Annotated in this window: 104 protein-coding genes, 1 tRNA gene and 1 pseudogene (1 of these 106 running past the window's edge); 52 read left to right on the top strand and 54 right to left on the bottom strand. The window is 61.0% G+C overall.

Annotation, left to right across the window (positions count from 1 at the left end):
- Nucleotides 1-215: 215 nt before the first annotated feature.
- The 4 genes from DXY30_RS11015 to DXY30_RS11000 all read left to right on the top strand — a co-directional run bounded on the left by DXY30_RS11015 (nt 216) and on the right by DXY30_RS11000 (nt 2,316).
- Nucleotides 216-479 carry a hypothetical protein gene (locus tag DXY30_RS11015; protein ID WP_115095001.1) on the top strand — a complete coding sequence of 88 codons (264 nt, stop codon included), beginning with the start codon at nt 216-218 and terminating at the stop codon, nt 477-479.
- Nucleotides 469-1,158: an ABC transporter ATP-binding protein gene (locus DXY30_RS11010; RefSeq protein WP_371638805.1), complete on the top strand. Its 690-nt coding sequence runs from the start codon at nt 469-471 to the stop codon at nt 1,156-1,158. The genes DXY30_RS11015 and DXY30_RS11010 overlap by 11 nt, the downstream gene beginning before the upstream one ends.
- Nucleotides 1,159-1,174: 16 nt before the next feature.
- Nucleotides 1,175-1,246: transfer RNA gene (locus DXY30_RS11005), tRNA-Asn, on the top strand.
- Nucleotides 1,247-1,527: 281 nt separating this feature from the next.
- Nucleotides 1,528-2,316 carry a response regulator transcription factor gene (locus DXY30_RS11000; RefSeq protein ID WP_115024390.1) on the top strand — a complete coding sequence of 263 codons (789 nt, stop codon included), beginning with the start codon at nt 1,528-1,530 and terminating at the stop codon, nt 2,314-2,316.
- A gap of 17 nt (nt 2,317-2,333) precedes the next feature.
- On the opposite strand, the gene DXY30_RS10995 is transcribed toward DXY30_RS11000, so the two are convergent.
- From DXY30_RS10995 to DXY30_RS10985, 3 genes are read right to left on the bottom strand one after another with little or no spacing between them, the layout of a single operon-like run.
- Nucleotides 2,334-3,275 carry a DNA polymerase III subunit delta' gene (locus DXY30_RS10995; protein ID WP_115094941.1) on the bottom strand — a complete coding sequence of 314 codons (942 nt, stop codon included), beginning with the start codon at nt 3,273-3,275 and terminating at the stop codon, nt 2,334-2,336.
- Entirely contained in the window at nt 3,272-3,901 is a 630-nt protein-coding gene (gene tmk, locus DXY30_RS10990; protein ID WP_115094940.1) for a dTMP kinase, read from the bottom strand. The genes DXY30_RS10995 and tmk overlap by 4 nt, the downstream gene beginning before the upstream one ends.
- Nucleotides 3,898-6,207, bottom strand: a complete 2,310-nt coding sequence (locus DXY30_RS10985; RefSeq protein ID WP_115094939.1) for a cation-translocating P-type ATPase — start codon at nt 6,205-6,207, stop codon at nt 3,898-3,900. Before DXY30_RS10985 ends, tmk begins: the two co-directional genes overlap by 4 nt.
- An 85-nt stretch (nt 6,208-6,292) precedes the next feature.
- Here DXY30_RS10985 and DXY30_RS10980 point away from each other — a divergent pair, with 85 nt between their 5' ends.
- On the top strand, nt 6,293-6,814 hold the full coding sequence (locus tag DXY30_RS10980; RefSeq protein WP_115024398.1) for a photosystem I assembly protein Ycf3: 522 nt from the start codon (nt 6,293-6,295) through the stop codon (nt 6,812-6,814).
- 1 nt (nt 6,815) lies between these two features.
- On the opposite strand, the gene radA is transcribed toward DXY30_RS10980, so the two are convergent.
- Nucleotides 6,816-8,213, bottom strand: a complete 1,398-nt coding sequence (gene radA / locus DXY30_RS10975; RefSeq protein ID WP_115094938.1) for a DNA repair protein RadA — start codon at nt 8,211-8,213, stop codon at nt 6,816-6,818.
- A 90-nt stretch (nt 8,214-8,303) separates the two neighbouring features.
- Between radA and rpaB the strand changes: the two genes are divergently transcribed.
- From rpaB to DXY30_RS10950, 5 genes are read left to right on the top strand one after another with little or no spacing between them, the layout of a single operon-like run.
- Nucleotides 8,304-9,050 (top strand): response regulator transcription factor RpaB, encoded by a 747-nt coding sequence (gene rpaB, locus DXY30_RS10970; protein ID WP_115094937.1) that lies wholly within the window; start codon nt 8,304-8,306, stop codon nt 9,048-9,050.
- On the top strand, nt 9,031-10,350 hold the full coding sequence (plsX, locus tag DXY30_RS10965; protein ID WP_115094936.1) for a phosphate acyltransferase PlsX: 1,320 nt from the start codon (nt 9,031-9,033) through the stop codon (nt 10,348-10,350). Before rpaB ends, plsX begins: the two co-directional genes overlap by 20 nt.
- Before the next feature lie 57 nt (nt 10,351-10,407).
- Complete coding sequence (locus DXY30_RS10960; protein WP_244281373.1) at nt 10,408-11,397, top strand: beta-ketoacyl-ACP synthase III; 990 nt, start codon at nt 10,408-10,410, stop codon at nt 11,395-11,397.
- Nucleotides 11,398-11,425: 28 nt separating this feature from the next.
- Nucleotides 11,426-12,322 (top strand): ACP S-malonyltransferase, encoded by an 897-nt coding sequence (gene fabD, locus DXY30_RS10955; RefSeq protein WP_115094934.1) that lies wholly within the window; start codon nt 11,426-11,428, stop codon nt 12,320-12,322.
- Entirely contained in the window at nt 12,319-12,972 is a 654-nt protein-coding gene (locus DXY30_RS10950; RefSeq protein ID WP_115094933.1) for a 1-acyl-sn-glycerol-3-phosphate acyltransferase, read from the top strand. Before fabD ends, DXY30_RS10950 begins: the two co-directional genes overlap by 4 nt.
- On the opposite strand, the gene DXY30_RS10945 is transcribed toward DXY30_RS10950, so the two are convergent.
- The 3 genes from DXY30_RS10945 to DXY30_RS10935 are packed head-to-tail and all read right to left on the bottom strand — an operon-like array spanning nt 12,935 to nt 14,381.
- Nucleotides 12,935-13,510, bottom strand: coding sequence for a YdcF family protein (locus tag DXY30_RS10945; protein ID WP_115094932.1), 576 nt, complete (start codon nt 13,508-13,510; stop codon nt 12,935-12,937). The genes DXY30_RS10950 and DXY30_RS10945 overlap by 38 nt on opposite strands.
- The gene (tsaB, locus tag DXY30_RS10940) at nt 13,510-14,133 is read right to left on the bottom strand and encodes a tRNA (adenosine(37)-N6)-threonylcarbamoyltransferase complex dimerization subunit type 1 TsaB (RefSeq protein WP_115094931.1); all 624 of its coding nucleotides are present in this window, start codon (nt 14,131-14,133) and stop codon (nt 13,510-13,512) included. The genes DXY30_RS10945 and tsaB overlap by 1 nt, the downstream gene beginning before the upstream one ends.
- Nucleotides 14,130-14,381, bottom strand: a complete 252-nt coding sequence (locus DXY30_RS10935) for a Ycf34 family protein (protein ID WP_115024415.1) — start codon at nt 14,379-14,381, stop codon at nt 14,130-14,132. The genes tsaB and DXY30_RS10935 overlap by 4 nt, the downstream gene beginning before the upstream one ends.
- A gap of 31 nt (nt 14,382-14,412) precedes the next feature.
- Here DXY30_RS10935 and DXY30_RS10930 point away from each other — a divergent pair, with 31 nt between their 5' ends.
- Nucleotides 14,413-15,606 (top strand): CCA tRNA nucleotidyltransferase, encoded by a 1,194-nt coding sequence (locus DXY30_RS10930; protein ID WP_115095000.1) that lies wholly within the window; start codon nt 14,413-14,415, stop codon nt 15,604-15,606.
- A gap of 61 nt (nt 15,607-15,667) precedes the next feature.
- A complete protein-coding gene (locus DXY30_RS10925) occupies nt 15,668-16,099 on the top strand; it encodes an RNA-binding protein (RefSeq protein WP_115094930.1) in 432 nt (143 codons plus the stop codon).
- Between the two features lie 84 nt (nt 16,100-16,183).
- Here DXY30_RS10925 and DXY30_RS10920 read toward each other — a convergent pair whose 3' ends face one another.
- Nucleotides 16,184-17,092, bottom strand: a complete 909-nt coding sequence (locus tag DXY30_RS10920; protein ID WP_115094929.1) for a phytoene synthase — start codon at nt 17,090-17,092, stop codon at nt 16,184-16,186.
- Nucleotides 17,093-17,095: 3 nt separating this feature from the next.
- Entirely contained in the window at nt 17,096-18,514 is a 1,419-nt protein-coding gene (gene pds, locus DXY30_RS10915) for a 15-cis-phytoene desaturase (protein ID WP_115094928.1), read from the bottom strand.
- 88 nt (nt 18,515-18,602) lie between these two features.
- On the opposite strand from pds, the gene DXY30_RS10910 reads away from it, so the two are divergent.
- Nucleotides 18,603-18,950 carry an NAD(P)H-quinone oxidoreductase subunit M gene (locus DXY30_RS10910; protein ID WP_115094927.1) on the top strand — a complete coding sequence of 116 codons (348 nt, stop codon included), beginning with the start codon at nt 18,603-18,605 and terminating at the stop codon, nt 18,948-18,950.
- Nucleotides 18,947-19,579 (top strand): DUF3172 domain-containing protein, encoded by a 633-nt coding sequence (locus DXY30_RS10905; RefSeq protein WP_115094926.1) that lies wholly within the window; start codon nt 18,947-18,949, stop codon nt 19,577-19,579. The genes DXY30_RS10910 and DXY30_RS10905 overlap by 4 nt, the downstream gene beginning before the upstream one ends.
- Here the strand turns inward: DXY30_RS10905 and DXY30_RS10900 are convergent.
- Nucleotides 19,570-20,559, bottom strand: coding sequence for a LysR family transcriptional regulator (locus DXY30_RS10900; RefSeq protein WP_115094925.1), 990 nt, complete (start codon nt 20,557-20,559; stop codon nt 19,570-19,572). The two genes, DXY30_RS10905 and DXY30_RS10900, sit on opposite strands and share 10 nt — an antisense overlap.
- A gap of 81 nt (nt 20,560-20,640) precedes the next feature.
- On the opposite strand from DXY30_RS10900, the pseudogene DXY30_RS10895 reads away from it, so the two are divergent.
- The 6 genes and pseudogenes from DXY30_RS10895 to DXY30_RS10870 all read left to right on the top strand — a co-directional run bounded on the left by DXY30_RS10895 (nt 20,641) and on the right by DXY30_RS10870 (nt 27,814).
- Nucleotides 20,641-21,372, top strand: a pseudogene (locus DXY30_RS10895) (NnrU family protein).
- 34 nt (nt 21,373-21,406) lie between these two features.
- Complete coding sequence (locus DXY30_RS10890) at nt 21,407-23,416, top strand: NAD(P)H-quinone oxidoreductase subunit 5 (RefSeq protein WP_115094924.1); 2,010 nt, start codon at nt 21,407-21,409, stop codon at nt 23,414-23,416.
- 93 nt (nt 23,417-23,509) lie between these two features.
- The gene (locus DXY30_RS10885; protein ID WP_115024432.1) at nt 23,510-25,147 is read left to right on the top strand and encodes an NAD(P)H-quinone oxidoreductase subunit 4; all 1,638 of its coding nucleotides are present in this window, start codon (nt 23,510-23,512) and stop codon (nt 25,145-25,147) included.
- Nucleotides 25,148-25,214: 67 nt separating this feature from the next.
- Complete coding sequence (locus tag DXY30_RS10880; RefSeq protein ID WP_115094923.1) at nt 25,215-25,598, top strand: lipopolysaccharide assembly protein LapA domain-containing protein; 384 nt, start codon at nt 25,215-25,217, stop codon at nt 25,596-25,598.
- An 87-nt stretch (nt 25,599-25,685) separates the two neighbouring features.
- Nucleotides 25,686-26,588 carry a segregation/condensation protein A gene (locus DXY30_RS10875; RefSeq protein ID WP_115094922.1) on the top strand — a complete coding sequence of 301 codons (903 nt, stop codon included), beginning with the start codon at nt 25,686-25,688 and terminating at the stop codon, nt 26,586-26,588.
- Nucleotides 26,589-26,635: 47 nt separating this feature from the next.
- Nucleotides 26,636-27,814 (top strand): NDP-sugar synthase, encoded by a 1,179-nt coding sequence (locus DXY30_RS10870; protein WP_115094921.1) that lies wholly within the window; start codon nt 26,636-26,638, stop codon nt 27,812-27,814.
- Here the strand turns inward: DXY30_RS10870 and DXY30_RS10865 are convergent.
- Entirely contained in the window at nt 27,795-28,700 is a 906-nt protein-coding gene (locus tag DXY30_RS10865) for a methylenetetrahydrofolate reductase (protein WP_115094920.1), read from the bottom strand. The two genes, DXY30_RS10870 and DXY30_RS10865, sit on opposite strands and share 20 nt — an antisense overlap.
- 67 nt (nt 28,701-28,767) lie before the next feature.
- Here DXY30_RS10865 and DXY30_RS10860 point away from each other — a divergent pair, with 67 nt between their 5' ends.
- Nucleotides 28,768-29,046 (top strand): response regulator transcription factor, encoded by a 279-nt coding sequence (locus DXY30_RS10860; RefSeq protein WP_115024441.1) that lies wholly within the window; start codon nt 28,768-28,770, stop codon nt 29,044-29,046.
- A gap of 208 nt (nt 29,047-29,254) precedes the next feature.
- Here DXY30_RS10860 and DXY30_RS10850 read toward each other — a convergent pair whose 3' ends face one another.
- From DXY30_RS10850 to DXY30_RS10810, 9 genes are read right to left on the bottom strand one after another with little or no spacing between them, the layout of a single operon-like run.
- Nucleotides 29,255-29,761, bottom strand: coding sequence for a CYTH domain-containing protein (locus DXY30_RS10850; protein ID WP_115094919.1), 507 nt, complete (start codon nt 29,759-29,761; stop codon nt 29,255-29,257).
- 3 nt (nt 29,762-29,764) lie between these two features.
- Nucleotides 29,765-30,715, bottom strand: coding sequence for an NAD(+) kinase (locus DXY30_RS10845; RefSeq protein ID WP_115024446.1), 951 nt, complete (start codon nt 30,713-30,715; stop codon nt 29,765-29,767).
- Nucleotides 30,716-30,733: 18 nt separating this feature from the next.
- Nucleotides 30,734-31,063 carry an NADH-quinone oxidoreductase subunit NuoK gene (nuoK, locus tag DXY30_RS10840; RefSeq protein WP_115024448.1) on the bottom strand — a complete coding sequence of 110 codons (330 nt, stop codon included), beginning with the start codon at nt 31,061-31,063 and terminating at the stop codon, nt 30,734-30,736.
- Nucleotides 31,063-31,662 (bottom strand): NADH-quinone oxidoreductase subunit J, encoded by a 600-nt coding sequence (locus DXY30_RS10835; RefSeq protein ID WP_115024450.1) that lies wholly within the window; start codon nt 31,660-31,662, stop codon nt 31,063-31,065. The genes nuoK and DXY30_RS10835 overlap by 1 nt, the downstream gene beginning before the upstream one ends.
- Nucleotides 31,659-32,306, bottom strand: a complete 648-nt coding sequence (gene ndhI, locus DXY30_RS10830; RefSeq protein ID WP_115094918.1) for an NAD(P)H-quinone oxidoreductase subunit I — start codon at nt 32,304-32,306, stop codon at nt 31,659-31,661. The genes DXY30_RS10835 and ndhI overlap by 4 nt, the downstream gene beginning before the upstream one ends.
- 59 nt (nt 32,307-32,365) lie before the next feature.
- Nucleotides 32,366-33,484: an NADH-quinone oxidoreductase subunit NuoH gene (nuoH, locus tag DXY30_RS10825; RefSeq protein WP_170951238.1), complete on the bottom strand. Its 1,119-nt coding sequence runs from the start codon at nt 33,482-33,484 to the stop codon at nt 32,366-32,368.
- Nucleotides 33,485-33,511: 27 nt separating this feature from the next.
- Nucleotides 33,512-34,702, bottom strand: coding sequence for a citrate synthase (locus DXY30_RS10820; protein ID WP_115094999.1), 1,191 nt, complete (start codon nt 34,700-34,702; stop codon nt 33,512-33,514).
- 16 nt (nt 34,703-34,718) lie between these two features.
- The gene (locus DXY30_RS10815) at nt 34,719-35,204 is read right to left on the bottom strand and encodes a histidine phosphatase family protein (protein ID WP_115094916.1); all 486 of its coding nucleotides are present in this window, start codon (nt 35,202-35,204) and stop codon (nt 34,719-34,721) included.
- Nucleotides 35,182-36,762, bottom strand: a complete 1,581-nt coding sequence (locus DXY30_RS10810; protein WP_244281366.1) for a DUF3352 domain-containing protein — start codon at nt 36,760-36,762, stop codon at nt 35,182-35,184. The genes DXY30_RS10815 and DXY30_RS10810 overlap by 23 nt, the downstream gene beginning before the upstream one ends.
- A gap of 53 nt (nt 36,763-36,815) precedes the next feature.
- Between DXY30_RS10810 and DXY30_RS10805 the strand changes: the two genes are divergently transcribed.
- Both DXY30_RS10805 and DXY30_RS10800 read left to right on the top strand, forming a co-directional pair.
- Nucleotides 36,816-37,169, top strand: a complete 354-nt coding sequence (locus DXY30_RS10805) for a rhodanese-like domain-containing protein (RefSeq protein ID WP_115094914.1) — start codon at nt 36,816-36,818, stop codon at nt 37,167-37,169.
- Complete coding sequence (locus DXY30_RS10800; protein ID WP_115094913.1) at nt 37,169-38,146, top strand: heat-inducible transcriptional repressor HrcA; 978 nt, start codon at nt 37,169-37,171, stop codon at nt 38,144-38,146. The genes DXY30_RS10805 and DXY30_RS10800 overlap by 1 nt, the downstream gene beginning before the upstream one ends.
- Nucleotides 38,147-38,156: 10 nt before the next feature.
- Here the strand turns inward: DXY30_RS10800 and trpB are convergent, their stop codons facing one another.
- Together trpB and DXY30_RS10790 are read right to left on the bottom strand one after the other, a co-directional pair.
- Nucleotides 38,157-39,413 (bottom strand): tryptophan synthase subunit beta, encoded by a 1,257-nt coding sequence (gene trpB / locus DXY30_RS10795; protein ID WP_115094912.1) that lies wholly within the window; start codon nt 39,411-39,413, stop codon nt 38,157-38,159.
- 22 nt (nt 39,414-39,435) lie between these two features.
- Nucleotides 39,436-40,404, bottom strand: coding sequence for a class I SAM-dependent methyltransferase (locus DXY30_RS10790; protein WP_115094911.1), 969 nt, complete (start codon nt 40,402-40,404; stop codon nt 39,436-39,438).
- Between the two features lie 29 nt (nt 40,405-40,433).
- Between DXY30_RS10790 and DXY30_RS10785 the strand changes: the two genes are divergently transcribed.
- Nucleotides 40,434-40,760: a translation initiation factor gene (locus tag DXY30_RS10785; RefSeq protein WP_115094998.1), complete on the top strand. Its 327-nt coding sequence runs from the start codon at nt 40,434-40,436 to the stop codon at nt 40,758-40,760.
- 31 nt (nt 40,761-40,791) lie between these two features.
- Nucleotides 40,792-41,436 carry an adenylyl-sulfate kinase gene (gene cysC / locus DXY30_RS10780; RefSeq protein ID WP_115094910.1) on the top strand — a complete coding sequence of 215 codons (645 nt, stop codon included), beginning with the start codon at nt 40,792-40,794 and terminating at the stop codon, nt 41,434-41,436.
- Here the strand turns inward: cysC and DXY30_RS10775 are convergent.
- The 3 genes from DXY30_RS10775 to purE are packed head-to-tail and all read right to left on the bottom strand — an operon-like array spanning nt 41,396 to nt 43,677.
- Nucleotides 41,396-42,475: an AI-2E family transporter gene (locus DXY30_RS10775; RefSeq protein WP_115094909.1), complete on the bottom strand. Its 1,080-nt coding sequence runs from the start codon at nt 42,473-42,475 to the stop codon at nt 41,396-41,398. The two genes, cysC and DXY30_RS10775, sit on opposite strands and share 41 nt — an antisense overlap.
- Nucleotides 42,476-42,496: 21 nt before the next feature.
- Complete coding sequence (locus DXY30_RS10770) at nt 42,497-43,126, bottom strand: oxidoreductase (protein WP_115094908.1); 630 nt, start codon at nt 43,124-43,126, stop codon at nt 42,497-42,499.
- Nucleotides 43,123-43,677, bottom strand: coding sequence for a 5-(carboxyamino)imidazole ribonucleotide mutase (gene purE, locus DXY30_RS10765; protein WP_115094907.1), 555 nt, complete (start codon nt 43,675-43,677; stop codon nt 43,123-43,125). Before purE ends, DXY30_RS10770 begins: the two co-directional genes overlap by 4 nt.
- Before the next feature lie 11 nt (nt 43,678-43,688).
- On the opposite strand from purE, the gene DXY30_RS10760 reads away from it, so the two are divergent.
- Nucleotides 43,689-44,879 (top strand): N-acetylglucosamine-6-phosphate deacetylase, encoded by a 1,191-nt coding sequence (locus DXY30_RS10760; RefSeq protein ID WP_115094906.1) that lies wholly within the window; start codon nt 43,689-43,691, stop codon nt 44,877-44,879.
- A gap of 27 nt (nt 44,880-44,906) precedes the next feature.
- A complete protein-coding gene (gene bchM / locus DXY30_RS10755) occupies nt 44,907-45,620 on the top strand; it encodes a magnesium protoporphyrin IX methyltransferase (protein ID WP_115094905.1) in 714 nt (237 codons plus the stop codon).
- On the opposite strand, the gene DXY30_RS10750 is transcribed toward bchM, so the two are convergent.
- The 3 genes from DXY30_RS10750 to DXY30_RS10740 are packed head-to-tail and all read right to left on the bottom strand — an operon-like array spanning nt 45,584 to nt 47,829.
- A complete protein-coding gene (locus DXY30_RS10750) occupies nt 45,584-46,543 on the bottom strand; it encodes an RNA pseudouridine synthase (protein ID WP_115094904.1) in 960 nt (319 codons plus the stop codon). The two genes, bchM and DXY30_RS10750, sit on opposite strands and share 37 nt — an antisense overlap.
- Nucleotides 46,540-47,277, bottom strand: a complete 738-nt coding sequence (locus DXY30_RS10745) for a response regulator transcription factor (protein WP_115094903.1) — start codon at nt 47,275-47,277, stop codon at nt 46,540-46,542. The genes DXY30_RS10750 and DXY30_RS10745 overlap by 4 nt, the downstream gene beginning before the upstream one ends.
- Before the next feature lie 39 nt (nt 47,278-47,316).
- Entirely contained in the window at nt 47,317-47,829 is a 513-nt protein-coding gene (locus DXY30_RS10740) for a hypothetical protein (RefSeq protein WP_170951226.1), read from the bottom strand.
- 53 nt (nt 47,830-47,882) lie between these two features.
- Between DXY30_RS10740 and DXY30_RS10735 the strand changes: the two genes are divergently transcribed.
- Entirely contained in the window at nt 47,883-49,016 is a 1,134-nt protein-coding gene (locus DXY30_RS10735) for a cysteine desulfurase family protein (RefSeq protein WP_115094901.1), read from the top strand.
- A 33-nt stretch (nt 49,017-49,049) separates the two neighbouring features.
- Complete coding sequence (locus tag DXY30_RS10730) at nt 49,050-49,847, top strand: hypothetical protein (protein WP_115094900.1); 798 nt, start codon at nt 49,050-49,052, stop codon at nt 49,845-49,847.
- On the opposite strand, the gene rsmH is transcribed toward DXY30_RS10730, so the two are convergent.
- Entirely contained in the window at nt 49,834-50,718 is an 885-nt protein-coding gene (rsmH, locus tag DXY30_RS10725; RefSeq protein WP_115094899.1) for a 16S rRNA (cytosine(1402)-N(4))-methyltransferase RsmH, read from the bottom strand. The two genes, DXY30_RS10730 and rsmH, sit on opposite strands and share 14 nt — an antisense overlap.
- Nucleotides 50,719-50,772: 54 nt before the next feature.
- On the opposite strand from rsmH, the gene DXY30_RS10720 reads away from it, so the two are divergent.
- Nucleotides 50,773-51,957: an NAD(P)H-quinone oxidoreductase subunit H gene (locus tag DXY30_RS10720; protein ID WP_115094898.1), complete on the top strand. Its 1,185-nt coding sequence runs from the start codon at nt 50,773-50,775 to the stop codon at nt 51,955-51,957.
- Here DXY30_RS10720 and DXY30_RS14270 read toward each other — a convergent pair whose 3' ends face one another.
- A complete protein-coding gene (locus DXY30_RS14270) occupies nt 51,958-52,464 on the bottom strand; it encodes a DUF6790 family protein (RefSeq protein ID WP_187694978.1) in 507 nt (168 codons plus the stop codon). It abuts the gene before it with no gap.
- A gap of 139 nt (nt 52,465-52,603) precedes the next feature.
- On the opposite strand from DXY30_RS14270, the gene DXY30_RS10710 reads away from it, so the two are divergent.
- On the top strand, nt 52,604-52,906 hold the full coding sequence (locus DXY30_RS10710) for a DUF2752 domain-containing protein (protein ID WP_244281364.1): 303 nt from the start codon (nt 52,604-52,606) through the stop codon (nt 52,904-52,906).
- A 4-nt stretch (nt 52,907-52,910) separates the two neighbouring features.
- On the opposite strand, the gene DXY30_RS10705 is transcribed toward DXY30_RS10710, so the two are convergent.
- Entirely contained in the window at nt 52,911-53,588 is a 678-nt protein-coding gene (locus DXY30_RS10705; RefSeq protein ID WP_115094897.1) for a hypothetical protein, read from the bottom strand.
- A 59-nt stretch (nt 53,589-53,647) separates the two neighbouring features.
- Between DXY30_RS10705 and DXY30_RS10700 the strand changes: the two genes are divergently transcribed.
- Nucleotides 53,648-54,097: a thioesterase family protein gene (locus DXY30_RS10700; RefSeq protein ID WP_115094896.1), complete on the top strand. Its 450-nt coding sequence runs from the start codon at nt 53,648-53,650 to the stop codon at nt 54,095-54,097.
- Here DXY30_RS10700 and DXY30_RS10695 read toward each other — a convergent pair.
- From DXY30_RS10695 to menA, 3 genes are read right to left on the bottom strand one after another with little or no spacing between them, the layout of a single operon-like run.
- Nucleotides 54,068-55,234, bottom strand: coding sequence for an AMP-binding protein (locus tag DXY30_RS10695; RefSeq protein ID WP_115094895.1), 1,167 nt, complete (start codon nt 55,232-55,234; stop codon nt 54,068-54,070). The genes DXY30_RS10700 and DXY30_RS10695 overlap by 30 nt on opposite strands.
- Nucleotides 55,231-56,199, bottom strand: a complete 969-nt coding sequence (menC, locus tag DXY30_RS10690) for an o-succinylbenzoate synthase (protein WP_115094894.1) — start codon at nt 56,197-56,199, stop codon at nt 55,231-55,233. The genes DXY30_RS10695 and menC overlap by 4 nt, the downstream gene beginning before the upstream one ends.
- Complete coding sequence (menA, locus tag DXY30_RS10685; RefSeq protein ID WP_115094893.1) at nt 56,196-57,140, bottom strand: 2-carboxy-1,4-naphthoquinone phytyltransferase; 945 nt, start codon at nt 57,138-57,140, stop codon at nt 56,196-56,198. Before menA ends, menC begins: the two co-directional genes overlap by 4 nt.
- 70 nt (nt 57,141-57,210) lie before the next feature.
- Here menA and DXY30_RS10680 point away from each other — a divergent pair, with 70 nt between their 5' ends.
- Nucleotides 57,211-58,617: an isochorismate synthase MenF gene (locus DXY30_RS10680; protein ID WP_115094892.1), complete on the top strand. Its 1,407-nt coding sequence runs from the start codon at nt 57,211-57,213 to the stop codon at nt 58,615-58,617.
- Here the strand turns inward: DXY30_RS10680 and gshB are convergent.
- Nucleotides 58,584-59,507: a glutathione synthase gene (gshB, locus tag DXY30_RS10675; protein WP_115094891.1), complete on the bottom strand. Its 924-nt coding sequence runs from the start codon at nt 59,505-59,507 to the stop codon at nt 58,584-58,586. The two genes, DXY30_RS10680 and gshB, sit on opposite strands and share 34 nt — an antisense overlap.
- A gap of 3 nt (nt 59,508-59,510) precedes the next feature.
- Nucleotides 59,511-59,768 carry a glutaredoxin 3 gene (gene grxC, locus DXY30_RS10670; RefSeq protein WP_115094890.1) on the bottom strand — a complete coding sequence of 86 codons (258 nt, stop codon included), beginning with the start codon at nt 59,766-59,768 and terminating at the stop codon, nt 59,511-59,513.
- Between the two features lie 77 nt (nt 59,769-59,845).
- Between grxC and prfB the strand changes: the two genes are divergently transcribed.
- From prfB to DXY30_RS10640, 6 genes are all read left to right on the top strand, one after another.
- Nucleotides 59,846-60,974 (top strand): peptide chain release factor 2 gene (prfB, locus tag DXY30_RS10665; RefSeq protein ID WP_115094889.1). Its coding sequence is split into 2 segments (ribosomal slippage): nt 59,846-59,920 and nt 59,922-60,974, totalling 1,128 coding nucleotides; the frame shifts between segments, so codons are not numbered across the junction.
- Nucleotides 60,975-60,978: 4 nt separating this feature from the next.
- Nucleotides 60,979-61,143 (top strand): DUF3285 domain-containing protein, encoded by a 165-nt coding sequence (locus DXY30_RS10660; protein ID WP_115094888.1) that lies wholly within the window; start codon nt 60,979-60,981, stop codon nt 61,141-61,143.
- Nucleotides 61,144-61,145: 2 nt separating this feature from the next.
- Complete coding sequence (gene ybeY / locus DXY30_RS10655) at nt 61,146-61,646, top strand: rRNA maturation RNase YbeY (RefSeq protein WP_115094887.1); 501 nt, start codon at nt 61,146-61,148, stop codon at nt 61,644-61,646.
- A gap of 122 nt (nt 61,647-61,768) precedes the next feature.
- A complete protein-coding gene (locus DXY30_RS10650; protein WP_226409623.1) occupies nt 61,769-62,176 on the top strand; it encodes a diacylglycerol kinase family protein in 408 nt (135 codons plus the stop codon).
- An 18-nt stretch (nt 62,177-62,194) separates the two neighbouring features.
- Nucleotides 62,195-62,788, top strand: a complete 594-nt coding sequence (locus DXY30_RS10645) for an aminodeoxychorismate/anthranilate synthase component II (RefSeq protein WP_115024508.1) — start codon at nt 62,195-62,197, stop codon at nt 62,786-62,788.
- A gap of 35 nt (nt 62,789-62,823) precedes the next feature.
- Entirely contained in the window at nt 62,824-63,546 is a 723-nt protein-coding gene (locus DXY30_RS10640; protein WP_115094886.1) for an MBL fold metallo-hydrolase, read from the top strand.
- Here DXY30_RS10640 and DXY30_RS10635 read toward each other — a convergent pair.
- From DXY30_RS10635 to mnmE, 5 genes are read right to left on the bottom strand one after another with little or no spacing between them, the layout of a single operon-like run.
- Nucleotides 63,530-64,513: an asparaginase gene (locus DXY30_RS10635; protein ID WP_115094885.1), complete on the bottom strand. Its 984-nt coding sequence runs from the start codon at nt 64,511-64,513 to the stop codon at nt 63,530-63,532. The two genes, DXY30_RS10640 and DXY30_RS10635, sit on opposite strands and share 17 nt — an antisense overlap.
- A complete protein-coding gene (locus DXY30_RS10630; protein ID WP_115094884.1) occupies nt 64,510-65,628 on the bottom strand; it encodes a histidinol-phosphate transaminase in 1,119 nt (372 codons plus the stop codon). The genes DXY30_RS10635 and DXY30_RS10630 overlap by 4 nt, the downstream gene beginning before the upstream one ends.
- Nucleotides 65,625-67,397, bottom strand: a complete 1,773-nt coding sequence (gene argS / locus DXY30_RS10625; protein ID WP_115094883.1) for an arginine--tRNA ligase — start codon at nt 67,395-67,397, stop codon at nt 65,625-65,627. Before argS ends, DXY30_RS10630 begins: the two co-directional genes overlap by 4 nt.
- 43 nt (nt 67,398-67,440) lie before the next feature.
- Nucleotides 67,441-68,280 carry a carboxylating nicotinate-nucleotide diphosphorylase gene (gene nadC, locus DXY30_RS10620; RefSeq protein WP_115094882.1) on the bottom strand — a complete coding sequence of 280 codons (840 nt, stop codon included), beginning with the start codon at nt 68,278-68,280 and terminating at the stop codon, nt 67,441-67,443.
- 23 nt (nt 68,281-68,303) lie between these two features.
- Nucleotides 68,304-69,656 carry a tRNA uridine-5-carboxymethylaminomethyl(34) synthesis GTPase MnmE gene (gene mnmE, locus DXY30_RS10615; protein ID WP_115094881.1) on the bottom strand — a complete coding sequence of 451 codons (1,353 nt, stop codon included), beginning with the start codon at nt 69,654-69,656 and terminating at the stop codon, nt 68,304-68,306.
- A gap of 54 nt (nt 69,657-69,710) precedes the next feature.
- Between mnmE and DXY30_RS10610 the strand changes: the two genes are divergently transcribed.
- Complete coding sequence (locus DXY30_RS10610) at nt 69,711-70,184, top strand: DUF2062 domain-containing protein (protein ID WP_115094880.1); 474 nt, start codon at nt 69,711-69,713, stop codon at nt 70,182-70,184.
- Here DXY30_RS10610 and DXY30_RS10605 read toward each other — a convergent pair.
- Complete coding sequence (locus DXY30_RS10605) at nt 70,181-72,514, bottom strand: bifunctional (p)ppGpp synthetase/guanosine-3',5'-bis(diphosphate) 3'-pyrophosphohydrolase (protein ID WP_115094879.1); 2,334 nt, start codon at nt 72,512-72,514, stop codon at nt 70,181-70,183. The two genes, DXY30_RS10610 and DXY30_RS10605, sit on opposite strands and share 4 nt — an antisense overlap.
- Before the next feature lie 20 nt (nt 72,515-72,534).
- On the opposite strand from DXY30_RS10605, the gene DXY30_RS10600 reads away from it, so the two are divergent.
- Nucleotides 72,535-74,175, top strand: coding sequence for an ABC transporter ATP-binding protein (locus tag DXY30_RS10600; RefSeq protein WP_115094878.1), 1,641 nt, complete (start codon nt 72,535-72,537; stop codon nt 74,173-74,175).
- 209 nt (nt 74,176-74,384) lie between these two features.
- Here the strand turns inward: DXY30_RS10600 and DXY30_RS10595 are convergent, their stop codons facing one another.
- Both DXY30_RS10595 and ylqF read right to left on the bottom strand, forming a co-directional pair.
- Nucleotides 74,385-75,386 (bottom strand): RluA family pseudouridine synthase, encoded by a 1,002-nt coding sequence (locus DXY30_RS10595; protein ID WP_115094877.1) that lies wholly within the window; start codon nt 75,384-75,386, stop codon nt 74,385-74,387.
- On the bottom strand, nt 75,383-76,249 hold the full coding sequence (ylqF, locus tag DXY30_RS10590; protein WP_115094876.1) for a ribosome biogenesis GTPase YlqF: 867 nt from the start codon (nt 76,247-76,249) through the stop codon (nt 75,383-75,385). Before ylqF ends, DXY30_RS10595 begins: the two co-directional genes overlap by 4 nt.
- A 118-nt stretch (nt 76,250-76,367) precedes the next feature.
- On the opposite strand from ylqF, the gene pgk reads away from it, so the two are divergent.
- Nucleotides 76,368-77,573 (top strand): phosphoglycerate kinase, encoded by a 1,206-nt coding sequence (pgk, locus tag DXY30_RS10585; protein ID WP_115024528.1) that lies wholly within the window; start codon nt 76,368-76,370, stop codon nt 77,571-77,573.
- 8 nt (nt 77,574-77,581) lie between these two features.
- Here the strand turns inward: pgk and DXY30_RS10580 are convergent, their stop codons facing one another.
- Nucleotides 77,582-77,950, bottom strand: coding sequence for a hypothetical protein (locus DXY30_RS10580; protein ID WP_115094875.1), 369 nt, complete (start codon nt 77,948-77,950; stop codon nt 77,582-77,584).
- Nucleotides 77,951-78,022: 72 nt separating this feature from the next.
- On the opposite strand from DXY30_RS10580, the gene DXY30_RS10575 reads away from it, so the two are divergent.
- Nucleotides 78,023-78,910 carry an NAD(P)-dependent oxidoreductase gene (locus tag DXY30_RS10575; RefSeq protein WP_115094874.1) on the top strand — a complete coding sequence of 296 codons (888 nt, stop codon included), beginning with the start codon at nt 78,023-78,025 and terminating at the stop codon, nt 78,908-78,910.
- On the opposite strand, the gene DXY30_RS10570 is transcribed toward DXY30_RS10575, so the two are convergent.
- Nucleotides 78,907-79,659, bottom strand: a complete 753-nt coding sequence (locus DXY30_RS10570) for a hypothetical protein (protein WP_244281362.1) — start codon at nt 79,657-79,659, stop codon at nt 78,907-78,909. The genes DXY30_RS10575 and DXY30_RS10570 overlap by 4 nt on opposite strands.
- Nucleotides 79,660-79,717: 58 nt before the next feature.
- On the opposite strand from DXY30_RS10570, the gene murG reads away from it, so the two are divergent.
- Nucleotides 79,718-80,794 carry an undecaprenyldiphospho-muramoylpentapeptide beta-N-acetylglucosaminyltransferase gene (murG, locus tag DXY30_RS10565; RefSeq protein ID WP_115094873.1) on the top strand — a complete coding sequence of 359 codons (1,077 nt, stop codon included), beginning with the start codon at nt 79,718-79,720 and terminating at the stop codon, nt 80,792-80,794.
- Nucleotide 80,795: 1 nt separating this feature from the next.
- On the opposite strand, the gene DXY30_RS10560 is transcribed toward murG, so the two are convergent.
- Nucleotides 80,796-81,875, bottom strand: a complete 1,080-nt coding sequence (locus DXY30_RS10560) for an aminotransferase class I/II-fold pyridoxal phosphate-dependent enzyme (RefSeq protein WP_371638804.1) — start codon at nt 81,873-81,875, stop codon at nt 80,796-80,798.
- Nucleotides 81,876-81,907: 32 nt separating this feature from the next.
- Here DXY30_RS10560 and DXY30_RS10555 point away from each other — a divergent pair, with 32 nt between their 5' ends.
- The 5 genes from DXY30_RS10555 to DXY30_RS10535 all read left to right on the top strand — a co-directional run bounded on the left by DXY30_RS10555 (nt 81,908) and on the right by DXY30_RS10535 (nt 87,854).
- Complete coding sequence (locus DXY30_RS10555) at nt 81,908-82,543, top strand: prepilin-type N-terminal cleavage/methylation domain-containing protein (RefSeq protein ID WP_137006847.1); 636 nt, start codon at nt 81,908-81,910, stop codon at nt 82,541-82,543.
- Nucleotides 82,544-82,552: 9 nt separating this feature from the next.
- A complete protein-coding gene (locus DXY30_RS10550) occupies nt 82,553-83,851 on the top strand; it encodes a type IV pilin protein (protein ID WP_115094870.1) in 1,299 nt (432 codons plus the stop codon).
- A gap of 93 nt (nt 83,852-83,944) precedes the next feature.
- Nucleotides 83,945-85,600, top strand: a complete 1,656-nt coding sequence (locus DXY30_RS10545; protein WP_115094869.1) for a GspE/PulE family protein — start codon at nt 83,945-83,947, stop codon at nt 85,598-85,600.
- Nucleotides 85,601-85,620: 20 nt separating this feature from the next.
- Nucleotides 85,621-86,673, top strand: a complete 1,053-nt coding sequence (locus tag DXY30_RS10540) for a type IV pilus twitching motility protein PilT (RefSeq protein ID WP_115094868.1) — start codon at nt 85,621-85,623, stop codon at nt 86,671-86,673.
- 2 nt (nt 86,674-86,675) lie between these two features.
- A complete protein-coding gene (locus DXY30_RS10535; RefSeq protein WP_115094867.1) occupies nt 86,676-87,854 on the top strand; it encodes a type II secretion system F family protein in 1,179 nt (392 codons plus the stop codon).
- 25 nt (nt 87,855-87,879) lie between these two features.
- On the opposite strand, the gene DXY30_RS10530 is transcribed toward DXY30_RS10535, so the two are convergent.
- From DXY30_RS10530 to DXY30_RS10505, 6 genes are read right to left on the bottom strand one after another with little or no spacing between them, the layout of a single operon-like run.
- Nucleotides 87,880-89,514, bottom strand: coding sequence for a hypothetical protein (locus DXY30_RS10530; RefSeq protein WP_115094866.1), 1,635 nt, complete (start codon nt 89,512-89,514; stop codon nt 87,880-87,882).
- Between the two features lie 4 nt (nt 89,515-89,518).
- The gene (locus tag DXY30_RS10525; RefSeq protein WP_137006845.1) at nt 89,519-90,067 is read right to left on the bottom strand and encodes a hypothetical protein; all 549 of its coding nucleotides are present in this window, start codon (nt 90,065-90,067) and stop codon (nt 89,519-89,521) included.
- A 28-nt stretch (nt 90,068-90,095) separates the two neighbouring features.
- Nucleotides 90,096-90,359, bottom strand: a complete 264-nt coding sequence (locus DXY30_RS10520) for a hypothetical protein (protein WP_115094864.1) — start codon at nt 90,357-90,359, stop codon at nt 90,096-90,098.
- Between the two features lie 9 nt (nt 90,360-90,368).
- Complete coding sequence (locus DXY30_RS10515; RefSeq protein ID WP_137006843.1) at nt 90,369-90,887, bottom strand: hypothetical protein; 519 nt, start codon at nt 90,885-90,887, stop codon at nt 90,369-90,371.
- A 42-nt stretch (nt 90,888-90,929) separates the two neighbouring features.
- Nucleotides 90,930-91,619 carry a hypothetical protein gene (locus DXY30_RS10510; RefSeq protein WP_115094862.1) on the bottom strand — a complete coding sequence of 230 codons (690 nt, stop codon included), beginning with the start codon at nt 91,617-91,619 and terminating at the stop codon, nt 90,930-90,932.
- Nucleotides 91,616-92,326: a PilN domain-containing protein gene (locus DXY30_RS10505; RefSeq protein ID WP_115094861.1), complete on the bottom strand. Its 711-nt coding sequence runs from the start codon at nt 92,324-92,326 to the stop codon at nt 91,616-91,618. Before DXY30_RS10505 ends, DXY30_RS10510 begins: the two co-directional genes overlap by 4 nt.
- Before the next feature lie 64 nt (nt 92,327-92,390).
- Here DXY30_RS10505 and DXY30_RS10500 point away from each other — a divergent pair, with 64 nt between their 5' ends.
- Genes DXY30_RS10500 through DXY30_RS10490 form a run of 3 tightly spaced genes read left to right on the top strand, consistent with a single transcriptional unit; the run spans nt 92,391 to nt 94,371 of the window.
- Nucleotides 92,391-93,095, top strand: a complete 705-nt coding sequence (locus DXY30_RS10500; protein ID WP_115094860.1) for a thioredoxin domain-containing protein — start codon at nt 92,391-92,393, stop codon at nt 93,093-93,095.
- Between the two features lie 46 nt (nt 93,096-93,141).
- Nucleotides 93,142-93,507 carry a hypothetical protein gene (locus tag DXY30_RS10495; RefSeq protein ID WP_115094859.1) on the top strand — a complete coding sequence of 122 codons (366 nt, stop codon included), beginning with the start codon at nt 93,142-93,144 and terminating at the stop codon, nt 93,505-93,507.
- A 57-nt stretch (nt 93,508-93,564) separates the two neighbouring features.
- A complete protein-coding gene (locus tag DXY30_RS10490) occupies nt 93,565-94,371 on the top strand; it encodes a pentapeptide repeat-containing protein (RefSeq protein WP_115094858.1) in 807 nt (268 codons plus the stop codon).
- Between the two features lies 1 nt (nt 94,372).
- Here DXY30_RS10490 and DXY30_RS10485 read toward each other — a convergent pair whose 3' ends face one another.
- Nucleotides 94,373-95,106 carry the final stretch of a type II secretion system protein GspD gene (locus DXY30_RS10485; RefSeq protein WP_244281361.1) on the bottom strand. Its footprint extends 1,417 nt past the window's final position, so the window shows 734 of its 2,151 coding nt (coding positions 1,418-2,151); its start codon lies off the right edge, out of view; it ends in the stop codon at nt 94,373-94,375.

The following is a 95,106-nucleotide window of genomic DNA, read 5'->3' as shown; positions in this document are numbered from 1 at the left end:
GAGGACGTCGAACCATCCCCGCTGTGGCGCGCGTCCTACAGCGATCGTCATGAGAAGTGCTTCATGATCCGTTACACGAGCGAGCCTAGGGGGGGATCACCGAAATGGGGCGGCTCCCCGCACCCATTTGCAAGGGATGAGTAGAAATGCGCATTTCTGAACCGACGGGATGCCGCCCCCTCCGCGAAGATGACGCATCGATCTTTTCCAACGCTGTGTACGTCATCGAACTGGCCCTGCGCATGAGTCCTCTCCCTGTGTCTGTCCAGCGGAAAGAACTGGCTGATGCCGATGCGCTGTATCAGCAGATCCGCCAAGCCATCGACCACAGCCAACCCCGTCTCCTGGAGCTCACCTGCGAGAAAGTGGAGGGAAAAAAAGTGACGCTGCTGGTTAGTGAGGTTCTCGCTGTTCAGCTTTATGAAAAGGCTTCGGCGACGGGTGGCAGCAAGCGACCCGGCTTTTCCTTTGATTCCTGAAACCGCCACCGCTGAACTGAGCGTTGAGGCCGTCAGCCATCGTTGGCCGAACGGCCATCAGGCCCTCGATCGCTGCAACCTCGTGATCCCAGGCCCTGGCCTATGGATGCTGGTGGGAAGCAACGGAAGCGGCAAAAGCACCCTGTTCCGCCTGATTTCAAGGCTTTTGGAACCGCAGAGCGGACAAATTCACTGCCGAACCAAAACTGCTCTGGTCTTTCAAAACCCCGACCATCAACTGTTGCTTCCCAGTTGCGGCAGTGACCTGATGCTCGGGATGGACTCCCAAGGCCTGGGGACGCAACGCCAAAGCGCAGTGCGTGACCTGCTGAAACAGTTCGGCCTCGCTGAGATGGAGAACCGACCCATTCACAGCCTCAGCGGCGGCCAGAAACAACGCCTGGCCATCGCTGGAGCCCTGGCGAGTGACGCCGGCCTACTGCTGCTAGACGAGCCGACCGCCCTGCTGGATCCCGAGAGTCAGACCACGGTGCTGAATACCGTGCGACGCCTTTGCAGAGACGCCATCCAACCGATCACAGCCCTTTGGATCACCCACAGGCTGGGGGAATTGAGCTTCGCTGACGGTGCAGCCCGCATGCGCGATGGTCGGATTGGCCCCTGGACGAGTGGAAGGGAACTGCAACGACGCTTGCAGGGCGGCGCATTCGAGAGGTAAGGTCTCCGGGAGCCATTCCTCGGTAGCTCAGCGGTAGAGCGGTCGACTGTTAATCGATTGGTCGCAGGTTCGAATCCCGCCCGGGGAGCTTTAAAGCCACAGCATCTGCTGTGGCTTTTTTATTGACAAAAAAAGGAATTTCGTGACGGGTGATTGCCCGAAGCGGAAGACTTCCTAAACAGCTGATCGAGAAACAAAACTAAAAAAGCCTTCACATCGCTGTCACTGCAGACGATCTCCTGCAAACAAGTCCATCACTGACTCGCCACCCAAAATCTGCAGACACTTGAAAAGCTTGAGAGAATCTGCTCAGCGTTAATCCCGACAGACAAGCGCTCCTTTTTCTCCAGCCGCATTGCCGCCGAACCAATGAAGCCTTGCATCCTGCTAATCGAAGATGACCAGGACATGCGCGACCTGGTGAGCGGTCATCTGGAGCACAGTGGCTTCGACGTGCAGCGCGCCGACGACGGCATCAAAGGTCAAGCCCTTGCTCTCCAGTACACCCCCGATCTGATCCTGCTGGATCTGATGCTGCCGAAGGTGGATGGTCTCACCCTCTGTCAGCGTCTGCGGCGAGATGAGCGCACAGCGGGAATACCGATCCTGATGCTTACGGCTCTGGGTGGTACTAAGGACAAAGTCAGCGGTTTCAACTCAGGGGCCGATGACTACCTGACCAAACCCTTCGATCTGGAGGAGCTTCAGGTCAGGGTTAAGGCCTTGCTGCGTCGCAGTGATCGTGCACCCGTTGGATCGAGCAATCACAACGAAATCCTCAGCTACGGACCCCTAACCCTGGTGCCCGAGCGCTTTGAAGCCATTTGGTTCGATCAACCCGTGCGTCTCACGCACCTGGAGTTCGAACTTCTCCACTGCCTGCTCCAGCGTCACGGACAGACCGTGGCTCCCTCGTTGATCCTCAAGGAAGTCTGGGGCTACGAGCCTGATGACGACATCGAGACCATCCGTGTGCATGTCAGGCACTTGCGGACCAAGTTGGAACCCGATCCCCGCAAGCCTAGGTTCATCAAGACGGTGTATGGAGCGGGCTACTGCCTGGAGCTCCCCACTAGCGCCCAGATGGATGGCCTTGAGGACGTCGTGGCTATGGCCCGCGAAGAACGCAAGCAGCAAGGGGATCGGGCCTCGGCCTGACCAGCCCAGACGGCCTATTAAACAGATGGCGTGAGATCCAGAAGCGCCACTTCCCAGGCCAGACGAGGCTGTACGAAAGAGAGCAACTGACCGCGCAGCATGTCCAGTCGCTTGAGCATCGCAGCGGAGCTACCGCAGTGCCAAAGCCGATGTTGCCACCAGCCGATCAGCCACAGCTGCTGCTCGCCATCCAGGGCTTCGCACAGATCGCGCGCCAATGACAGCGCCTCCATCGGATTGGCAGGCAGCGCGTTGAAGCGCTGAACCAACTCCTCCGGGACACCCGCCAGGCTGCTGCGATGGTCGATCAAAGCGCCCGGAGAACCGGCAGCCAGCGCCAACAGTTCTGGCGCGTCTTGAGCCATGGCACCGGTGCGTTCGAGCACTTGTGCCATGGCCTCGGGATTGAGCCTGAGAAAACGGATCAACTGACAACGGGAGCGAATGGTGCTGAGCAGACGCTCAGGGGCTGATGTCAACAGGATCAGCACCCCATGGCCTGGTTCCTCCAACGTTTTCAGCAGGGCGTTTGCCGCTGCCTCCGCCATCGCTTCGGCGGCTTCAATCACCACCATGCCTCGTTGGGCCTCCACTGGCTGCCGTGCCAAACAGCGGCCAATGTCTCGAATCTGCTCCAACCGCAACTGTGGCGGGGTGCGGCGACTGAGTCCCGCCTCCTCGGCTTCCGCACGGGTGAGCAAACGCCCCTGATGCTGATACGTGGGCGCCACCCAGAGCAGGTCAGGGTGATTGCGCTCCAGCAAGCGTCGCCGCTCCCTGGCAGAGGGCTGACCATCGGCAAGCAGACCCTCCAGAAAACGCACTGCCGTCAGTTGACGCCCGACCCCCTCAGGGCCGGCGAAGAGGTAGGCCGGTGCCACGCGACCCTGGGCGAGGGCTGCCGACAGCAGATCAACGGCGAGGGGCTGGCCGATCAGATCCTCAAACAGCGCGCTCAAGCCAGATGCTCCTGAAGCTGATGTTCCAGAGCAGCACTGACGGCACTCGCTGACTGATCAGCAGCGACGGAGCACCAGGAGCGCTGCTGCGCCAACTGCGCAAAACCCTGCGAGACCCGATCCAGGAATGAAGCTCCCTCCGCTTCGATGCGGTCTTGCTTGTCCCCAAGGCGCCGCTCAAGACTGGCTTGAACAGGAAGGTGCAGCCAGAGGGTGAGATCGGGCTGCAAGCCAGTGGTGGCGATCTGTTCAAGCCGTTGAATCAAGTCTCGATCCAAACCACGGCCATAGCCCTGATACGCAAGGGTTGATCCCGCGAAGCGATCACTGAGAACCCAGTCGCCACGTTCCAGGGCCGGACGGATCAACGTTTCAACGTGCTGAGCCCGATCAGCGGCATAGAGCAGCAACTCGGCGGTGGGGGCTGGTGCCTCCTGGTCGACTGTATGCAGCAGGAGTTCACGAATCGAGCTTCCGAGGGGGGTCCCTCCGGGCTCACGGGTACAAACCAAAGAAGCGCCTTTCGGCATCAGACCGCTTGTGGGCAACCAATCGACCAGATGACGGATCTGCGTGGTCTTGCCGCAGCCATCAATGCCCTCCAAGACAATGAGACGTCCAGTCATGGCAAGCGAAGAGCCAAGGCATTCATCACCACGGTGATGGAACTCAAGGCCATCAGCAGCGCTGCCAGCGGAGGCGACAACAGCACACCATGGCTAGGGAGCAGGGCTCCCGCAGCAACGGGGAGAACGATGAGGTTGTAACCAAAGGCCCAGAACAGGTTCTGCCGCACCTTCACCAAAGTTCGGCGGGCCAGGCTGAGGGCTTCGGGAAGGTTGTCGAGCCGATCGCCAAGCAGCACAAGACCAGCGGAGTCCTGCGCGATCTGAGTTCCAGTACCGATGGCGATCCCAAGATCAGCCGCGGCCAAAGCCGGCGCATCGTTAATGCCGTCGCCCACCATCGCCACCCGCTCGAGCTGCCGCAGCTGCTCGAGGCGTTGCAGCTTCTGCTCCGGGAGCATCTGCCAGCCCAGATCATGAGCCGCGAAACCCAACTGCTGACCGAGGCGGCGTACGGCCGCCTCCCGGTCACCGCTGAAGACCGAAAGGGTCAGACCATGAACCCGCAGGCGTTGCAGCGCAGGAGCGACATCCGGACGAATCTGATCCTCGATCTGAATCAGTCCCAACAGGCGATCACCCACAGCAACCGCCACCACCGAGCCTTCAGCCGCAGAGAGCCAGCCCTGAGCTGCTGGGGAGATGTCCACACCCTGCGCCACCAACCAGTCGGGCTTTCCGACACGAAGCCTGGCCGACGCACCATCCACATCACCTTCCAGCCCCTGACCGGACACAGTGCGCACGTCATCGCACTCCAGCAGTTGGAGCTCCCGGCCCTGGGCCTCCTGCAGCAGGGCATAGGCCAAAGGGTGACGGCTGGTTTGCTCCAGGCTGGCGGCGAGTTGCAATAAACGATCCGGGTCATCCCCGTGCACATCGGTCACCAGAGGGCGACCCAAGGTGAGGGTGCCGGTTTTGTCGAAGACCACATGATCAAGACCCGCGGCGGTTTCGATCACATCGCCACCGCGGAACAGCCAACCGCGCCGCGCTGCCAGGCCGGTGGCCACCGTTATCACGGTTGGAGTTGCCAGACCGAGGGCGCAGGGGCAGGCGACAACAAGCACAGCGATCGACAGCTGCAAGGCCAGACCAATCGGGGTACTTGCTCCACTTCCCAACCCTCCGTGATGCATCTCATGGGGCATCGCATGGTCATGAGGCATCCCGGGCGCTGAAGCATGCAAGACCTGGGGCCAATGCTCGGCACCGAACAACCACCAGAACAGAAACGTTGCGAGAGCCAGGCCAATAACGCCATAGCAAAAGCGGCCCGCCACACGATCGGCAAGGCCCTGGATGGGGGCCCGACGGGCCTGGGCCTGCTCTACCAAGCGAATGATCCGGGCAAGAGCGGTTTCGGCGCCAACTCGGGTGACCTTGAACGCCAGGGTTGCCTCCAAATTGAGGCTGCCGGACGACAACTCGATGCCGGGCTCTGCCTGCAACGGCAAGGGCTCACCGGTGAGGCTCGACACATCAACGGCCGAAGCCCCCTCAAGCACCACTCCATCCACCGGCACGCGGTCACCCGCCAGCAACTGAACGGTTTCACCGGGTCGCAGAGCCCCGACGCGCACCTCACGAATCGCGCCGTCAGGCAACAACAGGCGAGCCGTGTCCGGCTGGAGCCGGGCCAGTTGCTGCAACGCCTGCCCGGTCCGAAAACGGGCCCGCTCCTCCAAGAAACGTCCAAGCAGGACGAAGCCCAGCAACATCACCGGTTCATTGAAGAAGCAGGGCCAACCCACCTGGGGCCAGACCAACGCCACCAGGCTCGCCACATAGGCACTGCTCACCCCCAGGCCCACGAGGGAGTCCATGCTGGGAGCCCCTGCACGGGCAGCGGCAACCCCACCCACCAAGATCGGACGGCCTGGCCCGAGCAGAGCCACCGTTGCAAGCGTGGCGTGGAAGGGAAGGGTGCCGATCAGAGGCAACGACAGCTGCCCTGCCTCACTGAGATGCCCAAGCACAGACAGCAGAAGTAGCAGCAGAGCAACCATCAGCTGTCGCCATTGCTGCCACCAGCCCGGCAATGCTTGGCCGGCAGCCGCCGCACCGATCGGGTCGTCCAAAGCGCGCTCTTTGGCCGGGAAGCCCCTGTCTGCAAGGGCTTTCAACACCCCAGCCACATCACTCTCACCCGCGGTGAGATCGAGCCAGGCCGAGCGGCTGACCAGATTCACATCGGCACGCTGGACACCAGGCTGGTCCAAGAGGGTGGTTTCAACAGCGCGAACGCAACCGCCGCATTTCATCCCTTCCACATCCAGGACGACGGTCTGAACCGCAGGGCTCACAGGTGTTTACGCAACAGGGATCATTACGAGCAGGTTAGGTCGGGCTCTGATCCCGTCAGGATGGGGGCCAGTCCGCCGGAGCGCCGTGCCCCGCAGCAACCGCAACGACAACTTCATTGACAAGAGCTTCACGGTGATGGCGGACCTGATCGTCAAGCTGTTGCCGATCAATGCCCGCTCGAAGGAGGCCTACGTCTATTACCGCGATGGCCTCTCCGCCCAGAACGATGGTGATTACGCCGAGGCGCTGGAGAACTATGAGGAGGCCCTGAAGCTTGAGGAGAACTCCACAGACCGGAGTGAAACCCTCAAGAACATGGCCATCATCTACATGTCCAACGGCGAGGAGGAGCGGGCCATCGAGACCTATCGCCAGGCTCTCGAAGAAAACCCAAAGCAACCCTCCTGCCTCAAGAACATGGGGCTGATCTACGAAAAACGGGGGCGAATCGCCGAGGAAGGCGGTCGGCAGGACGAAGCCGATCGCTGGTTTGACCAGGCGGCCGATGTCTGGACCCAGGCCGTGCGCCTCAATCCCGGCGGTTATCTCGATATCGAGAACTGGTTGAAGTCAACAGGCCGCAGCAACGTCGACGTCTACTTCTGAATTAAGTCGGATCGGGCTGCACAGCATCACCGAGCGCCAACACCAAGGCCTCGGTGACGTTATCGGCCTCCAGAAGAGCTAGATCCAAACCCGACGCCAGATCTCCGAGGCCGCTGCCCCGGGGCACGACAGCCCGCCGAAACCCCAGCCGTGCCGCTTCCTGGAGCCGCAACTCCAGCTGACCGACCGGGCGCAGCTGTCCCCCCAAGCCGAGCTCTCCGATCAACACCGTGCCCGCAGGAAGAGTGAGATCTCTAAAGCTGGCAACCACCGCAGCAGCAACCCCCAGATCCGCCGCTGGCTCCTCCACCTCCAGACCACCAGCAACGGCGAGGTAGCAATCGAAGCGCGAGAGCGGCAGTCCCATGTGCTTCTCGAGCACCGCAAGGATCTGGTGCAAACGATTCGTGCCGATCCCTGTGGCCGTGCGTCGCGGGCTGGCATAGCTGGTGACATTCACCAGAGCCTGCAGATCCACCACCAGCGAACGCGTGCCCTCACAGGCCACGATCGTCGCGACACCGGACGCACGGGCATCGCTGAGGAACAGCTCACTGGGGTTGCCCACCTCGGCTAAGCCACCGCTCTGCATCTCGAACAAACCCAACTCATGGGTGGCGCCGAAGCGGTTCTTGACGGCGCGCAGCAGGCGGTGACTGGCGAACCGGTCACCTTCGAAGGTGAGCACGGCATCCACAAGGTGTTCCAAAACCTTCGGGCCCGCCAACATGCCTTCCTTGGTGACATGGCCCACCAACAGCAGGGAAATGTTCTGGCGTTTGGCCAACCGTTGCAGGGCAGCCGCACATTCGCGCACCTGGCCAACCGAGCCCGGAGCACTGGTGAGGTTGGCGTCATGCAAAGCCTGAATGCTGTCGATGATCGCCACAGCGGGGCGAAGCGCTTCCAGCTCTTCCAACACCAGTTCCAAATCGGTTTCGGCCAGCAACTGCAGCTCCGATGCACCTCCAGCGAGCCGCTGCCAGCGCAGCTTCACCTGCTGCGCCGATTCCTCAGCACTTACGTACAGCACCGATGCACCGGCCGCCATCGCCGAGGCGCTCTGCAGCAGCAATGTGCTCTTGCCGATTCCTGGATCGCCTCCGACGAGCACCAGAGAACCGGGTACGAGGCCTCCACCCAAAACACGGTCAAACTCAGCGGAACCGGTCGCCAGGCGTTGCAGCGGTTGATCCTCCAGCGAGGCCATGGCGGTGGACCGTCGCGGCGCAGCGGCTAGCTCTGGATCCGGGGCACTGCGGCGACGACGGCCATCGACTGGAGGCTGGGATTGCTCCACCAAGGAATTCCAGCTGCCGCACTCGGGGCAACGGCCAAAAAACTGTCGAGCACGGGCTCCGCAGACCTGACAGATAAAAACAGCGGTGGACTTGGGCACTGCGAACTGTGAAGAAAGTTGCCGTTGAATGAACGAATCAGGGGGCTGCCCTTTTATTTGTGGCGAGAAGTGACTAACGCCTCGTTGCCCATGACGGCCACGGCTCCCACCAAGGAAACGATCCTCGTGGTCGACGACGAGGCATCGATCCGACGGATCCTGGAAACCCGGTTATCCATGATCGGGTACAACGTGGTGACCGCCTGCGACGGCACAGAAGCCCTGGAATTGTTCCCGACCTGCACTCCCGACCTCGTGGTGCTGGACGTGATGATGCCGAAGCTGGACGGGTACGGCGTCTGCCAAGAGCTGCGCAAGGAGTCGGACGTACCCATCGTGATGCTGACGGCCCTCGGCGACGTGGCCGACCGGATCACAGGGCTTGAGCTTGGGGCCGATGACTACGTGGTGAAGCCCTTCAGCCCCAAGGAGCTGGAAGCCCGCATCCGCTGCGTGCTGCGACGGGTTGAGAAGGAACAGGTGGCGGGCATCCCTAACTCCGGGGTCATTCAGGTGATCGACTTGCGAATCGACACCAACAAACGCCAGGTGTTCCGTGGCGACGAAAGGATCCGGCTGACAGGCATGGAATTCAGCCTGCTGGAACTGCTGGTGAGCCGTTCCGGTGAACCGTTCAACCGCGGCGAAATCCTCAAAGAGGTTTGGGGTTACACCCCGGAACGCCACGTGGACACCCGGGTGGTGGATGTTCATATCTCCCGCCTGCGATCCAAACTGGAGGATGATCCGGCCAATCCCGAGTTGATCCTCACAGCTCGGGGCACCGGCTACCTGTTCCAGCGCATCGTCGATTCCGTTGCCTCCGAAGGTCCCTGATCCCGCCCCGGCCCCTCAGCCGCGGAACAAGACCAACCGTCCTCGGGCGATCCGTCGCCTGGTGATCTGGTATCGGCGCAACGCCGCCGTCACAACCATCGTGGATGGTGCTGCCAACTCAGCAACGGCAGCGGGATCGATGGCGGGCAACGTGGCGGAAACCGTGGTTTCCGGAGCCGGCACAGTGGCCAGCAGCGTGCTCCAACCTCTGGTGTTCGACCCTCTCCGCTGGCTGCAGGGGGGTACCGACACCGACGACATTGACGATGCGGAGCGTCTCTGGGTCGCCGTTGATGGCATGGGCGGTGACCATGCGCCGGGGCCGATTTTGGAGGGATGTCTGGACGCCATTGACCGGCTGCCTCTGAAGATCCGCTTCGTGGGGGAAATCGAGCGGGTCATGGCCGCCGCCAACAGCCTCGGCCTACGCGAATCCCTAGAAAGTGCAAGGGCAGCAGGACATCTGGACCTGGTGGCCAGTGGCCCCTCCATCGGCATGGATGACGAAGCCACGGCGGTGCGGCGCAAACGGGACGCCAGCATCAATGTGGCCATGAACCTCGTGAAGAAAGGGGAGGCTCTCGCGGTTTACTCAGCCGGGAATTCCGGCGCGGTGATGGCTTCGGCGATTTTCCGGCTGGGACGGCTGAAGGGCATCGACCGACCAGCCATCGGTGCACTGTTCCCAACCAAAGATCCCGGTCAGCCGGTGTTGGTGCTCGACGTAGGCGCCAACATGGACTGCAAACCCGCCTATTTGCACCAGTTCGCCCTGCTGGGGAACATCTACAGCCGTGATGTGCTCCAGGTGAGTCAACCGCGGATCGGCCTACTGAACATCGGCGAAGAGGAATGCAAAGGGAACGATCTCTCCTTAAAAACCCATGAACTGCTGCGGGATGAATCCAGGCTGCATTTCGCCGGAAACTGCGAAGGCCGTGATGTGCTCTCGGGCGATTTCGACGTGGTGGTCTGTGATGGATTCACCGGCAATGTGTTGCTGAAGTTTTTGGAATCCGTCGGCAGTGTTCTGCTGGGGGTGCTGCGGGCGGAGTTGCCCCGGGGGCGGCGCGGCAAGGTGGGATCAGCGTTTCTGCGCAGCAACCTGAAACGCATTAAGAAGCGGTTGGACCATGCCGAGCACGGTGGGGCGCTGCTTCTGGGCGTCAACGGCATTTCCGTGATCGGCCATGGCAGCAGCCGGGCCCTCTCGGTGGTTAGTGCCCTGCGCATTGCCCACTCCGCTGCGAGCCATGGCGTGATGGAGGATCTCGCAACACTGCATCAGGGTTGTGATTGACTGACGCGACGTCCTTCAACCTCCGCTTTGGTCGAGCCGCTCAGCACAACCAGAGGGGTGTTGTTCCGAGGGTCTGGCAGCGCGACGCCCAGCCGCTCCATCAGCAACGAAGAGCTCGGCCAGCGGGTTGAAACCAGTGATTCCTGGATTCGGAGTCGTACCGGGATTGCCGCACGACGTGTGATCGATGCGGATGAATCCCTCACCGAACTGAGTGGATTAGCAGCGGAACGGGCTCTGGCCATGGCTCGTTGGTCTGCCGACAGCCTCGATCTGATTGTGTTGGCGACCTCCACCCCAGACGACCTGTTTGGCTCGGCGCCACGCCTGCAGGCTCGTCTCGGTGCCACCAATGCCGTGGCCTTTGATCTCACCGCCGCCTGCAGTGGCTTTCTTTTCGCCGTTGTCACCGCTGCCCAGTACCTGCGCAGTGGGGCGATGCGCCGCATCCTCGTGGTGGGAGCCGATCAACTGAGCCGCTGGGTGAACTGGGACGACCGACGCTCCTGTGTTCTGTTCGGTGATGCGGCCGGCGCCGTGGTGCTGGAGGCATCAGAAAACGGCCAGGACAATCTGGAGGGATTCCTGCTGCGCTCTGATGGCAGCCGAGGCGAGGTGCTCCAGCTTCCCCAGGTCAGCGAGCGCAAGTCCCTTGTGGGGGACGCCAGCCATCAGTGCGGCGGCTTCGAACCCATTCAGATGAACGGGCAGGAGGTCTACAAATTCGCGGTGCGCGAAGTACCAGCCATTCTCGAGCAACTGCTCGAACAGAAAAGCGTCGCCGCAGATGCCGTGGACTGGCTGCTGCTGCATCAGGCCAACCAACGCATCCTTGATGCAGTGGCAGATCGCTTCTCTGTCCCATCCGAGAAAGTGCTCAGCAACCTGGCGCACTACGGCAACACATCGGCGGCCACCATTCCCTTGATGCTTGACGAAGCCGTGCGCGATGGACGCATCCAACCTGGACACCGCATCGCCAGCAGTGGCTTCGGTGCGGGATTGAGCTGGGGTGCAGCACTCTTCCGCTGGAGCGGGCCAGCCTAATCTCCGGCACGGTCAGCAGAACACAGCAATGGCGATCGCCTGGGTCTTTCCCGGTCAGGGCTCTCAAAAGGTGGGCATGGCAGAAGCGCTGCTCAGCATCGATGGCAGCCGCGAACGTTTCGCCACAGCCTCCGAACTGCTGGGGCGCGACCTCTTGGCGATCTGCCAGGGCGAAAGCGGCGGCGGTGATGGACCGGATGATCTCAACGACACTCGCAACACCCAGCCTGCCCTGTTCGTGATCGAATCACTGCTGGCCGACAACCTGCAGCAGCAGGGCCGCGAGCCTGCACTGGTGGCCGGCCACAGCCTGGGCGAGCTGGTCGCCCTCTACAGCGCTGGTGTGTTTGGGCTGGACACCGGCCTGCAGCTGATGAAAACCCGCTCAGAACTGATGGCGAGCGCTGGGGGCGGTGCCATGACGGCTGTGATCGGCTTCGATCGCGCTCAGCTGGACGACCTAGTGGCCGCCACGGACGGCGTCAGCATCGCCAACGACAACAGCGATGCCCAAGTGGTGATCTCCGGTGCTCCAGAGGCCGTGCAGAGCGTGAGTGAAGCCCTGAAATGCAAGCGCGCGATCCCTCTGGTCGTTTCCGGAGCTTTCCACTCTCCTTTCATGGCGGAGGCTGCTGAGCGCTTTGCTTCTGCACTGGACCAGGTGCCATTCCAGGATGCCCGCGTTCCGGTGCTCAGCAACAGCGCTGCCAGCGCCAGCACCAGCGCGGACGAGCTCAAACAGCGCCTGAAGCAGCAGATGACAACTGGGGTGCGCTGGCGAGAAACCATGGCGGCCATGACCGACAGCGGCGTAGACACCCTGGTGGAAATCGGACCGGGAAACGTGCTCAGTGGACTGGCGAAACGCAGCATGAGTGGCGTGACCACCGCCCAAATCGCCGGGGCGGGAGACCTCGGACAGTGAGTCAATCCAGCCTCGTCCCCACACCCAAGCCGAGCTTCACCTACAGGCTGGTCAGCAACCTTCTGGTCTTCCCTGTCTTTCGCTTGCTGTTCCGCGGCTCGACCGCAGGCAACAACCGAGTACCCATGCAAGGGCCTCTCGTGGTGGTGGCCAACCACGGCTCCCATCTGGACCCCCCCTTGCTGGGCCATGCCCTGGGGCGCCCCGTTGCTTTCATGGCGAAAGCGGAACTATTCAGCATCCCGCTGCTGGGACGCGTGATCCGGGCCTGTGGTGCCTACCCCGTCCGGCGGGGGGCCAGCGATCGCGAAGCGATTCGAACCGCGACGGCACGGCTCGGGGAGGGCTGGGCCACCGGCGTTTTCCTGGACGGCACCCGACAAAGCGACGGCCGGATCAACAACCCACTCCCCGGAGCGGCCCTTCTGGCGGCGCGTACAGGCGCCCCACTGCTGCCGGTGGCCATCCATAACAGCCACCGCGCCTTGGGAACGGGTCGCAGCTGGCCGCGCCTGGTGCCCATCCAGCTGCGTATCGGTGACCCCATCCCGGCACCGGCCAGTCGCCGTAGGCCCGATCTGGATGCCACCACCGCCCTGCTGCAGGAACGCATCAATGCTCTGCTGGATCAGGGTCCGCAGCATCCCTGAGGTCTCGACCCGTCATCACCCAAGCCACAGCGCGCAGCCAGTCACTCCATTTCTTCAAACGACCCTCCTGCATGCAATCCGTACGGCATGCCACAGGAACTCCGGTGAGCTGAATTCCACGGCTCCCCGCCACCACCTGGCCCACCGCCATCGAGCGGGGCAAGTGGTCTTCGCTGGTCACTAGCAAGACATGGCGAACGCCATCCGCCTGCAGCTCGTCCACGACAGAGGTGAAGTTGCTGAGGGTGTCACGGGCCCTGTAATCGAGGGTGACGCGGTCTGGATTGAAGCGCTCTTCACTGAGCATCCATTCGGCGTACTCAGGATTGCTGCCACCGCTCACCAGCAGCGGCAGGTCAAGCTGACGCGCCAAGCGGGCACCCATCCTTTCCCGGTCCACATCACCTCCAAGCACAAGAACGAGTTGCGGTGGGCTGCGATCCAACAGAGCCTGGCGATAGGGAGACAGCGGTCCGGGCCCCAACAGCCAGGCCATGAGGCCAGCACCCAGCAGCAGCCCTGTACGCACGCCCGCCATCAGACCTGTCCGACGGGAGAGGTGGGGTAGATCGGCAACACCTCAGCCCAGGGAAGCGCAGCGCCAGCGGCATGGCTGCGTTTCAACAGCAGCAACAGACGCGCCACATCCTCAGCCACATCGAGTTGAGCCCCAAGGGCTGGCTTGGGAGAGCATCCCTCCGGCAACAACGTCGGCAGGCTGAGTTCGTGGACCTGCCCCGAGGTGATCTGATACTGACCACCAACCACCCCCCTGCGAGGCAACTCCTGAGTGATCCAGAACGGTTGCCCATGATTCGATCCCAGCAGTTGAGACTCCAGGCGTGGCGCCATTAAGGCGTAACTGCTTACCCCGAGCAGGGGGCAATCGAGCTGTTGCGCAAGGGTGCGGGCCATCACCACCGTCAGGCGGGTGCCGGTGAAGCCGCCGGGCCCCGTCGCCACGGCAAGGCCCTGCAATTGGGGCCAACGCTCAGGGGGGAGAAGCGCCTGAACGCGCGAAATCAAACTGTTAGACAGCCCCCGTCCGTCCGGATGAACCTGCACGAGCGGTCCTGCTCCAGACTGCTCAGGATCCAGCAACGCCATGCCAAATCGATCCGAACAGCTGTGCAAGGCGAGCAGCAGCGGCAAGGCCGTCATCGGGGCAACTCCTGTCCTGGACAGCAACGCCGCCAGCGACCGGGATCTGCCTTGAAGCTTGAGCAGGACCGAACATCCCACTCAACCCCGGCCTGACCATTGGGAAGATCGATCACCGACACGTGAATTCTCGGCGCATCTGGCTCAAAATCCGGGGTCTCAGCAAGATGCGGAACGCCATGCTGACGCTCAACTGCGTGATAGGCCTGACATCGGTCGACCCAGCTGCAGTCCACGCAGATGCACATGCCTCCCAAGGCCGTTCACTCCCCCATTCTGATGGTCCAAGGCTCTGGCGACGCACTGCTTGAACAGTTGCGAGCGCGACTGGCACCAGCGCAATGGCCGCTACCCCTGAAACACCTCCCCAAAGGCACAGCGCTGGTGGGCGGGGCAGTTCGCGATGGATTACTCAACCGTCTCCAGGATCAACCCGATCTAGACCTCGTGGTCCCGACCGACGCCATCGCTCTGACCGAGGCCCTAGCCCAGGAGCTCCATGGCACCTGTGTGGTGCTGGACACGGAACGGAGCATTGCTCGGCTGGTGCTCGGAGGCTGGACGGTGGACATCGCCCGCCAGGACGGTGACCGCATCGAAGACGATCTCTGGCGCCGCGACTACCGACTCAATGCCATCGGTGTTTCGCTCCAACCCTGGGGACAGTTGTGGGACCCCACCGGTGGACTGAACGATCTCCAACAGGGTTGCCTGACGGCTGTGTCGGAAACCAACCTCACCGACGATCCCTTGCGGCTGCTGCGGGGCTTGCGGCTAGCGGCTGAGATCCCGCTCACAATCTGCAGCCAAACCATGGGCTGGATTGATCGTCATGCCTCACGGCTGCCTGAGGCGGCGCCGGAGCGCATCCTGACGGAACTGCAGCGCTTGGTACGGGGCGACCATGCCGATGCGGCGATCGCAACCTTGAAGAGCGTGCCGTTGCTGCGCCCCTGGGCCGCCGAGGGGCAACCTCCAGCGCCCGCTGACACGGAAGGCATGAGCAAGCAGGAAATAGGCGTCGCTCTGCCCTTGGCGCGGTTAACAGCCCTCATCAGTGATGACGGCATGATCCAACTCCGAGCCAGTCGGGCCCTGCGCCAACGCTGCGAACGCCTCCGGTTCTGGCAGCAGCGCACCGGCCTAGCACCGGAGTGTCTGCCGGAAACCGATCGACTGAGATTGCATGACGAGCTTGAACGGGATCTCCCCGCCCTCGCCCTGCAACTGCCAATGCCCGAGAAAGAGATCTGGCTGCGGCGATGGCGAGACGCTGACGACCCTCTGTTCCACCCCAGAGCACCCATCGACGGCAACAGCCTGGTCAAGGCCCTGGAGATCCAACCCGGCCCCCTTCTCGGACGTCTGCTGCATCATCTGAAGCTTGAACGCGCCTTCCAGAGGATCCAGACCACGACTGAGGCCATTGAGGAAGCCAAACATTTCTTGACCCGTGAAAGCGAGGCTCTGTGATTAACTTTGCAGGTGTCAATGATGACGGTCAGACACCGACAGATCGCATTTTCTTTCCTTCATGAGCATCCGCCTGTACATCGGCAACCTGCCGCAGACCTTTGAAGAACAGGAGCTGGTGGCTCTGCTCAAGTCAGTGGGAGAGGGGATTCGGTTCAAGTCGGTTCTCGACCGCGAAACCGGCAGCTGCCGTGGATTCGGCTTTGCCAATGTCGACGACGCCAAGGTCGCCGATGCAGTGATCGAACAGCTGAACGGCAAAGAGTTCGGTGGCAGCTCTCTGCGGATCGAACGTTCCGAACGACGGGACAACAACCCCGGTAGCAACCGTCGTGGAGCCCCCAATGCTGCAGGCCAGCCCCAGGTAGCCCGCAAAGCGGTGAACAAGGTGGTTCACAGCGACGAGAAGAGCGAAGGGGCTCCCGACCCCCGCTGGGCCGGTGAGCTGTCCAAGCTCAAGGACCTGCGGGCCGACCAGAAGACGGCAGTCTGAATCCGTTAGCGATCTGGTTGAGCAAAACGCTATTCATCAGCCCCTGCCGGTTTTACTGGCAGGGGTTTTTTGCTGACTCGAACCTCAGCGTGCCTGGGCCAGGAGGAACGAACGCGGCAAATCGAGCAGCTTGTTGACCTTGGCCACGTAGGCACGGTGATTGAACACGTCGTAATCGACCCGTTCAATCTCATCCAAGATTCCCCGATAGAGCCGTAACGACGTCCACACCGGCCAGCGCGCATCGGCGGAAAGCCAGCGCACCCCGGCTTCAGAACGCGCAAACCAGTCGCGGGCCCGCTCCAACTGGAATCGCATCAAGGCACGCCAGGAATTGTTGAGTGTTCCTGCCATCAACTCATCTTCTGAATATCCGAAGCGCTCGAGATCTTCTTGCGGCAGATAGATACGACCGCGGCCCCGATCTTCACCCACATCCCGAAGGATGTTGGTGAGCTGGTTGGCGATCCCCAAGGCGACGGCGGCATCGGATGTGTCTGGGCAGTCACTCCAGGGAGCTGAGGTGTAGGCCTGATCGACACCCATAACTCCCTGGGTCATCAGACCAACGGTGCCAGCAACGCGGTAGCAGTAGAGCTTGAGGTCCTCGAAGCGGGGATAGCGGGTCCAGGTGAGGTCCATCCGCTGTCCCTCAATCATGTCCAGATAAGGCTGGATGCCCTGGGGAAACCGCTCCAGGGTGTCCACCATCACCGCATCCAGATCGTCCTCCACCCGTCCGGCGAACAAGGCCCGGGTTTTCTCCTCCCAGCGGTCGAGCCGATCAGCAAGTTCCTCCACCGGACGCGCCTGAGCCTCAGCGCTATCCATCAACTCGTCCGTACGACGGCACCAGACATAGATCGCCCAGATGGCACGCCGCTTCTCTGGGGGCAGAAGCAAGGTGCCGATATAGAACGTCTTGGCCCACTCAGCGGTCTCCCGACGGCAGGCCTCGAAGGCTGCGTCGAGATCCGGGGAGGCGAGGGGCATGGCTCAGGCCGTCACGGGCTCACTAGAAGAGGTCGATGATGCCAGCTGACCTGTCTTGCGGTCCACCGCACCGGCGCAGAGCTTGCCACTAAGCACGGCGCCTTCCATCGATGCGAGATAGCGCTGCATCGTGTAATCCCCGGCCAGGAAGAAGTTCTTGATTGGGGTGGTCTGATCGGGGCGCAACTGCTGACAACCAGGGGTCGTTTTGTAGACGGACAAAGGGGTCTTCACGACCTTGTATTTGCGCAGTGTGGCGGGATTTTCACCCCCAAAATGCATCGGGAACAGCTTTGTGAGCTCGCCCATGGTGGCCTCGATGATCTCTTCATCAGGACGACCGATCCAGTCCTTGGCTGGCGCGAACACCAGCTCGAGCATTGACTTGTCGGGGTCTTCATACTCCCTGCAAGTGATGCTCATGTCGGCGTAGACGCTGAGCAGGGGCGACCGACTGAACAACAGATGGTCGATATCGGTGAGCTTGCGATCGAACCAGAGGTGCAGGTTGATCACAGGCACACCACGCAGACCATCAAGCTTGCTGAAGACCTCCATCTGCTTCCAGGGCTCGGGCAAGAGCAGCTTGAAGGGGTCAACAGGCAATGCACTGACGTAGGCATCGGCGGTGAGATCGAAGCTCTCCTTGCCCTTCAAGCCGCCGATGTGGAAGGCCGCTACAGAACCATCCTCATTGAGCTTGATCTCCCGCAGGGGACTATTGAGGTGCACTTCCCCTCCGAGTGATTCGATGTGCTCAACCACCGGCTGGCAAAGCCGCTCCGGGGGCGCGCCATCGAGGAAAGCCATCTTGGAGCCGTTCTTCTCCTGCAGGAAACGATTGAGCGCTGTGAGCACAACCGTGGCAGAGATTTCATCGGGATCGATGAAATTCAGCGCCTTGCTCATCGCTAAGAACACTTCATCGTTCACCCGTTCGGGAATGTTGTGGACCCGCAGCCACTCGGTCCAGGAATACTTGTCGCACTCTTCGACATACCCCTGACCCCGGAGCATCGCAGGCACAAGGCCCAGGCCGAAGCTGATTTTCTCAGGCCAGCTCAACATGTCGTTATTGCCCAGGATCGCGGCCACACCATTCACAGGGGCTGGCAGATCAGGAAAATCAAAGCGGCTGTAGGTGCCTGGTTCCTCCTGCTGATTGAAGATCATCGAGTGGCTCTTCCATTGCAGCCGGTCTTCGATGTTCAGCTCCTTAAAGAGCTGCAGCATGTTCGGGTAAGCGCCGAAAAAGATGTGCAGGCCGGTCTCGTACCAGTCGCCGTCTTCGTCTTTCCAGGCTGCGACCTTGCCGCCGAGAACATCCCTGGCTTCGACAACGATCGGCGTGTGGCCGGCATCCGCCAGATATTTGGCACAGGAGAGTCCTGCAAGACCAGCTCCGGCAATAGCGACGCGCATGCGGCCGTCTCGAAAGTGAAACCAACCTTAAAAGGGCCTGACCCCCGTTCGCTTCTTAAAGTCGTGACAGCTTTCCCGTGGGCGCGTCTTGGCTGACACCCTTCTCAAGTGCACCACCCGCCACGTGCGCCTGTTCACAGCGGCCCTCCAGGATGAAGATCTCGTCCCTTCGGACGACCAACTCACCTTGGACCTGGATCCCGACAATGAATTCCTATGGGACGACGCCAGCCTCACCAAGGTGCAAGGACGCTTCAAGGAACTGGTGGATGCCGCGGCCGGTGGCGAACTGAGTGACTACACCCTGCGCCGCATCGGCACCGACCTGGAGGGATTCATCCGGCAGCTGCTGCAGGCAGGAGAACTGAGCTACAACACCGATGGCCGTGTGCAGAACTTCTCCATGGGCCTGCCCCGCACCCCTGAACTGTTGTGACCCGCTCGCGGTACGACCGAGGTAGTCGCGGGCCACGGGACAGCCGTTACGACCGGTCTGAGCGGGATCGTTACGCCCCCCCGCAGCGTGGTGGATACGGGCGACCACCAGGTCCCCCACCGGGAGGTGGATCTCAGGGGCCCTTCCAATTCAGCACCCTCACCGTGGCCGTTTTGGCAGGCGTTCTTGTAGTGGGGATCGGCATCGGCAGTGCTGTCACCAGCACGACTCAAGGTGACCAAGGCAACATCGCCAGTTCCCAGCAACTGGACATGGCTGTGCCGGACCCGGAATTCTGCCGGCAGTGGGGGGCTAGCGCCTTCGTCATGGACATCGAGATGTACACAACGCTCAACCCTTCCAGCAGCTTCGTGACCCAGCCAACGCTGCAACCGGGTTGCGTCATCCGCCGGGAAAACTGGTCGGTGCTGCGCAAAGAGGGTGCCATCAGCTCCGAGCAGGAGCGTGAATGCAAACAACGGATGAATACCTTCGCTTACATCGGTTCTGTGCGGGACAAACCCGTGGTGCGCTGCGTTTACCAAACCGACATCACTCAGAACAAATTCCTGACCCGGGGCGTGGCTGACGACTCGGTCGGTTTGACCCCAGAAGCAGATCAGTTCTGAATCAGCGGCTCCCCCATCACCTCAGGCACAGCTTTTGGTGCCTGGCGTATGGGGCTGTCGGCACTGGCAAAGACAGGTAAGACGTCATTGCGAAAGGCCACCGAGGCCCGTGAGCAGTAGCGGGCGGGATGGGTGATCAGCTTGAGCTGGCGCCGCACCTGCAGATCGGCCACTTGAGGGCGGTGAATCGTTCCCGCCGATAACTCCCGCTCAATCGACACCACGGGAACAAAGGCGGCACCGAGGCCCGCCTGAACCGCATTCTTGATCGCTTCCAGCGAATTCAGTTCCATGTCGATGCGCAGGCGCTGCACATCCAGGCCGGAGCGGGCCAGGAGCTGATCGACCATCTTCCGGGTGGTCGATTGCGCATCCAGGCAGACGAAGCCCAGGCGATAGAGGTCTTCCTTGGTGAGTTCAGCCAGTCGGGCCAACGGGTGCTTCACCGGCAGCACAAGCGCGAGCTCGTCACTGGCGTAGGGGACCACCTGCAGCAGTTCATTGAGTTCCGCCGGCAATTCACCGCCAATGATGGCCAGATCGATCTGGCCATTGGCCACACTCCAACCGGTTCTCCGGGTGCTGTGGACCTGGAGCTGCACCGACACCTCCGGGTATTTCTGGCGGAACAAGCCGATCATCCGAGGCATCAAATAAGTGCCTGTCGTCTGACTCGCCCCCACGATCAGGGACCCACCTTTGAGGTTGTGGAGATCATCCAAAGCCCGACAGGCTTCATGGCACTGGCTGAGGATGCGATCGCAGTAACTCAACAGCAAATGGCCGGCTTCCGTCAGCTGTGCCTTGCGCCCGCCGCGATCGAACAGCGACACCTCCAGTTGCTTCTCCAGGTTCTGGATCTGAAGGCTGACGGCGGGCTGGGTGACGTAAAGACTGTCGGCGGCTTTCTTGAAGCTGCCCTCGCTAACAATCGCGCGAAGGATCCGCAGTTGGTCGAGGGTGAACGGCAGATCGGCCACCGCGGAACACCCGGGGGAACGTTTGAAATTTAGGACTGCCGGGGCCGCCAGCCAGAATCACGCCCTTCCCAGGCAGCCCCTATGGCCTCCACCCACCACAGCAGCATCGTGATGTTGGTGCTGCTGATCCTGTTTGCGGTGATTCACAGCGGTGGGGCAGCACTGCGCACCCGAGCTGAGGCCGTGATCGGAGCACGGGCCTGGAGACTAATTTTTGCCGCGGCAAGCATTCCCTCGGCCGTGGTGGTGATCGGATGGTTCCTGGCCCATCGCTACGACGGGGTACGGCTGTGGAATCTTCAAGGCGTCCCCGGGATGGTGCCTGTGGTGTGGATCGGAACAGCCGTCAGCTTTTTGTTTCTCTACCCAGCCACCTAGAACCTGCTGGAGATCCCGGCGGTGCTCAAACCGCAGGTGCGTCTTTACGCCACAGGGATCATCCGCATCAGCCGGCATCCGCAGGCCATCGGTCAAATTCTCTGGTGCCTCACCCACGGCCTCTGGATCGGCAGCAGCTTCATGCTGGTGACCTGCGTCGGCTTAATCGGTCATCACATATTTGCCGTCTGGCATGGCGACCGGCGTTCGAAAGCTCGCTTCGGTGAAGCCTTTGATGAACTCAAGGCCAACACCTCCATCGTGCCCTTCGCCGCGGTTCTCGATGGACGCCAGCAGCTCCAATGGCAGGAATTCGTCCGACCCGCGCAACTCGGCATCGCCATCGCCGTCGGCGTCTTTTGGTGGGCCCATCGCTTCATTCCGACCGCTGCAGGGTTGATGCGCAATTCAGCACTCCAGAACCTCCTGGGCTGAGCTGCCTACACTCGCTTCAACCTGCTGCTTGCGGATGCCCTCGGCCGAGGAACTCGCCTGGCTCATTCCCGTTTTGCCCCTGTTCGGCGCCGTGCTGACAGGGTTGGGATTGATCAGCTTCAACCGCACGATCAACCGATTGCGCAAACCCGTTGCGCTGCTGTTGATTTCCTGTGTCGGTGCAGCTGCGGTGCTGAGCTACAGCATCCTGTTCAACCAGCTCAACGGGGCCCCACCGGTCGAGCATCTATTCGTCTGGGCCAGTGCGGGCAGCTTCGTTTTGCCGATGGGCTACGTGGTTGATCCGCTTGGGGCCGTGATGCTCGCGCTGGTCACCACCATCGCCCTGCTGGTGCTGGTGTATTCGCATGGCTACATGGCCCACGACAAGGGCTATGTGCGCTTCTTCACCTACCTGGCTCTGTTCAGCAGCTCCATGCTGGGGCTGATCATCAGTCCCAATCTCCTGGAGATTTACGTCTTCTGGGAGCTGGTGGGCATGTGCTCCTACCTGCTGGTGGGCTTTTGGTACGACCGCGATGGTGCCGCCCATGCAGCCCAGAAAGCCTTTGTGGTGAACCGAGTCGGTGACTTCGGCCTGCTGCTGGGAATCCTTGGCCTGTTCTGGGCCACCGGCAGTTTTGATTTCCAGGGCATCGCCGATGGTCTGCAGAACGGCCTGGCCAATGGAACGGTGGCCCCATGGGCAGCACTGCTGCTCTGCTTGCTGGTGTTCATGGGTCCGATGGCCAAGTCGGCTCAGTTCCCCCTCCATGTCTGGCTGCCCGATGCCATGGAGGGTCCGACACCCATATCAGCCCTGATTCACGCCGCCACGATGGTGGCTGCAGGCGTGTTCCTGGTAGCCCGCCTCGATCCGCTGTACGCCCAATTCCCCGTCATTCAAACGGTGATTGCCGTCGTCGGCACAATCACCTGCTTCCTGGGGGCCTCCATCGCCCTCACCCAAATGGACCTCAAGAAGGGGCTGGCTTACAGCACCGTCTCCCAGCTCGGTTACATGATGCTGGCCATGGGTTGTGGAGCCCCGGTTGCTGGCATCTTTCACCTGGTGACTCATGCCTTCTTCAAGGCCATGCTGTTCCTGGGTTCTGGCTCCGTGATCCACGCCATGGAAGAGGTGGTGGGTCACGAGCCTGTGCTCGCCCAAGACATGCGTCTGATGGGTGGCTTACGCAAAAAGATGCCAGTCACCTCGATCACCTTCTTCATCGGTTGCATCGCCATCAGCGGCATTCCTCCCCTGGCTGGCTTCTGGAGCAAAGACGAAATCCTTGGTCAAGCCTTCAACAGTTACCCCCTGCTGTGGGTGGTGGGCTTCATGACTGCAGGAATGACGGCCTTTTACATGTTCCGCCTGTACTTCCTCACCTTTGAAGGGGAGTTCCGCGGCAACGACACCGCCATGCAGACCCAACTGCTCACGGCAGCTGGCAAGGATCCTGCGGAACACCATCCCCATGGCGGCAGCGTGCACGAGTCCGCCTGGCCCATGGCAGCACCCTTGGCGGTGTTGGCGGTGCCTTCGGTGCTCATTGGTCTTCTCGGAACACCCTGGAACAGCCGCTTTGCAGGGCTGCTGAATCCTGAGGAAGCCCTCGAGATGGCAGAACAGTTCAGCTGGGGGGAATTCCTGCCACTGGCGGGGGCTTCAGTGGCTATCTCCGTCGCGGGCATCACCCTGGCTGTTCTGGCCTATGCCCTGCATCGGATCGATCTGGGTGAAATGGTGGCCGGCCGCTTCCCCACGGTGAATGCCTTCTTCGCCAATAAGTGGTATCTCGATGTGCTCAACGAGAAGTTGTTTGTGCGAGGCAGCCGCAAACTGGCCCGGGAGGTTCTCGAAGTGGACGCGAAGGTGGTTGATGGTGTTGTCAACCTCACCGGACTTCTCACCCTCGGAAGCGGCGAGGGTCTGAAGTATCTCGAGACCGGACGCGCTCAGTTCTATGCCCTGATCGTGTTCGCTGGAGTGATTGCTCTGGTGGTGCTGTTCGGCGTCATCGGCGGACCGATCTCTTAAGTCTCAATTGCACATGTGTGTCATCGCCTATCGAGGTGATGACACAGCGCCCATGATTTCTACGATCCAACCAGTAAGGGTCGGATTCAGAGCGTGTTCGAATTCGCAGTCGCCGGACTTGGCGACCCGGTGCAGGCCACAGTGCCATGGCTGAGCCTATCGATCCTGGTTCCAATCGTGGGTGCACTGCTGGTTCCTCTCGTTCCCGATGAAGGGGACGGCAAAAAGGTTCGCTGGTATGCCCTGATCGTGACGCTGATCACCTTTCTGATCACCGTTGCTGCTTACCTGACCGGCTATGACCCCAGCCTGAGTGGCCTGCAGCTGTCCGAACGGGTGAGCTGGCTGCCCGATCTGGGGCTCACTTGGGCGGTGGGAGCGGATGGGCTCTCGATGCCGCTGATTCTGCTCACCAGCTTCATCACAACCCTGGCTTGCCTGGCTGCTTGGCCGGTGAGTTTCAAACCGCGCTTGTTTTATTTCCTGCTGCTGGCCATGGACGGCGGCCAGATCGCCGTCTTCGCGGTTCAAGACATGCTGCTGTTCTTCCTGGCCTGGGAGCTGGAGCTGATCCCGGTGTATCTACTTCTGGCCATCTGGGGCGGCAAGAAACGCCAGTACGCAGCCACAAAATTCATTCTCTACACCGCTGGCAGCTCCCTGTTCATCCTGTTGGCCGCCCTGGCCATGGGATTCTTCGGCGGTGGCACCCCCAGCTTTGAATACACCGCTCTTGCCGCCAAGGACTTCGGCACGGGCTTTCAACTGCTCTGCTACGCCGGGCTGCTGATCGCCTTCGGCGTAAAACTGCCGATCGTGCCGCTGCACACCTGGCTGCCGGATGCTCATGGCGAAGCCACCGCACCGGTGCACATGCTTCTGGCCGGCATCCTGCTGAAGATGGGGGGCTATGCCCTGCTGCGGTTCAACTGCGAACTGCTGCCAGCGGCCCACGCTCAGTTCGCACCGCTGCTGATTGTGCTGGGAGTGGTCAACATCATCTACGCCGCCCTCACATCTTTCGCACAGCGCAACCTGAAGCGAAAGATCGCCTACAGCTCGATCAGCCACATGGGTTTCGTGCTGATCGGCGTGGGCAGCTTCAGCGCCCTCGGCACCAGTGGCGCCATGCTCCAGATGATCAGCCACGGGTTGATCGGGGCCAGCCTGTTCTTCCTCGTGGGTGCCACCTACGACCGCACCCACACCCTTCAGCTGGATGAGATGGGGGGCATTGGCCAGAAGATGCGGATCATGTTCGCGCTGTGGACCGTTTGTGCCCTCGCATCCCTGGCTCTGCCAGGCATGAGTGGATTCGTCAGTGAATTGATGGTGTTCGCAGGTTTCGCAACCGATGAGGCGTACACCCTGCCCTTCCGCGTGGTGATCTGCGCACTGGCCGCTGTTGGCGTGATTCTCACGCCGATCTATCTGCTCTCGATGCTGCGGGAGATCTTCTTCGGCAAAGAGAAGGAGGAGCTGGTGTCCCACACCAACCTGGTGGATGCGGAGCCGCGTGAGGTGTACATCATCGGTTGCCTGCTGGTGCCGATCATCGGAATTGGGCTCTATCCCAAGCTGATGACCGACAGCTACCGCAGCTCAATTGAAGCCCTAGTGAACCGAAACCTGGGCGCCATGGAGCAGGTGATGTCACCAACAGCCCCCTTGATTCGAGGCCAAGCAACGGTTCCGGCAGTGATCCAGGCCCCCATGGTGGGCACTTCATAAAACACGTATCGATTCTTGTTCGGGAGCTGCCAACTGTCCGTAAGTTGAATTATCGCTCCTCCAGAACATGCGCCAGATCAACTTCGGCCTGATCTTCTCCTTTGGACTGATCACCGTGTTTTTCACGCTGGCGAACACCAACGCAACCACCGTGCATGTGTTGCCAGGCATGGAATACACCCTGCCTTTAGCAGGGTTGTTGCTGCTGGTGGCTGGATTCGGTGCAGTAGCGGCGTGGTTTTTTGCCGCCTGGACGGGAATGCTCAACAACGTGGATCAATTCTCCAAAGCGAACGAATTTGAAGCGCAACAGGTGCGCATCCAAGAACTGGAAACCGACCTCAACCGCTATCGCTCCACCGTTGAAACCCAATTGGGTCTCCTCCCCGCCGCCACCGTGACCGCCAGCGCTGCCGAAGGTGATGAATCCAGCGACAACTCAGCCGACTGAGGCCTGATCCCGCTGATGAATCGCTGAAACAACCCCCTGGCAGCAACCGTTTGCGCCCGATACCTTGCCGGAAGAGGGTGAATTGACTTGCTCCAGGTGGCTCCCAACGACGGCGCTGATGCTGGAGCCCGCCTCGCGATCCGGCTGTTGCAGGACGCAGCGGAGAGTGGAGATCTCGATCCATGGGATGTCGATGTGATCGCTGTTATCGACGGATTTCTGGATCAACTCAGACAACGCATTGAGGTTCCCGGTCAGGTGGCTGCCGTCTTGGCCGGACGGGGCGGCAGTTATGAACGGGACCTAGCCGAGAGCAGCGAAGCCTTCCTGGCCGCCTCTGTACTGGTGGGGCTCAAAGCAGAAATGCTCGAGGCCAGCATGCTGCCCCCCGCCCCGGAGGTCGAAGACCACTTCGACGCAGACTTCGATGCTCAGGGCTGGCTTGATCCCGCCTTTGATCTGCCCCGACGGCCGGAGAAGCACCTGCTGCGGCGGCCCGTAGCTCCACCGCCATTAAGACGCCCCGTCACCCTTGGGGAGCTGATCGAACAACTGGAATCGATCGCAGAGCAACTGGAATCGGATGAACTGGAGGCGCGACGGCGGAAACGGCAGAAGCGCTACAGCAACCGTGAAGCGATCGCCCAGGTCGCTGGACTGGCCCACCGCGAAAAACTCCCGGAAACCACCGCAGCGCTTGGGGTGTTTCTCAACGGTTGGGAGACTGCCCTGGACTGGGTGGGCTTCGATCAGCTCGTGGAGCGGTGGGAGGTTGCCGCAGCCGCTGACCTTGACCGGGACCGCGTCGGGGTGTTCTGGGCTCTGCTGTTTCTCTCCTCCCAAGGCCGGGTTGAACTGGAGCAGGAGGGCTGGCTTCACGGCCCATTGCGACTGAAATTCATCCCTGCCAGTGGCACCGCGACACAACTACCGATCCGCAGCCTTCAGGTGCCAGATCCGTCGCCGACCCGGACAGTCGTGGCGGCTTAAGACCGGGTCTATGGTCACTACCTTGTAATGACCCCCGTGAAACGCCAATGAAGGCGATGATTCTGGCGGCTGGCAAGGGGACGCGGGTTCAACCGATCACGCATGTGATCCCCAAGCCGATGATTCCAATCCTGCAGAAGCCGGTGATGGAATTCCTGCTGGAACTGCTCAAAGAGCACGGTTTCACCGAAGTGATGGTGAACGTCTCCCACCTCGCCGAAGAGATTGAAAATTACTTCCGGGATGGCCAGCGTTTTGGCGTTGAAATTGCGTACAGCTTCGAAGGACGGATTGAAGACGGAGAACTGATCGGCAACGCGCTGGGATCCGCCGGCGGACTCAAAAAAATCCAGGACTTCCAGCACTTCTTCGACGACACCTTCGTGGTGCTCTGCGGTGATGCACTGATCGATCTTGACCTCAGCGAAGCGTTGCGTCTGCACCGTGAGAAGGGTGCCATCGCCAGCCTTGTCACCAAACGGGTCCCCAAGGATCAGGTGAGCAGCTACGGCGTTGTGGTCACGGATGACCAGAACAGAATTTCAAGCTTTCAGGAAAAACCCAGCGTTGAGGAAGCCCTCAGCGACACCATCAACACCGGCATCTACATTTTCGAGCCGGAAATCTTCGAGCACATCCCCTCGGGCCAGCCCTTCGACATCGGCTCTGATCTGTTCCCGAAACTGGCCGAGCTCGGGGCACCCTTCTATGCCATTCCGATGGATTTCGAATGGGTGGATATCGGCAAAGTTCCCGACTACTGGCAAGCCATCCGCAGTGTGTTGATGGGCGATGTGCGTCAGGTCGGAATCCCCGGCAAGGAGGTGCGGCCCGGGGTTTACACCGGCCTGAATGTGGCCGCCAACTGGGACAAAATCAACGTCACCGGCCCCGTTTACGTGGGCGGGATGACCAAAATCGAAGACGGTGCAACGATCATCGGACCCACCATGATTGGCCCGAGCTGCCACATCTGTGAGGGTGCCACGGTGGACAATTCGATCATCTTTGACTATTCACGCATCGGCGCCGGCGTCCAGCTTCTGGAGAAGCTGGTGTTCGGTCGCTACTGCGTTGGCAAGGACGGCGATCACTTCGACCTGCAGGAAGCATCCCTCGACTGGTTGATCACCGACGCCCGGCGTCAGGACTTAGTGGAACCGTCCCCCCAGCAGAAAGCCATGGCTGAGCTGCTGGGTACGGATCTCACCCAGGCAGCGAGCTGAGTCCGGCTCGATCCAGGATCATCGGGATACGCTCCTCCGCCTTGATCGCCATCAAGTGAACACCACTGACGATGCCGAGGTAACGCTTCACCTGCTCAGCGGCGATGGCCACCCCCTCCATTGCGGGATGCTCCGAACACTCAAGCCGATGGATCAATTCATCGGGGATGCATGCCCCGGGCACAACACGGTTAATGAACAGGGCATTCTTGGCTGACTTCAGCAGAAACACACCGGCAAGCACCGGCAGACCCAGGGGACCAGCTAGCTCGTGCTGAAAGCGCTCAAGAGCTGAAGGATCCATCACCATCTGGGTTTGAACGAAGCGGGCTCCCGCGGCCTGCTTGCGATGCAACCGGCGCTGTAAACCGCTCCAGCTCCTGGATTGCGGATCGGCGGCACACCCGGCGAACAGCGTGGTCTCCCCATCGGGCAGGGTGCCCTGAACGGGATCGGCCCCGCTGTTGAGAGCCTGCACCTGCTGCAACAGCTTCACAGACTCGAATTCATTGACCGGACGCGCATCCGCCTGGTCTCCCGCGCGCACCGGATCTCCGGTGAGACACAACAGATTGCGGATCCCCAACGCGTGGGCCCCAAGGAGATCAGCCTGCAGGGCGATGCGGTTGCGATCCCGACAGGCCATCTGCAAGACGGGCTCCAGACCGGCCTCAAGCAGCAACTTGCAGGACGCCAGGCTGCTCATGCGCATCACGGCCCGGCTGCCATCAGTCACGTTCAGCGCATGAACGCGGCCCCGCAGCGATTCAGCCATGGACAACATATGCGTCGGATCTGCACCACGAGGCGGCATCACCTCGGCCGTGAGGACCTGATTGCCGGCCTCAATCGCGCGCTGAAGCGCCGTCCTCAAATCCAGTTCCATTTCACCGGCCCACTATGCAGGATCGGAGCAACGGTCCGGACTAGCATGAAGCCATCGGTGGTCACTCATGTCCTCCCTCGACGGAATTGATCCCCTTGGGATCTCCCTCTCAGCCAGGGAGGTCGAGATCATTGAACTCGTGGCAGAAGGACTGACCAATCAAGAAATCGCCGATCGTCTCACCATCAGCAAACGAACCGTCGACAACCACGTGAGCAACGTGTTCACCAAAACCGGTTCCAAGAACAGGGTTGCTCTACTCAACTGGGCGATGGACAACGGCAAGATCTGCCGGGACGGCTTCAATTGTTGCGTCCTTCCAGAAAACGATCCCCCCTCACCCTGATGGTGGAGATGACAGGTTCCGGAAGACTTTGCAAGGAGCTGGGACCGACAGGAATCCGAAACAAGGTGGCGTATTCGAGGCAAGCCTCAACACTTGATCCCGCAAAACGGAGCATTCCAGTTGTGTCGTAAAGACCCACCACTGGAAACGATCACCGATCAGAACACCTCAAAGCTAAAGGAAATCTGAAGATAAATCCAGTCTGGTCTTAAACCCAGCCAAAACGGCATCGATCCTCCAGCGGCCAAGCCTGAATCGGGTGCTGCGACAGCACCGCATTGCTCCAACGGGACTCCCCTGTGATCTCCTGACCGCACCAAGGCGGAATCACCAGGTCAACCTGAGCCGATGCAAGCTCCACCTCCGCCAGCACCAGGGGCGCATTCTCCCCCTGAAAACAATCCACAACCCAGTCTCCACCAGGGCAATCCAGCTGATGACGGACTTTTTCCAGACGGTGCGGAGCCAGATCCCAGAGGGCCTCGGCATCCGCCACCGGAATTGGATATTCGAACTCGTGGCGTATCAGACCAACGGCATCAGCAGCAGCTTTAAGGGTGAGCCAGGCCTCCTTCATCCCGCGCAGTCGCATCCGGACCGTCACACCCTCAGCACTGGCGGCCAGGTACCCCTGTCGTAGGGCCTGTCCGGGGCCGGCACTGCTGCGCCAGGCGTCAGAACGCACCAGAAAACGTCGTTCGATCTCTAGAGCCATCGATCAATTCTGGGACGGCTGCGCCGCCTGCAGGCTTCCCGCCCAGTGAAGCTTGTGCGACAGCGTTCTGTAATACGAGGGACTTTGATTCAGCAGCACCATCAGGGCATGGTGACGCGCCTGCTGCACGACACAGCACTCGCCTGGTTCCAGAACTGTGCAGCCCACACCGTCCTTCCAGAGCTTGATGCGGTGATCGCCGGCACCCAAGGGCCAGATCGCCAACCTTGCCCGGGGTGGCACCACCAGCGTTCGGCTGGAAAGACTCATCGGGCAGATCGGGGCGACGATGATGGCATCAATGCCGGGATGCAGGATCGGCCCCCCCGCCGCCAGGGCGTAACCGGTGGATCCGGTCGGCGTGGACAGGATCAGGCCATCTCCCCGCACCTGGTCGACCACTTCTCCATCGATCTCCAACTCCAAGGTGCAGGTGGGCGAAATCTCATCGCGATAGGCCCTCAGATAGAAGTCGTTGAAGGCCCAGTGGTGCTCTTCGTCATCTTCCAGATCCGGCTGTTGCAACAGACCAGGGGACGCCGTTCGTTCTTCAGCGGAGCGGCGATCGACCATGGCCTGAAGCATCATGCGCCGTTCGATCGCGAACTGATCGTCCTGAAGTCGCTGCCAGATCTGATCGCCACGCAACACCCGGCGATCGTGGGTGAGAAAGCCCAGATGGCCTCCCACATTGATGCTCAGGATCGGGATGTCATGCACCGCAAGATGACGGGCAGCCCCAAGAACCGTGCCATCCCCCCCCAGCACCAGAGCAAGGTCGGGCAAGGCGTCTTCAACAGCCAGCAAGCCAGGGAAAGGGTTCACCCTCGGCCCTGACATCGCGGTCACAACGTGCGTTCCAAGGGCTTTGAGCTCCTTGGCACATTGGCGAGCTTCCCTCTGAGCAGGCTGACTATCGGCCCGATAGATCACCCAGACCCGATCGAGACGCATGATCCAGGTGTGCGGGAATTACCAGCGCAGCAGGTTGAACTGCTCCATGTCGACGGTAACGCGATTGCGATAAAGCGACAGCAGGATCGCGAGACCAACCGCAGCTTCAGCGGCAGCCACCGTGATCACAAACACAGCGAACACCTGACCTCGGATCAGATCGCCATCCACAAAGGATGAGAAGGCCATCAGATTGATGTTCACGCCATTGAGCATCAGCTCGATGCTCATCAACACCCGAACGGCGTTGCGGCTATTGATCAGTCCCCAGACACCGATGCAGAACAACATTGCGGCCACCAGGAGGTAAGCCTGCAGGGAAGGAAGCGTTGAAAGGAAATCACTCATCAGTCCGCTCGGTTCATCAGCAAGGGAGTACGAGCCTTCTCGATCAGGCCCTGGTCAGCCACTTCACCGGTGACCACATCGGTGGCCAACACATCGCGGCGGGCCAAAACGATCGCTCCGATCATGGCCATTAGCAGCAGCACTGAAGCCACCTCAAACGGTAAGAGGTAATCAGTGAACAGGTGTTCACCGATGCGCGCGGTGGCCTCCTCACCCACGGCGGCGGGGCCTGGAAGCGACCAAGGAGTGGTCACCACAACGCGGACCAGCAGAGCCAGCAGACCGGCGCAGACGCCAGCTGACACCACCCGTCGGGTGGTGAGGTTGGCGATGGCCTTCAAATCCTCCCGTTTGTTCACGAGCATGATCGCGAACAGGATCAGCACATTGATTGCGCCGACATAAACCAGGATCTGGGCAGCGGCCACGAAGCTCGCATTGAGCAGCAGATAAAGCCCTGCAACAGCTGTAAACACACCGCCAAGCAGAAAGGCGGAATAGACGATGTTGCTGAGAAGCACCACACCCAGGGCGCCAACCACCACAACGGCAGACAGCACCAGGAAACAGATCAGCTCGGTGGTGGTCGCGATGGTCATGCGTCGCCCTCATTGTCCTCACTGGAGGATTGTCCCTCATCCTTGACTGCTGGCTTCTGCGGCGGAGTGAGGGTCTCCAGAACCTGGGAGGGCAGCTGGCCGGCCCGCGGGCGATCTGCAGGCACGGTGTGTGGATCCAACTCCCCAGCTGGGAGATATGCCAGCTCGCGCAATGGAATCACCGAAGGATCTGTGGTGACGCTGGTAGGGAGCCGCCCCAAGGCAACGTTGTCGTAGTTGAGGCTGTGGCGATCAAACGCAGCCAGCTCATACTCCTCAGTCATCGAGAGGCAGTTGGTGGGGCAGTACTCCACGCAATTACCGCAGAAAATACAAACGCCGAAGTCAATGGAGTAATTCCGAAGCTCCTTTTTCTTCGTCGCCTTGTTCATTACCCAATCCACCACCGGCAGGTTGATCGGGCAGACCCTGACGCAAACCTCGCAAGCGATGCACTTATCAAACTCGTAGTGAATTCGACCCCGATAACGCTCGGAGGGAATGAGCTTCTCGTAGGGGTACTGCACCGTGACCGGACGGCGATGCATGTGGTCAAACGTGACCGAAAATCCTTGGGCCAGATTCCGGGCTGCATCGACCGCATCCCGGGTGTAATCACCGACCTGTTTGAGGAAGCCGAACATGGTCTGAAGGGGAGAGAACGAAGCGGAGCCGGAGCGCAATGAATGCTAGGTAGTAAAACCTAGCCACCGAACGCAACAGGGAAGGCGAGCTTGAGGGCCGCAGTCACCAAGAGATTGACCAAGGACAGCGGCAGCAGGAACTTCCAGCCCAGGTCCAGCAGCTGGTCAATGCGCACGCGGGGCGTTGTCCAGCGCAGCAGGATGGCCACAAACACCAGCAGATAGGCCTTCAGCACGGTCATCACAATGCCGACAGCACCAGTGATGACCTGCACCAGAGGGGCGTCAATGGGCTGATGGAGCCAGCCGGCCAGCCACTCGACCGGAATCGGGAAACCCCAACCACCCAAATAGAGGACGCTGACCAGAATGGCGGAGAGCACCAAATTGATGTATCCGGCCAGATAGAAGAGGGCAAACTTCATGCCCGCGTATTCGGTCTGGTAGCCGGCGACCAACTCTTCTTCGGCTTCAGGGAGGTCGAACGGGAGCCGCTCGCACTCAGCCAGGGCACAAATCCAGAAGATCAGGAAACCCACAGGCTGACGCCAAATGTTCCAGCTGAGGATGCCTGCTCCGGTCTGCTGATCAACGATGTCGACGGTGCTCAGCGAGTTGGTCATCATCACCACGGCCAGCACCGCTAAAGCCAGGGGGATCTCGTAGCTGATCGACTGCGCTGCTGCCCTGAGGCCGCCAAGAAGGGAATACTTGTTATTCGAGGCATAACCGCTCATCAGCAGACCGATGGGCTGAATGCTGCTGAAGGCGATCCAAAGGAAAATGCCCACGCCCACGTTGCTGATCAGGAGGTTCTGACCGAAGGGGATGATCAACCAGGAGATGATCACCGGCACCACCACGAGAACCGGGCCCAGGGTGAACAGCAGGCTGTCGGCCCGCGCCGGAATGATGTCTTCCTTGACCAGAAGCTTGAGGCCATCGGCCAGAGGCTGAAGCACGCCAAGGGCACCGGCGTACTGAGGTCCGATCCGTTGCTGAACGGCGGCCGAAATCTTGCGTTCCAACCAAACCGACACGAGCACACCCACCACTGCAGCCACCAGGACCAGCAGCATCGGCAGCGGCAGCCAGAGCAGTCTCGCCACTTCTGGAGAGAGGCCTAAGCCTTGCAGCGCCTGGCTAAAGCTCAATTCCAGGTCAAGTCCCGGACTCACCATGGTGTCGACGGAAGTGGGTGCAACTTAGGCGGCCGGAGCCGAAACTCGCTCCTCGATGGGCATCCAAGAGCGTGGCTGTGACCCGGAATAGATCTGCGAGGGCCGAAAAATCCGGTTCGCCCCCAGCTGCTCACGCCAATGGGCCAGCCAGCCGGCGACCCTGGCGATCGCGAAGACAGGCGTGAACAGATCCCTGGGAATCCCGAGCTTGCGGTACACGAGCCCGGAATAGAAATCCACGTTGGGATAGATGCCTTTCGGGCCAAGACGGGACTCCGCTTCCTGCTCAATCGCCCGGGCCACGTCGTAGAGGTCGTCATGGCCAAAGCTGTCGAACATTTCCTCAACCAGCGACTGAAGGATCACTGCGCGGGGATCTTTAACCTTGTACTCGCGGTGGCCGAAACCCATAACCTTCCGCTTGGACGCGACGGCATCGTCGAGGAAGGCACCGGCGTTCTCGGGGCTTCCCACTTGCTCCAGCATGGCGAGAACATCTTCATTGGCTCCCCCGTGGAGCGGCCCCGCCAGGGTGCCGACTGCAGAGGCCACCACGGCATAGGGATCCGTCAGGGTGCTGGCGGTGACACGGGCACTGAAGGTGCTCGCATTGAGGCTGTGCTCGGCATGAAGCATCAGACAACGATCAAAAATGCGCGCCGCCAGTGGATCAGGCTCCCGCTCTGTGAGCATGTACAGGAAATTGGCGGAGTAGGCCAGATCATCCCGAGGCTGAATCGGATCCTGGCCTTTGCGAATCAGCTGAAACGCCGCCACCATCGTCGGGATCTTGGCAATCAGCCGCACTACCGCGTCATAGATGTATTGCGGGTCGTCAATGGCCCGGCGGGAATAGAACAGGCCGAGGGATGCTGCACTCGATTGCAGGGCATCCATCGGATGGCCGCTGGCCGGGAAGCACTTCATCATGTCCCGCACCCGGAAGCTGACACGCCGATGCATCTGCACAGCGTGCTCAAACTGCGCCAACTGATCGCGGCTGGGCAGCTCTCCCCAGATCAGCAGGTAGGCCGTCTCCAGAAAGCTGCTGTTGGCTGCCAGATCCTGCATCGGGTAGCCGCGATAGGTGAGCAGCCCCTGGTCTCCATCGATATCGCAGATGCCCGACTGGGTCGCCGGAACACCGTCGAGGCCTGGCCGCAGTTCGATCCCGGTCCGCGCATGGCGCAGGTCTCCTGTCTGCTGCTGGGCCACCACCTGATTGCCTCTATCAGCAACCTAAATCTTCAATCAACAGGGCCGGGCGGAGCAAGGTCTGCAACTGCCACTGACCCGCCGAACAATGCAGCTGGATCACGCCGGCTTTCTTCAACAGCAATCCACCAGGGGGACACCCCAGAAGCATGCAGGCCAGATCTCCAAGATCCGGCTCATGGCCCACCAGACCAAGCCGTCCATCGACCGAGCTCAGCAGCGTTTCAAGTGCCCCTCCTGGTTTGAGGCGTTCGTCCACCGCAAGGCCTGAGGCGAGCCCCGCCTCTAGGGCCAGTTCAGCCGTTTGCAGTGCCCTGCGGTAGGGACTGGACAACAGGCGATCCAGCCTCAGCCCCCGTCGCACCAAGGCTGCCATCACCAGTTGCGTGCGCTGACGCCCGGCCGCGGTGAGGGGGCGATCCGGATGATCCCGCCCCGCCTGGCGGGGTTCTGCGATGCCATGCCGCAGCAGAACCAGTTCAGCCGAGTTCGAGGCGGGCATGCAAAGGAATCTCGGTGCCGCTCTGCTCCAGACGATCAACGTCGACGGCGAACGCTAGACCCCGGACCTGATCCTGCAAGGGCCGCCCTGCCATCACCTGCAGCAGCCCCCATGGCCGCCATTGACCCAACAGTGATCGAGCCGGGGCATCCGCCAAAAGAAGAGCCTGCACGGGTTGGGAGGCCGATGCGAGCTCCTGCCACTGGTTCAGGCGAGGCTGAAGGGCACGTCCGTTTTGGCGCTGCGCCAGAGCCATCAACGACTCACCCCACCAGTTCAGAGAGGACGAGCTGGCCTGAGCCACGGCCAACTGGGCATCCACTCCAGGCTGGCGTCCCCGCTGGCGAACAAGACGCGTCCACACACTCAAGACCTCACCATCTCCGTCCAGCTCAGACCGGGTCAGGCCTTGCTCCTGCAGACGTGCATCCACCGCATCCCTGGCGGGACTTTGCGAGCGGGTGGCCAAGAGCCAGCCCTCGGACTGGTCTTGCCAGAGGAGCGGGCCGTCATCCGACTGAACAACAGCATCTGCAGCCGGCTGGTCCCGCAACTGCTGCGCGAGAACCGGACCGAACCACTGGGCCAGCGGATGGCTTTCGCCCGGATCCAACAGACGTGCTGGGCTTTGCAGCTGCGCCAGCCAACGGCCATGTCCACCAGCCGAAGCGGTCAGATCCGTCAGGTCAGGCCATGGGGCGGAAGCAATCTCTTGCAGGAACCCGAGTCGCCCATCCACCGCCAGGGTCGAGCCTTCCGGCCGAAGCGAAGCCACAAGTCCGCTCAGATCCTCGCGTTGGGCCACCACCTCAGGGAACTGAAACCAATGCTGAAGGGCGTGTGGCGATGCCGTCAGCAGTGCCACACCCTGACCGAGATCAGCGACCTGACGCTGCAGACGTTCATCCCCCAGCTGATGCTGATCCGGGAGCTGGGAAACATCGAGGGCCTGCTCCAGCACGCCCCGGCCTGAGGCCACCAAGAGCAGATCGTCATCGATCAAGGCCGTGGCCAGAGGTTGGGGGTCATGCCCCACCAAGGCCCCCTGTCCGCTGATCACACCGATGCCGCGGTAACTACTGATCTGTAAATCGGTGCCCGCCAGGCTGCGGGTCTGCCAGAACCGTTGCAAGAAGCGCCTGGCGCCATCGTCATCCCGACTGGTCAAGGCCAGAACCCAGCCGGCGCTGGAGCCCCCATCGGTGAGGGTGAGGCTGACTTCCTCGCCAAGCCAGGGCTCCAGCTCAAGACCAAACTGCAGGCCCGCCAAGGCGAAGACCCCCTCACGCCACTGCCGTGCACCATCGCGGGCATCGCGGCGTTCCGATGCAGGGGCGACGGCCTGGGCATAGGCAGGCAGACGCCTGGGATCGGCCAGCCAGTGCAGGGACAAATCGGCATCCCTCGGCACAAAGCGAGCCGCCCGGGGCAGACGCAAAGGCTGCTCAGCCAGGTGAAGGGGGCTCTGGCGATCCATGGTCCAAAGCAGACCAGCAGCCAGAAGCAGCAGCGACAGCAGCACAGCGCCAACAGCGCTGAGGAAGGGGCGGGCCTTCATGGGCCGGCATTCTCGGATCGCTTCATCTTTGTCCATCAACGCAGAATGGCGCCATGGGCCAATCCCAACCACAACCAATCCAAGCCTCCGAATTGCAGCAGTGGCTGCAAAGTGAGCAGCCTTCACCCCAACTGGTGGATGTGCGTGAGGCGGCTGAACTCGCGATCGCGTCTTTCCCCGGTTCAGTGCTGCACCGACCCCTGAGCCAATCCAATGAATGGCTCACAACGCTGCAAGCCGACCTCAAGCCCGATCAAGCGGTGGTGGTGGTTTGCCATGCAGGCATTCGCAGCTACCACTTCGGTCTGTGGCTGCTGGACCAGCCCTGGGGCCTCGAGGTGTGGAACCTTGAGGGAGGAATTGATGCCTGGAGCCTTCAGGTGGATCCCAGCGTTCCCCGCTACTGATGAGCAAGCCCCTGTCCCTTCGGCAAGAACAGGTGCTTCAGGCGACGGTGCACCACTACGTCGACACCATGGAACCCGTGGGAAGCCGCACCCTGGTGCAACGCTTCGGCATCCCCGCCAGCTCAGCCACCGTTCGCTCCGCCATGGGAGCTCTGGAACGTCGTGGTCTGCTGCATCAACCACACACCTCAGCCGGACGCATTCCCAGTCCGATGGGATACCGGCACTACGTGAATGCTCTACTGCCGGAACCCGGCGTTGCCGTTCAGCACCTGGAACGGGAGCTCACGGGCCTGAGCCTGCGCTGGGCGGGTCTCGATGACCTGCTGATGCATCTGGCACGGCGACTGACGGATTTCACCGGCCTGATGAGCCTGATCACCCAACCGCAGCAGGAAAACCGCCAACTGAAGACGATCCGTCTGGTGCCGAGTGGTGATCGACTGCTGGTGATGCTGGTAGAAGCCAATGGCAGCGCAAGCCATCTCAACCTGCGCCTGCCGCACGGCGCCGAAGCCGAGCTCACAGCGATGGAACGCTGGGCGTCAGCGCAGCTCGAAGAGGGCGACCTGAACTGGGAGGCACTACCCAGGCAGTTGCAACGCAGCGGCGCTGTGCTGCGTAGTGCCCTTGACCAGCCCACCCCAACCATCAACCCCACGTCTGTTGTGGTGCATGGCCTCTCAAGGCTGGTGAGCGAACCGGAATTTGAAAGCACGGCAAGCCTTCGGCCGCTGCTGGAACTGATCGACGACGAGCCCTGCACCTTGATCAGTCGCGGTGCATCCGCACGGGTCTGGATCGGCGATGAGCATCCACAGCCAGCGTTGGAGGCCTGTGCGGTGGTTCAAGCCCCCTATCGCTGCAACGAGGGGCTCGGGCACGTGGCCCTCGTGGGTCCCATGCGCATGGCCTACGCCACGGCACGCGCTGCGGTGCAGCGCGTAGCCCGGCATCTGGAGTTACTGCTGGCTTGATGCCTGAGCCTTAAAGCTGATCGCCCAGCTTTTCCGCCACGGTGTTGACGTCCTTGTCGCCTCGACCGGAGCAGTTGATCACCACTTCGGTGCCCTCGGCCAGGGTGGGGCAGAGCTGCTCGAGCCAAGCGAAGGCGTGGGCGGTTTCCAGGGCCGGAATGATTCCCTCCAGCTCACTCACCAACCGCAGGGCATCCAGGGCCTGCTGATCGGTGACGGCCGCATATTCCGCCCGGCCGATTTCGCGGAGGTAGCTGTGCTCAGGGCCGACACCGGGATAGTCGAGACCAGCCGAGATGGAATGGGCCTCCATCACCTGGCCGTCGCCGTCCTGCAGCAACAGGCTCATGGCGCCGTGGAGAACGCCAGCACGGCCTTCGGTGATCGTTGCGGCATGGCGGCCTGTCGCCACGCCATCGCCGGCGGCCTCAACGCCGATCAGACGAACTGAGGTGTCCTGAACGAAGGGATGAAACAGGCCCATGGCATTGGAGCCACCACCCACACAGGCCATCAACACATCCGGCAGCCGACCGAAAGCCTCCTGACACTGCTGTTTGGACTCTTCACCAATCACCGCGTGGAAGTCCCGCACCAACATTGGGTAGGGATGCGGGCCAGCGACGGAGCCGAGGATGTAGTGGGTGGACTCAACGTTGGTCACCCAGTCGCGGATGGCTTCACTGGTGGCGTCCTTAAGGGTGGCGGTGCCCGCCGTCACCGGTTGCACGGTGGCGCCCAGCAAGCGCATGCGAAACACGTTGAGGGCCTGACGGCGCATGTCTTCGGCGCCCATGTAGATCACGCACTCGAGACCGAAGCGAGCGCAGACCGTGGCCGTAGCGACGCCGTGCTGGCCCGCACCGGTCTCAGCAATGATCCGCTTCTTGCCCATGCGCAGTGCCAGCAAGGCCTGCCCCAGAGCGTTGTTGATCTTGTGCGCCCCGGTGTGGTTGAGGTCTTCTCGCTTGAGCCAGATGCGGGGACCACCGTCGGAGCGGCGGTAATGGGCTGAAAGACGCTCAGCTTCGTAGAGCGGTGTCGCCCGACCGACGTAGTTCTTCAGCAGGCGGTTGAGCTCAGCAGTGAAGGCCGGATCATTCCAGGCCTGGGCGGCCGCCTGCTCCAACTCCGCCAAAGCCGGCATCAGGGTTTCAGGCACGTACTGCCCACCGAATCGGCCAAAGCGCCCATGGGCACCGGGACGAACCGCCGGCTGCAAGCTGGAGGGATCCGGAGTGCTGGCGTTGGGCAAAGTGCTGGTCACGGATCGACGTTGGAGCGTCGGCTCAGCGTAAGCAGGCGATCACACGGTGCCGTGGGTCGCAGGCACGGATGCTGGGATTCCGGAACCCGGCCTCCTGCAACGCTGCGGGCAGATCCAGGGCGAAGTACTGCTCAATGAAGGGCTCTGTGCTCTTGAGCAGCGTGGCCACCGGCGCCGGCAAGCGCTGCAGCACCGAGGAGCCGGGATCCTGGTCCACCATCAGCAGAACACCACCGGGCCGCAGCAGCCGGGCCGCTTCGGCCAGGACAGCACGGGTCGCTCCCTGGGGGAGCTCATGGCAGACGAACTGCAGGCTGACCAGATCAACGGAACCCGAGGCCAGCCCAGTGGCTTCGGCAGCGGCATGGCGCCAGTCGTGCACAAGGCCCTGGGGGTCACGCACGCGGGCCACCGACAGCATCTCTGGCGACAAATCCAGGCCGATTAACATCGGAGGGTGCGCAGAGCTTGCTGCGGCCCGGGCGTTCAGCCAGCGGGCAAGGGCCTGGGTGCTCACCCCGACGGAACAGCCCAGATCCACGACACGGTCGATCGATCCGGGAAGCAACGGTTCTGCCACAGCATGGATGGCATTTCGAAGTCGTGCCTGAGCCTCGGCAGGCTGCAGCTGCTCCTCCGGCCAAACCCGCAGGGCCATGGCATCGGTGGCCTGCTCGGCTTCAGCGGCAGCCTGCCAGCAGAGGTTGCCCTGCTCATAGGCATGGAATCGGGATAGGTAATAGTCCGGCGGGGTCAGACCTGCCGTAGTGCTGGCAGCCAGCAACGGTGCTGCCGCCTGCTGCAGCTCCTTGCGTCGGGCCCGCCAAGGAATGCCGTTGCGTTCAGCCGTGCGAATGATCAGCTGCCGCGCCTGGAAGAACAGGGGACGACGCAGCAGACCGATACCGATCAACGCCTCGATCAAACGGCCGAGGCCTCGGCTGGAATCGGCCCAGCGAGGCGTTGTTGTGGGTGCAGCATGGATGGTCATCGACAATGCAATTCGATTGCGACGGGTGGATGCCGAAAGGCGGCTGGCAGGAATTCAGCAGAGCTGACAGTCTGCAGCGACCGAGCGGGGCGACGACGGAGCCCACAGCAAAGTCTCAGCAAATGGTGCGGGTGCAGCCCACCCGCGGCAGCAAGGGGGGCAAAACTGTGACGGTGATCCGAGGCTTGGAGCTTGATGCTGCGGGCTTCAAGGCTCTGTTGAAGAAACTCAAAACACGCATCGGCAGTGGCGGCACCGCCAAGGATGGGGTGATCGAACTTCAAGGAGATCAGGTGGACCTGACGCTCGAGCTGCTCAGCAAAGAGGGATACCGGCCAAAACGAGCTGGTGGATAAGTGAGAATGGCCGCCACTTCATGCCGTGGCCATGACTGCCAGCCCCACCTACGGAGAACTCACCAACAAGGGTGCGTCCACCAACATCGCTTGGCATGAAGCCTCCGTTGGCCGAGACGAGCGCTCGAAACAGCGCGGCCACCGCAGCACCATCCTCTGGTTCACCGGACTCTCGGGTTCCGGTAAGAGCACCCTGGCCAATGCCGTCAATGCGGCTCTGTTCGAGCGAGGACTCGCCACCTACGTGCTTGACGGGGACAACATCCGCCATGGGCTCTGCAAAGACCTGGGTTTCTCCGATGCCGACCGTGAAGAGAACATCCGCCGCATCGGTGAAGTGGCCAAGTTGTTCCTGGATGCGGGCGTGATCGTGCTGACCGCCTTCGTCTCCCCCTTCCGCGCTGATCGAGACAAGGCCCGTGGCCTGGTGGAAGACGGTGACTTTCTCGAGGTGTTCTGCGCTGCCGATCTCGATGTCTGCGAATCCCGCGATCCCAAAGGCCTTTATGCCAAGGCACGGGCTGGGCAGATCAAAGAATTCACCGGCATTTCCAGCCCCTACGAAGCACCGGAGACGCCCGAGCTGAAGATCGACACCGGCAAGCAGGATCTGGCCGACTCCGTGGAGCTGGTGATCAAGGCACTCCAGGAGCGGGGGGTGATTCCGGCGGCCTGACATCGCCAGCCCTGGCGGCATCGGCCAGGGTCTTGATGCAACTGGCCACCGGAACCGCCAACAGCAATCCCAGGAGATCCCCCACGCCGTAAAGGGCGCCCACCCGGGCGCCGATCGGCAAAGCGATCAGCAACCAGGCCGGTTGCAGCCCGACGATGCTGCCCATCAGCCGCGGTTGGATGACCTGATCCACGATCTGACCAACGACGATCGCCGCGGCGAGCAGCTCGAAGCCTGTGCGGGGATCCTGTACTGCCAAAACCGCACTCACCGAGACAATCGACACAGCGCTGGCGTAAGGCACCAGGGTGGTGAATCCGATCAGCACAGCGAACAACACCCCATAGGGGATTTTCAGGGCGGTGAAGACCATTAGCTGGCCGCCACTGAGGATCAACGCCAGCACCACCTGCCCGGCGAAGTAGCCCCGAAAAGTGCGCTCGAGGGTCGTCTGCACCAGCTCCCGCCAGCGATCCGGCAGCCAACGGGCCAGGCCTTCGACGATGGGATCAGCCCCAAGCAGCAGAAAAACCGCCAGCACCAGCACGATCACCACATTGATCGTGGTGCCGACCGTTGCCCCCAGAAGTCCGAGCAAGCGCTGACTCAGCTGCGTGGCCAGACGACTGAACTGGGACACCAGATCGCTGCTGAGATCAGCGAAATCGGCGGGCAAGCCATGGTCCACCGCCCAAAGCTGACCCCGGTCGATCCACTGCTCTGCTGCCGTCAGTAGTGACGGTGAAGCACTGATCAATTGGCTGAGCTGTTCAATCAGCAGCGGCACCAAGGCCACGGCCGCCCAAACCAAGAGCCCCACGGTCACCAGAACAACGCTCACGATGGCCCAAGCGCGGGGAAGACCCCGTTGCGAGAGCCAGCGACAGGGCAGGTCCAACAGAAAGGCAATCAAGGCCGCGGTCAGAAACAGCCCGGGGAACGGCGCGAACTGAACCAGCAGGCGCTTCAAGACAAAGGCGTTCAAGCCCAGCACGGGGAGCAGGAGACCGAGTCGCAACCAAGCGGGCCAGGGCGTCATCGAGAGGATGACGCGTGTCGATCAGTGCTGCTCAAGAGAAGAAGGATTGGAAGCGGAACTGACGTAATGGCACCAAAAACTGAGCCAGGCGGCAATCCCGAGAAACTTGAATCCCTCTTCAAAAATCTGCACCGTCTCGTAGGAATTCGGCCAAAGCCCTTGAAGAGCATCGGTCAGAACCGACAGGCCCAACAGCACAACGGAAACCAAAAAAGTGTCGCCACCAAAGCGCCGAAGTGGTCCACGGAACCGGAACAACAGCAGCCCGGTGAAGAAGGCGTAGGTGATGTAGAGGAACGCCTCACCGAGGTAGCGGTCGTGCACCAGGAACATGTCGTCGAGGCAGAGCCACAGTGAGAAACCACCCCCACAGAAGGCAAATTGGCGGTTCAAAACGGAGCCTTTGATTTGCCGGGTGGACGCCGCAAACAAGGCAATGGCAGCGGCCGCCATCCAGAGCAAGTAGCCGACGCTTGAGAGAAAGCCCTCCCCCAGAGGTGCCTTGCAGGACTGGGCCAAATCCTTCAACACCATTTTGGCGCTGATGCCCTCTGAAGCACTCCAGCCCAGAGCAATCGCATAGACGATGGCCGCCGGCACCACCGCCCAAAGCAGCGTGGAACGAAGCGTGGAACGAACGGGAACACTCATGAATCCATCTGGGAGAGGTAATCCGTGCTGCCCAGATCAACCAGGCGCGCATCCTTGGCCACCACAGCATCGTGGAGGCTGCTGCGGTAAGCCTCAAGTTTCCTGGCCAAGCCAGCATCCGCCACCGCCAGAATCTGAGCCGCCAGCAAGCCGGCATTGAGGCCCCCACCGATGGCAACGGTGGCAACAGGGATCCCGCCCGGCATCTGCACAATCGAATGGAGGGAGTCGACCCCCGAAAGCGCCCGGCTTTTCACCGGCACGCCAATCACGGGCAGCGTGGTGAGGGCAGCCACCATGCCAGGGAGATGGGCAGCCCCGCCGGCACCGGCGACGATCACACCGAAGCCCTGATCCCGGGCGGCCTTGGCGAAGCTCACCATCTCCAACGGTGTGCGATGGGCTGACAGCACCCGAACCTCCACCCCCACCCCCAGCTCGCGCAGGATGGCGGCAGCGGGTTCCATGGTGGGCAAGTCAGAGTCACTTCCCATCACAACGGCAACTCGGGGGAGCACTGGCGGCACAACGCAGAGGGGCAAGACTGCCATCGTCTCCCCCCATGGCTGCCGAGGCCAGTGTTGCGTTGATGCATCGGATCACCAACGTTCGTCTGCCTGCTCCCCTGCCTGGGGACGGAGACCAGCGCTATGTCGTCTGTTTGGACTCCCAGGGGCTGATCTGCCGCATCGAAGCGATGGGCACTGAGGACCAACAGGCTGATGAGACTTGGAACGGCCACTGGCTCAGCCCCCGGGGCGTGGATCTGCAGATCAACGGCGGATTGGGGCTGGCCTTCCCGGAACTGACAGCAGCAGATCTGCCCCGTTTGGAGGAGCTCCTGGATCTGCTATGGCGCGATGGTGTCGAAGCGATCGCACCGACCCTGGTGACCTGCGGCATCGCACCGCTGCGTCAGGCCCTGGCCGTGCTGCGGCAGGCGCGGCAACAGCACCGTCCCGGCCGTTGCTGGTTGCTCGGCGCCCATCTGGAGGGACCCTTTCTGGCGGAGGGCCGCCGCGGTGCCCATCCCCGTGAGCACCTAGCACGCCCCAGCCTTGAAGCCCTGGCTGAACGGATCGATGGATTCGAAACGGAGGTTGCCCTGGTCACCCTGGCCCCCGAACTGGAGGGGGCCGCTGCTGTGATCCAACGACTGCGGGAGCTGGGCATCAGCGTGGCCCTCGGCCACAGCGCCGCCACTGCCGAGCAGGCCAGCGCCGGTTTCGATCAGGGGGTGGGCATGCTCACCCATGCCTTCAACGCCATGCCGGGCTTGCACCACCGGGCGCCAGGCCCTCTGGGAGAGGCCTGCCGGCGCGGCGGGATCGCCCTGGGGCTGATCGCCGATGGCGTGCACGTGCACTCGACGATGGCGGTGCTATTGCAACGGCTGGCGCCGAAGCAAACGGTGCTAGTTAGCGATGCGCTGGCCCCCTACGGCCTGGCCGACGGAGAGCACCGCTGGGATGAGCGGGTGCTGCTGGTGGAGAACGGCACCTGCCGCCTCGAGGACGGAACCCTGGCTGGAGTCACCCTGCCGCAATTGGAAGGGGTCAAACGGCTCGCCCGCTGGAGTGACGCCCCCAGTGCCGCGATCTGGAGCGCCACGGTCGCGCCAAGGCAGGTGATCAGCAGTGCGTCAGAGACCCATGCCAAAGACAGCATTGATGCCCTGATGGGACGGACACTGACAGAGCTCTTGCGCTGGCGCCACACGGACGGTGATCTGCACTGGGCCTGCGCTGCTTAAGATCCCGCCGACGCACACCCTTCCGCCATGGCCCCCGATCAGCTGCTGGAGCAGAAACAGGCCGAGAAGAAGGAGGTGAAGGGCTACTTCGAAACCACGGGTTTCGACCGCTGGAACCGGATCTACAGCGACAGCGATGACGTGAACAAGGTGCAGCGCAACATCCGCATCGGTCACCAGAAAACCGTCGATGAAGTGCTGGCTTGGATCAAGGAGAGCGGAGAACTGAGCCAGGCGAGCTTCTGCGACGCGGGCTGCGGCGTCGGCAGCCTCAGCCTGCCGCTGGCGGCCATGGGGGCTGGGTCGATCAGCGCCAGCGATATTTCCGAGGCCATGGCCCAGGAAGCGGAACGCCGGGCTCGAGAGTCTGGCCTCGACATGGCCAAGTTGAACTTCTTCGCCAGTGACCTGGAAAGCCTGAGCGGCTCCTTCCACACGGTGTGCTGCCTGGATGTGTTCATCCATTACCCCCAGCAACCGGCCGAGGAGATGGTGAAACACCTCTGCAGCCTCACGGAAGAGCGGCTGATCGTGAGCTTTGCGCCCTACACCCCGCTACTGGCGCTGCTGAAGGGCATTGGTCAGCTGTTCCCCGGCCCCAGCAAAACCACCCGGGCCTACACCTTGAAGGAAGACGGCATCGTCAAAGCGGCAAAAGCCTGCGGCTTCAAGCTGGTGCGCCGCAGCCTGAACAAGGCCCCCTTCTACTTCTCTCGGCTGATCGAGTTCCGCAAGGTCTGATCTCCCTCAACCGGGGGATCCACCTGGAGTGTGGTCTCCCTCAACTGAGGGAATCCTGAAAGTCTCCAGGCATGCAACCGGTAGCCGCCATCCCCGGGGGTTGCTGTTGCTGAAATCTCGCGATTGAACAGATAGAGCGGATCCCCCAGCAAGGGGCTGCCCAGCTGCGCCAGGTGGATGCGGATCTGATGCGGCCGCCCTGTGCTGATCGTCACCTGCAAGCGATCTCCCTCAGCCGTGCGCTCCAACAGCTCCAGCTCGGAGTGGGCTGAAAGGCGTTTGCGGATTGGCTCTTCCTCCAACGGTTCCGGCCCCCAGATCCAACCGAGCAGCGGATGCGGCCGTTCCACCACATCACTGCTCACCATCAACGACTGCCCCAGCTCCAGCCCCGGCACCCGCTGGCTCCAGGCCTGATACACCTTGCGGCAACCACCATCAGGCCGGAACTGCTTCGACCAGAGCGCGCGGGTTTGCTGCGAACGGGCACACACCTGCAAGCCAGAGGTGAACCGCCCCAAGCGGTGCACCGGCCGCGCCCCGGTGGGTTCGAGCAAGGCGGTGAGGGTGTGGCGCAAAAAGCCACCACCAGGCATCACCGGCAAGCCCGAGGGCTTGTTGATCACCAACAGATCGCCGTCATCGTGGATCGTCTCCCACTGATCGGGGATCGCCTCCTCCAGCCATGGTGGACGCCGCCAACAAAGGTTGTCTCCGCCCTGCAGCGCGCGATCCGCTGAAAGAAGGGCTCCGTTCCAATCCAGCTCACCGGCAGCGATCCGTTGCTGCCACAACGGCCCATCGGAGTGGCGGTAGCGATCCGCCAGCCAATGGCTCACCAGCATGCCGGCATCAGCCAGCGGCACCTTGTCGCGGTAGATCCAGCCGTCGTTGAACGCCGCCTCGCGCCAGCCAGGCTTCAAGTCACCAGACGGTGCTCCAGCGCATAACGCACCAGTTCCGTGCGGCTGGAGGTACCCGTCTTGTTGAACAGACGGCTCACGTACTTCTCGACGTTGCGGATCGAGGTCTCCAGCTGACGGGCGATCTCCTTGTTCATCAAGCCTTCTGCTACCAGCTGCAGCACACTCGCCTCCCGCGGCGTGAAGCTGTGGACCACCGGCTCGGTGGAGGGCAGCGCTTCCGCCTGGGCCAGCAGCGAGCGGATCTCGGTGATCTGCTTGGCCATCTGGCCCATGTCGGTGTCGGCAAAGCGAGCCGCTTCCTGCAGCAGCCGTTGCTGACGCTGGGCGACGTTGCGCACCCGCGCCACCAGCTCATCAGGATCGAAAGGCTTGGGGATGTAGTCATCCACCCCGGCGAGATAGCCCTGAGTGCGGTCGGCCGTCATGCCCTTGGCGGTGAGGAAGATCACCGGGGTGCCGCCGAGCCGTTCATCCGCCCGCAGCTTCTGCAGCAGGCCATAGCCATCGAGCCGCGGCATCATCACGTCGCTGATCACCACATCCGGCAGCATCTGCTGGGCCTTGGCGAACCCTTCTTCCCCATCCACCGCGGTGGTCACATCGAAACCTTCGTCTTCCAGGTAGGCCTGCACCGCCGTGCGCAGGCCCGGCTCGTCATCCACCAGCAGCAGCCTTGGCGTGGGCGCCGCGGCCTCTACAGATTCAGCGGTGGGGGTGGGCGCGTCGCTCATGGCCGGAATCGCTCTGGTCGCAATGTATGGAGGCCAAGCTCATCGAGCTAGTGCGGGTAACTGCTCCTGCTGTTCGGGAATCAGGGTCGAATAGCCCAGATCCAGAGCTTTTTGACGCAACGTGGCGGGGTCGGTTCCCGCGACCTCCGGCACGCAGGCTGCCCACCACACCAGGTGATCCTCCCGGTTGAAATCGGTGATCGGGCCGCCGGGATTAAGGGTGCGCACGTACACCACCAGCGGCGTGCGTTTCACCCGCACAGGCTTGGTGGTGGAGCAGTTGACGCTCTCGACATAGACGTTCAGATCCGACGCCGACTCCTCCCACAAGCTGTAGCTGCGGGTATCGGGATTCGACGAGGCTGGCGTCACCCCATAGATCCCGATCGACATGGTGCCGACGGGGGCCGGTCGTTCAATCAACACCTTGAGATCAGCCGGCCGGGATTGGCGCATCTGCTCCAGCACCTGCTCACGATCGAAGCCGCTCACGGGCTGCGCGAAGACCAACCAGCCCAAGCCCAGCAGAGCCATCGGCAATCGCAGACCCATGCCAGTGCTGTTCGCAATGCAGCACCATGATCGCAACATCTGCCTGATTCGTCCTGAGCGGTTCCGCTCTCGCCTTTGACTTCCAGGCCACCACCCCCTGTGCGGCCGAGGTGGTGGAGGCGATGGCGCCCTTCTGGAGTGCGGAATGGGGCAATCCCTCCAGCCGTCAGCATCGGCTGGGCCTCAGCGCCTCTGCAGCGGTGAAGCTGGCGCGGCGTCAGCTCGCGGAGGCTCTGGAGGTGACCCCGGAACGACTGGTGTTCACCAGTGGTGCGACGGAAGCCAACAACCTGGCGCTGCTGGGCCATGCCCGCGCCCTAGGCAAGGCGCATCTGATCAGCGTGGCTACGGAACACCACGCCGTGCTCGATCCCCTCAAGCAGCTGCAGCGGGAGGGCTTCAGCGTGACCCTGCTGGCACCAGGCCCCGATGGTCTGATCACCCCGGAACAGCTGGAGGAGGCGATCACCCCCGACACTCGGCTGGTGAGCGTGATGGTGGCCAACAACGAAATCGGTGTACTCCAGCCGCTGGAGCAGCTGGGTGCCCTCTGCCAGGGCCATGGCATCACCCTGCACAGCGACGGGGCCCAGGCCTTCGGGACCGTGCCACTGACCCCAGATGCCATGAACGTCGATCTACTGAGCCTCAGTGCCCACAAGCTGTACGGGCCCAAGGGCATCGGAGCCCTGGTGCTGCGCGAGGGGATCGCGATCGAACCGCTGCAGTGGGGGGGCGGTCAGGAGGCGGGGCTTCGGGCCGGCACCCTGCCCACCGCCTTGATCGTGGGGTTTGCAACGGCAGCACGGATCGCCCTTGAAGAGCGGGATCAGCGCAACAACCGACTGCAACGCCTGCGCGATCAGCTCTGGGAGGGCCTGCAGCAGCGCCTCCCCGGCGTGCTGCTCAATGGAGCGATGCAGCCGCGCCTGCCCCACAACCTCAACATCAGCCTGCCCGGGGTGAACGGCAGCCGCCTGCACCGTGCCCTCCGCCCCCACCTGGCCTGCAGCAGTGGCTCCGCCTGCAGCAGCGGTGCGCCGTCCCATGTGCTGCAAGCGATCGGCCGCTCGCGCACCGAAGCTGAGGCCTCGCTGCGGCTGAGCCTGGGGCGCGACACCACGGCAGCCGAAGTGGAACAGGCCATTGCCGTGATCGACGACGCCGTCGCTGCCGCCCAGCTCTGATCCCCCTACGTTCCAGTCGACTGATCTAGATCCATGAGCAGCAGGGCCGAACTCTCCGTCGGGACCGCCATCCAGGAAGGCTGGCGTGCCTTTCGCCTGGCCCCCTGGGTCTTTGTTGGTTTTGTGCTGCTGAGCTCGCTGCTCGCCCAATTGGCCAATTTCATTCCCGTCCTGGGCGCGCTGGTGGGGACTCTGGTGAACCTTTGGGGCGGCGTCGGCCTGATCCGCGGCTCCTGGATCGCTCTGGAAGGCACCGCCCCCAGCTTCGAAGACTTCACCCGCTGGAACGGCTCTGCCATCTGGCGCCTGTTCAGCCGGCAGTTGGTGCTGACTCTGCTGGTGCTGCCCATCGCCCTGCTGGTGATCGTCGTGGCCCTCAATGCCGCAGATGCCTGGACCGTGTTTCGACCACTGATGAACCTGGCGTTAACGGTGGACCCCAACGATCCGCAGCTGGCAGACGCAGGCAGTGCAGCCGCCCTCGAACTGGCACTCAATCTCAGCAGCAGTCCCTTGGCGTTGCTGACCCTGGCCGTCGGCTGGCTGTTCGCCACTTACATCCAGGTGAACCAAAGTTTCCTTGGCTTCATTGCGCTGCTGGAGGATCTAAACCCGATCGCCACGATCCAACGGGGCATCACTGTGGTGCAGGGCCAGTGGTGGCAGGTGCTGGGCCTGCTGATCCTGCAGGTGCTGATCCTGCTGTTGGGGTTTCTGGCCTGTGTGGTGGGTTTGGTGGCCGCCGCTCCGGTCTGCATTTGCATCACCGGCGCTGCCTACCGACAGCTGTTTGGCCAAGAGGACAAAACCGGCTTCATCAGCCCTCACTGACCCTGCAGGCCAGGCGCCATTTGGCACTGCGGCTGCGGGGATTGGCCTCCTCCTCTTGGTCGGTGGCCACCACCGGTTTGCGGGTGATCCGTTGCAACCGCTCATCCCGCAGGAAAGCCGTCTTCACACGGCGGTCTTCCAAGGAATGGAAACTGATGATCCCGAGCAGGCCCTCAGGCTCTAGCCAGTCGGGGGCCTGCTGCAGCAGGCGATCCAGCACCCCCAGCTCATCGTTCACCGCAATGCGCAGGGCCTGGAAGGTGCGGGTGGCGGGGTGAATCCGCCCGCGCCGCGCCTTGGGGGGGTAACAGCCCGCCACGGCATAGGCCAACGCGGCGGTGCCGCCATAGGCGCCGTTCTCCTTGATGTCGGCTTTGATCCGTCGGGCGATGCGGCGGGAGAGCCGTTCCTCCCCATAGCCATAGATCAGATCCGCCAGCTCGTTTTCCTCCAGGCGGTCGATGAGCTCGGCCGCGGTCTCCCCATCACCCCCTGCGTTCATGCGCATGTCCAACGGACCATCGAAGCGAAAACTGAAACCCCGCTCCGCCACATCCAACTGGGGACTGCTGACCCCTAAGTCGGCCAGCACCATCACAGCGGGCTCGGGCGGCACAAAGTCGGCAAAGTTGGTGGCGACGATCGAGACACGCTCTCCGAAGGAGGCCAAACGCTCCGCCGCCGCCGCCCGGGCCGTGGCGTCCTGGTCCAAGCCGATCAAACGCAGGGCTGGATGCTGTTCCAGCAACAGGGCGCTGTGGCCGCCACCACCGAGGGTGGCGTCAATCAACAGGCCTTCCGGACGCGGGATCTGCCGGGCTGCATCCAGCACCGCATCGGCCAGTACAGGCACATGGCTGAAGGGGGGCACAAGCCACAGGCGAAGACTCCTTAAGATCTACACATCGATCGGACCACCGCTCCCATGACGCAGCTGGAAACGCGCACGGAGCCCATGGTGGTGAACTTCGGGCCCCACCACCCCTCCATGCACGGGGTGCTGCGGCTCGTGGTCACCCTCGATGGTGAGGACGTGGTCGACTGCGAACCGGTGATCGGTTACCTCCACCGCGGCATGGAGAAGATCGCCGAGAACCGCACGAACGTGATGTTCGTGCCCTACGTGAGCCGCATGGACTACGCGGCTGGGATGTTCTACGAGGCGATCGTGGTGAACGCCCCGGAAAAACTGGCTGACATCCCGGTGCCCAAGCGGGCCAGCTACATCCGGGTGCTGATGCTGGAGCTCAACCGCATCGCCAACCACCTGCTCTGGCTTGGACCCTTCCTCGCTGACGTGGGGGCCCAGACGCCGTTCTTTTACATCTTCCGCGAGCGGGAGATGATCTACGACCTCTGGGAAGCCGCCACCGGCCAGAGGCTGATCAACAACAACTATTTCCGCATCGGCGGCGTCGCCGCTGACCTGCCCTGGGGCTGGCTCGAGAAATGCCGCGATTTCTGCGATTGGTTCGGACCGAAGATCGATGAATACGAAAAGCTGATCACCAACAACCCGATCTTCCGGCGCCGGATTGAAGGCCTCGGAACGATCGAGAAACAGGACGCCATCAACTGGAGCCTCTCGGGCCCGATGCTGCGAGCCTCCGGCGTGCCCTGGGATTTGCGCAAGGTCGATCACTACGAGTGTTACGACGACTTCGACTGGCAGGTGGCCTGGGAGAAAGAAGGCGACTGCTACGCCCGCTATCGCGTGCGCATCGAAGAAATGCGCCAGTCGCTCAAGATCCTGCGCCAAGCCTGCGACATGATCCCCGGTGGCCCGACCGAAAACCTCGAAGCCAAACGCCTCAACGAAGGCAAAGGCAGCGATGCCGCTGGATTCGCCTTCCAGTACGTGGCCAAAAAAGTGGCGCCCACCTTCAAGATCCCCAACGGTGAGCTCTACACCCGGCTGGAGTCGGGCAAGGGGGAGATCGGCGTGTTCATCCAGGGCAACAACGACGTCACCCCATGGCGCTTCAAAATCCGCGCTGCCGACAGCAACAACCTGCAGATCCTTCCCCACATCCTCAAGGGACACAAGGTGGCCGACATCATGGCCATCCTCGGTTCCATTGACGTGATCATGGGATCAGTGGACCGCTGATCAACGCAGCCGACAACGCTCCTTGCGACTGAGCCAGAGCAGGAGCACCACCAGCAATGGGGTCAACAGATCTGTGTAAAGCACCGACCCGGCATTCGATGGAGCGGTGTTGCTGTCGACCAAGAGCGACACCACATGGCCGACACCGTCGGCAAAAAACCAGCTGCAGTAGCCGACCATGGCTGCCAGCAGATAGTCGCGGCGACGGTACCAAAAACTGGTGAGGCCCAGGATGCCGATGGTGAGGTTGGCGTAGGCCACTTCGTTCTGGAAGGGGCTGTTAGGCCAGCCGATCTGTTCAGCAATGAACGGACCAAACGCCAGATGAGCAACAAAGCCGTACACACCGCCAATACCCAGAACCCAGAAGGCGATCCAAAGCAGGGATGCCTCGGCCCATCGGTCAAGCTGCCAGGCCCGGCGGGTCTGCAAAGCAGCCAGCAGTAGGGCCAGGAGCAAGGTCCAGACAGCCACGTTGGCCAGCAGCGTGCGAATCAGAGCTTCCATCACCTCATCAGGCCAACACTGGTCAGACTGTGACGAGACCAGCTGGTCGCATCAAGCTCTGAACTGTTTTCTTCGTCGGCTGCAACACACGGGTTATCTGCTGCCCGCGACCCTGACGGGCACGTTGTGGCTCAAGGGCATGCATCCAGGCCTTCCGGGCCTTGGCTGCCCCCTTCGCACACTCACGGGCGTGCCCTGCCCTACCTGCTTTCTGACCCGAGCGACGGGAGCAGCTCTCACTGGTGATCTCAGCGGATCGCTGCAATGGCATCTGTTCGGCCCCATCACCGCCCTGGGGCTCGTTCTCTGGAGTGGCCTGGCTCTCTACCAAAGGCGTCTCATCCCAACAGGCCTACCCCTCTGGCCCATTCCCATTGTTGGTGGAGCTTTAATCAGCTATTGGCTGCTGCGCCTGGGTACCAACAGCTGGCCCAGCGGATGAACCATCAGCGCAACAGGCCGCGCTCATAGGCGACGTTCTGCAGGAAAAAGCTGGCCATGGGGATCACCACAAAGCCACCCAAACCACAGGTGACCAAGGCCAGAAACGCCACAACGATTCCCGTCAACACTTCAAGGCCCACAAAGCTCAAACCGTTCTCCGAGCGGTAGACCACCTGAAACGACTGGGCGAACGCTTCACCGATGCTCATGTCGGTGACGAAGATGCGATTCACAAACACCGGCGTAACCAACGCAACTGCAATTCCAGGAAGGATGCAAAGCAGAAAACCGATGGTCGTGGCCAGAGAAAAGAACAGCCCCGCCAGGATGTAACGCAACCAATGGCCTGAGAGCAGCTGACAGGCAGCCGCGATCGTCACCACCTCACCGCGCTCGTAATAGAGGGCAGGAACAGCCACGAGCAACACTGACAACAGGCTGGCAAGGATTGTGAGAGGCAGCTGAACCAACTGAGCCAAAACCGCCCCGAGGCCCAGCGCCGCATCGCTGCTGCCGAGGGTCGTCGAGACCACGACGATGATCAAGGCATAAGCGAGAACACCAAGCAGCGAGAGCACGATGGAACCCACCCAGATCACCAGCACCACGGGGATGTGGTGCAGAAAGGCCTGCCAGGCCTTCTGAATGGACGGGGGCTCATGAGCGATCGGCGCGGCCATGGTTCAAGCTGAACTTCTGTCAGGGTGACAGTTGGCACCGGCTTCAACAACACAACGCCATGACCTCTGCCCCCTGGCTGGAGCTGAGCCGAACCGTGCGCTTTAGCGACACCGACGCCGCCGGTGTGATGCACTTTCAGCAGCTATTGGGATGGTGCCACCAGGCCTGGGAAGAAAGCCTGGAATGCTTTGGTCTTCCGGCTGGTTCGGTCTTCCCCGGCGGACGCGGAGAGCAACCCAGCGTGGCCCTGCCGATCGTGCACTGCCATGCCGATTTTCGCGCCCCGGTGCAGGTGGGCGACAAGCTGCTGATCCGCCTGGAACCAGAACGGCTCGATCCCAGCAGTTTTGCGGTGAACAGCCAGGTGCTGCTGGAGGAGCAGCTTGTCGCCCTCGGCTGCCTGCGCCATGTAGCCATCGACGCCAACACACGTCGCCGCTGTGTCCTGCCCGATGGCGTGGACCGTTGGCTAGAAGCATCAAGCCTCGGCCGAATCCAACCGCTGTAACCAATCCCGCCAGCGCTGGCGCTGCCATTTCCCCAGCGCAGAAGGTGCCAAGTCGGGGCAGAACACCCAACGCCGTGGCGTCTCCGCCGGCGCCCAGGAACGCGTGAGGGTCGCAAGGTGCTGAAGCACCGCACTGTCAGCGCTGCCCACCAGCGCCACAAGCCGCTGCCCCCACTCCGGATCATCAACACCCAGCAACAGCACGGAACTGACCGGAAGCGATGCCGCCTGCACAGCCGCCATCACACGCTGCTCGAGCTGCTCAGGAAACACGGTTTCACCACCGGAATGAATGGCGCCATCCATTCGGCCCACGATCTGAAGGCCTGGGGTGAAAGCGGCTCGATCCCCGGAGCGCCACCAGCCTCCTACATCCATGAGCTGTTCCCACCGAGCCGGCTGATCCGCACACCAACGTCCGAGGGCCAGCCGATCAGTGCGCACCTCTAGGGCCCCATCAGCGGCCAGACGCAGCTCCACGTCCATCAGCGGGTCCCCACACCCCGGCTCACCGGCCAGAAAACGGGCCGGCGGCAAGGCCGCCACCATCGCCGCCGTCTCCGTCGACCCGTAACAGGGCGCCAGGGGCAGCTGCAAGGCGCGAGCCTGCGCCGCCAACGCAGGCGGCAGAGCAGCCCCACCGATCCAGATCACCTGCATCTCCTGCAGGAAGGTCACCCCGACGGGATGGGCCAGCAGACGCGCCAGCTGCGTGGGCACCAATGAGAGCAGTACCGGCTTGGTCCCCCAGGCGGGCATGTTCCGACACCACGCGAGCAATTCAGTGGGGTTTTTCATCAACCCCGGCTGCAGCTGCTGATGCGAGGCACCCCAGCACCGGGCTCGCCACCAAGGCATCAGACCACTCACATGCGCCATCGGCAGTGGATTGAGCAGCAGGGTGGCGGCGGGGTCGAGAGCCATTCCCGTTAACCAGTGCGCGGTGGCTGCTGCCGAACGGTCCAGATGGTCCAAGGGCTGGGCGCAGCAACGGCTGCCGCCACTGCTGCCACCACTACGCACCAGCACCCCCGGGCCTGGCGGCAGTTGATCGATGGGGGCAGCGTCCGCCTCCGGCGACAGGGGCACCCACTGCCCTGCCGCCAGCCCCCGCTCCAGCTGCTCGAACTCGCTCATACCGCCGCAGCCCAGACGAACTCTGGATCGGTGGAAAACAACGCCCCAGACGGCGTCCAGCCGGGGGCAAGGCCGGGTGCCGCCGGCGTGGGCCCCTGGGCCTGAAGCCCGGCCAGATGCTCCAGCCAACGCCGACCGATGCCGGTTTCGAAGGCTGTGCTCACCATCCGTTGAGGAACCCCCGCCTGCAGCTCCCGCAACAGCACTCTGGGATCACCCTCCAGCGCGGGCCGCCGCACCTGCCAGCCGCTCCAGCCGCGCCGCAGCTCCGGCCGCTGGTCGAGTGATTCATCCAGAGCCACCGGCCCCAGCGCCGCCAACTGCTCCAGGCCGGCTTGATCCTCTACCGCCAGCGGCTGCTCCAACCAGGCCAGGCGTGGGTCATCACGCAACCGTTGCATCCAAGCCTGCGCCGTACTGCGATCCCAGCCACCATTCGCATCCAGGCGCAACCGAGCCGTTGGCGGCAGGCGCTGGAGCAACTGATCGAGCAGCTGGCGCTCTAGGGAATCCGCCTCCGTCGCCACCTTCCACTTGAACGTGCGCTCCACAAGGCCCCCCGCCGACTCCGCCACAGCTTCGAGGGCCGTGAGCATGGCCTCGCCGGCCGGCAACAACAGGGCCGGCGCGGGGGCCTTCAGCCATCCCTGAGGCGAGGCAGGACCAACCAGACCCTGCAGCTCCGCCAACGCCGCACCAAGACCAAAACCGACTGCCCCTGGCGCATCCCGCAGCAGGGCCTGTAACTGAGCCTTGGAGACCACATCCGACAGCGAGGTGAGGGCGTCTTCACAGGGCGACCACTGCTGCTGCTCGAGCGGGGCCACTTCTCCCCAGCCCACCGCCCCTTGATCGTCGTCCAGACGCAGCAACCAGCCACAGCGCTCCGTCAAAACACCTGCTGCCGTTCGCAGCGGCTGCAGCAAGGCAAAGCGAAAAGGGCGACGCTGCAACCGGAGCGTCATCCGCCTGTCCAGACGCGGGCCAGGGCCAAGCCCACACTCAGCCCCAGCCCATTCCAGCCCTGAAAGCGCAACGCCAGAAACTTGCTACCGCTGATCAGCTCCGGCCGGTCATGATGGCGCTGGAGCAGACGCATCAGCTGCACACCCGCCGGAAGACCGAGTCCGCTCAACACCACCGATGCAGGCCAGTCCCCGTGCAGCACGGGCACCCACTCCAGAGCGAACGTCAAGGCCACAAACCAGGGCACCAGTGCCGCCGCCCTTCGCGTGCCAAGACGCACCACCGGCGAGCGTTTGCCGTGGGCCGCATCCTCCTCCACCTGATGGAAGTGGGAACAGAACAACACCAGGGTGGTCGCCAGAGCTGGGCCTGCCCCCAACATCAAGGCGGTGCCCCATGGGATCAACACAGCCCCCCTGGGCTGTAACACCAACAGGGCCGCAGCGGTTGCAAAGGGCCCAAACGCCAGCCAGCACAGGGGCTCACCCAAGCCGCGGTAGCCCAATCGAAACGGAGGGCCCTGGTACACGTAACCCAGGCCGCAACACACCAACACCAGGGCCAACACCGCCCAGGTGCTGTTCCAGGCCAGCAACCCCATCAACAGCAACCCCACCACCAACGCGGCGGTCGCCCCCTGGGCAACGCGATCCCTGCGGCCGGTGAGGTTCACCACCGAATGGGGCTTACCGGAGGCATCAACGCCCGTCGCCGCATCAAAAACATCGTTGCTGAGGTTTTCCCAGAGCAACAACAAAATGGCCGCCAGCAAAAAGCCCCCCAGCTGCAGCCATCGCAGGGATCCTTCAACACCGAAATGCCATCCAGCCGCGACCAGCACTGGCATCACGGCGACGGAATACATCGGCCACTTGATGGCTGCCTTCCACAAACGGCGCCGATCGGCGTAACGGGATGCGACAGCCTGCGGCTCAGACATGGACAGGTTCGGTTCCCGCAGGGCGAAGACCCATACATTTGAGCAGTAACCCTGGCCAGAAACGCCGCGGATGTCGGCTGATTGTTGTTTCAGCTCCCTTCTCTCCGCAGCCCAGCGGGGATGGATGGCCTGTGACGGCGATGAAGCGCTGCTGAGCCTGGCCCTGCCGATCGAAGGGGTCGACCCGCTTCTGGCCTTACCGCAGCTGGCGGAGCAGGAAAACTTGCAGGTGCTGTGGGACAGCGCCCCGGGCCTCTGCCTGGCTGCAGCAGGGCCCTGCCAGGAACTGGAGCTGGCTGGCAGTCGTCGCTTTGAACAGGCCCAGCGCTTCGCTGACCTCTGCCTCAGCCGCCTCCACGACACCGCACCGGAGAGTCCGGCCCATGCACGCCCCCGGGTGCTGCTGCGCTTCCGCTTCTTCGATCAGGTGAGTGAACGCCGCCGAAGTGAAGCGGTGGTTCCTTCAGTGCAGGCGGTGCTGCCCCGCTGGCAACTCAGCCGTCAAGGACGCCGCGGCTGGCTGCGGCTGAACGGGATCGTGAGCAGTGCAGCGGACTGCCGGGAGCTAGCGGAACAGCTCTGGCTCAAGCAGGAAAAGCTGCTCCAAACACCAACCACGCCAACAGCGCTCAAACCCCAGGCGCTGGTGGCGGCAACGGAACCGGAAACCTGGCGGCAGCGTTACGCCGCAGCACTCACCCACGGGATTGATCTGGTCAACAACGGCGACCTGCACAAACTGGTGCTGGCCGTGCAGCACCGCATCGTTTTGGCCGAAACCTTCAACCCCTTACCGCTGTTGAAACGGCTCCGGCGACAACAGGCCGGCAGCTGCCGGTTCCTCTGGCAGCGCCATGCGGGGGATGCCTTCTTCGGTGCATCCCCGGAACGGTTGCTCAGCCTTCGCGCCGGTTGGCTGCGCAGTGATGCCCTGGCCGGTACGGCTGGGCAGGGGGATTCCGGCGCTCAGCTGCTGCGCTCCGACAAGGACCGCCGCGAACACGAACTCGTGGTGGAAACCATCACCGACCAACTGCGCCGCAACGGACTGTCCCCGCGACGCCGTTGGCAACCCCAACTGGCCCGGCACGGCAACCTGACCCACCTGCACACCCCAATCACGGCGGAAACCCACGGTCAGCCCGTGTTGTCGCTTGCCGAACAACTGCACCCCACACCCGCCGTTGCCGGGTTGCCCCGCCGAGACGCCATGGCCTGGTTGCGCACCCTGGAACCGTTTGAACGGGGAAGTTATGCCGCACCGATCGGCTGGATCGACAATGCCGGTGATGCCGAACTGCGGGTGGCCATCCGCTGTGGGCACGCCCGGGGCTGCGAACTGGACCTCACGGCTGGAGCCGGGCTGGTGCGGGGATCCGTTGCCGAGCGAGAGCTGCAGGAAGTGGGGCTGAAACTGGCCGTACTGGCCGACCAGCTGGAACTTCAAACCAGCGCACGCAACCGCTCGATCGTCTGATCGGCCAGGGGCTGGTTCATCAGCCGCTCCACTTCACGCACCCCCGTGGGACTGGTGACGTTGATTTCGCTGAGCATGCCGCCGATCACATCGATGCCCACAAAGAAGAGCCCCTCCGCCCGCAGCGCCGGGGCCAGGGCAGCGCAGATCTGACGTTCCCGGTCGGTGAGTTCTGTGGCCTCAGCCTGGCCACCGACGGCCAGATTGCTGCGGAATTCCCCGGCTGAAGGGCGCCGATTGATCGCTCCAAGGGGATCGCCATCCACCAACAGGATGCGCTTGTCGCCTTCGCTCACGGACGGCAGGAACGCCTGGGCCATCACCGGCAACCGCTCCTGCTCCGTCACCAGCTCCAGCAGGGCCTTCAAACCCGGCGACTGCCCATTGACCCGAATCACCCCAAGACCCGCACGCCCCCCCAGCGGTTTGAGCACAATTTCCTGCTGCTCCTGGGCAAACGAGAGCAATTCAGACACCCGCCCCGCCACCAGCGTGGGGGCCATCCAGCGGCTGAAGCGCAATGCCCCCAGCTTTTCGTTCCAGCTGCGCAGCGCACTGGGGCGATTGAGCACACGAACACCAGCCCGCTCGGCCACCTCCAACAGATGGGTGGCGTAGAGATACGCCTCATCCACGGGCGGATCCTTGCGCATCCAGATCACATCAAAGCCAGCCAGGGCCTGACGTTCAGCCACCCCAACCGTGATCCAGGGCTCCGGCGTCACCGGCAGGGCGAGCGCGAGGGGTTCATCCCCCCGGGCAATCAAATCGGAAGGCGTGCAGGCCCACACCTCATCGCCGGCCCGCTGGGCGGCCTGCATCAGCGCAACGGAAGAATCCTTGGCTGGCTTGATCTGCCCCAGCGGATCCAGAACAAACAGCTGGCGCATCGATCAGGCCTTCAACAGGGCATCGAGCTCGCCGGCACGATCCAGGGCGTGGAGGTCATCGCAACCGCCGATATGGCGATCATCGATGTACACCTGAGGAACACTGCGGCGGCCATCACCCCGCGCCGCCATGGCATCACGGCCGGGCTCATCGCCATCCACGCTGTGTTCGGTGTAGCTCACCCCCTTGCGATCCAAGAGTCCCTTGGCGCGGACACAGAACGGGCAGGTGCGCCAGGTGTAGATCTCAACCTTGGCCATTGCGTTGTACAAACCAGTGGTCGGATCCTATGCAGCGACTGCGCTGATAGCGTCAGAAGCTGATCAGGACCGAGTCCTTGCTGGATCTCACCGACTTCAAACGCGATCTCTCCGAGCTCACTGACCGCCTGGGCAATGCCCAGGACTGTCTTTGACGTTCCTGCACTGAACGCACGACAACAAGATCTCGAGCAACTCGCCGCCCAGCCTGATTTCTGGGATGACCAGCAGAACGCCCAGAAGCAGATGCGGCGCCTGGACGAGGTGAAGGCACAGCTGAGTCAGCTGGCCGGATGGAGTGGGGCTGTGGACGATGCCAAGGCCACCCTTGAGCTCTACGAGCTGGAGCCCGACGAAGACCTGCTGCAGGAAGCCCAGAACGGCCTGAACCAACTGCGCCAGGGGCTGGATCGCTGGGAACTCGAGCGCTTGCTATGCGGCGAATACGACAAGGAAGGGGCCGTCCTCAGCATCAATGCAGGAGCCGGTGGAACGGATGCCCAGGACTGGGCGCAGATGCTGCTGCGCATGTACACCCGTTGGGCCGAAGACCACGGCATGAAGGTGAGCATCGACGAACTCTCCGAAGGGGAAGAAGCCGGGATCAAGAGCTGCACGATCGAGATCGAAGGTCGCTATGCCTACGGCTACCTGCGCAACGAGAAAGGTACCCATCGCCTGGTGCGCATCTCACCGTTCAACGCCAACGACAAGCGCCAGACCAGCTTTGCCGGTGTGGAGGTGATGCCCAAGATCGAGGAGGACGTCAAACTCGACATTCCTGAAAAGGACCTGGAGATCACCACCAGCCGCTCGGGCGGCGCGGGTGGCCAGAACGTGAACAAGGTGGAAACGGCTGTGCGCATCCTTCACATCCCCACCGGGCTATTTGTGCGCTGCACCCAGGAGCGCTCCCAGCTCCAGAACAAGGAGAAGGCGATGGCGTTGCTGATGGCCAAATTGCTCGTGATCGCCCAGGAGCAACGGGCGGCCGAAATCGCCGACATCCGGGGCGACATCGTTGAAGCGGCCTGGGGCAACCAGATCCGCAACTACGTGTTTCAGCCATACCAAATGGTGAAAGACCTGCGCACCAATGAAGAAACCAACGATGTGCAAGCCGTGATGGATGGGGCCCTCGACCCCTTCATCGATGCGTCTCTGCGCCAAGGTGTCGACAGTCCCGGCGCCGACACCGATTCCTGACCCCATGGCCTCCGACAGCACTCCACCGCCGAGCTTCATCAAACAGGCGATGCGCAACATGGTGCGCAAGGGCAGCAAGAGCCTGTTTCACCTCGGCCTCACCGCCATGGGATTTCTCAGCTTCATCACCCTCGTGGCTTGGCTAGGTCGACCGACCCTGCCGGGCTAGGCATGAAGCTCGACCTAGCGCTGGATCAGGACACGGCGCCACTAGAGCCCTGCGACGCCTCCGACCTGCTCGACGAGACAGCCTGGATCCAGCAGTTGGAGCATTGGCTAAGCACTGTTTGCGGGGATTCACGCCTGGACTGTCCGACCCTGGTGCGCACAGCGGAGGAACTGAGCCTGGGGCTGCACTTCACCGATGACGCCAGCATCGCGGCGTTGAACAGCACCTGGCGCCAGAAAACGGGCCCCACGGATGTGTTGTCCTTTGCCGCCCTCGACGACGCCGGCGACTGGATGGACGGACCCAGCGTCGAACTCGGGGACATCGTGGTCTCTCTGGAGACGGCCCGGCATCAGGCCCAAGAGCAGGGGCACAGCCTGAAGCGGGAATTGCGCTGGCTCGTGAGCCATGGCCTGCTGCACCTGCTGGGCTGGGACCATCCCGATGACGACAGCCTCGCCGCGATGCTCGCCCTGCAGGAGAGGCTTCTTGAGGATGGGTGATCTGGACAACCCGGGTAGGCTTCGATGAGCGGGCGTTCGCCCTGCGGATGCCGAATTCCGTTCCGATGACCACCGAATCGCCCCGGACACCATCCGCAGACGCAGCAGCGGAGGAGGTGGCAATGGTGCCCAACGGAATGCGACGACGGGGCAGCTGGCGCATCGCTGGCGATCTGCCAGCAAGCTTTCGCTACGCCGCTCAAGGCCTCGGCTACGCCTTCGTCACCCAGCGCAACTTCCGGATCCATGTGGTGACGGGGCTGGTGGTGTTTGGTCTCGCCGCCTGGCTTCAACTGGATCTGATCCGCCTGGCCGTTCTGGTGCTTACGGTGGCTGCCGTTCTGGTGTTGGAGCTGCTGAACACAGCGATGGAAGCGGTGGTGGATCTGGCCATTGGCCGGCGTTATCACCCATTGGCCCGCATCGCCAAAGACTGTGCTGCTGCAGCTGTGCTGACTGCCGCCATCAGCTCTTTATTAATCGCTGTGTTTCTCCTGCTTCCGCCGCTCTTGCTCCGCCTGGGGCTCTGACTCCCGATTTACACCCAGATGCTGCTGGTCATCGACAACTACGACAGCTTCACCTTCAACTTGGTGCAATATTTCGGTGAGCTGGCCGCCCAGCATCCGCTGGCGGCGGATCTGCAGGTGCATCGCAATGACGCCATCAGCCTTGAGCAGATCAGGGCCCTGAACCCCGACGCGATCTTGTTGTCGCCCGGCCCGGGGGACCCAGATCAATCGGGCGTCTGCCTGGATATCCTCCAAGAACTCTCAGCAACGGTGCCCACGCTGGGGGTGTGTTTGGGCCATCAAGCCATCGCCCAAGTACACGGCGGCCGGGTGGTGCGAGCCCAGCAGCAGATGCATGGCAAGACCTCGCCTGTGCTGCACAAAGGCGACGGCGTGTTCGCAGGCCTGCCCCAACCGCTGACGGCCACCCGCTACCACTCCCTCATCGCCGAGCGCGAAACCCTGCCGGACTGCCTTGAGGTGACCGCCTGGCTTGAGGACGGCACGATCATGGGCCTGCGGCACCGGGAGCATCACCACCTGCAGGGGGTGCAGTTCCATCCCGAAAGCGTGCTGACCGATCAAGGCCACCAACTGCTGGCAAACTTCCTGCGGGAAGCCGAGGGATAACGCTGTTAGCGTCCAGAGCAAGTTCATTTCCGCCCATGTCCGTCCTGCGTTCCGCTGTGACCGCCGCTGCAGGCCTGGCACTGAGCCTGACCTCTCCAGCCTTGGCGGGTAGTGGGGTGTCGATCAGCAGCTACGGGCAACGGGCCCTGCTGATCCAAGGCGGCGGCCAGTCGGTGCTGCTTAACCCTTACAAGGCAGTCGGTTGTGCCGCAGGCATGCCGGAACCGCGGCTGACGGCCGGCGTCGTTCTGGCCAACTCCGAACTCGCCGATGAAGGGGCCCGAAACGTGGCCGGCGGCCGCTTTCTGGCACAACCGGGGTCATATCGCATCGGTGGCCTAAGCCTTGAGGGCTTTGCCAGCCCCCACGACCGGATGGGCGGACGCCGCTTTGGCAATGCCACTCTCTGGCGCTGGCAGCAAGGGGGCCTCAGCTTTGCCCACCTCGGTGCAACCGCTGGAGAGCTCACCGCCGCCGACCGGGTGCTGCTGGGCAACCCCGACGTGCTGATCATCGGCGTTGGCGGCGGAAGCAAGATCTACAACGCCGAGGAAGCCGCGGCGGTGGTGAATCAGTTGAACCCCAAACGCGTGATTCCGGTGCAATACGTCAATGGAGACGCCCCTGAAGGGTGTGATCAAGAGGGTGTGCAGCCCTTCCTCGATGCCATGGGCGGAACCGCAGTACGCCGTGTTGGCCGTTCTCAAACCCTGCCGGGCAGCCTCGACGACACCACCGTGATCACGGTGATGCAGTAATCAGCGCAGCCAGCTGAACACGGTTCCAACCTGCCAGCAAAGCCAACAACACCAACACCCGAGCTTTCTGGGGATTCAGGCTCCCTGCCGCCAGCAGCCCAAGCCGTTCATCCTCAGGGCACCCGTGCACGGGCCCCGACCCGCAGCGGTTAGCCCGCAGCATCAGCGGCCGTGGTCCAGCCCACGCCTCCAACACACGGCATTCGCCCGCCGACAACTGGCCGGCGCCCGTGCCGGTGAGCACCAAGCCCGAAACACCGGCGTTGAGGCAGGCGGTGAGCAGGAGTGGCCCGGGCTCCACACACCCGTAAACGATGGGCACCTGGGGCCATTGCTCGGGTAACGCGAGCCCTGCGAAGGGCACCTGCCGGGATCCGCTCGCCGTCGGCAGATGAACGCCAACGCCATCCACCCAACCCAGCGGCCCGCTGCCGAGACTGGCAAAGGCCCCGACCCCCTGGGTAGCCACCTTGGTGACAGCGCGAGCGCCATGGATCTGGCCATCCATCACCACCAAAACGCCGTGGCCGCGGGCTTCGCTGCTCAACGCCACCTGCACGCCTTGAAACAGGTTGAGCGGTCCATCGGCACTGAGGGCCGTGGCTGGCCGCATCGCCCCCACCAGCACCACGGGCCGGGGATCGTCGATCAACAGTTGCAGCAACCAGGCGGTCTCCTCCAACGTGTTGGTGCCATGGGTGATCACCACCCCGGCCAGCACCGGGTCCGCCGCAAAGGCATCACGAATGCGATCCACCAGCGCGCGCCAATGCTCAAACAGCAGATCGGCGCTATCGACATTGGCGACCTGCTCGACGCTGATCGTGGCCAGGTCTTGCAGAGCCGGCACCGCAGCCAGCAGGGCATCACCCCCCAGCACGCCAGCGGTGTAGTCGTTCAGCGTTGCACTGTCGGAGGCACAACCGGCGATGGTGCCGCCGGTGGCCAGCAGCAGCAAACGGTTCATCGCTCCATAGGGAGGAACGCCTCCATGAAGCGCTGCATCTGGCTGGTGGTGCCGATGCTCACCCGAAAACAACCATCAATCAGGGGCTTGCCCGTCATCGAGCGCACCAAGATTCCAGCCAGCCTCAGCGCCGCATCCACCTCAACCACAGGGCGCTGGGGCCAAATCAGCAGATAGTTGCCGCCGTCGCAGTGGTGCCGTACCCCCGCGTCCCGCAGGGCCTGCAGGGTCCAATCACGGGCCCGCAGCACTTCAGCCACATAGGCATCCACATACGACTGATCCGCTAAAGCGGCGAACGCCGCGGCCACGGCCACGCTGTTCACGTCGTAGGGGCCCGTGACGCGGCTTACCCGATCGACCACATCGGCGTGGCCAATGGCAAAGCCAATCCGCAGGCCCGCCAAACCAGCCGTTTTGGCCAAAGAGCGGAACACCAACAGATTTGGTGTGGCCGTGAAATCTGCACTCGGCAGCACGCTGTCTCCGGTGAAAGCCTCGTAAAGCTCATCCACTACCACCAGCGTGCCCGGCGCTGAGGCCGCCAAGGCGATCACCTCTTCCGCCGCCAAACGCGTGCCGGTGGGATTGTTGGGGTTGCAGATCAACAGCAACCGCGGCGCACGAGCCGCCAATGCCTCCTGAATAGCCGTCAGGGGAAAATCGAATGTCTCGCCTTGGTAGGGGATCGCCTCGATCGTCATGCCCTGCATCCCGGCGCAGGGGCTGTAGTACCCGAAGGTGGGTACTGTCGTCAGCAACGTCTCACCGGCATCGCCATAGGCCTGAAACACCGCATGGATAGCGGCATCCACACCGTTGAACAGGCCCACCTGATCAAGCCTCAATCCCGGCCGGCAGCCGGTTTCCAACAGGTTCTGAAGTAACGCTTCCCGCAGGCCGGCGTACTCCGGATAAACGGCAATCTCCTCGGTGCTGAAGTTACGCAACGCCTGGGCTACCAGGGGGCTGGGACCAATCGTGTTCTCGTTGAAATCCAGCCGCAGCATCGTCCGGCGCCCCTCCAGCGGCGCGCTGTAGGGCTTGAGCTGCTCAACGGCGGCACGGGCCGCGGGAGCGCCACTGGGTGTGAACGGTTGGGTGTTGTCGTTCACATGCGGTCCAGGGTGGCGATGCCCAGCAGTCCGAGCCCCAGTCTGAGGGTGTCAGCCGTTAATCGACAGAGGGCCAGGCGGGATACCAGAGCTTCAGGATCTGCCTTGAGCACCGGCACCTGGTCGTAGAAGCGGTTGAACACCTGGCTGAGCTCGAACAGATAGCTGCACAAACGGTTGGGCAGCAGCTCCTCCTCCACCTCAGCGATCACGGCGTCGAACTTAAGCAGCTCCCGCACCAGGGCCCACTCCTGGGGCTCGCTGAACTGCAGTTGGGCATTGGTGGCCGCAAGGTCGCCCCCCTTGCGGGCGATGCCGGCGATGCGCACCACGGCATAAAGGAGATACGGCGCGGTGTTGCCCTGCAACGCCAGCATCCGATCGAAGGAGAACTGGTAATTGGTGATCCGGTTCTGGCTGAGGTCGGCGTATTTCACCGCCGCCAAACCCACGGTACCCGCCACATGCTGGATGAACTCCTCCGACTCGCTGCGCTCCTCCTCCTTCAGGCGAGACCGCAGATCGGTCTCGGCGCGCTCGACGGCTTCATCGAGCAGATCCCGCAGACGCACGGTGTCGCCTGCGCGGGTCTTGAGCTTCTTGCCGTCTTCCCCCTGCACCAGGCCAAAGGGCACGTGCTCGAGGCGCGCACCGTCCGGGATCCAACCGGCCCGTTCCGCCACCTGGAACACCCCGGCGAAATGGTTCGCCTGGCCGGCATCGGTGACGTACACCACACGGCGGGCACCATCCTCCTCCGGAGCAGCACCAAAGCGGTAGCGGATTGCCGCCAGATCGGTGGTGGCGTAGTTAAAGCCGCCATCGCTCTTCTGCACGATCACCGGCAGGGGGTTGCCGTCCTTGCCCTGCACGCCTTCGAGGAAGACGCACTGGGCTCCGTCATCGGTGACCAACAGCTCAGCATCCTTCAACCCATCAATCACCGCCGGCAGGAAGGGGTTGTAAAACGATTCACCGCGCTCACTCAGGCGAATGTCAAGCCGGTCGTAGATCTTCTGGAACTCACGCCGCGACTGATCGCAGAGCAGGCCCCAGGCCTTGAGCGACACCGGATCACCCCCCTGCAGCTTCACCACCTCATCGCGGGAAGTGGATTGGAAGGCTTCATCGTCATCGAAGCGCTTCTTGGCCTCGCGGTAGAAGGCCACCAGGTCTCCGAGATCCACCGCATCGGCGGTCTCCAGTGCTTCGGGCGCCACCTGCTTGAGATGGGTAATCAACATGCCGAACTGGGTGCCCCAGTCGCCCACATGATTGAGGCGCAACACGGGATGGCCGCGGAACTCCAGCACCCGCGCCAGCGAATCGCCAATGATCGTGGAGCGCAGATGCCCCACATGCATCTCTTTGGCGATGTTGGGGCTCGAGAAGTCGACCACCACCGGCGCCTTGTTCATCACCGCCGGCACGCCGAGCCGCTCATCCCCCAGCCGAGCCGACAGCTCCGCCGCCAACCGCTCCGGGCGAATCGTGAGGTTGATGAAACCAGGCCCGGCGATCTGGGGCTCCAGGCACAGTTCCGTGAAGGCCGTATCGGCCTGCAGCTGCTCCACGATCGCCGTAGCGATCTGTCGTGGGGCCTGCTTCAAGGGCTTGGCCAGGGGCAGCGCACCGTTGGCCTGAAAGTCGCCGAATTCCGGCTTACTGGCCGGTGCGAGCTGGGGATCCAGCACCGCTTCCGCCTCAGGGAAGGCCCGTTGCATCGCCGCCCGCAGCTGGGCATCCAGGGTCTGGGACAGGCTGAGCATGGGCAGTGCGTGGCCGGGGGAATCCGGCTCTGATCATCCCTCTTCAGGTGAAGCGCATGCTCAGATCGAGCCAGCGGCTGCGGGTAACCGGCGCACTGGTGGAGATCAGATCGATACCGGTAGCGGCGTAGGCCTGCAGCTGTTCGGGCTGAATGCCCGAGGCCTCAAGCACCACCCCACTGGCGCTGCAGTCACGCAGGCGAGGCACCAGAGCACTGAGCTGCTGGGGAGTGAACTCATCAAGGAGCACTCCATTGGCGCCCGCCTGCACCGCTTCCAGCGCCTGGGCGTCGGTCTCTGCTTCCACAATCACGGACGTGGGCCAGGGCGCCTGCTCGCGCACGGCCGCAATGGCCGCCGTGATGCCCCCCGCCCAGGCGATGTGGTTCTCCTTGAGCATGGCCGCGTCATCGAGCCCCATGCGGTGGTTGATGCCGCCGCCGCAACGCACTGCGTATTTCTCCAGCAGGCGAAGCCCAGGCGTGGTCTTGCGGGTGTCGGCAAGACGCACACCCGTGCCCTGGAGTTGGGCCACCAGCTCAGCGGTGGCTGTGGCAATGCCCGACAGCCGCATGGCCAGATTCAAGGCAGTGCGTTCTCCTGCCACCAAAGCCGTTGCAGGGCCCTGCAGCTCCAGCAGGCATTCGCCCGCCTCGACGGCGGCGCCGTCCTGCCGCAGCAAATTCACGCTCACCCCAGGATCAAGGTGCTGAAACAAGCGCTGCACCAACGGGCCACCGCAAAACCGCCCCGCCTGTTTGGCGACCCAATGGGCTTGACCTTGCTGGCCCTGCAACGCAGCAGCCGTCAGATCACCGCGACCGATGTCTTCCTCCAGCCAGGTCTCCAACGCAGCGGTGAATGCCGGGGATTGCCAGTCCAAACGGTTCCTGAAGTCCGATGCATCTATTTTCCGATGCAGAAGCGCGAAAACACCCGATCCAGCACCGCTTCGGTGAGCTCTTCCCCGGTGATCTCCCCCAACGATCGGATTGCCTCCCGCAGGTCGATGGTCCAGAAGTCCCAGGGAAGTTGCTGCGCTTCCACCTCTTGGCTGCGGGCCAGGGCCTCGGCAGCCCGGGCGGCGAGATCGCGTTGACGTTGGTTCAGCGCCACCAACATGCCGTCGGTTCCTGCAGCACCACAACGCTCAAGCAGGGCCAGCACCAGGGCCGCTTCACCCGTGCCCTCCAAGGCGGACAGCTGAACATCCACCGGCTGGGGGAACGAACCCGCAGGGAGATCCGCCTTGTTGGCGACAAGGATCCTGGGGATCTGCTCGGGGATGCGCGCCAGCAAGGCTGCATCTTCGGCGGTCCAGCCCGCATGGCCATCCAGCACCAACAGCACCACATCAGCCGTGGCCAGCGCTTCCTCGCTGCGAGCAATTCCCAGCTGCTCCACCGCATCATCGGTGCTGCGGATGCCGGCGGTGTCGAGCAGGGTGATCGGGACCCCCTCCAGCACGATCTCGCTCTCCAGCAGATCCCGGGTGGTACCTGGCAGATCGGTCACGATCGCCCGCTCGCGGCGGCTGAGCCGGTTGAGCAGGGAACTCTTGCCCACGTTAGGGCGACCCACCAAGGCCACCCGCAGGCCCTGGCGCAGGGCATCTCCCCGCTCTCCGTCACGAACCAGCTGCTGAAGCTCCAGGCGCACGGCTTGCAGCTGCTGCAGCAAGGCATCGCCATCCAAAGGGGGTAAATCCTCCTCGAAATCCACCCGAGCCTCCAGCTCGGTGAGCTGGTCGAGCAGCCGTTCGCGCAGATCTGTGATCTGGGCCTGGATCCCGCCGTCAAGGCCCGCCATCGCCAACTCGGCCGCCCGGCGGCTGCGGGCCGCCACCAGCTCACTCACCGCCTCCGCACGGGTGAGATCGAGCCGGCCGTTGAGCACGGCCCGCTGGCTGAACTCGCCAGGCAGAGCCCGACGAACACCCGGCTGCCGCAGCACCTGTTCGAGCACCCGCTGAACAGCGATCACCCCGCCGTGGCAATGGATCTCCACCACGTCTTCGCCGGTGAAACTGCGGGGCCCGCGCATCAGCAGCAGCAGCACTTCATCGAGACGCCGACCCTCTCCATCGATCACGTGGCCATACACCACCCGATGCGATCCCCACTCCTGACGGCCCGGGCAATGCACAACAGTGCGCCCCGCCGCTTCCGCCGCAGGCCCGGAGAGACGAATCACAGCGATCCCGCCCTGGCCTGGAGCCACTGCGGTGGCCACCGCCGCAATCGTGTCGGTGCTGGGCACAGCAGTCGTCGCTGGTGATCCATACCTAGGATCCAGCCGACATTTACTGGGCTCATGCGCCGGTTGCTGCGCCTCAGTCGCCTCCGGATACGCCGCGGGGTTCTCTGGTTGTGGAGACAGGAGGGAACCCCAGGACAACGGGCCCGCGGCCTTGCCGCCGGCGTGTTCTGCGGCTGTTACCCCTTCTTCGGGCTGCAGATCTTTCTCAGCGTGGGCGTCGCCACCGTGGTGCGTGGCAACCACCTGCTCGCCGCAGCAGGCACCCTGGTCAGCAACCCCATCACCTATCTGCCCCTCTACTGGTTCAACTACCTGGTGGGCTGTCAGCTCCTGGGCCCCGGGCGAGGCGGGATCAACCTGGCGGGGGTCAATCGCAGCAGCCTGTGGTCCCAGGGATGGGACTTCACCGAGCGCATCCTGCTGGGCTCGACCGTTGTGGGGATGGTGCTGGCCATCGCCAGCGGCTGGACGGCCTACCGCCTGTTTCTGCGGCGCGGGGCCCGTCCTGTTGTGAGCCGGAATCGCTAGCCCGTGCCCACCCGCGCAATTCCGATCACATCCGCCATCGAGCGGATCTGGTGCATGGTGCGGCTGAGCTGATCCGCACCATCCAACTCAACTCGCAGATCAATGCGGGCCGGCCGGCCCGCTGCGGTGGTCACCCTGGCATCACTGACGTTGATGGCGCCATCGGAGAGACGCATGAGGATGTCCTTGAGGATGCCGACGCGATCGATCACTTCGATCCGCAGCTGCACCGGGAAGCGTTGTTTCTCCCGTTGGGCATGGGTGGTGTTCCAGCGCACGGGCAGACGGCGTTCCCGCGGAATCGTCTCCACGTTGGAGCAGTCCTGCCGGTGAATGGTGATGCCGTGGTTGCCGAGAGCAACAGTGCCCACGATCAACTCGCCCGGCAGCGGGCTGCAGCAGCCTCCTAGGCGGTAGTCCAATCCCTCCAGCCCAAGGATCGCCCCTTCTCCCCCAGACCGATCCGGCGCCACATCCCGCGATGGCACCAGAGCCATCGCGACCTCTTCATTGCTGGGCGGCGCCTGCTGCTGTTCCGCCAGCAGGCGCATCTCCTCCCGCAGACGATTGAGCGCTTGCTGCAGCGTGACATCACCGAACCCCAGTGACGCCAACAGATCCTCGGTGGTGGGCACATTGCAACGTTGCGCCACCCGCTGCATCGCCTCACTGTTCAGCAGGGCATCGAAGCCATCACGCCCCAGCTCCCGCTCCAACAGATCCTTGCCCCGCTCAATCGTTTCGTCACGGTGGCTGCGCTTGTACCACTGGCGAATGCGATTACGCGCCGTCGGCGTGGCCACAAAGTTCAACCAATCCAGGCTGGGGTGAGCCGTCTTGCTGGTGAGCACCTGAACGAAATCGCCGTTTTGCAGCGGTGTGGCCAGGGGGCAGAGCCGATCATTGATGCGGACGCCATGGCAGTGGTCGCCCACTTCGGAGTGGATGCGATAGGCGAAGTCGACAGCGGTTGCCCCTTTGCGCAAACCGAGCAGATCACCCTTCGGTGTGAACACAAACACCTCTTCATCAAACAGGTCTTCCTTGATCGACGAGAGGTAGTCGTTGTGATCGTCATTTCCTCCTTCCTGTTGCCAATACACCAGCTGACGCAGCCAGTTGAACCGCTCCGCATCACTGCTGCTGCTGGCCGGCGACCCTCCTTCTTTGTATTTCCAGTGGGCCGCAATCCCGAATTCGGCCACATGGTGCATCTCAAGGGTGCGGATCTGCACTTCGATCGGGCGATGCCGACCGATTACCGCCGTATGGAGGGATTGATACCCATTGGGTTTCGGCAAGCCGATGTAGTCCTTAAACCGACCAGGAATCGGACGAAAGGTGTCGTGAACCACCGCCAGCGCGCGGTAACAGCTTTCGACATTGGTGGTGAGAATCCGCAACGCCGCCACGTCGTAGATCTCGTTGAACTCCTTCTGCTGACGCTGCATCTTGCTCCAGATGCCATAGAGATGCTTGGGGCGACCCGTCACCTCGCAGTGCTCTAAGCCGGCCCGTTCCAGCCGCTCATTCAGCAGCCCCACCGTGACACCGAGCCGCTCCTCCCGCTCACTGCGCTTGGTAGCCACCTCCTCTTGAATCTCACGGAAGGCCTCCGGTTCCAGCAATTTGAACGCCAGATCCTCCAGCTCCCACTTGAAGCGGCCGATGCCGAGCCGGTTGGCGAGGGGTGCATAGATCTCGCGCGTTTCGCGGGCGATCCGCTGGCGCTTCTCCTCCTTCAGAGCACCAAGGGTGCGCATGTTGTGCAACCGGTCCGCCAGCTTCACCAACACCACGCGGATGTCGCTGGCCATCGCCAGGAACATCCGCCGCAGGTTCTCCGCCTGCGCTTCCGTGCGGTCGTTGAAGTGAATTCCGCCGAGCTTGGTGACACCCTCCACCAGTTCACGCACCTCTGAACCGAAGTACTGCTCGATCTGATCGGGGGTGACGTCGGTGTCCTCGACCACGTCATGGAGGAACCCAGCAGCAATCACGGGGGCACTGGCGCCGATATCCCGCAACAGATCCGCCACCGCCACCGGATGAACGATGTAAGGGTCCCCACTGGCCCGGAACTGTCCCTCGTGGAGCTGAAAACCGAAATCGAAGGCCGACACCAGCAGCGCCTCGGAATCCGTAGGGCAGCTCTGACCGATGCCGGGCGGCACATTGGCGATGCACTCCCTCAACCAGTCCGGCAGAGAGATGTCGTAGTCATCCGGATGGCGGATGGGATGGCGCCGAACTTCTGGCAACACACACGCCACCGCAGCCGAACCAGTGCTGGTTTGGGGCTCTTTGTGTGTTGAAGCGGCGTTGAGCATCCGACCCAGCGGATCATTCCATGGTATTCAGTGCAGGACCTCCCGTCTTTCCTGCCGCACTGTTCATGGGCCGGCCTGTTCTGGAACTCGAACAGCTGCGACTGCGCTACCCCGGCAGTGAGTGCTGGACGCTGGATGGGCTGAATTTGAGCCTCGAGCCAGGGGAGACCGTGGCCTTGGTGGGATCTTCCGGATGCGGCAAAAGCACCGTGGCCCGCGCCGTGATGCAGCTGCTGCCACGGGGAACAGTCTGTGAAGGTCGGCTGGACTTAACCGGCCAAGATCCACGCCAGCTCAGGCGACCGCAGTTGCGACAGCTGCGCGGTGAGGCGGTGGGTCTGGTGTTCCAAGACCCGATGACCCGGATGAATCCGCTGATGACCGTGGGGGGACATCTGATCGACACCCTCAAGGCCCACCGGCCTGACACCAGGAAAACAGCCCACCAAGAACGGGCCCGAGAGCTGCTGGAACGGGTGGGCATCGGTGCCAACCGCTTCCGCGCCTACCCCCATGAGCTCAGCGGTGGCATGCGACAACGCCTGGCCATTGCCCTGGCGATTGCCCTGGAACCGCCGCTGCTGATCGCCGATGAACCCACCACCAGCCTGGATGTGGCTGTAGCAGGGCAGGTGATGGCCGAGCTCAGCGGTCTCTGCCAAGAACTGGGCAGTGCCTTGCTGCTGATCAGCCATGACCTGGCCATGGCCGCCCGCTGGTGCGACCGCATGGCCATGCTCGACAACGGACGCAAGGTGGAGGACGGCCCCAGCCATCAGATGCTCACCAGGCCGAAGTCGTCCGTGGGGCAACGCCTGGTCGCCGCAGCACAGGCCCGGGAAGGTGGGAGGTCGCCGGCACGTCCCGACAACAGCAGCGTGCTGAAGGTGGAGGAACTGCGCTGCTGGCATGCCGTGGGTGGCGCGCCTTGGTCTCCTGTCTGGCTTAAAGCAGTGGATGGAGTGAGTTTCGAGCTCAGGGCCGGGGAAAGTCTTGGAGTTGTCGGAGCATCCGGCTGTGGTAAAAGCACCCTCTGCCGGGCGTTGATGGGGCTCAATCCCATCCGCGGCGGACGGGTCGACCTGCTCGGCCAGGTTCTGCTGAGCCTCCGCGGAGAAGCGCTGCGGTCAGCCCGTCGGGCCCTTCAGATGGTGTTTCAGGACCCTCTGGCCTGTCTGAACCCCGCCCTACAGGTGGCTGATGCCATCGCCGATCCATTGCTGATCCATGGGATCTGCTCCAAGGCTGCAGCCCGGGAGGAAGCCCGACGCCTACTGGAACGGGTCGGACTCAGCCCGGCAGAGCAGTTTCAGGAGCGCCTGCCAAAGCAGCTCTCCGGTGGCCAGCAACAACGGGTGGCCATCGCGCGCGCCCTGGCCTTGAAGCCCAAGGTGCTGATCTGCGATGAAAGCGTCAGCATGCTTGATGCAGAAGTGCAGGCGGATGTTCTGGGCCTACTGAGGGAGCTGCAGCAGGAGCTGGGCCTCGCGATCGTGTTCATCACCCACGACCTCTCGGTGGCCAGTGGCTTCTGCCACCGGGTGATGGTGCTGGACAAGGGGAAGGTGGTTGAGGAGGGCCCAGGGGACCGGATCTTCAGCGCGCCTCAGGCACCGATCAGCCAGACCCTGGTGGAGGCCTGCCCAAGGCTGCCCCGCTGAACTCAGGCAGTCTGTGAAAGGTCAACCACAATCAGGTGCCGTCGCAAGGCAGCAGGAAGCACCTCACGGCGCACGGAACGGATCAAAGCGGAGACCCAAGTTCTGTTGCAACGAACCCGTATGACCATCGATCGGCCTGTGGATTATTCACCATCAAAAAGCGGATTCAGCACTTGTCCAGTGCGCCACTGAACCTGCAACTCTCCCCATCAACCCGACGCGGCGCGCCGCCGCAACACCCCCAATAACTTCTCCATCACAGGTGGAAGGGGTGCCTCAAACACCATCCGTTCGCAACTGATTGGATGGTCCAGCCCCAACTGCACGGCATGCAGTGCTTGGCCGGGCAGTTCGATCGGCAATTTGCGGCAGCGGCTGTAGGTGGGATCCCCCACCACGGGGTGATGGATGTGGGCGCAGTGAACGCGAATCTGATGGGTCCGTCCGGTGTCGAGCTTGAACCGCAAAAGGGAGTAGTCCCCGAGACGCTCCACCAGGGTCCAGTGGGTGCAGGCGTAACGACCGTTTTCAGTGCTCACCACGGCGTACTTCTTGCGATCCATCGGATGACGACCGATAGCGCCGACGATCGAGCCGGAGTCGCCGTCGGGCACACCGTGGACAACGGCGAAGTACTCACGGGAAGCGATCCGTTTCTGGATCTGAACCTGCAGCCGCACCAAGGCCTCCTGGCTCTTGGCGATCACGATGCAGCCGGTGGTGTCTTTGTCGAGACGGTGGACAATCCCCGGGCGCAGCTTGCCGCTGATCCCAGGCAGATCCGGGCAGTGATGCAGCAGACCGTTGACCAAGGTGCCGTCCTTGTTGCCCGGTGCCGGGTGCACCGTCAGACCTGCGGGCTTGTTGAGCACGATCAGATGATCGTCTTCAAACAGCACATCCAGATCCATCGGCTCTGGCTTGAGATAAGGCAACGGTTCCGGGGGCGGCATCCACAGCTGCACTTCGTCGCCCTGACGCAACGGTGTTTTGGCCTTGCCGGTCTTGCCGTTGACGCGCACATACCCCGCGTCGATGAATTTCTGAATCCGGGCCCGGCTCTGCTCCGTGCGCTGACTGACCAGCCAACGGTCCAGCCGCATCGGCAACGGTTTGGGATACGTCAGCGTGAGCAGCTCTCCCTCACCCTCCCCAAAGCGGTCGGTAAAAGTCTCTTCCGGCAGCGGAGGACGCTTCCACTGCGGACTCATGCCGGTAGCTCCAGAGCGATGCTGCCGAGGGCCGATTTACGGAAATCATCCAGCAGCCGCTGGGCCATGCGCGCAGTTTCCCCAGAGGTGTGGCGGGACGCTGCGGCCTCAAGCCAAAGGGCGGGGTCCGCCGTTTCACCACTCAGGGGAATGCCATAACGCTCCTGCAGGAGCGGGAGCGTCACTCCAGCTGCGGCCTGCGATTCGGCATCGATCAACAGCTGCAGAAAGGCCTGAGCCACCAGTTCACCGTCGTAGGCGGCCTGGCCGATGTCGTCACACAAGGCGAGCCGCAGGGCCGCTTGCTGATCATCAAGGCGGGGGGGCAGGACCCCAGGTGCATCGAGGAGATCCAGGTCTTGCCCCAGACGCACCCAGCGCAGGGTTCGCGTCACCCCAGCCCGACGGGCACTGGCAACCACCTTCTGCCTCACCAAACGATTGATCAGGGCGGACTTACCCACGTTGGGAAATCCGAGCGTGAGGGCCCGCACCGGCCTGGGCCGCATGCCCCGGCTGCGACGGCGTTCGTTGAGCTGATCTCCGGCACGGATCGCGGCCTGCTGAACCTGCTTCACCCCAGTACCGGCCTTGGCATCACACCAAACGGTGCGTTGACCTTGGGCCTTAAACCAGGCCTCCCAAGCCTCCTTGGCGGCGGCTGTGACCATGTCACGCCGATTGATCACCAAGAGGTGCTGCTTGCCCTTCAGCCAGCGGTTGAGATGGGGGTGACCTGTGGCGAGAGGAATGCGGGCATCGCGGACCTCAATCACCAGATCCACCTTGTCGAGATGGCGTTTGAGCTGCTGCTCCGCCTTCGCGATGTGGCCGGGGTACCACTGAATCGTTGGGGTGCTCACAAACGCAAACGCACAGAACAGGTGGCCCGCTGAAACACATTCACATTGAACTCGCCGGCGCTATCGCCCTTCACACGGGTTAATGTCACCCCGTTTTCTTACCGCACGAGACAACCCTATGGCGAAGCGTTCCCTGGCCAGCCTCCAAGCCGGCGACCTGAGCGGCAAACGCGTTCTCGTGCGGGTTGACTTCAACGTGCCCCTGAACGATGCCGGTGCGATCACCGACGACACCCGCATCCGTGCCGCCCTGCCCACGATCAACGACCTGATCAGCAAGGGCGCCAAGGTGATCCTTTCTGCTCACTTCGGCCGTCCTAAGGGCCAGGTCAATGACGCCATGCGCCTGACCCCCGTGGCGGCTCGCCTGAGCGAACTGCTGGGCAAGTCTGTAACCAAGACCGACAGCTGCATCGGTCCTGACGCCGAAGCCAAGGTGGGCGCCATGGCCAACGGCGATGTGGTGCTGCTGGAGAACGTTCGCTTCTTCGCTGAGGAAGAGAAGAACGAAGCAGGCTTCGCCGAGAAACTGGCTGGTCTGGCTGAGGTGTACGTGAACGACGCCTTCGGCGCCGCCCACCGTGCCCATGCCTCCACCGAAGGCGTGACCAAGTTCCTCAAGCCCTCCGTCGCCGGCTTCTTGATGGAGAAGGAGCTTCAGTACCTGCAGGGTGCTGTGGATGAGCCCAAGCGTCCCTTGGCCGCCATAGTCGGTGGCTCCAAGGTGAGCTCCAAGATCGGCGTGCTCGAGGCCCTGATCGACAAGTGCGACAAGGTGCTGATCGGCGGCGGCATGATCTTCACCTTCTACAAGGCCCGCGGCCTCGCAGTGGGCAAGAGCCTGGTGGAAGAGGACAAGCTGGAACTAGCCAAGGAGCTGGAAGCCAAGGCCAAGGCCAAGGGCGTGCAGCTGCTGCTTCCTACCGATGTGATGCTGGCCGACAACTTCGCCCCCGACGCCAACAGTCAGATCGCTGATATCAACGCCATCCCTGATGGCTGGATGGGCCTCGACATTGGCCCCGACTCGATCAAGGTGTTCCAGGACGCCCTGGCGGATTGCCAGACCGTGATCTGGAACGGCCCCATGGGCGTGTTCGAGTTCGACAAGTTCGCTGCTGGCACCAACGCGATCGCCACCACCCTGGCGGACCTGAGCGGCAAGGGCTGCTGCACGATCATCGGCGGCGGTGATTCCGTTGCAGCTGTTGAGAAGGCTGGCCTGGCCGAGAAGATGTCTCACATCTCCACCGGTGGCGGCGCCAGCCTTGAACTGCTGGAAGGCAAGGTGCTGCCCGGTGTGGCTGCCCTCGACGCCGCCTGATCAGACGTTCAAGCCTGAAGCTTCCGGCCTTTGGCATCGCGCTTCTTGCCGGTGCGCGCCGGAAGCCCCAGCTGATTCCGCACTTTGTTCACGTATGCCCGGTAGTCCTGCTTGAGGGACTTCCGGGCTTTTTTCATGTCCTTACGGCACGTCTTGATCGCATTCGCGGATGCTGCCGCATCAACACAGAGCTGATGGCTCTGCAGGAGATCCAGTCGACGCTGGTAGTTGTCTTTGAACCAGGTCTTACGGGCCTGGAACAGAACCTGGCTCTGCTCGGGGGACTGATCCCGCCCAGCCATTGCCGATGGGGCCATCGTCATGACCGGTGCTGCCATCAGTGCAGCCAGAGCCAGAGAAGCGTTGGAGATGCGCATGGATGAAGCCTTCGCAATGCATACATTCTGGTGACACTTATCAATCAGGATCTGAATGGTCTGCCATGAGTCATGACCAGATGTGACTTAAGCCTGGGCTTCGTGGGGCTAGGAGCTCTCGGCTTGCCGATGGCAATCAACCTGCACCGCGCCGGCTTGCGGCTGAGGGTGCACACCCGCAGCCGCAAAGCCGAAACCAGGCCAGAGCTCGAGAGTGCAACTCGATGTTCCAGCCCAGCCGAGGCCAGCGCCGGCGTTGACGTTCTTCTTCTGTGCGTCAGCGACGACGCAGCCGTTGAGGAGGTCTTGTTCGGACCCCACGGAGCTGCGTCACAACTCACCACCGGCAGCGTGGTGCTGGATTGCTCCACCATTGCTCCCGCCACAGCCGAACGCTGTGCGGAGCGCCTAGCACGCCAGAACGTCCATTACCTGGATGCCCCGGTCACCGGCGGCACGGAGGGCGCCAAACGCGGCAGCCTCACAGTGCTGGTTGGAGGAGCCACCGAGCCGCTCGAGCGTGTTCGGCCGATTCTCGAGGTGATCGGCTCCTCCATCCACCACTTCGGCAGCGTGGGACGAGGGCAGCAGGTGAAGGCGGTGAACCAGGTGCTGGTGGCCGGCAGCTATGCCGCCGTGGCTGAGGCAGTGGCCCTGGGCCAGCGCCTGGATCTACCCATGCCAATGGTGGTCGACGCCCTCAAAAACGGAGCAGCCGGGTCCTGGGCTCTGGAGCATCGCAGCACCGCCATGCTTGAAGGCACCTACCCCCTTGGATTCCGGCTCAGCCTGCATCGCAAGGATCTCGGTATCGCCCTTCATACAGCCAAAGCAGTCAAACTGGATCTCCCTGTGACGACGCTGGTGGAACAGCTGGAACTCGATCTGATCAACGGCGGCCATGGCGATGAGGACGTGTCCGCTCTGCATCGCTGGAACCCTGCGATAGGAGAGAGCTAATTGCTACTGACCACGCGCACCCGCTTGGTGGCCGTCACCACCCCATCGGGATGCACCAGCATCACAGCCCAGGTTTGAGAACCGGGTTGCTGTGGTGCCTGGACGCTCTTGAACAAGCCACCACCCCCCAGAGGTGCCAGCGGCAGATTGGGGCGAATCTGAGCCGACAGCTGCTCATCGGTGAGGTCGAGCAAGCCGCCCGCCACCAGTGCCTGGCCCAGCGGCTCTTCAACCACCAGATCAATGTCGTAGCGACTGCCGGTCAGCACCACATCGGGAATCGAGACGTTGACGGCCAACGGGCGTTCACCGCTGCGCAGCAACGACTGCTGGGCCAACAGTTCCTGCTCCACCAGCTGCCCCCCCTCCAGACGAATCGCAATCTGCTCCGAGGCTTCCAAGGCGTAGTTCAACCCCTCGGATTCAGCTGCACCACGCACCCTCAAGGTGAGGGTCTGACGGCCATCCGGCGTTGGCTCTGCAGGCTCCACCTGCCAGGTGACCTCAGGGAAATCCTGACGGAATCGCTGATAGCGCTGGGCCAATACGGGCTGCAGCTCAATACTGGCCACCGTGTCGAACGCCGTAGGGCCACCACTCGAAGGACCGCTGCTGTTCAACACCGTTTGCAGGCGCGAGCTGAAGCTCTCCGCCACACTGCCCTCACGACCAGGCTGCTCGAGGGCATGGACCGGAGATAGCACCAGCGCCATGGCCGACACCAGCGTGGCTCCCAGGAAACGACGCACGGGCCGGAACGCAACAACCCAATTAAGTTAGGCGTGGTGAGCGGAGACGGCCGACGCGATGACCCGGCTTCTGATCGCTGCCAGCGGCACCGGCGGCCATCTCTTCCCAGCTCTGGCTGTTTCAGAAGCCGTTGAAGAGCAGTGGCCCGTGCGCTGGCTGGGGGTGCCCGATCGACTCGAAACGCGCCTGGTGCCTGAACGCTTTGGCTTGGTGTGCGTGAACGCCGGCGGCCTGCAGGGGCGTGGGCTGACCAAATTGCTGCAGCTACTGCGTCTATTGCTTGCCAGCGTCAGCGTGCGGCGGGTGATCCGCCGGAACGCAATCGATGTGGTGTTCACCACCGGCGGCTACATCGCCGCCCCCGCAATCCTGGCGGCGCGCTGGTGCGGCATTCCCGTGGTGCTGCATGAATCCAATGCCATCCCGGGGCGCGTCACGCGGTTGCTGGGTCGCTTCTGCAGCGCCGTGGCCATTGGCCTCCCCGCGGCCGCCAAGCGCATCCCCGGCAGCCAGCCGGTACTGACAGGCACACCGGTGCGTTCCAGCTTCCTGGCGGCGCAACCCCTACCGGCCTGGGTCCCCTCGGGCGAAGGCCCACTGTTGGTGGTGATGGGCGGCAGTCAAGGCGCGGTGGGCTTGAACCGCATGGTGCGTGCTGCGGTGCCAGCCCTGTTGGAGCAGGGCTGCCGGGTGGTGCACCTGACCGGCGACAACGATCCCGACATCGAGCAACTGCGGCACCCACAGCTGGTGGAACGCCGCTTCAGCGATGAGATTCCAGGGCTGCTGCAGCATGCCGACCTGGCCATAAGCCGCGCGGGGGCCGGCAGCCTCAGTGAACTAGCGGTCTGTGGGACTCCCAGCGTGCTGGTGCCGTTCCCGCAGGCGGCAGATCAGCATCAAGAGGCCAATGCCGCCTGCGCCGCGTCTCTGGGTGCTGCGGTGATCGTGCATCAACACGAACCAGACCAGCCCGTGTTGTTGAACACTGCTCAACGGCTCCTGGCAGCACGGCTGGGGCAGGTCACGGCTGCAGCCGATCCCCTCGCCCAGATGCGTGAAGGCATGCAGGCGCTGGCGGAACGGGATGCCGAGCGGCAACTGGCTGCCTTGCTTCAGACGCTGGTGGACTGAGTCAAGTCAGAGGGTTGCGCTGCAGCTCCTCACGCAACGTCCTCACGATGCGGCGGTTGTTGCGGCGAGATTGCAAACCGATCCGTAGCCAGGTTTCACCCAAGCCCTCGAAAGAGCGGCAATCGCGCAGAAGGATGCGATGCCGCTGCTCCATCGCTTCCCGCAATGGCACCAGGGAGCTGTTCGCACGAATCAGCAGGTAATTCACCGCCGACGGCATGGGGGTGATGCCAGGCAGCGCCGCTAACTGCTGCTGCATCCAGGCGCCTTCTATGGCCACCCAACGCTGCACCCGTGAACACCAACGGCGGTAACGCTCTGGCGATGCCAACAAGCGCTCGCCGACAGCCAAAGCGATGCCATTCACGGGCCAGGGATCCCGCCACTCAGACCAACGCTGCAATCGCTGGGGCTGCGCAACGGCATAGCCCAATCGCAACCCGGCGATGCCATAGAGCTTGGTGAGGCTGCGGATCACCACAAGATTGGGGTGGTGCTCAACCAGCGGAATCATCGATTGCTGCTCCCCACCAGGCACCAAAGGCAGGAAGGCCTCATCACAGATCACCAGCCCATGAGTCGCGAGCAGAAGCTCCAACGAGGCACGGGACCAGAGCTGCCCTGTGGGGTTGTGGGGATTGCAGATCCACAACACAGCCCCAGGGTCCTGCTCGGGGAAGGGTTGCGGGAACGCCTCACTCCAAACGAGGGGTAGCTGCTGCTGGCGGGATGACGCTGACCAACAGCGGAGGGCACGCCCGTAATCAGCAAAACCCGGTGCGAGCAGCACACTTTCACCCGAGCCCGAGGCATCGCGCGCCACCCAGGTAAATAATTCGGCGGCTCCATTCCCGGGCAGTACAAATGAAGATTGAACGCCATGAAGAGCAGCCAGGTGCTGGCGAAGCAATGCCTGACTGCGGTCGGGGTAATCGCGACAGGCACTTCGGCCCAGACGCTGCAACCGAGGAGTCCAGGGCACCAGGGACGCACTGGCATCAAGAAAAGCTTGAGGCCTCAACCCGGCCCGTTGCGCCGCCTGCAGAACTTCACCGCCATGAACAGGCAGCACCCGACCGATGCAAGTTCTGCAAGTGTGCCCGCTGACTCGTGTTGACAACTGATTTCAGAGCCAAGATCATGAAATCAGTGTTTTCACTTTCAATGAGCCTTCTTCAGGCCTATCTGCAAAGCCCCAGTACCCGTCGGGTGCTCAAACGCAAACCAGGTGAGAAGGGCTTCTCCTTGATCGAACTGGTGGTGGTGATTGCCGTGCTCGCCGTGCTGACCGCCATCGCATTGCCGAACTTCCTTGGGGTAAGCGATGACGCGGCAGTGCGCTCCGCTCAACAGGGCGTAATTACAGCCTTCAAGGAATGCCAAGTACAAAAGGCTAGGGGCAATGTCACTGCAACTGCTGCATTTGAGCCTGTTGAACTCAATGATTTCACGATCACAGCACTCGGAAACACGGTAACTACTGTTGCGGCTGCAGTACCTGCCGCAGGCGCGTCTGCACTTTGCTTCACAGTGAATGCGACCACAGGCGTCGCGAGCATGAACAACTTTTACTCAATTCCTACAGAAACAGGCAAATTTCCAAAATTCGGAGTGGCATCAACCGGCACAAAAGATTGCGCATCTGGCGATGGAGCTACAGCAGCCTATGCCGACACCCACTCCGTAGGCTGCGATGGAGTAGCTGGAGCTGCAGGAGGATATGGCGCCACAGCGGGTGACTGGAGATAGGATTTAAAAGTGAGAAAATCGTATTTCGATAAAGATAATGGTTTTTCTCTCATAGAGCTAATTGTCGTCCTTGCTGGGCTTGGCATTTTGTCAAGCCTTGCAATTCCTAAAGTTATAAATTACCTTAATTACGCCCGTGTTGACGAGGCAAAAGCACTACTGAATAGCGCTGCAGCAGATTGCCTTCAAGATTTTCGCAGAAAAGGGAGAGAAAGCCTAGAGGACAGTGTTGACGAGAATATCCTCAGCAAGGATCGACTTGAAAGTACAGGTTATAAATTCCTGGACATTGAAAGCACCAGCAATTGCGGGAACACTCTGATCAGAGCCATCTCCCCCAAAGACCAAGAGCACATGCCCGATCTTGGCTTCACAATTAGCTCAGAAGGCAGACTAACAAAAGTAGCGAGTACAGAATATGTTGACACCAGTCATGCAGCTATTACTGCCAAAGGATGGGCTGGGATAAACGTCACAAAATCAGAAGACCTTAAAGACCTGATGGATTACAACTTAGAAATTCAAGATGCCAAGGCAAGTTGCCTGAATACATTCGACACTTGGCTGAAGAACACTGGTGATGGGAGTTTCAATACCTGGAACGACGCTGCAAACAGTGGGTGCCCCACAAAGCCACCAAAGGTTGTGAATAACAACTGCACAACAAACGGCTGCAATAAAAAAATGTTTTATCTAGACGGGGAGTTTTGCGGAACAGAACCAGAAGATCACGAAAAGTGCATAAAGGACAAGCTTGGAGCAATATGCGCAGAAAAGCTACAGCAACACAAAATAGACCAGACAACAAGCTCATCATCACGACCCACAACAATTACTGAGTGCGGCAATAAAGAGTATTGGTTCTGCAAAGGTGTCAACAAGGGATCAAAGGCAGGCCTAGAAACCTGCCTTCGAGAAGACGAAGAAGCATTATGCGTCTCAAAGCAAGAGGAAGCGAGAGAGACAGGGCATACCGGAAAATTTGGACCATTACCTGGCCCTGGAAAATGCTCGGAAATCAAATGGGTCTGCGAAAACACATTTGTAAGTGAGCAAGATTATTACATCAACTGCGACACACCGGCGAAAGAACCTCCAGCAAAGTGCTCTGATGTTTTGAAAACAGTGGATTTAGACTGCTTAGAATATGAATTGACAGAGACATTGATTCAAAAATGTCAGCAGAGGCCGATGCTCGGAGGATCTAAGAATTGCGGAGAGGTTGGGAAAGGCAGGCCATCAAACCGCAAAGGGTGGGACAAGTTTCCCGCCTGTGCTCAATGGGCAAAATGCATGGGGCTCCAATAGGACATGTATATTTTCAAGCTAAAGAATAAATCCAGAAAGCATCACATGCATACTAAACAACAAAGCAAGATTGCACTACAAGTCTGATACGACATGAGCAATAAACACGACGCTCGAAATATACGATCATTGGTCGACAATTTATTTGCTCTACAATGGTGCCGAGAAAATATCGTTGTGCCTCTTGGTATTGAAAGGAATCAAGCAACAGGTACCGAGAAAGTTACAGTCGCTGTAGGAAACTTTAGTTATCTGGGTACAATTGGCGACTTCATCAAGAGGCGTGCCTCAGATGCCGGACTCGAATGCCAATTTATTGAAAAAACGCCGGAGGATATTCAAAAGATTCTGGATGAAGCAGCACTGCAAAGGGTCATCAGCGGAGAGAACCTTCTAGAAGACTTTGAATTCAGCGATGAGTCCATCCTGGATGCTCTACAAGATGCAGATGAAGAAGGATCCGCTGGTGGGTTCAACTTCGACTTTGACGATAGCGACGAACAAATCATTGAAGAGCAAGCCCTAGATCTGTCGATCGAAATGCTAGGGACAAAAATTCAACAAGCAGCAGCAAAGATCCTTATCAGCGCATGCAGAACAGGCGTCTCAGACATTCACGTCGAACCACGACAAGATAATTACAAGGTTCGCGTTCGCCTCGATGGGGTTATGCAGAACTATGTGACAATGCCGCGTTCCGCCGGGATCAAACTCACCGCCTGCTACAAAAACATGGCGAAAATGGATATTGCAGAACGCCGTGCATCTCAAGACGGCAAGATCCGGCGTCGTTTCGAAGGCCAGGCTATGGAATTTCGCTGTGCAACAGCTCCAGGGAAACATGGGGAGAAAATGGTATTGCGATTCCTCAACAGCAACCCAGACATGTTGAGTCTTGACACACTAATAAGTAACGACAAAGTACGACAAGACTTCCGCTCCATACTCAATGAAGCAAACGGACTCATCATTGTTTCAGGACCAACGGGCTCAGGAAAATCTACTACTTTAGCTTCAGCACTCCGAGAAAAAGACAGCGGAGAAGTAAACATCGTAACCGCAGAAGATCCGATCGAATATGATCTTGGAGGGAATATTCAACAATTTCCAGTCATTCGAGCCAAGGGGCAAACCTTCTCCCAGCTACTTCGGACCTTTCTCCGGCAAGACCCGGATGTCATCCTCATTGGCGAGACCCGTGATCCAGAAACTGCCGAGTCATCGATGGATGCGGCTGAAACTGGTCACCTCGTCTTCACCACCCTTCACGCCAATAGTGCTGCCAGCTCACTGACTCGCCTAATGGATATGGAAGTGCCGAGCTACAAGCTCAATGCATCTTTACGCGGAGTTTTAGCACAGCGGCTCTTACGCCGCGTCTGTCCAGAATGCAGTGTTGAACGAGCGATTAATGATGCAGAAAGCTATTTCACCGGTCTGCAACCAGGTACACCAGTTCGTTTTGCCACCAGCCTAAGCGCTGAAGAAAAACAAAAACGCAAACAAGAAGGCAGTCTCTGTGCCAAATGCGGAGGTAGTGGCTACAACGGGCGTGTCGGCACCTATGAGCTGATGAATATCAACAGCAGCATTCGCGAATCGATTAAGAAGAAAAAAACAACCCATGAAATTGAGCAAGAAGCAGTTCAATCGGGGATGCTCACGCTGAAACGGTATGGGGTTGAACTCATTCGCGAACAGCTTACGACCATTTCCGAATTGCAGAAAATCTGTAATACTGAAAACTAGGGATTCATTTGAGAGTCAACATGAGCCTGGCACGCCAGATCGTTAACTTTGCAATCAAAGCAGGCTCATCAGACATTCACCTTGAAGAAGGTTCGCCAATTGCCCTACGAGTTAACTCGGATATACGCATTTTAGAAAATATCTTGCATGAGGAAGATATGACAAAGCTCCTCCTTGAAATCGTAGGAGAGGAAAAGCTTCAACAGTTTCAGAAAACTGGCGACCTAGACACCTCAATGGGTATCGAGGGGCTATCACGCATTCGAATCAACGCCTACATTGCCAACGAACGGCGTTGCCTCACACTTCGAATCCTTTCGGATAGTTTACCTCGCTGGCAAGATCTAGGACTGCCCCAGCCCTTCATTGATCTGACTCAGAAACATCGCGGACTGGTGCTATGTACTGGCCCTACAGGCTCTGGGAAATCAACCACTCTGGCAGCTTTCATTCATTGCATTCTTGAAACTCAAAAGCGTCACATCCTCACCATTGAAGATCCTATTGAATTCGAATTCCAACATTCTCAAAGTTCAATTATTCATCAACGCGAAGTCAAACGCGATACCCAATCCTTTGCCTCAGCACTACGAGCTGCTCTGCGGGAAGATCCCGATGTCATCTATATCGGCGAAATGCGCGATTTAGAAACGATCCAACTTGCGATTACAGCAGCAGAAACTGGCCATCTTGTCTTGGGAACACTGCACACCTCATCAGCAGCCAAAACAGTAGAGCGAATCGTTGATGTCTTCCCCGGTGATCAACAAGAGCAGGCTCGCCTGCAGGTTTCAACGTCTCTCCTGGGAATCATGTCCCAGACCTTATGCAAAAACACCAGTGGCAAACGCTCCCTGGCCTATGAGCTTTTGGTGAATACTCCAGCTATCGCCAACCTGATCCGAGAACGAAAGGTCAGCCAAATTTATTCTCAATTACAAACTGGTAGCAAAGAAGGTATGAACACTCTTGAACAATGCCTACTCGACTTGGTCAACAGCGGAGCCATCACACAAAAAGAGGCAATTAGTAGGGCTTCCAATCCAAAAGCAATTTTGTCAGAGGCTAATTAAGCATGGCCACCTATGGAGCTCAACCCCAATCTAGAACACAATCTGATGTAAACATCAGATCATCAGAAGGACGCAAGCAGGTTAAAACTGGTGTCTTTGCTGATCTGTTCAGCAGTCAACCATCTCCTAAAGATTTAACAGTACCGCAAAAAGATTTGCTGGTATTTTTTCGACAATTGGCCGTTATTTTACAAAGCGGCGTTCCACTAGCGCAAGGTCTGCTTCTCATTGCTGACAACATGACGAACCAGCGCTTAGCTGGCTGCGTCCAGCACATTGCCGCCAGACTTAGCGCGGGTGAGGAGCTATCACAAAGTTTACGGTTATATCCCAAAGTCTTTGAACCCTTGGCCGTTGGCCTCATTGAAGCCGGTGAAGCCGGTGGCATCTTGGAAAAAGTTCTAGACCGAATAGCCCTGTTGCTGGAAGAACGGGCCAAAATCCGTGGACAAATAATCGGGGCGATGATGTACCCAGTAATCGTGCTACTGCTGGCCACAACAGTAAGCCTCGGCTTACTGATTTTCATCGTGCCCCGTTTCAAAACAATGTTTGATGGGATGGGTGCGGAGTTACCAGCCCTCACGACTTTTCTTCTGGAACTTTCGAAAGCAATCACAACATTACAGTTCGCGATTGGGGCACCCATCACTATGATCGTCATCACAGCTGCATTCAATCGCTACTACAGCACCAAACAGGGTCGATACATGATCGATATGCTGACCCTCAAAGTGCCGCTATTTGGTGATCTAATTTTACGGTCCGAAATGGCGAGCATGTCTGACACCTTGGCCACACTCGTCAATGCAGGCATTCCGATCGTAGAAGGATTACAGCGCTGCATTTCAGCCAGCTCGAATGAATTAACCCGCCGCACATTGCAACAAGGAATCAGCTTAGTTCAACAGGGGCAGGAGTTGAACTATTCCTTAGGGCGAAGTGGAATGTTCCCCAAACTTGTGATCTCAATGATCAAAATTGGAGAAGAGACTGGCCAGCTCAGTTTCATGCTAGAGAAACTATCTATTTTCTACAAGCGAGAAGTGGAATCCACCGTGTCTTCCCTCACCAAAGCGATGGAACCTGCCGTGGTGTTCGTGGTGGCCGGAATCGTGGGGACCATTGTGATTGCACTTTATCTACCCATGTTCAGCTTGATCACCAACATGCGAGGTTGAACAATATAAAGAAATTGCAGCCTGCCTACTCATCCTGAAAACGCAACTCTCCCAACGACGAAGACTCTGAAGAATCATTGTTAGCAATCCTTGTGTGAGATTTCATTTGAGCTTTTTCAGGTTGTAATTGTGGCTCAGAGGGCTCCAATCCAGGAATCGCATTGATACTCGGCCACTCCTCCCCTTCATCACCCGCCACAGGCTCCTCAACCTCAGAAGACTCTTCTGCTTTAACACCCTCTTTCTTCTCCACTAAATCCAAACTCAAACTCGGCCACTTCTCTTCTTCTTCACTTTCGACAACCTCCTCAACAGCAGAAACCTCCTCAACTTTGACTGGCTCTTCTTTAACTAAAAACTCCTCACGAACGTCCATGGTTCCACTAGCAGGCGACAGCTGCGTGACCTCAACATCCAACGGCTCCAACTGTGAAGTACTTGGCTGCTTCTGAGCATCGACACTGGCTTCGACAGTCAAAGAGGGGAGAGGAGCAAGTTCCAACGATGTAGACACCTCCGGCAAACCGCAAGACAGCAACTGTTCCCGCGGAAGAAAGCCCAGACCCAAGCCCATCAATCTTGCGAGACCTGCTTGAACCAGAAGATCATCAGGGATGAAGCCAGCAACTCTGGGCATCAGTACCGGATTAAGTACGTTCACGTCACAATCCAATGCTTCATGGAACAAATCCTTAATCAGCGGATGAGCGCTATTGATACCGCTAAGACTCAGAGCGCGCACAACAGTTGAATCGGCCTGAGATGTCAACTCCGACATCACAGCTTCTACATCACGCAGAACAGCACGCAAATCCAACTCCGAAATCGGTAAATAGCGCTCATCTTTCAGCGTCATCTTTTCTGCTGAAAAGCCAGCCTCCAGAGCTTCCTTGCGCTGCTCATCATCCAAATCTGGTTCTGGAAAATCCCGAATAGCAGACAAGCGCTCTAATCGAATCGGGCCGTTAGGGCCCACAACACACAACTGCGAACAATCAGGCAACAACTCCAGAACAAGATGGAACTCCGACTCACGCAATCTGCTTAATTCATCCACCAAGAAGCGCAACAAACTGAATGGGCCAAGCTCAAGAGCCTGCAATTCAAACCCAGCATCACCCAACAGACTGATCACACGATCGATCAACATTTGAGGTATCGCCATCAGCAGATAGGGCTGTAAAGCAGATCCCTGCTGGCGAGGCAAAGGGTACAAATCAAAGTCCGTTTGCTCCAACGGGAAGGGCAATTGAACAGGGTTAGCCGGATTTCGAAGATAGAGATGTGCTTTTTCCGCAGTCAGTTCAGCAGGAAGTTCGACAATGCGCTGATAAGCAACATCAGGAGAGAGAACGACTGCTGCACGATGAGCAGGAATCCCCTTTTCTTGGCAGAGCGCTTTGAGTAAAGACGCCATCACGGCGGGATCGCTGGGGACTCCGCGTTCAAGCGCTTCTTCCGGTAAGGGTACCCTGCTGATGTGGCTGAAACGAATGCCATCCAGAGATGGCGCGGCTTCGGCATAACGCAACCCCGACGCACTGAACTCCAACAGCAGGATGCGCTTCGACAAACGACGACGCACAGACATCAACTGTGTACCCAGTTGACTGATATCAAGGCCAAAAAAAGTTTTGCCAACCAGAGGAGTTTCGGTCATCGGTTCAGCAAAAAGGACGAGGTCGACAAATGAGGCGACGTATAGGCAGGGTGGACGCGTTGAGCTGGGTCGGCAAGGCTTGTAGGACGTAAAGACCAGGCGTGGCCGAATTATTGGCGGGGTCAAGAAGATTCTCTATCGATGCCTCTCGTAACCCCGTTTGCCACAAACAAATGTGATAGCCACGGGGAAATGTAAAGACAGGGAGGTCAGGAATCTTGTCATTGGATGACCAGACGTATGTCGAAGCTGCAGGGGTACAAACCTCTTCGGGCAGAGAACCCAATGAACCCGAAATGGATTCGATGCGAGAACGATGAATTCCAGGTTGCACCAAAACCTGCTCCAATTGATCGAACAACACCTCAATCCGCTGCCGATCAATCAAGACACCATTCGCGACATCCTCCGTATTCTCATCGTTGCAGCGGCGAACGCCACTGACATCAACAGGGCATTCCGCTTCTCCCATAAAGCGCAAGGTGACCTCCATCACCGCTGCCACAACACCGGTAAAAATCACCATCATTGTGACTGCAAGGAGCAGCTCCAACACCGACATCCCCGAAGCAGATCGATCCTCAGATGTCATCTTTTCTCTTGTACTGCCTCGGAAGTTGGTCGATGATCTGGTCTTCAACATCATCGATCAACTGCAATGCAGAAGCACTATCACGCCCCTGTTCACGAAGTGATCGAGCGAGACTATCCAATAAGACTTGTTCATCATCATTCGTGGGATAACGACCTGCCGCCGTGAATGCATTCCCTACAACTTCGACAGCCAACAATAGAGAAGTAGTAGCCACCACCATGATCACAGCTCCAACAACGGCATCTACCATGAATTGTTCTCAACTTTTGGGCTCAAAACTGCATGTGGAGGCTCCACTCAAGACACACGAAAACAAGCGATAAGGAATTTGCAAATTATCTGGTGATGGATCCGGGTGAATGATCAATCGGTGGCTGCCGGATTGAAGAACACAAGCGTTAGCCCAGTTACCGGCTGAAGGGATGACACCAGCCTGAGTTAAACCCGTGAGGTCGGGCAATCGTGTTTCAGCATCTTCAACCACAGAATTACCAGCAGCACAACTTGCCGCACCAAGGAGGGAACTTCGACACAACAATTGAACACAGAGTGCAGTGCTCTGCAGAGATCGCCCAATAGCATCCAGATCAGCTTGATCATGCAGAAGGCCCAACATCTGTTGATCACGCTTACCAACTGCGTTGAGCTCACGATTTTGCTGATATGAGTCAACGGGCTTCAACAGCAAAGATTGTCCTGTCAGCGACAAACCCATTTCAACCACAGCCATGATCCCTGTCATCATCACCACACCCATCGCGGCGTAGAGATAAACCAAGGCTCAAAGAGTCATACTCACAACACTTTAAGTGGAATGGGATCACGAGGCACCATTTTCTGAAGCAGAGTTCACTGCTCCATAAGCCACCAGGGTTAAGCCAAGCCGAACCTGCATGGCCTCATCCTCAGAAGAGCGCGCTGCCTCAACCGACAAATCATCGGTGATGACAAAGACCTCCAGCTTTTCCAACGACTGCAGAAAAGCCAGAACATGGACAAAAGGCCCCTGCACCTGAATGCGGCCAGAACGCTTCTGCAAATCCTGCATCAACAAAGGGTCGCCAACAGGAAGATCCTCAGCGCCAGCGGCAGGTGCCTCATCACTCGGAGGCACGGGCACAGGGGCTCTCTCAACCGCCCCAGGCACGGTCGAGGTCACAACCACCTGATACTTGTCCGCTAAATCATTGAGCTGCGCCAGAAACGTTTCCAGCTCCCCGGTACCGGCAATCAAAGCCAGTAAACGCTTCTGCTGAGCCATCACCTCCGCCTGATCCAGGCGACGCTGAGCCAGGGCCTGAACCAACCCTGGGAGGGCGTCGCTTTTTTGTTCCAGTACATCAACCACTGATCGACGTTCACGCAACTGCACCATTTGCGGCGTGATCACTGCCGTCGCCAAAGTCGTTGCCAAAGCCAGACCAGCCAGGATCGGCACCACAAAGACCGCCCGTTCAGGTGTCAGCCAGACCGCGATGGGGCGATCGTTTCCTAACTGGAAGTTAGTCATTGAACCAAACCCTCCTGCATCAAGACCGCCATGCGGCGTGCCATCCCCTCCGAACCGAGGCGCGAAAGAGAGGTGCGCATTGCCACGGCTGCATCAGCCGCAAACCCTGCACGCAGGCTGAACTCAAGCGCCGCTTCTTCGGCTTGTCCGGCCACATGCGCATTCGCCAGTTCCACCAGCTCTGGTGCAAAAAAGCCTGAGGCCGACAATCGCAGCAGCAGCGCATTGACCAACCGCAGACCATTGGGCTGCTCTGCCGAACCACTGATCTCTAAAACATTGCCTTGCACCGTAAGGCGATCAAAAACGATCGATTCAGGCACCAGACGTCGAACTTCTGCCAGCACAGCCGAGCTGGAACGAACATCAGCCATGGCCTCGGCGATAGCGGCATTGGTGGACCGGCTCTGTTCCAGCATTTGCATGGCTGCGATCAAAACCTGGTCAACGCGATCGTGCTCTGCCGCGATCGGCTCCAAGCGTCTCTGCCGCTGCGCTAATTGACGGTCCTGCACAACAAAGAAGAGCACCACCAACAGCAGAAAAAGCGGCGCGACAGCTCCGATCAGACCGCCACGCCAGAGAAGCTCTCGAACAGGAATCACCTTGGGGTGTTCCAGGCCAAAGCGTTCACGGCGCTGACGTAACAGATCTAGATCGAGCCAGGCCCCTGCGCTCAAACCTCCACTCCTATCCACTGGTGCCATTCAATCGACATTCGCGCACCAATGCCATCAGCATGAAGGCATTGATCGCATCAGCCAAACCGTAATGCACATTTCGCATCGCAGTGTGGTCGGGTGTCTGGCAGGCGTTGCCCTCGGAATTGGCAGCACGGTCATCGTCCAGAGGTTGCAGGAACAACGCCTGCCTCAACCCGGCGAGTCGCAAAGTCGACCGATCCCAGCGCTGACCAGCCCGTTATTACTGAAGGGGGAGCCGGCATTAGGAGATGCCACCGCACCGCTCACCATCGTGGAATTCAGTGACTTCGAGTGCAGCTACTGCCGTCGCTTTCATGAGCAAGTCATGCCACAACTCAAAAGCGAATACATCGATACCGGTCTGATTCGCTTTGTCCACAAAGATCTTCCCCTGCCCTTCCACCCCCACGCCCTACCGGCAGCCGCAGCAGCACGCTGTGCTAGCGAGCAGAACAGCTATTGGGACTTGTACGCCGCCCTGTTCGACCAGCAAAACTGCTTGAACTGCAAAGGCGTCCTCGCCATTGCGGCCGAGGAAGAGCTCAACACAGCAGCCCTGCAGGCCTGCATGGAACGGAAGTCCACCGTGGCCCTGATCAATGCCAACCGCTCCGAAGCATCGCTGCACAACATCAGCGCCACTCCGACCTTCGTTATCGGTCCAACCCAAAGCGACGGCAGCCTGGACGGGCGAGTGATCGAAGGAGCCTTGCCTTGGAGCACCTTCAAATCAACCATCGACGAAGCCCTTCGAGAGGTGCCTCGGAACTAATCCAGGCTTGCCAACAACCGCATAATCCAAGGAGTTGTCATCAGCCATGCATCCCGCCGTCCGCGACGACCGGATCTGGTTCCAGAGCAACCCCGCAGCGGTCATCCGTTTTCGCGGAGCAGTTGCAGGGGAGTTTCAGGCCATCGCCGATCACGGCGTGGAAGCTCCAGTTTTCAGGCCCTCTTTTTGTCGATCCGAGACCCCCACCCGCTGGGTTGCCGTTGTGGATCTGATGCGCCTTGTCGACAATGGTGGAGTTGCCACAGGGGAGCCAACGGCGCGCCTACGCCTGAAGGTCCCCGCACTCCGCACTCCTGATCGACGCCGCCGCGCCGAGCAAGAGTTGAAGAAAGCCGTCGCTGCGGAACTGCTCGCCAGCCTTGAAGCTGACTCCGGCACGATTGCCGCATAATCAGATCGACAAATTATCTTGCGGTCGATACAACGAAGCGACTGAAGCATCACTCCCATGGTTCCGCTCAGGCCACTGGCATTAGCGCTGGTTGCAGGATTCTTCGGGATCGCCAGCCCTGCCATTGCCAATGATGAGCAGGACTTAATCCAACTACTGGGAAGCGGTCAGTGCCCGGCCTGCCAGCTCAACGACGCTGATTTAACGCATGCCGACCTACGCGATGCAGACCTCAAGGGTGCGCAGTTACGACGCGCGAACCTGAGCCAAGCGCAGCTCGACGGCGCTGATCTCAGCGGAAGTGATCTCAGTTTCACCAGCCTTCAAGGTGCCTCGCTGCGCGGCACCGACCTACGAGGAAGCCGCCTGATCGGAACCGACCTACGCAAAACAGATCTCACCGGTGCACTGCTGGATCAACATGCTCTGGAACAGAGCCACTGGGTCGGAGCACGGGGTGTGGTCCAAGGGGCTCGTAGTCACGCTGGTCTTCACAATGCAGGAGTAGACGCAGCACAGGCCGAGCGATGGCCCGACGCTGAACAACTATTCAACGCTGCAATCGAGGCCAACCCGGATGAACCCCTGAGCTGGGTGGCACGAGGACTCAGCCGTGGTGAGCAGGGCAAAGATGATCTCGCTTCACGCGACTTCGCCCATGCCGGAGAGCTGTTTGCTAACCAAGGCGACATCGTTAAAGCCGATCAACTGCGAGAAGCCAGTCGGCGTGTCTACGACATCCAAAACAGCACCGATTCTCCCACCGGCAATGGCTTTGGCTCAGCCTTAATCAGTGGAGCACTATCTACAGCACAAGCCTTGGCACCAATCGCACTGAAGGCGCTGATGCCAATCACTCCATAAATTAATAGCCCTGCTGGACAAGCTCGCGACCTGCGGATGTACCCGGTCTATATCCATAACCGTAGGTACCACCGTTGTCGTCGTCGAGGATGGAAGGCGTCACGATGATGACGAGCTCATTTTTCTGACGATTAGAACTGGAGCTGCGGAACAGCTGACCGATCAACGGCAGATCACCCAGAATTGGCCATTTGCGAGCCAACTGACGATCTGACTCAGTAATCACACCGGTAAGGATCAAAGTCTGTCGATCACGAAGACGAATACGACCGGAATTGAGCTCTCGCTTGACGATATTAAAAATCTGAACTCCCTCCTGCTGACCCGCTGAAGTTGGAACTGATATTGCAGGATTTAACTTCATAGTAACAAAACCATTATCATCAATTTTTTCGACCTCAAGGTTCACAGTAAGACCAGCATCTTCGCGGGTATTAGTAAACTGAGTTGATCCATTTGCAGTGTCATTTTTGCTTACACCCGTGATCACATTCTCGCCAGAACGAACTACAGCCGTTTCACCCTCCTGTACCAGGAGAGTAGGCTGAGAAAGAGTTTTTGAACTCGAAGATATAATGACCGACTCCAGATAAGAGTAGAAAGAATTATCTGGATACTTGAAGCTATTCTGATCTCTCGCATTCACGTAAATTGGACGCCCTTTTTTATCAATTCTTGGTACCAGCTGCTTCGCAGCATTCGGATTCGAGTCAGGAATATAGACGGGACGGCCCT

Origin of the sequence: Synechococcus sp. UW106, assembly GCF_900474015.1 — a bacterium.
Lineage (GTDB): Bacteria > Cyanobacteriota > Cyanobacteriia > PCC-6307 > Cyanobiaceae > Parasynechococcus.
The sequence above is the reverse complement of the archived record's forward strand: the minus strand, read 5'-3'. Positions and strand labels throughout refer to the sequence as shown.

What these genes read in the sequence shown, in the direction of transcription:
- DXY30_RS11000 (WP_115024390.1), top strand. Translation starts at nt 1,528, where the DNA reads ATGAAGCCTTGCATCCTGCTAATCGAAGATGACCAGGACATGCGCGAC.
- tmk (WP_115094940.1), bottom strand. Translation starts at nt 3,901, where the DNA reads ATGACTGGACGTCTCATTGTCTTGGAGGGCATTGATGGCTGCGGCAAG.
- rpaB (WP_115094937.1), top strand. Translation starts at nt 8,304, where the DNA reads ATGACGGCCACGGCTCCCACCAAGGAAACGATCCTCGTGGTCGACGAC.
- fabD (WP_115094934.1), top strand. Translation starts at nt 11,426, where the DNA reads ATGGCGATCGCCTGGGTCTTTCCCGGTCAGGGCTCTCAAAAGGTGGGC.
- DXY30_RS10945 (WP_115094932.1), bottom strand. Translation starts at nt 13,510, where the DNA reads ATGGCGGGCGTGCGTACAGGGCTGCTGCTGGGTGCTGGCCTCATGGCC.
- tsaB (WP_115094931.1), bottom strand. Translation starts at nt 14,133, where the DNA reads ATGACGGCCTTGCCGCTGCTGCTCGCCTTGCACAGCTGTTCGGATCGA.
- DXY30_RS10935 (WP_115024415.1), bottom strand. Translation starts at nt 14,381, where the DNA reads ATGTGCATCTGCGTGGACTGCAGCTGGGTCGACCGATGTCAGGCCTAT.
- DXY30_RS10930 (WP_115095000.1), top strand. Translation starts at nt 14,413, where the DNA reads ATGGTCCAAGGCTCTGGCGACGCACTGCTTGAACAGTTGCGAGCGCGA.
- DXY30_RS10925 (WP_115094930.1), top strand. Translation starts at nt 15,668, where the DNA reads ATGAGCATCCGCCTGTACATCGGCAACCTGCCGCAGACCTTTGAAGAA.
- DXY30_RS10920 (WP_115094929.1), bottom strand. Translation starts at nt 17,092, where the DNA reads ATGCCCCTCGCCTCCCCGGATCTCGACGCAGCCTTCGAGGCCTGCCGT.
- pds (WP_115094928.1), bottom strand. Translation starts at nt 18,514, where the DNA reads ATGCGCGTCGCTATTGCCGGAGCTGGTCTTGCAGGACTCTCCTGTGCC.
- DXY30_RS10890 (WP_115094924.1), top strand. Translation starts at nt 21,407, where the DNA reads ATGCCCTCGGCCGAGGAACTCGCCTGGCTCATTCCCGTTTTGCCCCTG.
- DXY30_RS10880 (WP_115094923.1), top strand. Translation starts at nt 25,215, where the DNA reads ATGCGCCAGATCAACTTCGGCCTGATCTTCTCCTTTGGACTGATCACC.
- DXY30_RS10870 (WP_115094921.1), top strand. Translation starts at nt 26,636, where the DNA reads ATGAAGGCGATGATTCTGGCGGCTGGCAAGGGGACGCGGGTTCAACCG.
- DXY30_RS10865 (WP_115094920.1), bottom strand. Translation starts at nt 28,700, where the DNA reads ATGGAACTGGATTTGAGGACGGCGCTTCAGCGCGCGATTGAGGCCGGC.
- DXY30_RS10860 (WP_115024441.1), top strand. Translation starts at nt 28,768, where the DNA reads ATGTCCTCCCTCGACGGAATTGATCCCCTTGGGATCTCCCTCTCAGCC.
- DXY30_RS10850 (WP_115094919.1), bottom strand. Translation starts at nt 29,761, where the DNA reads ATGGCTCTAGAGATCGAACGACGTTTTCTGGTGCGTTCTGACGCCTGG.
- DXY30_RS10845 (WP_115024446.1), bottom strand. Translation starts at nt 30,715, where the DNA reads ATGCGTCTCGATCGGGTCTGGGTGATCTATCGGGCCGATAGTCAGCCT.
- nuoK (WP_115024448.1), bottom strand. Translation starts at nt 31,063, where the DNA reads ATGAGTGATTTCCTTTCAACGCTTCCTTCCCTGCAGGCTTACCTCCTG.
- DXY30_RS10835 (WP_115024450.1), bottom strand. Translation starts at nt 31,662, where the DNA reads ATGACCATCGCGACCACCACCGAGCTGATCTGTTTCCTGGTGCTGTCT.
- ndhI (WP_115094918.1), bottom strand. Translation starts at nt 32,306, where the DNA reads ATGTTCGGCTTCCTCAAACAGGTCGGTGATTACACCCGGGATGCGGTC.
- DXY30_RS10815 (WP_115094916.1), bottom strand. Translation starts at nt 35,204, where the DNA reads ATGCCCGCCTCGAACTCGGCTGAACTGGTTCTGCTGCGGCATGGCATC.
- DXY30_RS10810 (WP_244281366.1), bottom strand. Translation starts at nt 36,762, where the DNA reads ATGAAGGCCCGCCCCTTCCTCAGCGCTGTTGGCGCTGTGCTGCTGTCG.
- DXY30_RS10805 (WP_115094914.1), top strand. Translation starts at nt 36,816, where the DNA reads ATGGGCCAATCCCAACCACAACCAATCCAAGCCTCCGAATTGCAGCAG.
- DXY30_RS10800 (WP_115094913.1), top strand. Translation starts at nt 37,169, where the DNA reads ATGAGCAAGCCCCTGTCCCTTCGGCAAGAACAGGTGCTTCAGGCGACG.
- DXY30_RS10790 (WP_115094911.1), bottom strand. Translation starts at nt 40,404, where the DNA reads ATGACCATCCATGCTGCACCCACAACAACGCCTCGCTGGGCCGATTCC.
- DXY30_RS10785 (WP_115094998.1), top strand. Translation starts at nt 40,434, where the DNA reads ATGCCGAAAGGCGGCTGGCAGGAATTCAGCAGAGCTGACAGTCTGCAG.
- cysC (WP_115094910.1), top strand. Translation starts at nt 40,792, where the DNA reads ATGACTGCCAGCCCCACCTACGGAGAACTCACCAACAAGGGTGCGTCC.
- DXY30_RS10775 (WP_115094909.1), bottom strand. Translation starts at nt 42,475, where the DNA reads ATGACGCCCTGGCCCGCTTGGTTGCGACTCGGTCTCCTGCTCCCCGTG.
- DXY30_RS10770 (WP_115094908.1), bottom strand. Translation starts at nt 43,126, where the DNA reads ATGAGTGTTCCCGTTCGTTCCACGCTTCGTTCCACGCTGCTTTGGGCG.
- purE (WP_115094907.1), bottom strand. Translation starts at nt 43,677, where the DNA reads ATGGCAGTCTTGCCCCTCTGCGTTGTGCCGCCAGTGCTCCCCCGAGTT.
- DXY30_RS10760 (WP_115094906.1), top strand. Translation starts at nt 43,689, where the DNA reads ATGGCTGCCGAGGCCAGTGTTGCGTTGATGCATCGGATCACCAACGTT.
- bchM (WP_115094905.1), top strand. Translation starts at nt 44,907, where the DNA reads ATGGCCCCCGATCAGCTGCTGGAGCAGAAACAGGCCGAGAAGAAGGAG.
- DXY30_RS10745 (WP_115094903.1), bottom strand. Translation starts at nt 47,277, where the DNA reads ATGAGCGACGCGCCCACCCCCACCGCTGAATCTGTAGAGGCCGCGGCG.
- DXY30_RS10740 (WP_170951226.1), bottom strand. Translation starts at nt 47,829, where the DNA reads ATGGGTCTGCGATTGCCGATGGCTCTGCTGGGCTTGGGCTGGTTGGTC.
- DXY30_RS10730 (WP_115094900.1), top strand. Translation starts at nt 49,050, where the DNA reads ATGAGCAGCAGGGCCGAACTCTCCGTCGGGACCGCCATCCAGGAAGGC.
- DXY30_RS10720 (WP_115094898.1), top strand. Translation starts at nt 50,773, where the DNA reads ATGACGCAGCTGGAAACGCGCACGGAGCCCATGGTGGTGAACTTCGGG.
- DXY30_RS14270 (WP_187694978.1), bottom strand. Translation starts at nt 52,464, where the DNA reads ATGGAAGCTCTGATTCGCACGCTGCTGGCCAACGTGGCTGTCTGGACC.
- DXY30_RS10710 (WP_244281364.1), top strand. Translation starts at nt 52,604, where the DNA reads ATGCATCCAGGCCTTCCGGGCCTTGGCTGCCCCCTTCGCACACTCACG.
- DXY30_RS10705 (WP_115094897.1), bottom strand. Translation starts at nt 53,588, where the DNA reads ATGGCCGCGCCGATCGCTCATGAGCCCCCGTCCATTCAGAAGGCCTGG.
- DXY30_RS10700 (WP_115094896.1), top strand. Translation starts at nt 53,648, where the DNA reads ATGACCTCTGCCCCCTGGCTGGAGCTGAGCCGAACCGTGCGCTTTAGC.
- DXY30_RS10695 (WP_115094895.1), bottom strand. Translation starts at nt 55,234, where the DNA reads ATGAGCGAGTTCGAGCAGCTGGAGCGGGGGCTGGCGGCAGGGCAGTGG.
- menC (WP_115094894.1), bottom strand. Translation starts at nt 56,199, where the DNA reads ATGACGCTCCGGTTGCAGCGTCGCCCTTTTCGCTTTGCCTTGCTGCAG.
- menA (WP_115094893.1), bottom strand. Translation starts at nt 57,140, where the DNA reads ATGTCTGAGCCGCAGGCTGTCGCATCCCGTTACGCCGATCGGCGCCGT.
- DXY30_RS10680 (WP_115094892.1), top strand. Translation starts at nt 57,211, where the DNA reads ATGTCGGCTGATTGTTGTTTCAGCTCCCTTCTCTCCGCAGCCCAGCGG.
- gshB (WP_115094891.1), bottom strand. Translation starts at nt 59,507, where the DNA reads ATGCGCCAGCTGTTTGTTCTGGATCCGCTGGGGCAGATCAAGCCAGCC.
- grxC (WP_115094890.1), bottom strand. Translation starts at nt 59,768, where the DNA reads ATGGCCAAGGTTGAGATCTACACCTGGCGCACCTGCCCGTTCTGTGTC.
- DXY30_RS10660 (WP_115094888.1), top strand. Translation starts at nt 60,979, where the DNA reads ATGGCCTCCGACAGCACTCCACCGCCGAGCTTCATCAAACAGGCGATG.
- ybeY (WP_115094887.1), top strand. Translation starts at nt 61,146, where the DNA reads ATGAAGCTCGACCTAGCGCTGGATCAGGACACGGCGCCACTAGAGCCC.
- DXY30_RS10650 (WP_226409623.1), top strand. Translation starts at nt 61,769, where the DNA reads ATGGTGCCCAACGGAATGCGACGACGGGGCAGCTGGCGCATCGCTGGC.
- DXY30_RS10645 (WP_115024508.1), top strand. Translation starts at nt 62,195, where the DNA reads ATGCTGCTGGTCATCGACAACTACGACAGCTTCACCTTCAACTTGGTG.
- DXY30_RS10640 (WP_115094886.1), top strand. Translation starts at nt 62,824, where the DNA reads ATGTCCGTCCTGCGTTCCGCTGTGACCGCCGCTGCAGGCCTGGCACTG.
- DXY30_RS10635 (WP_115094885.1), bottom strand. Translation starts at nt 64,513, where the DNA reads ATGAACCGTTTGCTGCTGCTGGCCACCGGCGGCACCATCGCCGGTTGT.
- argS (WP_115094883.1), bottom strand. Translation starts at nt 67,397, where the DNA reads ATGCTCAGCCTGTCCCAGACCCTGGATGCCCAGCTGCGGGCGGCGATG.
- DXY30_RS10610 (WP_115094880.1), top strand. Translation starts at nt 69,711, where the DNA reads ATGCGCCGGTTGCTGCGCCTCAGTCGCCTCCGGATACGCCGCGGGGTT.
- DXY30_RS10605 (WP_115094879.1), bottom strand. Translation starts at nt 72,514, where the DNA reads ATGCTCAACGCCGCTTCAACACACAAAGAGCCCCAAACCAGCACTGGT.
- DXY30_RS10600 (WP_115094878.1), top strand. Translation starts at nt 72,535, where the DNA reads ATGGTATTCAGTGCAGGACCTCCCGTCTTTCCTGCCGCACTGTTCATG.
- DXY30_RS10595 (WP_115094877.1), bottom strand. Translation starts at nt 75,386, where the DNA reads ATGAGTCCGCAGTGGAAGCGTCCTCCGCTGCCGGAAGAGACTTTTACC.
- pgk (WP_115024528.1), top strand. Translation starts at nt 76,368, where the DNA reads ATGGCGAAGCGTTCCCTGGCCAGCCTCCAAGCCGGCGACCTGAGCGGC.
- DXY30_RS10580 (WP_115094875.1), bottom strand. Translation starts at nt 77,950, where the DNA reads ATGCGCATCTCCAACGCTTCTCTGGCTCTGGCTGCACTGATGGCAGCA.
- DXY30_RS10575 (WP_115094874.1), top strand. Translation starts at nt 78,023, where the DNA reads ATGACCAGATGTGACTTAAGCCTGGGCTTCGTGGGGCTAGGAGCTCTC.
- murG (WP_115094873.1), top strand. Translation starts at nt 79,718, where the DNA reads ATGACCCGGCTTCTGATCGCTGCCAGCGGCACCGGCGGCCATCTCTTC.
- DXY30_RS10545 (WP_115094869.1), top strand. Translation starts at nt 83,945, where the DNA reads ATGAGCAATAAACACGACGCTCGAAATATACGATCATTGGTCGACAAT.
- DXY30_RS10540 (WP_115094868.1), top strand. Translation starts at nt 85,621, where the DNA reads ATGAGCCTGGCACGCCAGATCGTTAACTTTGCAATCAAAGCAGGCTCA.
- DXY30_RS10535 (WP_115094867.1), top strand. Translation starts at nt 86,676, where the DNA reads ATGGCCACCTATGGAGCTCAACCCCAATCTAGAACACAATCTGATGTA.
- DXY30_RS10530 (WP_115094866.1), bottom strand. Translation starts at nt 89,514, where the DNA reads ATGACCGAAACTCCTCTGGTTGGCAAAACTTTTTTTGGCCTTGATATC.
- DXY30_RS10520 (WP_115094864.1), bottom strand. Translation starts at nt 90,359, where the DNA reads ATGGTAGATGCCGTTGTTGGAGCTGTGATCATGGTGGTGGCTACTACT.
- DXY30_RS10510 (WP_115094862.1), bottom strand. Translation starts at nt 91,619, where the DNA reads ATGACTAACTTCCAGTTAGGAAACGATCGCCCCATCGCGGTCTGGCTG.
- DXY30_RS10505 (WP_115094861.1), bottom strand. Translation starts at nt 92,326, where the DNA reads ATGGCACCAGTGGATAGGAGTGGAGGTTTGAGCGCAGGGGCCTGGCTC.
- DXY30_RS10500 (WP_115094860.1), top strand. Translation starts at nt 92,391, where the DNA reads ATGCACATTTCGCATCGCAGTGTGGTCGGGTGTCTGGCAGGCGTTGCC.
- DXY30_RS10495 (WP_115094859.1), top strand. Translation starts at nt 93,142, where the DNA reads ATGCATCCCGCCGTCCGCGACGACCGGATCTGGTTCCAGAGCAACCCC.
- DXY30_RS10490 (WP_115094858.1), top strand. Translation starts at nt 93,565, where the DNA reads ATGGTTCCGCTCAGGCCACTGGCATTAGCGCTGGTTGCAGGATTCTTC.